The sequence below is a fragment of the Alkalicaulis satelles genome, assembly GCF_008630495.1.
In the GTDB taxonomy this organism is placed as follows: Bacteria; Pseudomonadota; Alphaproteobacteria; order Caulobacterales; family Maricaulaceae; genus Oceanicaulis; species Oceanicaulis satelles.
On sequence record NZ_VWOJ01000003.1, the window covers coordinates 1 to 114,175 of the forward strand.

Sequence of the window (114,175 nt, forward strand, 5' to 3'; positions counted from 1 at the left end):
CGTTCCGACCCCGGACGGCGTGCGTGAGCCGCTCAACCGGCGTGTGGAAGTCCTGATCAACCTCAACTGATCACGGACAAACCAGGACTAAAAGCGCGGCCCGCCGGGATATCCCGGCGGGCCGTTTGCTGTGGGGGTCGCGGACAAATCGTCCGGTTCGCCCGGCCGCCGGTCAATAGGCCGCAGTCTCCACCTTGAAGCCGGCCCCGCGCACGGCGGCCAGTATCCGGTCCATATGGGCGCGGTCATGGGCCTCCACCGAGATATCGATATAGGTCACCTTGGCCGGCAGGTCGGAAAACACCCGGTGATAGGCCACATCGATCACATTGCCTTCCTCACGCGCGATCACGGTGGAGACCTTCACCAGCTGGCCGGGCACGTCGATCAGCTCGATGCGCAGGCGCGCCATGCGCCCCGAGCGCACCAGCCCGCGCAACAGGATCGAGGACAGGAGCCGGGTGTCTATATTGCCTCCGCACAGGACCGTGGCGACCTTGCGCCCCCGGAAGCGTTCGGGCTGTTCGAGCATGCCCGCCAGCCCCGCCGCGCCCGCGCCTTCGGACAGCACCTTCATCTCGGTGAGATAGAGATAGAGCGCGCGCTCCAGCGCCGGCTCGCCGGCCAGGATCACATCGGCCACCAGCGCGCGCACCAGCGGCGCGGTCAGCGCGCCGGGCGCCTTGACGGCAATGCCTTCGGCCAGCGTGCTGCCGCCGGTCTCGCGCGCGCCGCCATCCAGAGCATTGACCATGGACGGATAGAGCCCGGCCTGCACCCCGATCACCTCGATGTCCGGGCGCTGCGCGCGCGCGGCCAGCGCCAGGCCTGAAATCAGCCCGCCCCCGCCAATGGGTGCGGTGATGACGTCCAGATCACCCTGCTCGTCCAGCATTTCACGCGCGATCGTGCTCTGGCCGGCGATCACCCAGGGATCGTCAAACGGGTGGATGAGGGTCAGCCCCTGTTCCCGGGCCAGTTCACCGGCGCGCGTCTGGGCCTCGTCAAAAGTCTCGCCGGCGATCATCACCTCGGCGCCCAGGCCTTCGGTCTTCTGCACTTTCACGATGGGCGTGCCGCGCGGCATCACGATCACGGCGCGTATGCCCAGGCGTGCGGCGTGGCGCGCCACGCCCTGGGCGTGATTGCCCGCCGAGGCCGCCACCACGCCCGCCGCACGCTGATCAGCGCTCAGGCTCATCAGCCGGGCCAGTGCGCCGCGTTCCTTGAAGGAGCCGGTATGCTGGAGCGTCTCCAGCTTGACCCAGAGCTCGCAGTCCAGCGCCTCGCCGATCCGGTCGGCGCGCACGAAAGGCGTGCGCACAATCCCGTCCAGCCCGGCATCATGCCAGCGCCAGACCTCGGCGAGGGCGTCGGACAGGCCGGGGATGGTGCGGGCTTCAGGCAAGGGCATGGCGTCGACTCAAAACAGGGGTGGTCAGTGTGGAACGCGTTCCCACCTGCGGGCAAACGCCAATTTGACCCGGCAAGCATGACCGGTCCCGCACTCATGTGCTAGGAGCCGGGTACGTTCTCACCGGAGGCTTTCATGCTGTTGCGCCCGCTCCTCATCATCCCTGTCGCGCTCACCGTCCTGATCGCCGCCATGTCCACCCTTGCAGCCTGCGAGGCGGGCCGCGAGGACGGACCCGCCGCCGCGCCGGGGGCCGAGCCCTTCATCCTGACCCTCTTGCACATCAACGATCATCACAGCCATCTCGAACCCCATGCGCTCACGCTTGATCCCGCCGTGCTGGGCCTTGAGGGCGAGGAGCCGCTGACCCTCTCCCATGGTGGTTTCCCGCTGCTCACCCCCCTGTTTGCCGAGCGCGCGCGCGCGTCCGAGGCTGTGCTCACCCTGCATGCGGGCGACGCCATGACCGGCACGCTCTACTACACCCTGTTTGAGGGCGAAGCCGATGCTGCGCTGATGAACCGCATCTGCTTTGACGCCTTCGTGCTGGGCAATCACGAGTTCGATCATGGGGATGCGGGCCTCGTCCGGTTTCTCGATTTCCTCGATGACGGAGCTTGCGAAACCGCCATTCTCAGCGCCAATACGGCCGCTCATGACGCCTCGCCCCTGATCGGGCGCTATCAGCCCTCGGCGGTGTTCGAGCGCGCGGGCCGGCGCATCGGGGTCATTGGTCTGACCATCGCGGAGAAGACCAAGATCTCCTCCTCCCCTGACCCGGACACGCAGTTCCTGGACGAGACGCAAAGCGCCCAGGCCGAGATCGACCGGCTGCGCAGCCAGGGCGTCACCAAGATCATCCTGCTCACCCATTCCCAGTACGAACGCGAGCGCGCCATGGCGCGCGCCCTGTCGGGCGTGGACGTGATCGTGGGCGGGGATTCCCACACGCTTCTGGGGGACGCCGCAGTCCTCGCCCCGCTGGGCTTCAGCCCGGACGGCCCCTACCCCACGCTGGAGACCAATGCTGACGGCGACCCGGTCTGCGTGGTGCAAGCGTTTGAATATGCGCGCGTCATGGGCGAGCTGCAGGTGAGCTTTGACGATCAGGGCCGGGTGATCGCATGTTCGGGAACCCCGCGCATCCCGGTAGACGCCTCTGAGGCGGACGAAACCCTGACCGCAGCCCTCGCCGCCCATTCCGTGCTCTATCCGGTGACCCCGGACGCAGACAGCGCGGCCCTGCTGGCGAACTTTTCAGAAGCGCTCGACGAGCTGCGCCAGAACGTGATCGGCGAGGCGGGAGAAAACCTGTGCATGGTGCGCCTGCCCGGCGAGGGCCGGGCCGAGCCGCTATGCGCACGCGCCGAAACCTATGCGCAGGGCTCCCATGTCTCGGCCCTGGTGGCTGAAGCCTTCCTGCAGCGCGAGGGCGGGGCCGATATCGCCCTTCAGAACGCGGGCGGCGTGCGCGCCAGCATCGCGGCGGGGCCGGTCACCATCGCTGATATTTTCACCGTCCTGCCCTTCGCCAACACGCTGCACGTGCTGGAGCTGTCAGGCGCGGAGATCCTTGAGACGCTGGACGCCGCCGTGGGCGATGCGGTCAGCGGCGGCGGAGCCTACCCTTATGCGGCGGGCCTGCGTTTCACCGCCGATCTGTCGGCTGAGCCCGGCGCGCGGGTGCGCGATGTGGAGGTGAACCCGCGCCTGGCCGGCGACTGGGGCCCCATCGACCCTGAAGCGCGCTACCGGGTGGTGACCAATTCCTTCATCGCCGGAGGCGGGGACGGCTATCAGGTCTTCGCCCGCGCCAGCGCTGAGGGGCGCGTCACCGACACCTTCGCCGAATACGCCCAGAGCTTCGTCAATTATGTGCGCGCCTTGAGCGAGGCTGGCGAGGCCCTGAACCGCCCCGCGCCAGAGCGCATGAGCACACAGCGCTTCATCAGCGCGGACGGCTGCGATCACGCTGAAACGCAGGCTTGTGAATAGGGATCAGTAAGCGCGCTCGACCACGAACTCGGCGAGCGCCGCCAGAGACTGGCTCCAGACATTGTCCGGCGCGGCGTCCAGCGCTTCGACCGCGCGCGCAGCGTGGGCGCGGGCCTGCTCCAGCGTGGCGTCCAGCGCGCCATGGCGCTTGAGCCGGGCCACCGCCTCGTCGAAATCCTCCGGCCCCTGCACGCCCTCGCCCATGGTGCGCGCCCAGAAGCTGCGCTCGGCCTCGCCGCCGGCTTCCATGGCCAGCGCCACGGGCAGGGTGATCTTGCCCTCCCGGAAATCATCGCCGGTGTTTTTGCCCAGCGCTTCGGCCACGCCCCCATAGTCGAGCGCATCGTCCACCAGCTGGAAGGCCAGGCCCAGCTCGCGGCCATAAATCTCCAGCCCGGCCTCCACGCGCGGGGACGCGCCCGCCAGGATCGGCGAAACCTGGGCTGCGGCGGCGAACAGGGCGGCGGTCTTGGCGGCGATAATGTCCATATACTGATCGCGTGTGGTGGCGATCTGGCGCGCGGCGGCCAGCTGGCGCACCTCACCCTCGGCGATCACGGCGGCGGCGCGCGAGAGTACGTGCAGGGCGCGCATGGAACCGGCATCCACCATCAGCATGAAGGCGCGCGCAAACAGGAAATCACCCACCAGCACGGACTGGGCGTTGCCCCAGACCTGATTGGCAGGGGCCTTGCCCCGGCGCAGGGCGCTGTCATCGACCACATCATCATGCAGGAGCGTGGCGGTGTGGATGAACTCCACCGCCGCAGCCAGCGCCAGATGACCCTGGCCCTCATAGCCGCACAGGCGCGCCGCGGCGACCGTGATCAGCGGGCGGATGCGCTTGCCGCCGGCATTGAGCAGGTAATGGGCGATATCGGGGATGACGGCGGTAGCGCTGGCGGAACGCTCGGCGATCAGCGTCTCCACGCCGGTCATATCCGTGCTGGCGAGCGCGGCCAGGCGCACCGCCGGATTCACCGGCGCCGCCTTCAGGTCCGTCTGGGGAAGTCCGTTCACGCGCTATGGCCTCTTGCGGTTGATACACGCGCCTGCACAATAGGTAGCCCCTGCGCCCCCGGCAAGCTGACCGGGCTGCGTGAGAGGGACGCAGGCTGGCGCCGGCGCAACAGCGCGCTCAGGAGTGTGAGATAATGATGATCGAGGTCCTGTCCACCAATGACCCGGTAAAACTCAGCTTCGCCGAGGCCGTGCTGCGCGACGCCGGGGTGGAGGCCGTGACGCTGGACGCCCATACCGCCGCCACCTTCGGCGGCGCCCTGCCCTGGATCAAGCGCCGGGTGCTGGTGCGCGAGGCCGACGCGGCCAAGGCGCGCATGGCGCTGGCCGCGGCCATGCCGAAGGACGAATGACCACCGCCAGCCCGGCCGGTGACGGTCTGACCGGGGACCGCATACTGGGCGGGCGGCTGAGCCTTGTGCAGACGTCTGACGGTTACCGCGCCGGGATGGACGCCATCCTGCTCGCGTCCGCTATCCGCCTGGCGCCCGGCGCGCGGGCCGCCGAGTTCGGATGCGGGCCGGGGGCCGCGCTGCTATGCGCCGCCCACGCCTGCCCTGACGCGCACATCACCGGCGTGGAGCTTGATCCGCGCGCGGCGGATCTGGCGCGGCGCAACGCCGCCGCCAACGGGATGGAAGACCGGATCACCATCGTGGAGGGCGATGCGCTCACCTGGCGGCCCGGCGCGGCGCTGGACGCGGTGTTTTTCAACCCGCCCTTCTTTGATGATCCGCAAGCCTTGCGCGCGCCCAAGCCGGGCAAGACCGCCGCCTGGATCAGCGAGGCGCCGCTGGCCGACTGGATCAGCGCCGGGCTCAAGCGCCTCAAATCCGGCGGGAGCCTGACCTTAATTCACCGCGCCGACCGGCTGGGCGAGGCGCTGACCGCCCTTCAGGGCCGCGCGAGCATGGTGGTGCTGCCCGTGCATCCGCGCGCGGGCGCCCCGGCCAAGCGCATCCTCATCGAGGCGCGTGCAGGCGGACGCGCGCCGCTGGCGCTCCTGCCCCCGCTCGTGCTGCATGAGGACGGGTCGGGTGCCTGGACGGCGCGCGCCGATGCGCTGCTGCGCGGGCAGGCGCGGCTTGAAATGCGCGCCTGAAACCGCCAAGTCAGCCCCACACATACGCCGCCTGACCGGGAGACCCCATGTCCATCATCCGCGACGAACTCGCCCGCGCTGCACGCGCCCTGCGCAAGCTGACCGGCGCCAATGCGCCGCGCGTGCCGCTGGTGCGGCTGGAGGGCATGATCGCGGCGGGCGGGCGCAACGCCAATGCACTGAGCCTGAACCGGCTGGAAAAGCTGCTGGACAAGGCCTTCGCCGACCGGGACGCGGCGGCGGTGGCCATCACCATCAACTCGCCCGGCGGCAGCGCGGTGCAATCGCGCCTGATCCATGACCGCATCCGCGCCCTGGCGGCGGAGAAGGAAAAGACCGTGCTGGTGTTCTGCGAGGATGTGGCCGCCTCGGGCGGGTACTGGATCGCGTGCGCGGGCGACGAGATTTTCGCTGACCCCGCCTCCATCATCGGCTCCATCGGAGTGATCAGCGCCGGCTTCGGCTTCACCGGCGCCATGGAGAAGCTGGGCGTTGAGCGCCGGGTGAAGACGGCGGGAAAATCCAAGCTGCTGGCCGATCCGTTCGGGCCGGAAACCGAAGAACAGGCCGCCACGATCAACCGCCTTATGGGCGCCATGCACGAGCAGTTCATCGCCCATGTGAAGGCGCGCCGGGACGGCAAGCTGAAAGACGGCGCCGAGCTGTTTGACGGCTCGGTCCATACCGGCTCCGAGGCGCTGGAGCTGGGCCTGATCGACGCTCTGGGCGAGGCGCGTAGCGAGCTGAAGAAGCGCTTTGGCGACAAGGTGGTGATCCGCCCGCTGGCGCCGTCCCGCCTGGGCGTGATCTCGCGCCTGACCAGCAGCGCGCTGGACCATCTCGAACTGCGCGCCCTGTGGGCCCGCTTCGGGCTTTAACCGGTTTTCCCCGTCACCGCGCGCTTCAGCCCCGGCAGGCCGAAAGCCAGCGTGCCCGCACGCGCGGCGTAATACGCCAGGAAGGCCGCCCACAGCCCGGTCACACCAAAGGCGGGCCTCAGGATGAGGTCCAGGGCGAGATAGATGGCCAGCGCCGCAATCATGGCGTTGCGCATCACAGGACCGCGCGTGGTTCCGATCATCAGACCGTCCAGCTGCCAGCTGGGCCAGCCCACCAGCGGTACCAGGGCGCAGGCGATGATATAGCCCGCCGCCGCCGCGCGCGCGGCGGGGTCGGTGGTCATGGCCATGACAAACGCCTCGCCCCAGATCAGAAACGCCGCACACATCACAAGAGAGCCCGCGAAGGCGAACTCGCTGGTCAGCCGGAAGGCGCGTTTCAGCCGCGTCCAGTCGCGCGCGCCCGCCGCCCGGCCCGTTTCGGCCTCGGCCACATGGGCGAAGGCGTCCAGGATGAAGGCGCAGATGGAGATGTATTGTAAGAGGATCGCGTTGCCCGCCAGCACGTCCGCGCCTTCGCGCAGGCTCGCCTCGTTGAACCAGTAGAAACCGGCCAGCAGGGCGAGGGTACGGATGAACAGGTCGCGATTGACCGCGAACAGCCGGATCAGCCCGTCACGGTCCAGCACCCGCTCGGGCGCGGCGCGGCCGCGCGCGCGCAGCACCGCCCAGATGATTACGCCGGCCAGCGCCAGATGCAGCCACTGGGCCAGCGCGCTGGCGCCGGCCACGCCCGCCACGCCCCAGTCCAGCCCGAACACGAACCAGACCGACAGCGCGGCGTTGGCCAGGTTGAGCACGATCTGCAGCACCAGCGCACGGCCTGTGAGTCCCAGCCCGATCAGCCACCCATAAACGGCGAAACCGGCCAGTGCGGCTGGCGCGCCCCAGATGCGCGCATCGATATAGGCGCGGGTGTCGGCGGCCACATCCGGCCCGGCGCTGAACAGGGCAAGCGCGCCCTCGCGCAGCGGCCACTGGACGACGATCATAAGTGCGCCCAGCAGGCCTGCCAGGATCAGGGCGCGGTAGAGCACCGTGCGCACCGCGCCGGGTCTGGCCGCCCCGTCGGCCTGGGCGGTGAGCGCGGTGGCGCCCATGCGCAGAAAGCCCAGAGACCAGTAGAACATGTTGAACACCAGCGTGCCCAGCGCCACCGCCGCAATGGCGGACGCATTCCCGGCATGACCGATGACGGCCAGATCCACGAGCCCCACCAGCGGGGCCGCCACATTGGCGCCCATGATGGGCAGGGCGCGGGACGCCACGGCGCGGCGGGTCAGGATCGCTTGGCTCATGACACGCCTATCGGGCCAATTTGCGCAAAAGAAAACCCCCGCCCGGGAACGCCGGGCGGGGGTGGGTCAGTCAGGCAGGAAAATGACCTACCAGGTCACGCTCACACGCCCGTAGACATAGCGGCCGTTGAAGCCCGCCGGTGAGAAGGGCGAGTAGATGAACGGCGTGGGTCCGGTGGCCACGTTGAAGTTCGGGTTCTGGGTGGGATAGCTGTCGAACAGATTATTGGCGCCGATCGCAAAGCGCGTGTTCTCGAGGAGCTGAACCGAGCCCTCGATATCCACCACCCACTGCTCTTCGATCGTGTAGTCAAGCGCCGGGTTGCCCGCCAGCACCTCTACGTCGCCAAACCGGGTGGCGCGGATCAGGCCGCCCAGATTGTCACGGTTCCAGTCCAGGCCGAAAATGAACTTGTTCTTCGGCGAGCCGGTTTCCTGGCGTCCGATATTGATCCGCGAGAACAGCACCGGCGCGGGATCGAGAGAGGACAGCACATTGGTGGACTGGATGTTCTTCAGCTCGGTGTCGGTGAAGTTGGCCGCCGCCGTGGCGCGGAAGCTGCCCAGGTTTTCGGTGTCCCAGGAATAATTGGCGACGATATCGACGCCTTGGGTTACCGAATCGGCCGCGTTCAGGAAGAAACGGGCCGCGCCCACGCCGGTGGGCAGAAGCGCCACCACGTTGGCCTGGTTGAGATTTTCCGACAACAGGATGCGGTCATCAATCTCGATGCGGTAGCCGTCAATAGTCAGCACGAAGCCTTCATGCTGGAGCACCAGACCCACCGAATAGTTGATCGAGGTCTCCGGCTCGAGATCCTGCGAACCCAGAGCGCGGGCGATGGGGCTGTCCACCGCGAACGTGCCGGTCTCGGTGGCCACATTGTTGATGAACACCGTCGATGTCGCCGTATAGTGGCTCTGATGCAGCGAAGGCGCGCGGAAGCCGGTGCTGATCGAACCGCGCAGGGCCGCGCTCTCGGTCATCTCGAACCGGCCGGAGAGCTTGGCGTTGAAGGTGTCGCCAAAGTCCGAATAGTTCTCGTAGCGCACTGCGCCAGACACGGTCAGGCGGTCATTGACGTCCGCTTCCAGATCGAGATAGCCGCCCCAGGAATCCCGGCTCTCATTGACCTCGTTCTGCGGTTGGAAGCCCGGAAACACCTGGCTGCCGGCGGCCAGGCCCGGCACGCCGAAATAGGAATCGGGCTCGCCCGCGCCGATGCGGTAATTCTCACGACGGTATTCAGCGCCGAAGGCGACGTTGAGCGGGCTGGCCAGGCCGTCAATGGCCACCGGACGCACGAAATCGGCGTTGACCACCGTCTGGCGGAAGCTCAGCTGGCCGGCGTAGAACTCGGTCGGGCTGGCGTCGCCCAGCGAACGGTTGAGCGTGTTGCGGATATTGAAGTCCACTGTGTTGCGGCCATGGACGACGCTGAAGTCATACTCCAGCCCGCCCGCATCGCCGCGCACGCCGCCGCCCGCAGACCAGTCGGTCACGTCCGGGTGGATTTCCGGCAGGAAGCCGTCGGGATAGATGGACGGCACGTTGCGCGCGTCGCCCGCACGCCGGTAGAAGCCAAAGGAGCGCGCCTCGCGGTCCTGATAGCTGGCGAAACCGTAGAGTTCCGCGCCATTGTCCAGATCCACGCCGGCATTGGCCATCACGGAGACATCGCGCACATCGCCATTGCCATGGTTCCAGTTGAGCCGGTCAAAGCTCAGCTCGCGCGGATCAGGCTGGCCGCCGATCAGCGGATAGTTGTTCACGGTGTCGAGATCGGCGCGGTTCGTGCGCTTGCGGTCGCGATATTCCGCCGACACGGTCAGGAAGCCGTTCTCGGTCAGCGGGAAGCCCGCCCAGCCTGCAATGGTCAGGGTCTCGCCGTCACGCACGGAGCGGCTGGAGCGCGGCAGGTCCACATCGGTGACATGGGCGCCATAGGTGGCGGTCACGCCGCCGCCTTCACGCGCCTCACGCAGACGCACATTGATCACGCCGGCGATGGCGTCCGAGCCGTACTGGGCCGAAGCGCCGTCGCGCAGCACTTCCACCGCGCCGATGGCCGAGGTGGGGATGGTGTTCAGGTCCACCGCCGCCGCGCCGCGGCCCACCGTGTTCAGGTTCAAGAGCGCGCTGACATGGCGGCGCTTGCCATTGACCAGCATCAGGGTCTGGTCCGGCGCCAGGCCGCGCAGCTGGGCCGGGCGGATGGAGTCGGTGCCGTCAGAAATGGCCGGAAGCGGGAAGTTGAACGAGGGCAGAGAGTAAGCCAGCGCCTGATTCAGCTCGGTTGTGCCATGGGCGTTGATGTCGGATGCAGAGATCACGTCCACCGGCGCCAGAGACTGGGTCACCGTGCGCCCCTCGGTGCGCGTGCCGGTGACGATGACGACATCGCTGGTTTGACGCGGCTGGGGCGCGTCCTGGGCTGCGGCGGCGCCCGCGGCCAGCGCGGCCAGTGAAACGCCGGCGAAATAGAGTGTGGATTTCAAGGTGCGCATCGTGTGCTCACTCCCCTGTTGGAATGCCGCACGGGATGCCCGGATTGCGAAGGAGGGCATTGTGCGGCTGCTAAGTTGTTCGGACTTTGTGAGCCGGGGCGGGTAAGTCCACCCCCGGCGTTAATCAATATGACGGTTTCATATCGGGTGTGGCATGAATGCGACACCCGCTCTTGGCAGGAGCATCAACACAACATCAGTTAGTTTCCCTCACCCCTCGCTGCGTAGCCCAAACCGACCGCCCGTACGGGGCAGGTTGCGGCTTGCACTGACGCGCGATAAGGCTTGAGACCCGCGCGCCGCACAAGCCAGAGGCCCTCATGGCTCCGTCAGAAATACTAAACAACGAGAGCGATGGCCGTCCCGGTGAACCGCTGCTGCCGCTCAACGCCTTGCGGGCCTTTGAGGCGGTGGCGCGGCGCGGCAGCGTTGCTGCAGCTGCGAGGGAGCTGGGTGTCACATCCGGCGCCGTGTCCCAGCAGATCCGGCTGCTCGAAGACGTGCTCAAGGTGCGCCTGCTGGAGCGGCAGGGCCGGGGCGTGTCCCTGACCGTGGGCGCGGCGGGCGCGGCGCCGGCCCTCAATGAGGCCTTTGCGCGTCTGTCCGAAGCCAGCCTGCGATTGCGTCAGGAAGCCGGGTCCAACGCGCGCGTGCGCCTGGGCGCGCCCGGACCGCTGGCGGCGGCCTGGCTGGCGCCGCGCCTGAAAGATCATGAAATCGACCTGATCGCCGATCCGGCGGCTGAAGATCTGGACCGCTTCCGGCTGGATCTGGACATACGCTACGGACCCGGACCGTGGCCCGGCTACCGGGCGGTGCGCCTGATGACCGAGAGCGTGGCGCCCGCCGCCGCGCCGCAGCTCATGGCGCCTTATGGCGGCGATTGGCGCGCGGCGCTCGGCGCGCTGCCGCTGATCCATGACGTCTCGCCCGGGCGCGACCCGGCCCAGCCCGACTGGCGCGCCTGGCTGGAGCGCCGCCGTATGGACCGTCCCGACATCGCCGCCGGAGATCATTACGCCCGGCCAGAGCATGTGGTGGCCGCCGCAGCCGCGGGCCGGGGGGCCGCGCTGGTGCGCCGCAGCCTGGCTGAAGCCGCAGTCTCGCGCGGCGAGCTGATCAGCCTGGTGGCTGACGGGGTGACGGCGCTGGACTGGGGCTATTATATCCTGACCCCGGAAACACGGCCCGCCCCGCGCGCCGCACGCACGGTCATTGACCGCCTGATGGCGCTGGCCGAACCGTTTGAAGCCGCTGGCGTATGACACTGAACCGAAGCCTGAAAGGACCGCCCATGACCCCTTCTTTCCGCCTCTTCTTGCTGGCCGGCGCGGCCTGTAGCCTCGCCGCCTGCAATGGCGACACGCCGGCCAGCGCCCCTGCGCCAGAAACCGCGTCCGGTCCGGGACCGGAACAGGCCATGGTGGCCGCCGCCCATCCCGATGCGGTGGAGGCCGGGCTGGAGATATTGCGCCGGGGCGGGGATGCGGTGGACGCGGCTGTGGCGGTCCAGGCCGTGCTCGGCCTGGTCGAGCCGCAAAGCTCAGGGATCGCCGGGGGGGCCTTCCTGGTGCGCTATGACGCCGCCACCGGAGAGACGGTGGTCTATGACGGGCGCGAGATCGCCCCGGCCAGCGCCCGGGACGATATGTGGCTCGATGACCAGGGCGCGCCCTTCGGCTTCATCGAGGCCTGGCAGAGCGGGCAGTCCACCGGCGTGCCCGGCGTCATCGCCATGCTGGCCATGGCCCATGAAGATCACGGCCGGGTGGACTGGGCGGACGGGTTTGACGCCGCCATTGCGCTCGCCCAAGAGGGCTTTGAGGTCTCGCCGCGCCTGTCTGCGCTGGCCCAGCGCGTGGCCCCCATTTCCTCGCTGGCCCGGCGCGAGCCCTCGCGCAGCTATTTCTACGATGAAGAAGGCAATGCCTGGCCCGCCGGCCATGTGCTGACCAATCCGGGCTATGCCGCGACGCTGGCCGCCGTGGCCGCCGACTGGCGCAATTTCTACACCGGCGAGATCGCGGCCCAGATTATCGAGGCGGCGGGCGAGGAGCCTCTGCCGGGCCGGCTCACCGAAGCCGATCTGGCCGGGTACGAACCGGTGCGCCGCGAGGCGCTCTGCTCGCCCTACCGGGTCTATGTGATCTGCTCGGCGCCGCCGCCCTCCTCGGGCGGTGTGGCTGTGGGCGCCATCATGACCATACTGGAAGGCTTCGACATGAGCGCCCACGGGCCGGACACGGTGGAGGGCTGGCGCCTGTTCATCGAGGCGAGCCGGCTGGCCTATGCCGACCGCGACCAGTATGTGGGCGACGCCGATTTCGTGGACGTGCCGGTGGCGGGGCTTCTCGATCGCGATTATCTGGCTGCGCGCCGCGCGCTGATCGATCCGGAAGGCGGCGCCATCGCCGCCGTCAGCCACGGCACGCCTCCCGGCGCGCCCGAAACGGCCGCCGACACCACGCCGGACAATCCTGGCACCACCCATTTCTCCATCCGCGACACGTTCGGCAATGTGGTCTCCATGACGACCACTGTGGAGGCCGGGTTCGGCAATAACCGCATGACCGAGGGCGGCTTTCTGTTGAACAACCAGCTCACCGACTTCGCCTTCGCGCCGCGCGACGAGGCGGGCCGCCAGCACCCCAACGCGCCCGAGGCGGGCAAGCGTCCACGCTCGTCAATGTCGCCCACCATCGTGTTCGACAAGAACGGCGCGTTCGTGATGGCCACCGGCTCGCCGGGCGGCAATTCCATCATCGCCTACACCGCCAAGACACTGGTGGCGATGCTCGACTGGGGCCTGAGCGCCCAGGAGGCCGCCGAGCTGCCCAATGTCGTGGCGCGCGGCGACCAGATCAATATCGAGCGCGGGTTCGATCCGGAGATCCTGCAGGAGCTGCGCGCGCGCGGCTTCCAGATCGAGGGCGAGCGCGGTGAGAACTCAGGCATTCACATCATCGCCCTGCGCCCTGACGGCAGTCTGGACGGCGCCGCCGATCCGCGCCGCGAGGGCGTGGCGCGCCAGCCCTGATCGCCGACCCTGTTACGGCCTCAGGCGGTGTAGCGCCGCTTGAGGCCGAACAGGAAGGCGATGGTCCCGAAATACAGGAAGGGCCTGATCGTGGCGGCGAGCCCGTTCATGTCCATGCGCGTGAAGGCCAGCTGCAGGGCGAAATTGGCCGGCATGTCACCGGCGCTGGCGTATTCCAGGCCAAAGCGCAGCAAGACGTCCACGCCATAAGCGATCAGCGCTGCGCCGGTGATCTGGCTCCAGCGACGCATCACCAGCGCGGCCACGATGGAGGCCATGGCGATGAAGGACACGTCAAAGAAGGTGAAGCCGCTGGCGATCAGGGTGAACGGGTCCGCGCCCATGGCCTAGCCCCCGTTGTCTTCGGCGGGCGCGCCATTATCCTCGCAGGTGAGGCTGGCGAGCGTGCGTCCGCTGTCCTGGGTGGCGGCCAGAAAGACCGCGCCGCGCTGCGTCTCGTGAAGGGGCGCTTCGCCCGCCTCGACATCGCGCCCTTCGCCCAGGGCAAGAGCGGCGGCCTCCACTGCGTCCGCGCCATTGCCGCCCGGATTGCAGCCGGTGGCGATGTCCACCGCGGCGAACAGCCAGCTCAGGCGCTCGCGCGCCGCCTCCAGCCCGGCGGGACTGGTGAAGCTGGCGGTCACCTCGAACACCGGCTCGATGCAGAAATCGGCGGCGATGGTGATCACCGAGCCGTCGGCGAAAACGGCGAAATCTGCGCGCGCCTCGGGCCGCTCGAAGGCCGGGGCTGACAGGACCGCGCCCGCCTCGAACAGGTCGAACTCGAAAGCCGTGAAATCGACGCAGGCGATGCCCGCCTCGTCTCCGCCGTCCTGGGCCTGCGCCCCGGCGGCCAGTGCGGCGAGCGCCGCCATAACCCCGATAACGCCGCTGCGAATCATGACCGCCCCCATCGCTGATCAAAGATGATCCTAACCCGGCGCGACCCCTTGCTCCAGCGTGCGCGCAAGCGCGGCGGCGTCGCGGGCCGCATCGGTGCCGGGATAGCGCTGGTCCAGCGGGCTCTGGGCGCGTATGGCGCCAGGCACGTGGGGATCGCGCCTTATGATCCCGGCCAGCGGCGGGCGGAAGCCCAGAAAACTCTCGCACGTGCGTGCGAACATGGCGTAAGCGGTCTGGGCCTCGGCCTTGCCCGGCGCGTTATTGACCACCACGAAGGGACAAGCGCCCTCATCGCGCACGCGCAGGGTTTTGACGAAGGCGTAGGCGTCGGTCAGCGAGGTGGGCTCGTCATTGATCACCACCAGCACATCGTCGGCGGCGGCCGCCAGGCGCAGCGTGGCGCGCTCGGCGCCGGCGGCCAGATCAATCAGCGTGCGGTCATAGGACATGGACGCCGCGGCCAGCCCGCCGGCCAGCCGCCCCACCGCGTCAATATCAAGCCCCGCCAGCGCGCCTGAGCCCGACGGGCCGGCGATGATGTCAAACCCGCCGGCCTTGTGCGAGCCGCCGCAGGCAGGCGCCACCGCCTCCTCCAGCGTCAGGCGCCCGGCCACCACCGCACCCAGATCGCCAGGCGGATTGAGGCCCAGCTGCACGTCCACATTGGCCATGCCCAGATCGGCGTCCACCACCAGCGTGCGCGCCTTGCGAAGGGCGAAGGCGCGCGCCAGCGCCAGCGCCAGCGCGGTCTTTCCCACCCCGCCCTTGCCCGAGGCGACAGCGATCACTGGCCCGGCCCGGCGCGGGGCGCGGGCGGCGGCTTCGGCGCTGGCGGCAAGCGCGCTCATGACCCATCCTCCGCGCCCGCATCATCTTCCAGGAGCGCGCGCGCCAGCCTCAGCGCGGTGGCGGGCGCCAGGCCCGATCCGATAAAGGGCGAAGCGCTGATATGGGCGTAGGCGAGCCCCGCCTCACCCGGCGCAAGCAAGGCCCCGCGCCGGCGCGCCGCATCCAGCTTGGTGACAATGGCGCGCCCGGCGCCAATGGCCGCGAACAGGGCGCAGGCGTCCTCGGCATCGCCCGGCGCCAGCCCCGCCTCGATCACCGCGATCAGCTCGGCGTCCGCCGCATAGGCGAGGTCGGCCAGATCATCGAGATCGTCGAGTTCGAACGCATTGACCCCTGGCGCGTCGATGATCACCGGGTCCGGCCCGGGGCGCGCCAACACCGCCGACAGCTCGCGCGGGCCGTCCACGGCCTCATACTCCAGCTCCAGCGCCGCGGCGTAGGCGGCCAGCTGCTCGCGCGCGCCGGCCTTGGCGTCGGCGCTGATCAGGCGCGGGCGTACGCCCTGCGCGCAGGCCCGGGCCGCCAGCCGCGCCGCGCAGGAGGATTTGCCCGAGCCCGGCGCCCCGGCCAGCAGGATGGCGCGGCCCGGATCGGGCTCCACGGGATGGACGCCATAGCGCTGGTCCAGCGCGCGGGCGAGCGTGGCGGTCGCCTCGCCGTCCTCCATGGCCATGGCCGCGTCCAGCAAATGCTTGCCCGCCTGGCCCGGGACCTGATGCCAGTCCAGCGCGCGGGCGATGCGGGTCAGGCCAGCGCTGGAATCGCCGCGCGCGCGGGTGCGCGCCGCATCGCGCCGGGCCAGCGCCGTGGCGCTGTCTTCGGCGGGCGCGCTGATGGCGCCGCGTTCGGCGGCTGCGCGCACTTCCACCCCGCCGCCAGGCGCATCGCCCGAGGTGATGATCACCGCATCTGGGCCCAGCGTGCGGCGCACATCGGCCATTACGGCGCTCAGGCTGTCTCCGGTGAAGGTGCGCATGCGCATGGGATGCGCCTTTCTAGATCTGGCCCACGGTCTTCAGCCGCGCGCTGGCGTGAATTTCATTCTGGCTCATCACCACGGTCTGCGGGCGGAAGCGCTCGGCCAGCGAGCGCACATAGGGCCGCGCCTGCGGGCTGGTCAGCAGCACCGGCACATCACCCGCCGACCCGGCGCGTTCGAAGGCGTCGCGCACCTGGGCCACGAAATCACGCAGGCGCGAAGGCGCGAGCGCCAGCTGGCGCCGGTCACCCTCCCCGATCAGCGCTTCAGCAAACGCCTGCTCCCATTGCGGGCTCAGCGACAGGACGGGCAAAGCGCCGTCGGGTCCCTTGTTGGCGTAGCAGATCTGGCGCGCCAGGCGGGTGCGCACATGCTCGGTGACCGCGTCGAGATTTTGCGTCGCGCCCGCCGCTTCGGCGATGGCCTCCACGATGGCGGCCAGATCACGGATTGAGACGCGCTCCTTCAGGAGGTTCTGCAGGATGCGCTGGATGCCCGCCCGGGTGATCTGGGACGGGGTGATGTCTTCGAGCAGCTTCTTGTGCTCTTTCGACAGGGCGTCGAGCAGTTTCTCGGTCTCCGCATAGGACAGGAGATCGGCCATGTTCTCGCGCAGGATTTCGGTCAGATGGGTAACCAGCACGGCGGCCGGGTCCACCAGCGTATAACCGCGGAAGGTGGCCTCCTCGCGCAAGTTTTCCTCGATCCAGGTGGCCGGCAGGCCGAAGGCGGGCTCTTTAACGTGCGCGCCAGGCAGCTCGACCTGACCGCCCGCCGGGTCCATGGCCAGGATGTGGCGCATTTTCAGCTCGCCAAAGCCCGCCTCCATCTCCTTGACGCGGATCAGGTATTGCTCGCCGGGCATTTGCATGTTGTCGACAATGCGCACCGAGGGCAGAACGAAGCCGGTCTCCTGGGCCAGATTGCGCCGCAGCGCCTTGATCTGGTCGGTGAGCCGGCGCCCCTCCACATCATTGATCAGGGGCAAGAGCCCGTAGCCCAGCTCGATCTTGAGCTCGTCGATATGCAGCGTGTCCTCGATGGGCGGCTCGGCGACGGCGGCGTCTGCAGCCGCCTTGTCGGCCTGTTCGGTCTTTTTCGATTCCACGTCAGCGATGCGCGCATCGCGCCTTCGCCCGCTTATCACCGCGCCCGCGCCGGCGGCGGCGGCCAGGATCGCGAACGGAATCAGCGGCATGCCCGGCAAAAGGCCGATGGCCAGGGCAGACCCCGCCACCATGCCCAGCGAAGCGGGATTGGCAGAGAGCTGGCCGAACACCGCCTTGTCGGCCTCGCCGTCCACGCCCGCCTTGGACACCAGAAGACCGGCGGCCAGCGACACGATCAGGGCCGGGATCTGGGACACCAGCCCGTCGCCGATGGTCAGGGTGGAATAGGTGTTGGCCGCATCGCCGAACGCCATGCCCGACTGGGCCACGCCGATCACCATGCCGCCGATCAGATTGATCGAGGTGATGAGAATGCCCGCCACCGCGTCGCCGCGCACGAATTTCGAGGCGCCGTCCATGGCTCCGAAGAAGTTGGACTTGTCCTCCAGCTCCTTGCGCCGGTCCTTGGCTTCCTGCTCGGTGATCAGGCCTGCCGACAGATCGGCGTCGATGGCCATCTGCTTGCCCGGCATGGCGTCCAGGGTGAAGCGCGCGGCCACCTCCGCGATGCGGCCCGAACCCTTGGTGATGACCACGAAGTTCACGATCACCAGGATGATGAAGACGATGATGCCGATGACAAAATTGCCCTGCATCACGAACGAACCGAAGGCCTGGATGATCTCGCCCGCCGCCATGGTGCCGGTATGGCCTTCGGACAGGATCAGACGCGTGGAGGCGATATTGAGCGCCAGGCGCAGCATGGTCGCGATCAGCAGGATCGCGGGAAAGGCGGTGAACTCCAGCGGCGTGCGGATGAACAGCGCCGTCATCAGGATCAGCACCGAAAAACAGATCGACACCGCCAGCGCCACGTCCAGCAGGACACGCGGCAGGGGCAGGAGCAGCATCACCAGAAGGGTGAGCACGCCCACCGCCATGATGATGTCCCCGCGCGCCAGGCGCCGGCCGAAAGCCGCCCAGTTGAAACCGGCGGTGCTGGAGGCGGGTGTATCGGTCATGCGTGTTTACGCGTCTCCTCAGGCCGCGCCGGCGCGGGTTTCGCCCGGCGCGGGGATGTCCACCCCGGCGTCGGAATAGAGCTTGAGCTTGTTGCGCAGGGTACGGATGGAGATGCCCAGAATGGTCGCCGCATGGGTGCGGTTGCCCAGGCAATGGTCGAGCGTGTCCAGGATCAGGTCCTGCTCCACCTCGGCCACGGTGCGCCCGACCAGGTGCGCGGCCTCGTCCGCGGCTTCGGCCGCCCGGCGCGCGATCTGGCCGCCATAGGCGTTGAAGGGCGAGCCGTCGGGCGAGCGGATGGCCTCGGGCGTAATCTGGTCGCCCACCGCCAGCAATACGGCGCGGTGCATGGCGTTTTCCAGTTCGCGCACATTGCCCGGCCATTCGCGCGTGGTGATCTGGGCGCGCGCGGCCTCGGACAGCGGGCGGTACTCCACCCCGTTGGCCTTGGCGTATTTGCGCAGGAAATGATCGGCCAGCGCCACCGCGTCCTCGGGCCGCTCGCGCAAAGGCGGGACAGCGAGATTGACCACGTTGAGGCGGAACAGGAGGTCCTCGCGGAAACTGCCCTCACGCACAGCCTGACGCAGATCGCGGTTGGAGGTGGCGATGATGCGGATATTGACCTTCACCGGCTTGGCGCCGCCCACCCGGTCGATCTCGCGCTCCTGCAGGGCGCGCAGAAGCTTGGCCTGCAGGCGCACATCCATCTCGGAGATTTCGTCGAGCAGGAGCGTACCGCCATCGGCCTCCTCGAACTTACCCACGCGCCGGGCCACCGCACCGGTAAAGGCGCCTTTCTCGTGGCCGAACAGCTCGGATTCCAGGAGGTTTTCCGGGATCGCAGCGCAATTGACCGAGACAAACGGCTTGGATGCGCGTTTGGATTTCTTGTGCAGATGGCGCGCCATCACCTCCTTGCCGACGCCGCTCTCGCCGGTGATCAGTACGGAGGCTTCAGACGGCGCGATGCGCTCGGCCAGCTCCACCACCGTCAGCATGGCCGGGTCGCGCGCCACCAGCGGGCGCTCGTCGTCCGACACCGCCGCCAGCACCGCACCGATGAGGTCGGGATCGGGCGGCAGGTGGATGAATTCCTTGGCGCCCGACCGGATCGCGCCGGCCGCCGCTTCAGGGCGCACATTCACCCCGCACGCCACCACCGGCACCACGATGCGCTCGGCCTCATTGGCGGCGATCAGCGCACCGATATCCAGCGACACGTCCACCATCAGAAGGTCCGCCCCGCGCCCGGCGCGCAGGTAAGCGGTGGCCTGGGCGATGGTGTCGACCTGGGCCACCTTGGCCCCGCGGTCCATGGCGATCTTGGTGGCGGCGGTGGATTGTCCGCCCAGGGATCCCACGATCAGAACTCGCATCGGTCAGCTCCTCAGGTCTGCGGCTTGGCGGCGGGTCATGCGGCGTCCCCGTCCTTGATGATTTCGGTCATGGTCACGCCCAGCCGGTCTTCAACGACCACCACCTCGCCGCGCGCGACCAGGCGGTTATTGACGTAGATATCGATGGCCTCGCCCACCTTGCGGTCCAGCTCCAGCACCGATCCGGAAGTGAGTTTCAAAAGCGAGTTCACATCGATATGGGACTTGCCCAGCACGGCGGAGATATTGACCGGCACGTCGAAGACCGGCGCCAGATCGACCGCCGTGCGCACCGCATCCTCGATCAGGGACTGGCTCGAATCGGGCGTCTGGGCCAGCTCGCCGCCACCGGCTTCGGACTGGGACAACTCGTCCAGCTTGAGATCATCCTGGGCCATCTTGGTCTCCTTCAGGCGGCCTCGCCGCCAGTCTCACTCTCTGAGCCAGCCGCATCGGCAGCCCCCTCTCCCGCCGGTGCGGCGAGCCATTTCTCCGCCGCCGCCTGCAGGCGCGCGGCAATATCCGATGCGGTGCGCTCTATGGCGCCCGCGCGCCATTCCAGCACCACATCGCCGGGGGCGGCTTCGGCATCGGCGCGCACGATCACAGCGCCTTCAAACCCCATCAGCTGCGCCTGCTCGTAGAGGCGTTCAGCCATGCTGTCGGCCAGCGCCGGCGCCACGCGTACGGCCAGGCGCGGCTCGGCGCGCAGCTCGGCCATGGCGTCGCGCACGCAAGCCTCCACCGTATCGGCGCCAAAGCGTTCCAGCGCCGCGCCGGCGATCACGCCGGCAGCGGTGAGCGCCAACCGCACCGCATCTTCTCGCAGGGCTTCGGATTCCGCGTCCATGCGCGCCAGCACGGCCTGCATGCGCCCGGCGATCTGACGCAAAGCCTCCGCCGCCGCGGCGGCGGAGCGGGACTCCTCTGACGCTGCGGCTTCGCGCGCCGCGGCGTCGGCCAGGCTGCGCGCTTCGTCCTCAGTGAACACGCGGCGCACCTTCTCGCCATCGCGCAGCACGGTCCCGTCCGGAGCGTATTCCCGGTCAAAGGCGAAGCGGGTGAAATGGGATGTCATCGCCGCCTCCTTAATAGATCAGCTCGTCCTCGCCGCCGCCGTCGGCGATGAGGATTTCGCCCTTGGCGGCGAGGTCTTTGGCCAGATTGACCATGGCCTGCTGGGCCTGATCCACGTCTTTCAGGCGCACCGGGCCCATGGTGGCCATGTCCTCGCGCAGGATTTTCGCCGCGCGCTCGGACATGTTGGAGAAGAACAGATCGCGCAGCGTGTCCGAGGCGCCTTTGAGAGCCAGGCCCAGCTGGTCCTTGGGCACAGAGCGCATCAGGGTCTGCACCCCTTGCGGGTCGAGCTTGCCGAGATCTTCAAACACGAACATCAGCGAGCGGATTTTCTCCGCGCTGTCCCGGTTGCGCTCCTCCAGCGTGGCCAGGAAGCGGTTCTCGGTCTGGCGGTCGAAATTATTGAAGATGTCAGCCATCAGCTCATGGCTGTCCTGCTTGGAGGTCCGCGCCAGATTGCTCATGAACTCGGTGCGCAGCGTGTCCTCGATCTTTTCCAGGATCTCGCGCTGCACCGGCTCCATGCGCAGCATGCGCATCACCACCTCCAGGGCGAAGTCCTCCGGCAGGGCCGCCAGCACCCGGGCGGCGTGCTCGGACTTGATCTTGGACATCACCACCGCGACGGTCTGTGGATATTCATTCTTGAAATAATTGGCGAGGACGACCTCGTTCACATTGGCCAGCTTGTCCCACATGGTGCGCCCGGCCGGGCCGCGCAGCTCCTCCATGATGGTCTCGACCTTCTCCTCGGGCAGGAAGGAGGAGAGAATGCGCTGGGCCTGCTCCACCGAACCGGTGATGGAGCCGGTGGAGGACATGGAGCCGACAAACTCCAGGATCAGCTTCTCCACCACGCTGGCGGTGACATTGCCAAGCCCGACCATGGCCTGGGAGACGACGCGGATTTCCTCGTCATCCATCATCTCCCACAAACGGCGCTGCTCATCGCCCAGCGCCAGCAACAGGACAGCGGCCTTTTCCGGCCCGGCCAGCCGGCCCGGATCATCAATCTTGCGAAGGGCGCCCGCCTTGGTGGCCATCATGCGTCCTCATGCATCCAGGTGCGCAGAATGCTCATGGTCTCGTCGGGGTGCTGGTCGACCAGCGCGGCCACCTTGCGCACAGATGATTTCTTCACCTGTCCGTCGATCTGGGCCACGTCGATGCGCTCCTCATCCGTTTCGCTCTCGGGCAGGAGCGCCTGGTCCTCGCCGTCCACGCGCCCGGGCAGTTGAGCCTGTGCTGACCGCCCAGGCAGCGCGGCTGCGCCCGGCTCGCCCGCCGCAGCCAGGGCCGGGGCAGATCCGCCCACCGCGCCGCGCACCAGCGGGCGGGCCACCAGAATGACGATCAGCAGGCCGATCAGGGCGATCACCGCCAGCTCGGCGATGCGCAACATGTCAGAGCGCTCCAGCCGCAGGCCTTCGGGCGCGGCCGTGCCGGCGTTGAGGTCTGGACGCGAGAAGGCCATCTGGGCGACTTCCAGCACATGGCGCTCACCATCGATGGCGCGCACATCCATGCCTGCGGCCGCGGCCACCAGGGCGCGTATGCGCTCCATTTCTTCAGCCGGGCGCGGCTCATAGGCGATGGCGCCGCCTTCCCCGCGCACCGCGCGCTCGTCCACAGCCACCGAGACCGACAGCCGGCGCAGCGCGCCAGGCTCCACCACCCGGGTGCGGGTGGTGCGCGAGTTTTCAAAATTGCGCACATTGTTGGAGCGGCGCGACATGGACATCTGACCCGCCCCGGCGGCCTCTTCGGCGCCAGGCTGGTTCTCGCTCACCGACACCGCCCCGTCGCGGCCCGGCTCCTGGGATTCCTCGCTCTGCACCTCGCGGCTGACCTCGACCTGGCCATCGGGATCAAAGCGCAGCTCGGTCTCGGTCAGGCTCTCGCGGTCCAGCTCGGCTGTGACCACCACGCGCGCCGCGCCAGGGCCGACCACGCCCTCAACCACATCCAGAATGCGCTGGCGCAGCGCGCTCTCCAGCCCGGAGCGGCGCTCTTCGATGACCGCGCCCGACACGCTGTCGCCCTCGCTGGGACTGGCCAGAAGCCGGCCCTGATCATCGGCCAGGGTGATGCGCGTGGGGCTGAGGCCCGGCACGGCGGTGGCGATGAGATTACGGATGGTGGCGACCTGGCCCTGATTCAGCTCACCGCTGACGGTGATCACCACCGAGGCTGACGGTTCCTGCTGCTCACGTGAGAACAGACGCCGCTCGGGCAGCACCAGATGCACGCGCGCGCCGGACACCGCGTTGATAGCGTTGATGGAGCGCGCCAGCTCTCCCTCCAGCGCCCGGCGCGCATTGACGTTCTGGACAAAGCTGGTGGCGCCGATCCCGTCATTGGTGTCGAAAATCTCGTAGCCCACCGAGCCAAAACCCAGCGCGCCGCCAGACGCCACGCGCAGGCGCGCCTGATCGACCTGATTGGCGGGCACATACACCGCCGTGCCGCCTTCGCGCAGCTCGAAGCGAATGCCCGCCGCCTCCAGGCGTTCGGTCACCGAAGCCGCGTCGCGCGGCTGCAATCCGGAATACAGCAGCGCCTGGGAGCCGCCGCCGGGATTGACCAGCAGCAGAATAAGCGCCAGCGCCACCCCGGCGGTCAGGCCGAAGATCAGGCTGAGCCGGCCAATTCCCAGACGGGAGAGCTGTTCAAATAACGCGTTCACGTGCGATGGGCCCCGGCCCCTGCCTGATCCGGAGCGCGCCCGCGGCGTCCGGTAGGCAAGTTTTTCCCACCGCCCGCGTAAACGAGGCCTTAACAGCTTGAATCAGAATGCACTGCGGGCGCGCGCCGGATCACTGGCGCGCGCCCGCAGCGAAATCCGCTGTGAAACGGCCTATTGGCGGTATTGCTGGATGCGCGTGGTGCGCAGACCCGCCAGGCCATGGCGGTCAATGGCGCGCTGCCAGGAGAGGAATTCCTCCACCGTCAGCCGGTAACGGTCGCACGCTTCGTCCAGGCTCAGGAGCCCGCCGCGCACCGCCGCCACGACCTCGGCCTTGCGCCGGATCACCCAACGCTGGGTCTCCGGGCTCGGCAGATCGGCCACTGTGAGCGGGCTGCCATCCGGCCCGATCACATAGTTTTCCTTCTTCGCTCGACGTTCCATCCGACCCATCCTTGTCAACAGGCGCGTCTGACGCGCGCCCTTTTGATGGAGCCGTTATACCGCAAGCGTCTTTCTGAACCTCTAAAGCCCAGAGTAAACAGAGCCCTAACCCTGAATTGATAAAAAATTCACCCCGGCGCTGACGCGCCGGGGCTTGAAGTAACGCCGGTGGGACGGCGGGAAGAACCAGTCAGGCCTAGCGTTTCATCTGGATAGCTTCGGCGAGCATTTCGTCCGCCGTGGTGATGATGCGCGAGGAGGCCGAATAGGCGCGCTGGGTGATGATCAGGTCAGAGAACTCGGTGGCGATATCCACGTTGGAGTTCTCCACAGCGCTGGATGCAATCGTGCCCGAGGCGCCGCGGCCGGGTGCGTTCATCGTGAAGGCGCCGGAGTTTTCCGTGATCTGGAACGAGGCGCCGCCCACGCTGGCCAGACCGTTGGGATTGGCCACCGTGGCCACCGGAATCTGGTAGATGCGCCGCACCACGCCATTGGTGAAGCGTGCCGAGACGAACCCGTCCTGACCCACTTCAACGCCCGCGAAAGCGCCGAAGATGGCCCCGTCCACCGTGGTGGAGTTGAGCGTAGAGGGGCTGTCGAACTGGGTGATGCCGCCCGGCGCGCCGGCAGTGCCCAGATCCAAGTTGATCGATTGCGCGCCCACGCCCGTGCCCGGCGCCCACTGCACCTGGTTGGCGCCCGGCGCGCCGGGATTGTTGGAGGCCAGGAAGTTCAGGCTGGACGGCAGGGTCGTGGCGCCCGGATTGATCTGGCCATTGGTGTCAAAGGCAATGACGCCAGTAGCGATCTGGCCGTTATTCAGGCCCGCGCCTGTGACCACATCTGAGGCCGGCTCCACATGCAGCTCCACGTGCCACTGATTGGCGGTGGTGGATTTGAGCATGGACATGGTGATGGAGCGCACCCCGCCCTGGCTGTCGAACACCTGGATGGTGCGCTGGAAGTCCGGCGCGACTGCGCCTGACGCCATATTGACCGCCGGATCGGCGGCGTCATAGGTGGCGGCCGCCGGTGAGAGACCCTGGCTCGCCTGTAAATTGGCGTTGATGCGGATGGAGGACGTGGCTTCCGCCGCGCCGCCGATATTGGACAGATTGATCGCCTCGAGCTGGTCGAGATTGGACGGGTTCTGGTTCACCGTTCCGTCCGAACCTACCGGCCAGGCATAAAGATACATGCCCGCATCATTGCGCAGATAGCCCGATGAATCGGTCTGGAAGGCGCCCGAGCGGGTGAACAGCACCGCGTCCGTCCCCGAATTGGAGATCGGGGTGGGCCGCACCACGAAAAAGCCGTTGCCGTCAATGGCCAGCGAGGTGGGCGAGGAGCTGGGATTGAGCAGGCCCGCCGAGTTCACGTCGAGGCGCGAATTGGCGGTGACGCCCGCCGAGTTATAGCGCGCCTCGCCTGACCCTCCGATCTTGTAATTGGGGGTGAAGACCGTGTTGACCCGCTTGTAGCCGGTGGTGTTCACGTTGGCGATATTGTCCGAAATCGCCGCCAGCGCGGAGGAATTGGCCAGGAGGCCTGACGCCCCCGCGATCATGGCCGAGTTGATAGACATGACGTTCGTCTCCCACGTCCTGACCTGCTCACCCGGCTTTTGCCGGCCGGCAGGCGTGTTGTTGGGGCGCCTTCATGGCGCCCGGTTCTCAAGCGCCGGCTTCTCGCACGGCGATGACATTGACGAAGGGCGCCTTGATCGCGCCCAGCTCGACACGCGCCTCGCCCCCCGACAGGTCCACGCCGGTCACCCGGCCTGAAATGCGCACGGCGGCTTTCACCTCTTCGCCCTCGGAGTCACGTGCGGTCACCTGCAAGCTGTACACGCCCGCCGGCATGGCGTTGCCTGCGGCATCGCGCCCGTCCCACACAAAGTCATGTTTGCCCGATCCGGTCTGCCCGGGCAGGGCGGCGACCACACGGCCAGCACTGTCTGAAATGGTCAGATCCGTGCGCTGGGTGCTGCGGGGCAGCTCATAACTCCAGCGCGCCTTGCCATCCTTGAACTCGGCGGTATCAGCCGAGACCGTCACATCACGGCCCACATAACCGGCCGCTGACATGGCTGCATTGGCGCCCTGAAGCGCCAGCAGCGCATCAAGCGAGCGGGTCTGAGCGATCTGCTGTTCCACCGAGGAGAACTGCACCAGCTGAGTGACGAATTCCTGGGAATCCATCGGGTTGAGCGGGTCCTGGTTCTGCAGCTGCGAGGTCAGAAGGCGCAGGAAAGTGTCGAAATTATCCGCCAGATTGCCGGCGGCCAGACCGGAGTCATTGGCCTTGCCGGCGCTCGGCAGGATCTGGCCGATCGGATTGAGATCAAGTCCCATGGCGCATGGCCTCCCTGTCGTCTCTGGCGGGGCCCGCAGGCCGGATATTGGTCTTCAGTCTCATCGCGTCCGCCTCGCTCATGCCCGTATGTCCACGCCGGCGCGCGCAGCCAGGGCGAAGCCGTAGAGCGCCGCGTCCGGATTTGCGGGCGCTGCGGTTTCCACCTGCAACACCCGGCCTGCGCCAGGCGCGGAGCCCCCCTCGCCTTGCGCCTCCCCGTCCTGGCGCTCACCGCCCAGGGAAAAGGACAGGGCATTCTCGCCCAGCTGCAGCCCGGCCTCGCTCAGCGCTTTTTCAAGATCGCGCGCGCTGCGCTGCAATTCGCTCAGCGTGTCAGGCCGTTCCGCGCTCAGCACGGCCTTGACCGTCTGGTCGGCGCCCATTTCCAGCCGCACACCGACCCGGCCCAGCTGGGGCGGATCAAGACGGATCTCGAACACCCGCGCGCCTTCCACGTGGCGGCGCACGATCTGGGCGGCCAGATGCTGGGGCGTATGGGGCGCAAACCGCGCGGGCGCGCCCGGCGGTTGCGGCGCGGACGGGCGCATGGTCTCGCCCGCGCGCTCCACCGCGCTGCGCGCGGCGGTGTCCAGCGGTGGTTCGCCAGCGCGATCCAGGGCGCGTTCGGGCGAGCGCGGCAAACCTGGCTCCGATCCGGCGCGCGCCTGCATCAGGCGCTCGAACGCCTCAGCGCCATCGGGGGCCGCTGCGGGCGGGGCGGCGGACGGCTGAGCTGTCTGGGCTGAAGCCTGGGTCTGGGCGCCCTGCGGGTTTGCGGACCCCGATGGAGCCCCCTGGCGCGCCGGCGCGGGCTGGCCCGTGCGGCCCGCCGCGTCCTGGACCTTCGCGGCCAGGCTGTCAGCCTCCCCGCGGGCCGGACGGCGCGCCTGGATCTCGCCCTCTTGCGCCGCCTGCGCCATCAGCGCGGCGTCATGCGTTTGCGCTACAGTATCTGTTTCGGCCTGCTCCCCGGCCTCAGCGTCTTCTTCCCCCGGGGCGGCAGGGGCGGTCATGGCCTCAGGGGCGGAACGGGGTTCTGGCGCACTGACCGGCCCGGACGGCGTCCGGGGCGGCGTCCAGGGCGGCGTGACTTCATATTGCACCAGTTCCGCGGCCCCCTCGGGCGCGGGCCGGGCAGGCGGCGCTTCGGCGCTCTCCTGTGACAGCGTCAGGTCAGGAGGCGGCGCTTCGGCCCGGACGGTGCGGGAGGGCTCCTGCGCCAGCTTGTCATCCGGCTCCGCCGCCTCCCGGGCTTTCGTTCGGTCAGCTTGGGAAGCTCCGTCCCGGGTGGCCTTCGGCTCGGGCATGCGCTCAAACGGGGCGGACATCGCATCAGCCTCGTCAGGCGCCTCCTTGAGCGGCGCGTCCGCCTCAAACCCAGCCTCCTGGGGCGCCGGCGGCAGCGCATCCGCCTCAACCCCGGACCCCTGGGGCAGAGGAGCAGCCTGCTCGCCGGCGTGCGGGGTTTCATCAGACGGAATCTGGATCACAAGCCCGCTCGCCGCCCCGGTCATCATCAGGCGCGAGGGCGCATCATCTTGGCTTGGCGCCAAAACGGGCTTTTTTGATACGAAATCCGGGTTTTTCGATACGAAATCGGGCTCTTTTGATACGAAAATCGACGTTTCCTGTACCGATGAAACGGGGATAGGCGCGCGTGCAGCATGCGCCTCCATCCCCTCACCAGACGCAGCCTTGTCCCCTGCACGGCCCTCGCTCAGGAGCGCCTGGAACGCGCCATCCCCGTCAGGCGTACGCCCCGCGCTCCGGCCCGCCACAGCGTCCGGCGCAAGCGCTAAATGGAGTTGGGCCGCAAGCGGCATGAATCAGGCCTCTGAAGCTCATGTGCGCCGCCTTTTGCCGCGTCTGAAACCGCCCGCACGCTTTGGGCGCAGGCTGACAGATACCGGCTAGCAAGGCCCGCGCCAAAACGGACAGACCAAATAATTCAATTATATCAATGTGATAAAATTTACTTCCGCCCGCTCTGGCCCTGCCGCCCGGCAGATTCTGACGGGTGACAGGGGCGATTCCTGCCGCCCTTTCCGGGGTGCGGCCCGGCTGGCCCGTCCCTTGCGCTGTTATACCCATGACCGGCGCTCGCCGCCATGACAGGACGATCAGGGCCATGCCAGAAAGATCATTCTTTACATATAGATGCGCGAAAATACCTGCTCTTGCGGCAGATCGGCAGGCGCGTCTGGCCCCGGCAGGAATTGCCGTCCGCCCGGCAGGCCCTGCCGCCTTGCAGACCATGGGAGCGTGCTGATGTCGCTCAACGGAATCATCGGCAGCGCGCTCAGCGGCCTGCAAGCGGCCCAGCTGGGCATGCGCACATCCTCCAACAATGTCGCCAACGTCAACACGCCCGGCTACGCCCGCTCAGAGCTGTCCCAGACCTCGCGCAGCTCCGGCGGCATGGGCGCAGGCGTCATGGTCCACGGCATCCAGCGCGTCTCCGACATCTATCTGACCGGCGCCGCCATGCGCGCAGCCTCGGATGCGGCGGCCTCCAAGGCGCTGGCGGCTTCTCTGGACCGGCTGCAATCGCAATTCGGCGCCACGGATGATCCCGGCTCTCTGTTCGGGCGCATGAACCAGATCATGGCCTCGCTGGGCGCCGCCGCCGCCGACAGCGCCGACCGGGTTTCGCGCCTGAGCGCGGCGTCGGACATACAGAGTTTCTTTGACGAGGCCTCGCGCCTGTCAGCTGAAGTGCGCACCATGCGCGACGAAGCCGATCAGCGCATCGGAACGGGCGTTTTCCGGATCAACGAGATCATCAAGGAATTGCAGAGCCTTAACGCCCAGGCCCAGACCCTGACCGCCACCGCGTCTGACACCACCGGCACGCTCAACCGCCAGGCCGAGCTGATGGACGAGCTATCCAATTACATTGATGTGCGCGGAGAGCGCCAGAGCGATGGCCGCCTGTTCGTGCGCACCCAGGACGGGGTGAGCCTTCTGGACAATTCCCGGCTGGAGCTGCGCTATGTGCCCGCAGGCACGGGCGCTTACGGGGTCGAGTACGGGCGCATCACCGCTGTGGTCTCGGCCTCAGGCGCTGTCGCTGACATCACGCCTTCGATCCGCTCGGGCGAGCTGCGCGGGCTTCTGGATTTGCGCGATATCGAGCTGCCGGCCATCGCGGGCGGGCTTGCGGAAATGGCTGCGGGCGCAGCCGACGCGCTCAATGCAGCCCATAATGACGCCGCCTCCTACCCCCCGCCCAACGCGCTGGAAGGACGCAATACCGGCTTTCTGGCCAGCGACGTGCTGACGGGTTCCGGCCAGGCTTCACTGGCCGTGGTCAATGCATCCGGCGAGCTGGTCACACGGGTGGATGTGGGCGTGACAGGCGCCGGGTTTACGGTCAACGGCGCCCCCGCCGCCTCCATCGCCGATCTGGTCAATGCGCTGAACACGGAGTTCGGCGGGGCGGCGAGCGCCAGCTTCGTCAATGGCCGGCTGAGCCTGTCGGCCGCTGACCCCTCTCACGGCCTGGCCGCCCTGCAGGATCCCGACGATCCGGCTTCCATTGGCGGGCGCGGCTTCGCCCACATGTTCGGGCTCAATGATCTGGTGGGTTCGCCCCGGCCCGGCTTTTTCGAGACCGGCCTCAGCGCCGCCAGCCCTCACGGGCTCAATGCCGGCGGCGAGCTGGGCTTTTCCATCTACACCCCCGACGGGCGCAAGGCGGGCGAGGTGAGCGTCCCGGTCACCGGCGCAAGCCTGCAGGACCAGATCAACGCGCTCAACAGCCCGGCTGGCGGCTTGGGCCTGTATGGACAGTTCTCGCTGGATGCGGACGGGACGCTGAGTTTCCAGCCTGCGCCGGGCTACCAGAATTTCAAGGTGGAGCTGAACAGGGACTCCACCGAGCGCGGCGCCACCGGGCTGTCCTTCTCCCAGATATTTGGGATGGGCGACGCAGCGCGCATGACCCGCGCGGAGAGCTTTAGCGTCAACCCGGCGGTACGCGCCGACTCCTCGCGCCTGGCCTTCGGCAAGCTCGATCTCAACGCCGCCAGCGCGCCGGGTGATCTGGTGCTCAGTGAAGGCGACAGCCGCGGCGGTCAGGCCTTGTTCAATGCGCTTACCGAAAAACGCCGCTATGCCGGAGCAGGCGGGCTGGTGGGCGGCATGGCCAGCCCGGTGGAATACGCTTCACGCCTGGCCGGAGACGTCGGCGCACGCGCCGCACGCGCCGAGCGCAACGAGGCCGCCGCCATGTCGGTCAAGAAAGCCGCCGACGCCAAGCGCTCGGATGTGGAAGGGGTCAATCTGGACGAGGAGCTCGCCCGCATGACCCTGTACCAGCAAGCCTATAACGCCTCGGCGCGCCTGCTCCAGGCGTCCAAGGAAATGACCGACACCCTGCTCAACATGGTCTAGAGGGCTCACGCTCATGAGAATTTCCACCCAGGCCGCCGCCCAGTCCGCACTGATGGATCTGATGCGCGCCCAGCGCGAAGCCTTCGACGCCCGCGAGCAGGTCTCCACCGGACGCAAGGCGCCCGATCTGAAAGGCTATGGCAACAGCGCCGAAGTCATCATCTCCACGCGCGCCGCCCAGACCCGGGTCGACAGCTATGTCTCGGCCAATACCCGCCTTGAAAACCGGCTGGCGGTTCAGGATCTGGCCTATCGCGAACTGTCCGAAGCCGCCACGGATCTGCGCGAGACGCTGACCACATCTGACGGCACCTTCCTGATGAACAAGGTCCAGGAAGCCTTTGACCGGGTTGTGATCGCGCTCAACACCCGTTTCAACGGCTCCCATGTGTTTGGCGGTGTGCGCACCGACGCCCAGCCGGTCAACATCACCACGCTGGGACAGCTGCAGGCGCTGGGCGATCCCATGGACGCCTTCTCCAGCGCCTCACGGCGCCAGACCGCCCAGATCGACGATAATCTCACCATTGAAGTGAACCGGACCGCAGCCGAAGTCGCCGGCGATCTGATGGGCGTATTCCGGCGTCTGGCCGATTTCAATGACGGGCCGGACGGCCCCTTTGACGGCCCCATGAATTCCAGCCAGCAGTCCTTCATCCAGACCGAGATCGCCAACGCCATCTCCGCTTTCGAGCGGATCAACGAAGCCATGGGCGAGAACGGCGCCAAACAGGCGCGTGTGGAGGCTTCGGTGCGCGGCCACAAGGCGCGCGAGGATTATCTCAAGCGCATGCTGGCTGATCTGGAGGAGGCCGACATGGCCCAGGCCGCCACCCGCCTGACCCAGGCGCAAAATGCCGTGGAAGTGTCTGCCGCCACCTTCTCCATGCTCACCCAGGTCAGCCTCCTGCCGTTTCTGAGATAGGCGAGAATTGACACCCGGCCCAAGCGGGCGCGACACTGCGCCGAAATCACAAACGCTTGGGAGGCTTGCATGATCCGTGTTCTTGCTGCGCTGGCCGCAGGACTGGCCCTGTCGTTCGCGCCCGGTGCGCGCGCCGCGGATGAAGCCTCCGTCACCATCATCCATGCCGGCGTCCTGATCGCGGCGCCTGGCGATGAACGCCCGCGCAGCCAGGTCTCGGTGATCGTCCAGGACGGGCGCATCAGCGCCATCGAGGACGGCTTCGTCACCGGTGACGGCGCCGATATCGTGGACCTGTCGGACCGCTGGGTGTTGCCGGGCTTCATCGATTCCCATGTGCACATCACCTCTCAGCAGGGGCCGGACCGGCGCTTGTCCGTGTTCACCGATTCCAGCGCTGACCGCGCGCTTCAGGGCGCGCAATACGCCCGGCGCACCCTGATGGCGGGCTTCACCACCGTGCAGGATGTGGGAGCGGACATGGAGGCCATCCGCGCACTGCAGCGGGCCATCGGCGAGGGGCTGGTTTCGGGGCCGCGCCTGCGCATTGCAGGCGGCGCGGTGACGCCTACCGGCGGGCATGGCGACATCAATGGCTGGAGCGTGGAGGTGCTGCGCAGCCAGGGCAGCCCTTATGCCTGCAATGGCGCGGATGATTGCGCGCGCGCCGTGCGCCAGCTGGTCCAGGAAGGCGCGGACATGATCAAGATCACCGCCACGGGCGGGGTGTTGTCGTCCACCGGCGCGGGCGTGGAGCTGCAATTCTTCGAAGAAGAGCTCGCCGCCATCGTGGAGGCTGCGCGCATGATGGGACGGCGCGTCACCGCTCACGCCCACGGGGTGAGCGGGGTCAACGCCTTCCTGCGCGCCGGGGGTCATTCCATCGAGCACGGCACCTTCCTGGATGCGGAATCCATCCGCCTGTTCCGGCGCAACAACGCCGTTCTGGTGCCCACCGCCATGGCCGGCGAATGGGTCACCCTGCAGGCCGATTCCGGCTGGATGACGCCGTTCCAGCGCGCCAAGGCCCTGGAAGTGGGGCCGCGCATGCTCGACATGGTGCGCCAGGCTCACCGGGGCGGGGTGACTATCGCCTTCGGCACCGATTCCGGGGTCTCGGCCCACGGGGACAATGCGCGCGAGTTCGAGCTCTATGTCGAGGCGGGCATGACCCCCATGGAAGCCTTGCGCACCGCCACCATCACGGCGGCGCGCCATCTGGGCCTGGAGGAGGAAACCGGGCGGATTGCGCCGGGCCTGGCTGCTGACATCATCGCGCTGGACGCCGATCCGCTGGAGGACATCTCGGCGGTCTGGCAGGTCGGCTTCGTGATGGCCAATGGCCGCATCCACAAAGCGCCCTGACCGCGGCAGCACGCCAGCCAGGCTGCGCAGTGCGCCCGGGCGCGCTATCATCGCCCCATGACGATCCGCACGATTCGCCTGGGCGAGCGCGAGCTGGCCTATACGCTGGCGCGCTCCTCGCGCCGGCGCACGATCGGCCTCAAGGTGGGGCCGGACGGCCTGAGCGTGACCCTGCCGCGCTTCGCCGGGGTCAGCGAGGCTGATCGTGTAGTGCGCGAGAAGGCGGGCTGGATTCTCGACCGGCTGGAACGTGAGGCCCGGCGCGCGGCGCGGCCGCAGCTGCAAGGCGTGGATGGCGAGGAGATCGGCTGGCTGGGCGGGGTGTTGACCTTGCGCGTCACCGCCCACGCCCGGGCGCGCACCGCGCTTCAACAGGGCGAAGGCGTGCTGGACGTGCGGGTGGATCAGGCGCTGGACCCCGAGCTGCGCGCGGCGACCGTCCGCCGGGCGCTGGCGCGCTGGCGGCGCGCCGCGGCGCTGGAGCTCATGGCGCCCAAGGTGACCGGTTACGCTGACAGGCTGGGCGCGCCGCGCCCGGTGGTGCGGGTGCGCGAACAGGCCTCACGCTGGGGCAGCTGCTCGGCGGACGGCTCGATCCGGATGAATGCGCGCCTGATCGCCTATGACGAAGCGCTGATCGATTATGTGTGCGCCCACGAGGCCTGCCATCTCATCGAGATGAACCACTCGCCGCGCTTTCATGCGCTGATGGATCAGCTAATGCCCGACCACAAGGCCCGCCGCGCGCGCCTGCGCGCCAGCGAGGCGCCGGGTGTGGAGTTTTAAGCTTGCTCGCTCTGGCGTCCCGGCGCGGCCAGCGCAAACGCCACGGCGCCGGCGATGCCTGGCCAGGTGAAGGCCACGGCCTGGGCCACCGCCCCCTCGATCAGAAACGCCGCGCCCGCCGCCAGTCCGCCCAGACCGGCCAGAACAGAGGCGCTCAGAAGGATCACACGCACGCTCATCATGACGCCATGCTCCTGACAATTCAGGGCGCCATCATGGCGTAAAAGGGCTAAAATCCGGTATTCAGGGATGGTTAACGCAGTCCTTGCGCCCCCGCCTTGCTCACCCGCCCAGAAGCGCGCCGCGTATGCCGTCAAAGATGAACTGGGCGGCGAGCGCGGCCAGGATCACACCCAGAATGCGCGTGATCATCGCCGCGATGGTGTCGCCCATGAGCTTCATCACCGGGCCGATCATCAGGAATACCAGAAGACAGATCAGCAGATTGGCGCCGAGCCCGATCAGCACCGAGATCTGAGCGCCTGCTGAGTCCGACTGGGACATGAACAGCATGATGGAGGCGATGGCGCCAGGGCCGGCGATCATGGGGATCGCCATGGGGAAGACGGAAATGTCTTCATGTTCGTGATCTTCGCCTGACAATTTTTCGGCGCGCTCCTCGCGGCGCTTGGTGCGCTTTTCAAAGATCATGTCGAGCGCGATGAGGAAGAGCAGCACGCCGCCCGCCGCACGGAACGCGTCCAGGCTGATATGCAGCGCGCCCAGCAGCCACTCCCCGCCATAGGCGAAGCCCACCAGCACCAGCGTGGCGATGGCCACCGACTTGATGGCCATTTTCGTACGGTGCTTCTGGCTCGCGCCATCGGTCAGCCCTGCGAAGATGGGCGCCACGCCCGGCACGTCGATCACCACGAAAAACGTGACGAAGGCCGCCGTCATGAGAGCGAAATCGAAAAATTCCATGTCCAGGCTCCGCCAAGGGGAGAAATCGGTGAGAGGCCTGTATCAGATGGCGCCGGTCCGTGCGAGGGCGTGTCCGCGCAGAACCGGCTTGCGCAAATGAGGGCGCGCCTCAGAACGGCTCGCCCGAGGAGGGCGGCGGCGCCATGGGCGGGGGTGCAGGGCTGGTCTCCTCGACCTTCTTGAGCGGAAAGCGCGCCTTGAGATCACCGCTGACCAGCGTGTGATCAAAGCGGAAATCCTCCACCCTGTCACGCAGTTCGCGCGGGGCGCGCCCGTCCTTGCTGGCGTCGATGGCGCGATAAAGCGCATACAGGCGCAAATACGCCTTGTCGTCGCGCGACAGGCTGGTGTCGTCCAGGCCGTCGCACACGAGCATGAGCTTTTCCAGGCCCGGGCGGCGCTTGCCGGCGGCCAGATCAATCACGGCGGAGGCCATCAACGGCTTCCAGCCGCCATCGGCCAGAGCGATTTTCTTCGGCGCCGCCGACAGCTCGCGGCGCGCACGCGCCATATCGCCCGCCGCAAGCGCCTCCAGGGCGTGGTCGGCGGCCTCGCTGGCCAGGCGCATCTCGTCCCGGCGGCGCTGGGCCGCCTTGTCACCGCCAAACATGGCGCGGGTTCCTCCCGCTGGATAGGGATCGTGAGGCGGCACCCTAGCGCCAATCACAGCGCAGGCGAAAGGGGCTTGAGCGCCCGCAAGGGCTTTGGCCTACATGTTCTGATAATTGAGCGCCGCCGGCCCCATGATCACAAGGAACAGCACCGGCAGGAAGAACACGATCATCGGCACGGTCAGCTTGGCGGGCAGGGCGGCGGCCTTCTTCTCGGCTGCGCTCATGCGCATATCCCTGTTTTCCTTGGCCATGACCCGCAAGGCCTGGCCCAGCGGCGTGCCATAGCGTTCCGCCTGGATCAGGGCGGTGGCCACCGCCTTCACGCCGGGATGGCCGGTGCGCGCAGCGAGATTTTCATAGGCAAGGCGCCGCTCCTGGAGATAGGCCAGCTCGGCATTGGTCAGGGACAATTCCTCGGCCAGCTCGATGGAGCTCGACCCGATCTCGCCAGCGACCTTCTGGAACGCCGCCTCGATGGACATGCCCGCCTCCACGCAGATCAGGAGCAGATCGAGCGCATCGGGAAAGGCCTGCATGATGGACTCGCGGCGCTTCTGGCCGATATTGGACAGGTAAAGCGCAGGCGCATAATAGCCCAGCACCGCCGATCCCATGGCGATGGTCAGGCGCTGCATGCCGGTCAGGTCGAAATCATTGACGAAGAACAGATACAGCGCGGCCACCGCAAACAGGATGAAAGGCATCACGAAGCGCGCGAAATAGAAGGCGAAGACCGGTCCCTGCCCGCGCATGCCAGCCTGGATCAGCTTGGTCTTCAGATTGGGGTCTTCGAGCAGTTTCTGCAGGTTGAGGCTTTCCACCACCTTGCGGAACGGGCTGCGCGTGTCCTTGCCGCGCAGGCCCGAAGCTTTCTCCCGCTCGAGGGCCTCGCGCGACTTGCGCCGCAACTCTTCGCGCCGGTTGGCCACCTGCTTCATGCGCTTGGACAGATTGTCCGACTTCATGGACGGCGCCGACAGGGTCAGCACGGTGGCGAACACCAGGACAGCGGCGATCACCGCGAACAGGTTCTGCGGCTGGGTGATCCATTCGGCGAATGCGGTCATGTGCGCCTCCGCCTCACATTTTGAAATTGATCATGCCGCGCATGACCATGATGCCGATGCCCATCCACATGACCCCGCCCATCAAGAGGAGCTGGCCAATCGGGGTGGTGAAAAGCGGCGCCATATAGGACGGCGACATCACCGAGACCATGCCGGCGACAGCCGGCGGCAAGGAGCCGATGATGAAGGCCGACGCCTTGGCTTCCGAGGACAGGGCCGCGACCTTCTCGCGCATCATCTTGCGCGCACGCAGCACGGCTGAGAGATTGCCCAGCGCTTCGGAGAGATTGCCGCCGGTCTTTTGCTGGATGACCAGCACGATCATGAAAAACGACAGCTCCGGCAGGGGCATGCGGGCCATCATCCGGCGCAGCCCCTCATCAAGCTCAACGCCGACCTGAACGCCTTCCACCAGCAACTGGAACTCCTGGCGCACCGGGCTTTCGGCCTCGCGGGCGATGACTTTGAGGCACTCATTGAGCGGCAGGCCGGACTTGATGCCGCGGGTGATGATGTCCAGCGCATCAGCGAAATGGGATGTGAATTGCGCCTGACGCCGCTTGCGCATCATGCCCAGCACCCAGCGCGGCAGGCCCAGCCCGGCGACAAAGCCCACCGCCAGCGCCATCAGAATGTGCAGCCCGGCGGCCATGATCGCCAGCGCCCCGCCCGCCCCCAGCGCAGCGGAAGCGAGCCAGAACTGAACCGGGGTGGCCTTCAGCCCGGCCTGCTCCAGGCGCGCTTTCAGGGTCAGGGATTTCTTGCGTTCCGCCTTCTGGCGGTCCTCGAGATCTTTCAGGGTTTCCTGGATCTGCTTGCGCTTCTGAGCGGCGCTGTCGAGCGCGGCCACTTTGCGCGCCCCGCGCCTGACCGGCTCGCCCACCGCAACAGCCATGCGCGATTTGCGCGCCTTGCCCGTATCGCCCGGGACCAGGGCGAAGCCGGCGGCGGCCACCGCCACGAAGGCGCAGACCGCAGCCAGGATGAAGGCGGCGTCGCCCCCCATGATCTCAAGCCTCCGCCGCGTCGAGCGCTTCGGCCAGCGCCTGCTCCAGGCCGAAATAGCGCGCCCGGTCCCAGAAATTGGGCCGCGCAATGCCGGTGGAGACGTGACGCCCGGTGATATTGCCGTCCGCGTCTTCGCCGGTGATCTCGTACAGGAACAGGTCCTGGGTGATGATCACATCGCCTTCCATCCCCAGCACTTCGGTGATGTGGGTGATCTTGCGCGTGCCGTCGCGCAGGCGCGCGGCCTGGACGATCACATCGATGGAGCCCGAGATCATCTCGCGGATGGTCTTGGTGGGCAGGTTATAGCCGCCCATGGTGATCATGGATTCAATCCGCGAGAGCGCCTCGCGCGGGCTGTTGGCGTGCAGCGTGCCCATGGACCCGTCATGGCCGGTATTCATGGCCTGCAACAGGTCGAAGGCTTCCGGGCCGCGCACCTCGCCCACGATGATGCGCTCGGGGCGCATGCGCAGGCAGTTCTTGACCAGATCGCGCATGGTCACCTGGCCCTGGCCCTCCAGATTGGGCGGGCGGGTTTCCAGGCGCACCACATGGGGCTGCTGAAGCTGCAGCTCGGCCGCGTCCTCACAGGTGATGATGCGCTCTTCCTCGCCGATGAAGCCGGTCAGGCAATTGAGGAGCGTGGTCTTGCCCGAGCCCGTGCCGCCCGAGATCAGCACATTGGCCCGGCAGGCCCCGATAATCTCGAGAATCCGCGCGCCTTCGGGCGAGATGGAGCCGAACTCCACCAGGTTGGAGAGCTTGAGCTTGTCTTTCTTGAATTTGCGGATGGTCAGGGTCGGCCCGTCCAGCGCCAGCGGCGGCGCGATGACGTTGACCCGGCTGCCATCGGCCAGGCGCGCATCGCAGATCGGCGAGCTTTCATCCACGCGCCGGCCCACCTGGGACACGATGCGCTGGCAGATATTCATCAGCTGGCCGTTATCGCGGAAGCGGATATTGGTCTTCTTGACCCGGCCATTGACCTCGATGAACACATGGCCCGAGCCATTGACCATGATGTCGGCGATGTCGTCGCGCGCCAGCAGCGGCTCAAGCGGGCCATAGCCCAGAACATCATTACAGATATCCTGAAGCAGCTGTTCCTGCTCGGCGATGGACATGGCCACGTTCTTGATCGAGATGATCTCGGTGACGATATCGCGGATCTCGTCCGCCGCGGTGGCGTTGTCCAGGCGCGCCAGCTGGCTGAGATCGATGGTGTCGATCAGCGCGTTGAAGATCGTGGTCTTGATCGCATAGTACTCGGTCGAGCGCTCGGCGCCGACGCGTTCAGTCTCCTGCGCCTTGCGCCGGGCCGGAGCCGGCTTCATCTCGGCGCGCGGGCGGGCGGGCGCCGCAGCAGGCGCGGGCGCTGGCGCTGGCGCTGGACGGGGCGCAGCCGGTTCAGGCGCAGGCGCGCGCTCGCGCACCGCCACATCCGCCCCGGCCGGGGGGCGGGCGGCGGCGGACCCGAAGGATTTGGGGCCGTCAGATGATCCGGGCGGGCGCTTTCCGAACATGGCGCGGAGCTTCAGCCTTTCGAGAACAGGGAGCCAAACAGGGATTTGCGGCGCGCCGGCGCAGGCGACCGCCCGGCCAGCAGGCTGGCCAGATGGGCGAAGCCCTCGGCAGGCCGGGACTTGGGATCGACCTCGCCGATCATCTGGCCGTTATTGGCCGCCTTGCCGAACAGGGCCGGGTCAAACGGCAGCACCAGCAGCGGCGCAGCGCCCAGCGCATCGGCGAAATCCTTCAGCGGAATGTCGGGTTTCTTGGGGCATCCGGCCATATTGACCACCACTTTGGGCGGTTCGTCATTGGGCCGGGCCTGGCGCACCAGATCGAACAGGTTCTTGGCGTTGCGCAGACAAGCCAGATCGGGCGTCACCGTGACGATCACCTGATCCGCAGACAACAGGGTGCGGCGCACCCAGGGGCTCCAGGCGTGAGGCACGTCCAGCGTCACGAAGGGCGCCTGGCGGCGCACCTTTTCCAGCACCTGATCGAAGGCTTCCGGGTCGAAATCCCAGTCGCTTTCCAACGTGGCCGGGGCCGAGAAAAGGGACAATCGCTCGGTGCATTTCACCAATAGCCGGTCCAGTAGCGCGTCATCCAGCCGGTCGGGCTGAGCCAGCGCCTCAGCGATGGTCTGGGCCGGGTCCTGGTTGAAATCCAGGCCCGCCGTGCCGAAAGACAGGTCCAGATCCACCAGTACGGCGTCGCTCTGAAGCGACTCGGTGAGGTGCCAGGAGACATTGTGCGCCACAGTGGACGAGCCCACTCCGCCCTTGGCGCCCACAAAGGCCAGCGCGCGGCCGGCGAAGGGCGCATCGGGGTCAAGGAACAATCCGGCGATGGTCTTGATCAGGTGCAGGGGCGACATGGGCGGGACGAGATATTCGCTCACCCCCCGGCGCATCAGCTCGCGATAGAGGGAGATGTCATTGGCCGCGCCAATGATCACCACCTTGGTGTCCGCATCACAGACGCTCGCCAACTCGTCGAGCTGGGCGAACAATTCGCGCCCGCGCATGCCGGTTTCGACAATCAGCAATTCGGGCGTCTGGGCGTCATGGAAGCGCTCGATAGCGCTGGCCAGCCCGCCCAGCTCCACCGTCAGGTGGGCGCGTGACAGACGCCGGTCCGCACCGGCGCGATGGATCAGCTGGCCAGTCTCGGGGCGCTCGCAGAAGGCCTGGATGGCGATGCGCGGCACGGGCTGATGCAACAGCGCTGCATCCTCCTCACCGTCCACCTCGCCATAAAGCCCGCCCTCAACGGCGGCCAGGCTCGGCGCTGCGCGCGCGGGCGCCGGCGCCGGTGAAACAGGCTGGGCCGGTGAGGCAGGCTGTGCGCTAGCCGGTGCAGCAAAGTCTGCATCAAGCTCAAGCCGGTCCTCTTGAGGCGCCTGATTGGCCTCGGCCAGACGCGCGCCGAACGGACGCAATGCATCCCGGTCAGGCGCGGCGGCAGGGGCGGGCCTATGCGCTGCCGATGCGGACTCGTTCAAGTCCTCGCCCAGCATGCGCCGCTCAATGGAGTCAGCATCAAGGAAAGGGTCGTTGGCGTCGGCGATCTCCAGATCGGCGTCCAGGAACTCGTCCCCGGCCTCGAAGCTATCGTCGCGGAAGGCGTCGGCGTGACTGGCCATGGATCGCCCCCTAATTTCCCACCGCGGTGGAGACTGTGCCGCTCTCTTCCGCGCTGCGCTGGCTGGACGTGGGCTGACCCTGACGATAGCGCTCGATCACGACTTCACGGCGCGCCGCGTCAGACGCCTCCATGGTGCGCGCCGCCACCAGATCGCGCGGATCGGAAACCTGGGCGGCCAGATTGGCGGCTGTGGAGCAGCCAAACTCCGGCCAGGCGCGCCCTGGCGGCGCATTGCGCAGGTCCGGCCAGCTGCGGTCGCATACCGGCACGCTGGCCTGATAGCGGGTGAAGGAGAAGATGATCGGCGCGCCCGAACGCCCACGCGCATCATAAGCGCCGCCGGTTATGGCCCGCCAGTCCAGCCCATGGTCGAACAGCTGGGCCCGGGCATCGGCGATCACGGCGATGGCCGCACCCCCGCCGGGCGAGTTCTGGGGATAGGAAATCACCAGCGGCCCATGACCGCGCGCCTTGTACTCGCTGGCCACCGCCGCGATCAGGTCCAGCTGCGCCCAGGTCAATCCGTTATCACGCGCGTCATAAGCCATTTCCACCCGTACGGTTTCCGGCACGGCGCTCGCCCGGGGCAGGGCGCGGGGCTCCTGGGACGCGCAGGCGCTCAGGACCGCAGCGACGACCAGGGCGGACAACACTCGAAAGGCAGTCATGACCATCACTCCAGCACAAAGCCCACCGGGCCGGTCCAGCCGCGTCCGTCCACCCGCGCGCCCGGCGCGGCGTAGACGCGGTTCAGGCGCCCGAGGATCAGGTTTGAGGCCATCGAGGCGGCGGCGAAGCCCTCGCCGGGCTCTTCCAGCGCGCCCGGATTGACCGGATCGACCAGATAGGGGGTGACCAGCACCACCAGCTCGGTCTCGTTATTGGCGAAGTCGCGCGAGCGGAACAGCGAGCCCAGAACCGGCAAGCGTTCAATGCCCGGCACCGCGTCCATGGCCTGGCGCGTCTCTTCCTTGATCAGGCCCGCAATCACCAGGCTGCCGCCCGAGGGCAGCTCCACCGTGGTCTGGGTGCGGTTGACGCTGAGCGCCGGGATGGTGATCCCGCCTGTCGTGCCGATCACATTGCCCTGGCCGTCAAACTGGGGCGTGGCGCCCAGCGAGATGGCGCCTTCATTGGACAGCTCGGACACCTCGGTGGAGATGCGCAGCGAGATGCGCCCTTCCGACAGGACCACAGGCGTAAAGCCCAGACCCACGCCGAAGGGTTTGAATTCGATGGTGATATTGCCGTCACGATCGCGCCCGACCGGCACCGGGAACTCGCCGCCGGCCAGGAATTGCGCCGCCTCGCCGGAGATGGCGGTGATATTGGGCTCGGCCAGGGTGCGCACCAGCCCGATACGCTCCAGCGCGGTCAGGGTGGCGCCCAGGCGCGTATTGCCGCCCAGCGCATTGAGCAGGTCCATGCTGCCCGACAGACCGCCCAGCGAAGCGCCCGCCAGGCCGAAGGCGTTGTCGGTATTGATCCGGTTGACGGTGGGCGTAGCCCCGCCCGTGGACAGGTCGGCGGCCAGATTGACGCCCAGCTGGCGCACAATGGTGCGCTTCATTTCCACGATGCGCACGCGCAGCATCACCTGCTCGCGCCCTTCAATAGCCAGGAAGGACACAACCTGGTCAGGATCATCAGCCCAGCGCCGGGCCACCTGCAGCGCCGCATCCGCCGCCGAGGCCGAGGGCACGGTCCCTGACAGGACGATATTGGCGTTCATGCTTTCGGCTTCGATGCGTCCGCCGGGCACGAACCGGGTCAGCGCCTCGCGCAGGCCCGCCATGTCGCGCTCCACACGCACGTCGAGATCCAGGATGATCTGGCCGTCCGCATCAAAGAAGAAAATATTCGTGCGCCCCACAGCCTGGCCCAGCAGCAAGGCCCGGCGCGGGGTGCGCACCACGGCGTCGGCGACGCTGTCATTGGCGACCATCACCTCGGCGGCGTCCACCGGCAGGTGCAAAACGGCGGCCTGTCCCAGCGGTAGGTCGAGACGTTCGGACACCCGGCCATCGCCGGGCTCGCGGATCACGATCTGCATGGTGTTGGCGCGCTCTGCAGGCGCCTGGGCCGCCAGGGCCGCTCCCGCGCTGGCGGCCAGCGCGGCCGTCAGTCCGATCAGCGTCTTCAGCAGGGTTCTCATGGCGCGCCTCCGCCCAGCGCCACGCGCTGTTCCTCGCCATAGCGGAACACCCGCACCACACGGCCCGAACGCTCTTCATCCGCGCCGTCGGGCAGGCGGGCGCCGCCTTCTGTGTCTGCAATAGAGCGCAGCGCCAGCGAGACCGTGCCCGAAGCCACCGCCATGGACACCGCCCGCGCCTGGCTGGGGGTCAGTTCCAGCGTGGCGGTGGAGCCCACCACCGCGCCGTCACGCTCTTCGGAATGGCGCTGGTCGATGGCCAGCACGCGCACATTCTCCACCACGGTGCGGGTGGCGAAATTCTCGTTGGCCGGCAGGGTCACCAGGATGTCGACCCGGTCATTGGGCAGGATGAACCCGCCCGCGCCCGAGCGCGCCGAGATCGGCACCGCCACCGCGCGCATGCCCGGATCGATCACTGCAGCCATGAAGCCGGCCTGTCCGGGCTGGACCAGGCGGCGCTCCAGAATGGGTTCGCCCGACACCATGGCTGAACGCGCCACTGCGCCGGTGAGCTGTTCGATGGCGTCTGCATGGCGCGCACGGGTGAGATAGCCTGGCGCCACCGCTTCATCCGGCCAGGGCGCCCAGCGGAAGGCGCTCGCATTGACCCGCTCGCCCGGTGCGATATCGCGCGCGGCCACCAGCACCCGCGCGGTCTCCACGCGCGGCGCGGGGGCGGGCTGCTCGCTGGCGGCGGGGGCAGGCGTTGCGGGGGGCTGCATGGCGCTGCGCACGAACACAGCCGCGCCCACGGCGGCGAGCCCTGCAACAGCGAGCACGATCAGACGCACGGCGTTCATGACAGTCACGGCCCCTTTAAATCCATCTGGCGCGCAAACGGATGGCGCCTGACAGGGGATGTGACCGCGAAAACCTCAAAGCCGCGTTAATGCTTCAGAAGTTCGCAACCAGCGTAAACACGCGGTTGACGCTGGCCGGCGCCCTCAAAGGGCCATAAGGGGCGGCGGGGCGCTAGCGATAGCCGCCCACGCCCCCGTCCAGCATCAAGGTGAAGCTGGAGGCTTCGGAGCTGGCGACGCGGCGCTCGCGGGTTTCGCGATAGCGCTCTTCCCAGCGCATATAGACCCACTTCACCCCCGGCCCGTGAAGACGCAGGAGCGAGCGCTCATGACAGTCGCGTTGCGTGCTCTGGCGGGCGCAGAACACCCGCCCGCCCGGCTCATGGCGCAGGGCCTCGCCCTTTTCGCACATAATGGTCTCGCCGCCCTCGAAACGGTCTACGCCGTCCTCGCGCCAGCCCATTGTGGCCTGCAAGGCCGTACCCGGAACGCAACGGAACAGTTCGCCGTCGAATTCGGGATCGGCGCGTTCGGACGGATCCGGGCGCGCGGCCGGATGCGGCGCGCCGCGGTCATCAATGCAGATGGCCCGGATCAGGCGCCATTCCTCGCGTATACGGGTGCGCTCTTCTTCATAACGTTCACTCATCCCCGCCAGCCGCAGTCCTGACAGCGCCGTGGCGGCGGGCGCCTGGCCTCCGCTCACATGCCCTCCGCCCGCATAGACGATGGTGGACGCGCCAGCCTGCCCGGATGCCATGGCCATTGCATTGGCCGAGGCGCTGGCCTGGACATTGACGTTCACATTCAGCGAGTTGTGCACGCCCACATGAATATTGGGTCCACGCACATGGATGCGCGGGCCGCCAATATGGATAGAGGGCGGTTGAATGGTGGGTCCGCCCGGATGGGTGCAGCAATGATGATGCGAGGGCGGCGGCGGCGAGGGCGGCGTCAGCGTCCAGCCGGGCGCAGCCGCACAGGCGGCCATGACGCCGGCGGCGACAACTGAGGCAAGGGCGGCGTGCCGGGATGAAACGCGCATGGCGGTCTCCGAAGCTGTTCGAAGACCCCTCATGCAAGCCGGGGGCCGGTTTGGACCCGGGCGGTGATTTTCCCTGCATTCCGGATCTTCCACCTCAACTGGCAAGGGGCTTGCAGTCAGGGCCGGGCCGCAGCGCCGGACCGCCTCAGGGCGGGACCGTCAGGACGGCGGGGGGACTTGTAGAGCTGAAGGACGCCATATCGTGAGGCACCCGAATTCAAGAACGCTGCACGCCTATTGGGATGCGAGACGCCGCGGCGGCTCGGCCCCGGCGCGCGCTGACATCGCGCCGCAGGACCTGGGCGCCTTATTGTCCAATCTGTTCCTTTTGCGCCGCATGGACCAGGACCATCACGTCTTCCGGCTGGCCGGGACGGGATTGTGCCGCCTGCATCAGCGCGAGTTCCGCGACCAGAACTTTCTCAGCTTGTGGAGCGGTCATGACCGCACCTTGATCAGCGCCCTTCTTGAAGGCGCGCTCAGCGCCCCGGCGCCCGCCAGCGCGCTGGCCGATGCGGTGACGCTGGACGGGCGCGCCTGCGCGGTGGAGCTCAGCGTGCTGCCGCTGCGCGGACCGGAAGGCCAGATCGACCGGGTGCTGGGCCTTTATCAGCCGTTGGACGCCGCGCGCCTGGGCGGGCGTCCGGTGGTGCGTCACAGAGTGAGCCTGATCAATCCGGCGCGCCTGCCTGACCCCAGCGTCTCGGTCTTCGCCGGCCGCTCGCGCACCTTGCGCCCGCAGCTGGCGGCCAATGACGGCTGATATAGCGAAATCTTAAGCCTCACGCGCGATCATGCCCGCCGGTTTATTGCGGACGGATCATGGCGCAGATCACCGATATCTCCGGCCGGCTCGACCGGCGCAAGATCAAGATCGCGGCGCGCGGCGCGGAAGAACGCCGCCGGCACCGGCGCGTGCGCCTGTCCATTCCCGGCCGTGCGCTCAGCACCAGCCAGGGCGAATTCGCTTGCCGCCTGGTCGATGTCTCTCCCGGCGGCGTGCGTGTCGCCGCCCCGGCCGAGCTCAAGCGCGGCGAACGCGTGGTGATGCTGTTTGACGGCCTGGGCCGCATGGAGGGCGAGGTGGTGCGCGCAGGCAAGGGCGGCTTTGCGGCGCGCCTGGCCACCACGCAGCGCAAGCGCGACCGGCTGGCTGACGCCATCACGTGGCGTTTCAATATGGAGCGCATGGGCCTGAAAGAAGACCGCACTGCGCCGCGCAAGCCCGGACGTGGACGCGCCACACTGTCCTTGCGCGATGGCGTGATCATCCAGGCTGACGTGACTGATGTGTCTGTCACCGGCGCGGCCTTCGCCTGTCTTGAGCGGCCGCGCATTGGTGAGCCGGTCCGGGTGGGCGGCATGACCGGGCGCGTAGCGCGCTGGCTGGACACGGGTTTCGCCGTCCAGTTCGACCCGCCTGACACACCCCGGCAAGGCCAGACGGCGTCCGCGCCGGACTGACATTGGCGCGTCTGCCCGCATGCGCACGTCACATTATATCGCCAAATAACAGCCAGCGGCCCGATTCTTGCCTCGAATGAAGCAGAAGCTGGCCTGCAGAGGGAATTATGGGCCGGGAGAAAACAGCAATGCCGCGCGACGACGGAATCGCCATGTCCTGGTTTGTCAAAGTCGAAGGCCGTGTCTACGGCCCCTATACCGGCGCCCAGATGCGCGCCTTCATCGGCGAGGGGCGGGTGGCCGCCCACTCGACGGTGTCGGACCGGCGCGAGGACGGGTTCCGCTCCGCCCAGGATATCGCCCAGCTGAAAACCTGGCTGGACGAGGCGCGCCGCAGCCCGGGCGAGAAGCGCCCGGCGCCGTCTGATGCGCGCACCGCCAACTTTGTCATCGTCGCCGAACTCAGCCCGGCCAGCACCCCGGGCTTTGAAGCCGCCCTTGCCGATTTCGGCGACGCCGAACCGATCACGCCGGGCGTTTGGCTGTTGCGCGGGGCGGCGAGCGCGGCCCATCTGCGCAATGAGCTGAGCCATTTGCTGGCGCGTGAAGACCGGCTTCTGGTGGTGGACGCCTCGCGCGATCGCACCGCCTGGTTCAATCTGGGCCGCGAAGCGGATGAACGCATCCGCAGCCTGTGGGGCCGGCGCGTCTGACGCCATGCATCCGTAAACGAAAAGCGTCAGCCTGAGGCTGGCTCAGACGGGCTCATGGCCCGGCGCAGACCATAGATCCCGGCCACCAGAAGCGCGCCGGCCAGGCCCGCCCATGGTCCTGCAGCCATCAACCCGATCAGAAACACGCCAAACGCACCCATCCCCCACTGGGCCAGCGCATTGTCGCGCACATCCTCGATCACCATCACAAACGCCGGCAGCAGCATGAGGATGGCCACCGAGGCGAACATCAGCCCCACGCCAAGGCTTACCACCATGGGCACCAGGAACTGGGCCTGGGGGCTCTGCTCGCTCATGATCGGCAACAGGCCGAGCGCGGTGGTCAGCGTGGTGATCACCACCGGACGGAAGCGGCGCGCGCAGGCCTCGGCGATGGCCTCGCGCGGCTCCACACCGGACTCCACCGTCTTGTTGTAGCGGTCGATCAGCACGATGGAGGCGTTCACCACCACGCCCGACAGGGCCACCATCCCGAAAATGGACGGGAAGGAGAGGTCAAAGCCCAGCATAAGATGCCCCAGTATCGCCCCGGCGACGCCAAACGGGATGGCGATCAGGATGATCAGCGGCTGGATATAGCTGCGCAGCTGGGTGGCCAGCAGCGCATACATGATGATCACCGCAAACAAGAGCCCGATCAGAAGGCTGGCGAAGTCCTGGGCCTGTTCGCGCCCGGCGCCGGCCAGCTCCCAGGTCAGGCCCGGATAGCGCTCGATCAGTTCGGGCAGGAAATCCTCCACCTGCTCGCGCGCCGATCCCGGCGTGATCACATCCGTATCCACATTGGCGGTGACCTCGATGATGCGCCGCCCGTCAATACGCTCGATGCGGGTATAGCTGCGGGTCTCCGTCACCGCCGCCGCCGCGCTGAGCGGCAGGCCCCGGCCCTCACGCGTGCGCAGGCGTAGGGCGTCCAGATCGGTCAGATCGCGCCGCTCGGCCTCGGGATAGCGCACGAACACGCGCACCTCGTCCCGGCCGCGCTGGATGCGCTGCACTTCCTCGCCGAAAAAGGCCTGGCGCACTTGCCGGGCGATGTCCGCCGGGGTCAGGCCCGCCGCCTCGCCCGCCGGGGTCAGGGCGAAATTGAGCTGGCGCTTGCCCAGATCAAAGCCGTTATTGATGTCGCGCGCGCCCTCGATATCGCCGATGAAGGCGGCCAGATCGAGCACGGCGCGTTCCAGCGTCTCATCATCAGGGTGGGTCATTTCATAGGCTATGTCCGGATCCTGCGGCCCGGCGGTGGAGATGATGGTCAGCCGCTCCACACCCGGAAGCGGGCCGAAACGCTCGCGCCAGAGCGATTCAATGCGGCTGGAGCGGATCGACCGGCGCGCCGCCGGCTCCAAGACCAGCTCCACCTGGGCCAGATTGCCCGCCACCGTGGTGCTCACCGACGAGCCCGGCCCGCCGAACTGGCTGGTCCGCCCGCCAATGGTGGCGGTGATGGTGCGGATGACCGGCTCGCCGCGGGCCGCATATTCGGCCTGGATCTCCTCGGCGGCCCGGATCATCGCCTCGGCCGCCGCGCGCGTATCCCCGAACGGCGCGCCCTCGGGCAGGCGCAGATCGGCGCTGATCAGTTCAGCCTCGATGGCCGGGAAAAACACAAAGCGCACCAATCCCGTCGCCGGGATCGCCATAATGGCGATCAGGATCACGATCCCGCCCGCGCTGACCAGCAAGCGGGCGCGCGCCGCGAACAGCGCCCAGCGCCGCACCGCGCCGTCGGAAAATCCCTGCACGGCGCCTTGCACCGCGCCCTGAAGACGCGCCAGAGGCCCGCGCGACCAGTCCGATCCCGACGACAGCTGGGAGGGCAGGATCAGGAAGGCCGCCACCAGCGACACCGCCAGGATGGACACCACAACGATTGGAATGGGCCGGGTGATCTCGCCGAACGTGCCGCCGGTGAAGATCAGCGGGCCGAAGGCGGCGATGGTGGTCAGCACTCCCACCAGCACCGGCGCAGCGACGCCGGTCACCCCGGCGATGGCCGCATCGCGCCCCGTTCGCCCCTTGGCGCGTTCGCGGTCGGTGTTCTCACCCACCACAATGGCCGCATCCACCACAATGCCGAGCACGATGATCAGGCCGAACGTGGTGATGAAATTCATGCTCACGCCCGCCGCCCCGAACACAGCGAACCCGCCCAGGAAGGAAATCGGAACGCTCAGCGCCACCCAGAAGGCCAGGCGCAGATCGAGCATCAGCACCAGGAACACGAACACCAGGGTGAAACCCAGAATGGCGTTGCGGGTGATCAGCGCGATGCGGTCAGCAAAGATGACGCTCTGATCAATCACCAGCGATACATCCACACCCGCAGGCAGGATGGCCTCCTCCTGCCAGGCGTCCACCTGGCGGCGCACGGTCAGAAGGTCCTCGCCCGGCCGGTTGAGCACGTCGAGAAACACCGCCGGCCGGCCCTGATAGAGCGAGATCAGCGGGTCTTCGCGGAAACCGTCCGTGATGGACGCTACATCGCTCAGACGCACCCGCGCGCCAGACGGGTCTGAGCGCACGATGATGCTTTCAAACGCCTCGCCGGTGATCCGGCGCGCATCGGTGCGCAGGAGAATATCGCCGCCCGCCGTGCGGATCTCTCCGCCTGACAGATCCACGGACCCGGCCCTGACCGCATCGGCGACTTCAGAAAAGCTCAGATCAAAACGGCGCAGGGCCTGCTCGCTGACCGAGATCGCGATCTCGTATTCGCGAACGCCCCGCAATAGCGCGGTGGAAATGCCCTCCAGCGCCAGCAATTCGTTCTCCGCCTGCTCGCCTGCGCGGCGCAGCTCGGCCTCGCTGACCGGGCCTGTCAAAGCCAGGGTGAGCACGGTGGTGGTGGGCAGGGGCACGCGAATCTGGGGCTGTTCGGCGTTCTGGGGCGGGAAGTTGGAAATGCCGTTGACGGCGGTCTCCACATCGGTGCGCACCACCTGGGCGTCGGCGAAATCACGCAGGATCACCGTGACCGTGCCGCGCCCCTCCGAGGCCACCGAACGCACCCGGTCCACCCCGTCCAGCCCGCGCACCGCTTCCTCCACCCGCCGGGTGACGCTTTCCTCCACCTCGCCGGGCGTGGCGCCAGGATAAATCACGGCGATCTGGACCGAGCGCGGCGACAGGCTGGGAAACACTTCGGTGGGCAAGGTGGCCGCGCTCAGCGCGCCGCCCACCAGGAACAGCACCATCAAAAGATTGGCCGCCACAGGATTGCGCACGAACCAGGCGGTGAGCGCCTTGCCAGGCCAATCCTCGGTCAGGGAGCGCGGAGTGGCGGGCGAATCACTCATGGCCGCCCGCCATTCTCCGACAGGATGTCAGCGCGCCGTCCCACCATGATGTCGGGAACTGGCGAAACGATCACCCCCTCGCCCGGATCAAACGGTTCGGCCAGCACGCCGCCGCGTTCACGGCCCCGGACTGTGATGCTGGCGCGTTCGATCACGCCATCGCGCACCCTGTAGATGGTGTCCAGCCCGGTCACCGCCGAGGCGGGCAGGCGCATGACATCCTCCAGCGCCGGGCCTTCCACCACGATGTTAGCGAACAGGCCCGGGCGCAAATCCTGGGGCGCCTCATCAAGCGTTATGAACAGGTCGATGAAGCGCGTGCGCGGATCGAGCCGGGCTCCGGCGCGCGCCACCTGTCCGGACAGATCATCTTCAGCGCCTTCAATGCGGATGCGCGCTGCGCGGCCCACAGCCCCGTCCAGGCGGACGATCTCGGAGGCGGCGGCAGGCGCCACCAGCTCCACGCGGTCCAGCGCAAAAACCTGGCCGTAGGACTGGCCCGAAGACACCAGAAGTCCCGCCTCAATGCGGCTTTCCGTGACCGCGCCGTCAAAGGCGTATCGCACCCGCGTGCGCTCCAGATTGAGACGGGCCTGGGCCAACTCCGCCTCGCCGGCCAGAAGCCGGGCGCGGGCGGCCTCCAGCTGGGGCTCGCGCGCGGCCAGCGGCGTGATCTCCCGGTCAGGAAAAGTGCGCTCCCACTCGCGCCGGGCGATGTCAGCCTCGGCTTCAAGCTGATTGAGCGCGCTGCGCGCTTCAGCCACGGCGGCGCGCGCGCGGGTCTCGGCGATCTCGAAATCGCGCCGGTCGATCTCGAACAAAACTTCATCGGCGCTGAAGGATCCGCCTGCGCGCACAGCCGGGGAAACGGACGTCACCTGCCCGCCCACCTGGGGCGCCAGATCGATGAAAGCGCTAGCGGTCACCGTGCCGGTCAGGCTCACATTGACCGTGTGGCTGGCGCGTTCGGGCGTGATCACGCGCACCGGCACGGCCGTGCGCGCCTCGGTCGCGGGCGCGCCTGTATCGCCCGAGTCCATGAGAACAAAGGTTGTAATAAGCGCCGCCAGCACTAACGCGCCGACAGCGCCGATCTGCAGCCAGCCGATCAGGCTTTGGCCGCTTCCGCTTTGAGGCGCCTGGCCTGCGGACATGATATGCGTCCCCTCATGAGTGCGGGCCGCTGCGGCGCCGCGCGATGCGTCCCAGCAATGTAAGGTGCGGCGTTCAGCTGGCCAGCGAATTTATGCGCTCCATCCCGGATTTTGCAGGTGCTGCCCCCGGCGGGTGTCGCACTAGCGCGCCCGCGTGATAAATCTATCCGCTGAGGGGAGCGCATAGCCCGGTGACCAGCCAGTGACGATTCGCGCAACAGGATATCTGACCGGGCTGATGGCGGCCCTGATGCTGGCGTTGGCCACCGGTCAGGCGGGCGCTGAACCGCTGGCGCGTATCGAGGGCGTGAGCGATCAGGCCCTGGCGCGCGCACTGGCCGAAGCGGTAGGGGAAGCCGGTCCGCGCGCCGAGAACGGGGCTGATGCGCCCTGGCGCGCACGGGCGAGGGCGCGCGAGGCCGCCGACATCATCCAGCGATATCTCGATTCCCAAGGCTATTACGGCGCAGTGATCGACCCGCGTGTGGACGATGCCGGACGCGCCCTGGTGCGGGTGCGTCCCGGACAGCGCTTCGTGTTTGACGCCATCCAGGTCAGCTGGCTGACCCCTCCTGATCAGGCCGAACCGCCCGAGGCGGCCGCACAAAACCTGGCGCTGGAGCCTGGCGCCCCTGTCATCGCCTCGGACGTGATCGCAGCGCGCGCGCGCGTCATCGCCGGATTGCACGCAGAGGGCTTTGTTGAGGCTCGCGAGGCAAGCCACGACATCATTGTCGATCACGCCACCCAGAGCGCCCGTGCGGATTTCCGCTTCGAGACCGGCCCATTCATGCGTTTCGGCCCGCCGCAATTCGCCGGCGGTCTGGCCGATCTCAGACCCGGCTTCATCGCCCGTCTTGCGCCCTATGAAATTGGCGAGCCGGCCAGCCGCGCCCAGCTCAATGAATACAGCCGCCGCCTGCACGCCTTGCAGTCTGTCTCCGTCGCCGATGTGCGCATGGCGCCCGATGAAGAGGACGGACTGTGGCCCGTTGACGTGCGTGCTGATCCTACGCCGCGTCACCGGATAGAGGGCGCGCTGCGCTGGTCCACGTCTGAAGGGGCGGGCGCCGAGGCGGTCTGGACCCGGCGCAATGTATTCCGTGGAGATGAGACCCTGTCCGCCGGTGTCCAGGCCGCCGAGCTGCGGCAGGGCGTCATCACACGCCTGACCCTGCCCCACTGGCGGCGCTACGCGCAGGATCTAACCCTGGGCGCGGAGCTCCTGGCCGAACGCACGGACGCGTTTGATCAGGACGTGCTGCGTCTATCGGCCACCGTCTCACGCCTGATCGCCGAACGGTTGACCCTGACCGGCGGGGTGCGCGCCCAAACCGCGCGCGTCACTGATGTGACCGGAACCCGCTCGGCGACCACGCTGGCCCTGCCTGCAGGCGCTATTTGGGACGGACGCGACAGCCTGCTCGACCCGCAACGCGGCGTCTATCTGGATCTGGGCGCTACGCCCGGCTGGTCCTTCGGCGGGCGCGAGACCCGCTATGTCAGGCTGGAAGGCGGGGCGCGCTATTTCTTCCCGGTCAGCGACACGGTAGTGCTGGCCGCCCGCGCGCGGGCAGGCTCCATCGTGGGCACATCGCCCGAAGCCCTGCCGCCGGACGAGCGCTTCTATGCCGGTGGCGGCGGCTCGGTGCGCGGCTACGCCTATCAGTCCCTTTCACCAGAACGCCTCAACCCCCAGACCGGACGGGGTGAGATTTTCGGCGGACGATCCTTGAGCGAGGTCAGTTTCGAAGCGCGCTGGAGGCGTTCTGAACGCCTTGGCTTCGCCGCCTTCATCGATGGCGGCGCGGCCCGCGATGACACCGCCCCGGATTTTTCCGGCATGCGCTTCGGCGCCGGTCTGGGCGTGCGCTATTATCCCGGCTTCGGCCCGTTGCGTCTTGACATCGCCACGCCGCTGAACCGGCGCTCCGGCGACGATCCGGTGCAGATATATATCTCCATCGGGCAGGCTTTCTGATGGCGAACGCAACTCCCACTCCCCGGCGCAGGGCGCGCGGCTGGCTCATCGGCGGCGCCGTGACGCTGACCACGCTGATCGCCATCGCCGCCATCGCGGTCGTGTCTGCCGTGCTTTTGATGAGCGGTCCGTTCGGGCGCGAACTGGTGCGCGAGTTTGCCGACGGCCGCGATCTGGCGGGCTTTGGCGAGCTGGAAATGGGCGCGGTGTCGGGCAATGTGCTCTCGCGCTTCGAGATCGAGCACATCCGTATTCGCGACGAAGAGGGCGTGTGGCTGGAGGCGCGCGATATCGAGGTCGACTGGTCACCCTGGTCGCTGCGCAATTACGTGCTGCGCGTCAACGCCGTGAGCATCGCCGATGTCAGCGTTATTCGCCGCCCGGTGCGCGCCGAACGCGAGCCCGGCCCGCCGCCCGATCTCTCACGCCTGCCGCATATCCGTGTGGGCGAAGCCGGCATTAGCGCGATCCGTATCGCAGAGGATGTAGCCGGCCCGCCCGCGGTCTACGCCCTGTCCGGTCAGATGCGCCATGATGAGGGCCGCTGGCGCGGGGCGCTGGACCTGCGCCGCACCGATGCGGTGGGTGACCGTCTGCTGGCCGAGTTCAATGTGGAGGACGCGCTGGAGGCCGATTTGCGCTTCGACGCGCCGCCCGGCGGACTGCTCGCCAGCCTGCTGCAGGCCGATGAGGACGGGGCCACGGGCGTGGTCAGCGCCGCCGGCCTCATGGAGGCCGGGTCGGGCGAGGCGGAAATCTATATCGGCGGCGTTCTGGCCGTGGACGGACGGCTGGACTGGGCCGATGGCGCAGCTGAGGCCTCGGGCGATATCCGCCCCGGGGTCTGGCCTCGGTTCCAGGCGCTGCAGGAACTGCTCGGCGGACCGGCCCGCCTGACCGCCTCCGCCCCTCTGGGGCGCAGCGGGATCAATGCGCTGGACGCCGCCCGCCTGATCGCCGAACTGCGTGCGCCCCATCTGCGCGCCAGCATCCAGATGACAGGCGAACGCACTGGTGAGATCGAGCTGGAGGGCTATGAGGCCATTGCGGGCATCGCCACACGCGGCGCGGTAGAGGCCCAGTGGCTGAGGGTGCGCGGCCTGGCTGACCTGACAGGCGATACGCCCGCCTTTGATGGCGAGATCAGTGCAAGAGGCCTGGCGCTGCCCGCCGGGATCACACTGGGCGCAGTGAGCGGGCCGGCGCAGGTGTCAGGCGGGCTGGACGCACCGCGGGTCGATACCGAGCTCGCCATCACAGGCGCGGCCTATGAGATCGAAGCCCTGGAGCGCCTGATCGGAGCGGAGCCGCGCCTGGCCGCCGATTTCACCTATGTGCGTGAAAGCGGCGCGCTGTCTGTCCATAGCTATGAGGCGCGCCTGCCCACCGGCGTGTTCACAGGCGGGGGCGGCGTATCGGTTCCCGGCGAGACCTGGCGCGTCTCCGCGCGCAGCTCCCAGGCGCGCTTCAACCGGCTGGCGGACGCCATTGAGGGCGAAGGCGCGCTCACCCTGAACGCCAGCGGCGATTTCGCCGGCGCGGTGGCCTTCGACGCAGCGCTCAGTGAGTTCACGCCGTCGGGTGATCTGGCCGGCCGGCTCGACGGACCGCTCGGCGTCACGGCCTCGGGACGGCGCGAAAGCGACGGCGCGATCTATCTCGACACGGTCAGCGCCCAAGGCCCGCAACTGGCGCTGGAGGCGCGCGGCGAGCAGCTTGATGAGCGCTGGCGCTTTGACGGGGCGCTGGCCTGGTCAGGCCAGTCGCCGCTGGCCGCCCTCACCCTGGAGGGCGCTCTGGAAACCGCGTTCGAGGCCGCCTATGACGCACAAGGCGTGGCGCTGCGTGTGGACGCCTCGGCAGGGGCGCTCAGCGCCGGGCCGCTGGGCATGAGCGATGCGCGCCTGCGCGTGGAAGCGGAGGGGCCGCTGGAGGCCCTGCGCGGCGCTGGGCGCCTGACCGGGAGCAGCGAGCGCGGCCCGGTGGATGTGAGCGCAGATTTCGCCCGTGAGGGCGAGACCCTCACCCTGCAGACCCTGACCGGTCAGCTGGCGGCGATGCGCGTAGACGGATCGGCCAGCGCCGGGCCGGAGCGCATCGGCGCGGACCTTACCTTGCGGCCGGTGACAGGGGTCGGCGCCATGACCCTGACCGCGGCGCTGGAGGGCGGCGAGATCGCCCTGCGCGCCTCGGCCGAAGACCTGATCGGTGAGGATCTGGCCTATATCGACCATTTCATCCTGACCCTTGAGGGTCCGCTGGAGCGCGCTGCGCTCAGTCTCGACACGGCTGGCGCCTATGGCGCGCTGTTTGAAGCCGCAGCGCAGGGGACGGTCGCGCTGGCGGGCGAGCCCGGCGCAGCGCTGGACCTGACCGGGCGCTACGGCCCCTTCCCCATCACCACCCTTGTCCCTCTCAGAATCCGTGCAGGCGATAGCCCGCAGGCTGAGATCGCCCTGCGGGTGGGCCAGGGCGAGGCGCATCTGGATGCGCAACTTGGGCAAGATCTCGCGCTTAATGCGCGCCTGGACTCCATCCCGGCCGGGTTGATCTCCCTGCGCCGGGCGCGCCGGCCCGTGACGGGAACGCTGGATGGATCGCTGGATATTACCCGCCGCAATGGCGTGTGGCTGGGCGAGGCGGCGCTATCGGGCGCCGGCCTGCGGCCACTGGATTCTCCTGCGGAAGACGCGCTCGACGGGTCCATGCGCGTCACACTGGATGAGGACGGGCTGCGCGTCGTGTCCAGCGCCCAGGGCGTGGGCCTGACCGCGCGGGCCAACGCCAGCCTGATGACAGGCCCCATTCGCAATCCTGAAGACCTCAGCCGCCCGGATGCGGCGCTTTCGGGCGAGGGCCTGGTGCGCGGGGAGGTGAGCGCGCTGGCCGCCTTCCACCTGGCCTCCGCCCAGTCTCTGAGCGGACGCGCCGATATCACAGCGCGCCTGTCGGGCACTTACGCCGAGCCCCGCTTTGAAGGCGATGCCCGCCTGCAGGAAGGCGCGTTCAGCGACGGGCGCGCAGGGCTGCGGGTTGAGGCGATTGATCTCTACGCCGTGTTTGACCAGTCCAGCCTGGTGCTGGAGCGCCTGACCGCCACCGATGGCCGCTCAGGTCGGCTCACCGGCGAAGGCTCGGTCAGCGTGGGCGAGGACGGGCTCGGCTCGCTGGCCGCCGATGTCAGCGCCGCCGTGCGCAGCTTCCGCCTGGTGGGACGGCCTGATCTGGAGGCCATCGGCACAGGCGATGTGCGCTTCGTCTACGCCAGCGGCGAAGGGCGGATCACAGGGCGCACCGTGATCGACCGCGCCGAAGTGCGTCCGCCCGAAGCCTCGCGTGCGCCCATTCCGTCCATCACCGTCACCCAGATCAACGCCCCGGGCGGCGAGCGCGGCAATGGCGGACCGGCCATTCCCATCCATCTCGATTACCGCGTCAGCGCGCCCGCCCGCCTGTTCGTGCGCGGGCCGAATTTCGACACCGAATGGTCCATGGACCTGAATATCACCGGCACCACGGCGGCGCCGCATCTGAGCGGCGTGATCACCGCAGAGCGCGGACGCGCCGACATGCTCGGGCGCCTGTTCCAACTGGAGGAAGGGCGTATCACGCTGGACGGCGAGCCGGGCGACGCCCTGCTGGATATCGCTGTGGCGCGCGAGGCGCGCGAAATCACCGCCCGCGTGCGCGTGCGCGGCACGGTGCGCGAGCCGCGCATTTCTCTGAGCTCCACCCCCGCCCTTCCCGAGGACGAGATCGCCAGCCGGCTGGTGTTCGGTCAGGGCGCGGCCAATCTCAGCCCCGTGGAATACGCCCAGCTGGCCGCCTCGCTGGCGGCGCTCTCGGGGGGCTCGGCCTTCGATCCGCTGGGCGCGCTGCGCCAGGCCACCGGGCTCGACACCTTCGGAGTGCGCACCGATTCAGGCGGCCAGACCGTGGTGTCGGGCGGGCGCTATCTCACGGATTCGGTTTATCTTGAGCTGGAAAGCGCAGGCTCCAGCGCCGGGCCGACAACCCGCATCGAATGGGCGCTGACCCGCTCCATCTCTCTCCTGTCGCGCATTCGCGGGGATGGCGACGCCGCCGTGGCCGTGAGCTGGCGCACAGAATACGACTGACACCGGCAAGGACGCATGGTTAGCCAGCCCGTGCGCTATCCAACCGCCCGCAATTTGTCCGAACAAAGTTGACGCCCACCCTTTTCCGCGCTTAGCTGGAAGTGTGGTCAGCGGCCTTCTCCCGGCGCCAGGACGGCGATTTATGCGCAGGCCGCTCGCGACCGCACTAGAGCCTTTGCGGTTGCCCCTATGAAGGCGGGCCGCCTGACAGGCGCACGCCATTTCTTCACCGCCAGATCCTTGAAAGGCGCGCCCCATGATCGAGACCGGCTGGCTCTATGACGCCCTGCTGTACGCCCATATCGTGCTGTTCGCGGTCTGGCTGGGCGGCGATATCGGCGTGTTCATCCTGGGCCAGCATTTTCGCAAGCGCAGCTACCAGCTGGAAACCCGCCTGCAGTTCCTGAAGCTGCTGGTGCTCAATGATATGGGACCGCGCAGCGCCTGGGCGCTGATGGTTCCGGTCTCGCTCTCGCTTATCGCCCTGAACTGGACCGACCTGCCGGGCTGGATCGTGACGGCAAGCTGGGCGGCGGGACTGGTCTGGCTGGCCCTGGTCTGGGGCGCTTATCTCAATGACCAGACGCCGCTGGCCGCACAATTGCGCCGGATCGAGTTCGCGCTGAAGCTCGCCCTCACCGCCGGCTTCATCGCGCTCACAGCTGCGGGTCCGGCAGGATGGCTGGCGATGCCGGGGTGGCTGACGCTGAAGGCGGGGCTGTTCGCGGCGATTTTCGTATTCGCCATCATGATTGATGTGAGCTACCGGCCCGTGGGCCCGCTCCTGCAGCGCCTGATCACGCAAGGGTCCAGTGACGAAACGGAAATCCCGCTCCTGCGCGCCATGAACCGCACCCGCTTGTGGGTGCTGGGGCTCTACGGCCTTTTGATCGTAATTGGCGCGGTGGGCGTGTTCAAACCGGTGTTCTAGCCAAAGAGCGCCCGCATGATATCCGGAAACTGGCCGGTGGCCAGGAAAGGCAGCATCAGCGCCAGCGTGACCGACACGCCAAGGCCGATGGCGGCCCGCCCGATATCGGACACCACGTCCCGCGCCGCCGCCGCGCGCGACTGCAGTCGCGCCATGAAGGTGATCGCGATCTCCCGGCCCGCCAGCAGGCCCAGGAAGACATAGGTCGTGCTCATCGGGATGTCGTTGAGCTCCTTGAAATACATCAGGATCATCCCGTAGAGGAAGTCCACTACCGTGGCCGAGCGCACGTCCACCGTATTGGTCTTGCGCAAGACGATTTTCTGAATCTCGCCGCCGCGCGCAGCGAAAATGATCGCATGCAGCCCGACCATGAGCAGCGTGCTGAAAACCAGAAGGCCGATGGAGAAGGTCACCTGCACGCTGCCATCGGGCATGATGGTGGTTTCGCGCGGCAGATAGATGAAGATATTGGCCAGGTCCTGCATCAGCCATTGCGACCACAGGAAGCCGGTCGACAGCCATTGCAGGACAAACCAGGTGTTGATGCGCGCCGTGGCGATAGCGATCAGCACAGCGATGGCCACAGTCAGGCCGGACCCGATCCAGTTGATATTGTCCAGGTCCGGCAGGTAGGGCCCGGCCACCAGCAGATAGACCAGAAGGCAGATCAGGGCCGCCACGCCGGGCACTGTCCACCAGGGGGAATGGTCGTCATCCACCTGGGTGCGCGACACCCATTTCTCGAATGCGCGCGCGATCACCACGAAGATTATGCCGCCCGTGACGAAGGCCACGGCGTAACCGCTCAGGCTCTTGAGCAGCATTTCTCCCAGAACGCCGGCGGTGGCCGCACCGCCGGTGAGGGTGAAGATCGTCAGCACAAGGAAGGTGGTCGAAACCGGGATGCCGAACCGGGTCAGGATCAGCAGCGCCAGGGGCGGCAGCACATGCCACCAGTGAATGCCGGTTTCCGGATACGGAATACGGTTCAGGCGGCCATAGGCGATATCGCCTGAATAGGCGAAATAACCGTACACCATGACGCCCACGATGATGGTGGAGGCGAACGCCCACAACACCATCCAGGACCGTTTGGAGTTGGACGCCAGGAAAGTGCCCAGCGTCTGGATCACGTCGTTCGCCACGATTGCGTAGGCGGCGAACATGAACCCGACCAGCGCCCAGAGCGGCACGCCAAAAATCGCGATCGCACCCAGATCAGGCATGAAGCCCCCTGTATTGAGGCGCAGCGCGCCTATCGCACCCCGGTTAGCGCGCCCGCGTGGTTAGGTGAAGCCATTCCTGCTGCGCCAGCGCAGATTTCAAGGAATTGTCACACGGCAAGTGCTTTGCCCATCCGGCGCCCTCCAAGCGTTTGCGGGAAAATTTTTCGCCTGATCTTGAACAAACCGTCTGGACGGTCTACTTGTCAAAACCGTCCAGACGGTATAGATGCAGTGCAGCAATCTTCCGGAGCGCCCATGGCCGATATCCGCCTATCTAACGACGCCGAACGCCCCACGCGCGAGATCATTCTCGACGCGGCCGAACGTGTTGTGGCGCGTGAAGGCTCGGGACGCCTGACCATTGATGCAGTGGTGCGCGAGAGCGGCTTTTCCAAAGGCGGGGTGCTTTATAACTTCCCGTCCAAGCAGGCCCTCATCGAGGGCATGGTGATGCGCCTCATCCAGCAGGCTCAAGGCGATTGCGATACGGCCCTGGCCGAGGCTGAAGCCAGCGGCGCCAATCCGGTGGCCGCGGTGATCCGCGCCATCCTCACCTTCAAGAGCGTCAATGGCGATCTGGCCATGGCAATGCTCGCGGCAGCGGCGGAATCGCCCGAGCTGCTTGATCCGGTGCGCGACATGATGGCCCGCATCCGCGAAGACGTCATTTCACGCGCTCCGGATCCGGTGATGGCGCGCATCGCCCTTTTGGCCGCTGACGGCCTGCACCTTGCCGAGTTGCTAGGTCTCGGCCTGATCACTCCCGATGAGCAAGAGGCCGTTGAAGCCCGGCTCATCCAGCTGGTTTCGGAGCCCTCCCCGACATGACCCGCCTTCTCGCCCTGATTGCCCTGGCCCCTGCCCTGGCCTTGAGCGCCTGCAGCGCGCCGCCCGCCGAGACCGATCCCGCCCCGCGCCTGGCGCGGGTGGAAACAGTACGCGGTGCTGAGTCCGCCTCCATGCGCGAGTTTGTGGGCCGTGTGGAACCGCGCCTGAGCGTGGACCTCGCCTTCCAGGTGGGCGGGCGGCTGTCCGCCTTCCCCGTCATGGAGGGACAGATCGTGCCCGAAGGCACGGTGATCGCCCAGCTCGATTCCACCGATTTCGCCCGCGCGGTGCGCCAGGCCGAGGTGCAGCGCCAGCAGGCCAGCCAGAATCTGGAGCGCCAGCGCATTCTGCATGAGCGCGGCATCGCCTCGGACGCGGCTCTGGAGCAGGCCCAGACCGAACACGATCTGCAGAGCGTCTCGCTGGAAACCGCGCGCCAGAATCTGCGCTACGCAACAGTCAATGCGCCTTTCCAGGGCCTGGTCTCGCGCCGCCTGGTGGACAATTTCACCACCGTGGCCGCCGGCCAGCCGGTGGCGCGCCTGCAGGACATGAGCGAGCTGCGTGTGGCGATCCAGATCCCCGAGAGCATTGTCGCTGTGGTCGATCAGAGCCAGCCTGCCGACATCCATGCACGCTTCCCCTTCCTGCCCGGGCAGACCTTTCCGCTCACCTTCCGTGAACTGAGCGCCGAGCCCGAGCCGGCCTCGCGCACCTATACCGCCATGTTCGCCCTGCCGGGCGATCTGCCGGGCAATATCCTGCCCGGCATGACAGCCACGGTTATGGTCTCGCTCGACAGCCTGACCGGCAATGCCGAGCCAGCGCTGGTGCGCGCACCTGCCGGTGCGCTGAGCGCCGCGCCGGATGGCGGCTTCCGGGTGTACATCTTTGATGCCGACGCAGGAATCGTGCGCGAGCGCGAGGTGGAGGTCGGCCCCGTGGGCGGAGACAGCGTGGTGATCCGCCACGGCTTGGAACCAGGCGAACAGATCGTCACCTCAGGCGTCAGCGCCCTTTATGACGGCATGCGCATCCGCCCGATGGAAGGACGCAACGGCCTGCCCGCCGGACGCTGACGCTCACAAAAGACGCACCTCCAGGGGGACGCCATGGCCGACGCCGCACCACCCAAAGCCGCCATCTCCGTGGCGCGCCTGTCGATTGAAAAACCGGTGCTCACCTGGATGGTGATCCTGGCTTGCTTGCTGGGCGGCATTTACGGCATCAACACCGTGGCCCAGCTGGAAGATCCGGCCTTCACCATCAAGCAGGCCATGGTCTACACCGCCTATCCCGGCGCTTCGGCCGAAGAGGTCGAGCGCGAGGTGACCGAGCGGCTGGAAACCGCCATCCAGCAAATGCCCCAGCTGGACGCCGTGCGCTCCAAGAGCCAGCCGGGCATGAGCGAAATCCGTGTGGAGATACGCGACCGTTACGCCTCGGGAGACCTGCCCCAGATCTGGGACGAGCTGCGCAAGCGTCTGAGTGATGCTGCGCCGAGCCTGCCGCCCGGCGCGCGCACGCCGGTGGTGCTGGATGATTTCGGCGATGTGTACGGCATATTCTACGCCGTCATCGCGCCAGGCTATTCGGATGCGGAAATCCGCGACATCGCCGAGCTGTTGCGCCGCGAATTACTGGTCACGCCCGGCGTGTCCAAGATCTCCACCGACGGCGTGCCCGAAGAGCGCATCTATATCGAGATCCCCCAGGAAAACCTCGCCCGGCTCGGCCTGCCGGTGAATCAGGTGCTAGAAACCCTGTCCAGCGAGAATGCGGTGGTGGATGCGGGCATGGTCAGCGCGGGCGACGCACGCGCGCGCATCGACATGCCCGGCGCCATTGGCGGCGTGGACGCCATCTCCAATCTTCTGATCTCGCCGCGCGATTCCGGCCAGACCCTGCGCCTGTCCGATCTGGGCCAGGTCACGCGCGGGCCTGTCGAGCGCGCCGAGGTCTATGTCTATCACAATGGCCAGGCCGCCTTCACGCTGGGCGTTTCGGGTCTTCCGACCGCCAATATCGTGGATGTGGGCCGGGCGGTGGAGGCGCGCCTGGCCGTGCTCGCCGACGATTTGCCGCTGGGGGTCGAGATCGTCCCGATCTACAAGCAGCACCGGGTGGTGGCGAGCTCGATCAATAACTTCCTTATCTCGCTGGCGCTGTCTGTGGGCATCGTGATCGGCGTGTTGTGCCTGACCATGGGCTGGCGCGCGGGGATTTCCGTGGGCTCGGTGCTGCTGCTGACGGTTCTGGGCACGCTGTTCTTCATGTCGGTGTTCGGCATCACCATGCAGCGCATCTCGCTGGGCGCGCTGATCATCGCCATGGGCATGCTGGTCGATAACGCCCTGGTGGTGACCGAGAACATGCAGGTGGCCGTCCAGCGCGGGGTCAAACGCCTCAAGGCCGCCGAGGACGCCGCCGCGAATACGCAATGGCCGCTGCTGGGCGCCACGGTGATCGGGATCATGGCGTTTTCCGGCATCGGCCTGTCGCCTGATTCCACCGGCGAGTTCCTGTTCTCCCTGTTCGCGGTGATCGCCATCTCGCTGATGCTCAGCTGGGTGCTGGCGCTGACCGTGGCGCCGATGATCGCCTATCACCTGTTCAAGTCCGAGCGCGGCGCTGACGCCGACCCCTATCGCGGGCGGATGTACAAGAGCTATCGCGCCGCGCTCATCGGCGCCCTGCGCCGGCGCTGGATCACGGTCGCGGCCATGGTGACCGTGACCATCGCCAGCATCTGGGGCTTCGGCTTCGTCAAATCGGCCTTCTTCCCCAATTCCAACACGCCGATGTTCTTCGTCTCCATAACCCAGTCCCAGGGCACGGACATCCTGGCTTCACGTGATCTGGCCCGCGACATGGCCCGCTGGGCCTCTCAGCAGCCCGGCGTCACCCAGGCTGACGCCTTCGCCGGGCGCGGCGCCACGCGCTTCATGCTCACCTATAATACCGAGCAGCCCAATGCGGCCTTCGCCCAGCTGATCGTCCAGACCGCGCGCACTCGAGACATTCCTGATGTGGAGGCGCGCATCCTGGACCATCTGGCCCAGACCTATCCCCACGTGGAGGCGCGCTCGGACCGCATCGTGTTCGGCCCGCCCTCGGGCGCCCAGCTGGAAGCGCGCTTCAAGGGTCCTGACGCCCAGGTGCTGCGCGCGCTGGGCGAGGACGCCGTGACACACCTGCGCGAGGAGGCAGGCGTGCGTGATCTGAGGATCGACTGGCGCAACCGCGCCCTGACCCTGACGCCCCAGATCATCGAGGCGCGCGCGCGCACGGTCGGCGTGACCCGGGCCGATATCGGCGAGGCATTGCGCCTGGCCACGGACGGGGAGCGGGTGGGCGTCTACCGCGAGGGCATCGACCTCATCCCCATTATAGCCCGCGCTCCGGCGGCCGAGCGCGCCAATCCGGACAATCTGTCCGACCGTCTGATCTGGAGCCCGGCCCAGAACGCCTATGTGCCCATGTCCCAGGTAGTGTCAGGCTTCACGCTGCAAGCTGAAGACACGCTGATCATTCGCCGGGACAAGGTGCGCACCCTGACAGTCCAGGCCAATCCCATGCCCGGCGAGACCGCCGCCCAGGCGTTCACCCGCTTCTCTGCAGTGGTGAACGCCATGGATATGCCGCGCGGTTACCGGGTGGAGTGGGGCGGCGAGTATGAAGCCAACCGCGAAGCCAACGAGTCGCTGGGCGGCGTCTTGCCGATCAGCTTCATCGTCATGCTCACGGTCAGCTTCCTGTTGTTCATGACCGTGCGCCAGCCGCTCATCGTGTGGCTGATCGTGCCCATGTCGATCTGCGGGGTGACGGCGGGGCTGCTGGCCACCGGCATCGCCTTCTCCTTCACCGCGCTTCTGGGCCTGTTGTCGCTGTCAGGCATGCTGATCAAGAACGCCATCGTGCTGATCGACGAGATCGACCGGCGGCGGCGTGAGGGCGAAACCGCCTGGGGCGCGGTGGTGGACGGCTCGGTGAGCCGCCTGCGACCGGTCCTGCTGGCGGCGGGAACCACGATCCTGGGCATGACGCCGCTTCTGGGCGACGCCTTCTTCCAGGGCATGGCGATGACCATTATTTCCGGTCTGGCCTTCGCCAGCATCATCACCCTGATCGCCGTACCGGTGATCTACGCTCTGTTTTTCACCATCAAGGAGCCGGACAGCGGCTTGCAAGCACCGGTACAGAATGATCCGACGCCCGCTCAGTAGCGGGGCCGGATGACGCGCACTTCGATCCATTCCAGCGACCGGGTCACGCCCATCAGCGAGAAGGTGGCCATACGGTCTTGGCCGCGCGCATCCACATACTGAACCGTAAGACGCCCGCCCCGGCGCATAGCGTCCACCAGGCGCGCGGTGGAATCAGCGTCCGACAGGACAAAAGCGCCGCTGGCGTCGGCCGCATAATGGGTCTGGGGCCGGAAGACCACCGGATTGCGTCCGTCCACGCGCACCGAGATCGCCCGCGCGCCGTCCACCGGGTGAGCCGTGGAAGTGAACACGATGTCATAGCCGCGACCGGTCGGGCGCGCGCGCAGCTCCAGCCGGTGATCCTCCCGGTCCGCGCCGCCCGCCGTGGTAAAGGCGCCGCACAGGCCACCACGCCGGCAGCGCGCGGTCCATTGCTGGAAAGTCTCGCTCTCCACCGCGCAGAACGGACCTTCGCAAGCCTCCGAGTCGCCTGCGCCAGGGGCGCCGGGCGTGCCTGGATAGACGAATCCGGAATCGATCTGCGCCGCAAGCTCGGTCAGGCGCGCACGCTGTGAGCGCAGCAACGCCACCCGGCAGGACGTGGCCTGCAGATTGCGCTCTGCGAAAGTCTGGCCGAGCATCGCGCCTTCGAAATCGCACTGGAAATCGAGATAGCTGCGCCAGGTCTCGCGCGCGAAGCGCAGCGCCTCGGCCTCGCCGGCGCGCCGGAACTGGTCCTCACGCCCGCTGACCATGGCGTCCAGCCGGTTGAAGGCGATGTCGTAATGGCTCTCGGCCTCCAGAAGCAGGCGCGACAGGCAGGCGCGCAGCTCCAGCTCGCCCCCGGCCGTGCGCCGGCATTCATCCAGCGGCGTGGCGGCGTAATATCCACCCCACAAGGGCGTGGACGGCGACCAGCGCGCATTGTCGGCGATCGCAGGCGCGGCTACGAACACGGCGGCCACGGCGATCACCCTGACGATGGCGGATACAGACATGGTGCAATTCCCCTCCCGGCTTGGAGCCGGTGCGTCCCCTGCCGCCCCCAGCCCCTCGATTCCGGGCATGATAACCCGGAACTCAGGGGGAGGATAAGGCTTTGTTAACCATAAGTCACGCTTTCCGCAGCCCTGCCGCGCGGTGCTCAAAGGGTTGTCTGACAAGGCCCCGCCCCTAAGTGAAATAGTGACCGAAGCAGAAATAGGGTCGGCAATTGACCATTGAGGAAACCAAGACAGAAGCCCGTCAGGGCGTGCGCCGCAAGGATCAGGAGCGCGTGTTCAAATTCTCCCTTCCCATCGCTGTGATCGGGCTGGGCGCCGTGCTGGTCCTGGCCGTGATGCTGCGCGGTTTCTGACACAGAAAGGCCTTGGCGGACGGGCTCGCATTGCATTGCGCGCCCATACGGACATGATAATGTCCGTCCCGCTCCGGAGCCGCTGTCGAGGACAGCGCGCTGCTTGCCGGAGCTGTGGGACAACTATCATGAAGACTGTTCTGTTTGGCGCTGCGTCAGCCCTTTTGCTGGCGGCGGCCTCTTTTGCTTCGCCTGCTGGTCAGGTTTTTGAAGTCACCGAGACCAACACCGCCTACACCGTTTCGTTCGACGCCGAGGGCGGATACGTGATCGAAACCGCTGACGGTTCGGCCACAGGCGTCTGGACCCTCGAGGAAGGCGTGCTGTGCTTGACCGCAGCAGACACGGGCGAAAACCGGTGTGCGCCCTGGACCGATCTTGAGGTCGGCCAGTCGGACGTCACCACCGACTGGTCCGAGGACGGCGCGGCGATCTCCATCACCCGCATCGAATAGGCCGGTTGCCTGATTTCAGGCTTGCTGAAGCCCCGCGCCGGCCGCCGGCGCGGGGCTTTTTCATGCCCGGACGCCTGCGTGCGCCCGCAAGACAAGGGCCGCCATATTATGGCGCCCAATTTGTCACGGAATCGCCCTCAAGTCTTTAGCATCTGTATGCTAGTATTCATCTTGCTCTGTGATGACTGTTTCTGGGAGGGCTCTGAATATCAGAGCAAATATGGATGAAAACTTACCGGAGGCAATGTTATGGACACCCCCACCAAATCCATTCTGTTTGGCGCTGCGTCAGCCCTGTTTCTGGCGTCCGCCTCCTATGCTTCACCCGCCGGGCAGGCATTCGAGGTGACCGGAGCAGAAGCCAGCCACACCCTCTTCTTCGACGCCGAGGGCGGCTACACCAAGCAGACCGATGAAGGCGCCAAGGTCGGCGCCTGGACCCTGGAAGACGAGGTCCTGTGCCTGATCCCGGCCGATGACCCCGAACCGCGCTGCGGCGGGTGGGTCGATCTTGAGGTCGGCGAATCGACCATCTCCACCGAATGGTCCAGGGACGGGTCGGAAGTGACCATCCTGCGCATCGAATAGACCCGCGCCTGACTGGGAAACCCCGCGCCGCCCCCCCGGCGCGGGGTCTTTCATGTCCAGAGGGAATTGGCGCGGCTCTTGCGTCTGATGACGCGATGGTCAAGTCTGCCACATGGGTGGCGAAGGGGGTATTGCGCCATGAAACACTTCATGAAAGCGGCATTGGCCGCATTGCTCGCGGCGCCGGCCGCGGCGTCACTTGTCTTCGCAGTCCCGGCCGGCCAGGCCGAGGCCCAGTCTGCGCTCGGACCGGAGGGGCGCGTCTACGCCATCGACACCCGGCAGGGGCGGTACACCGCCCAGTTCCGGCGGGGCGGAGTCTATCAGGACAGCCGGCCGCGCACCGGCCATTGGCAATTTGACGGGCGCACGCTGTGCGTAGTGTTCAACGCCGCCGGCCGCAGCGAACCCGAGTACGAAATCTGCAAGCCTTTTCATGAGCTGTCCGTGGGCGAAAGCTACGAAACCAACGCCTGGACCCGTGACAACAGCCCGGCGCGCATCACCCGGGTGGAATAGCGTGCTTGGATCAAGACGGGCGCGGCGCAAGCTGCTATGGTGATCTTTAAGGGAAACTGGGCCACGCGGCCCGCCAAGACTTGAGGGAGTCTGTCCATGGGCCGTTTGTTTGGTCAGATGACCGGGCGTTCGCTGCGCCTGAGCATCACGCTCTTCCTGGCGTTTGTGATGTCCTATCTGTTTCTGGGCGTGCTGGCCTTCCAGTTCCCTGAAACCTTGCGGGTCCTTCTGCGCTGGGCTGCGGACGCCGAGCGTTTCCTGACCACCACGGGCCTGCCCGCGCGCTACAATAATTTCATCGAGATCTATTTGAGCAAGGCCACCATCCTTCTGGTGTTCCTGACGATCTTCTCGCGCATCGTGATCGCGGTGGTCGCCACCATCGTCAACGAATCCTTCCGCTCGCTGGGCCCGGCCAAGCCCAAGACCGCCCAGCCGCGCCGGCCCGCGCCGGCCCGCTGAAGACGCCATTGGCGCAAGGCGCGCCGTGCGGCATGATCGCATCATGACCCCGGCGCGCCATGTCTGAGCCCAAGCCTCATCATGTGCTGGTCGTCGATGATGACGACCGCATCCGCGACCTGCTCGCCCGTTTCCTGCGCGAGCGGGGCTTGCGCGTATCGCCTGCACCGGACGGGACGCGCGCTCTGGCGCTGATGGAGCAGATCAGCTTCGATCTCATCATTCTGGACGTGATGATGCCGGGCCTGGACGGGTTTGAAGTCACCCGGCAGGTGCGCGCGCGCGCCGCCACGCCGATCCTGCTCCTGACCGCGCGCGGCGAGCCCGAGGACCGCATTCGCGGCCTGTCGCTGGGCGCCGACGATTATCTGGCCAAGCCCTTCGAGCCTGAGGAGCTGGTGCTGCGCGTGCAGGCGATCCTGCGCCGCGCCCTGCCCCGGATGCGCGGGCCGTCAAAAGTGAGCTTTGGCGACTGGCTGTTTGAACTCGACACGCTGCGTCTGACCTGCAAGGGCGAGGCGGTGCGCCTGACCGGCGGCGAGGCGGCCCTGTTGCAGGCGCTGGCCGCCCAGCCGGGAGAAGCCGTCAGCCGCACCGCCCTGTCCGAGCGCGCCGCCGCCGGCGCAGGCGAGCGCGCGGTCGATGTCCAGATCACTAGGCTGCGCCGCAAGGTGGAGGCTGATCCCAAGACGCCAGTCTGGATCCAGACCGTGCGCGGAGAAGGCTACCGCCTGGTGGGCGAGCCGGTATTCGCGCCGGCGCGCGGGTGAGGCGGCCATGCGGCTGAGCATCAAGCGCTATCTGCCCAAGGGCCTGTTCCAGCGTTCGCTCCTGATCATCGTCCTGCCCGTCGCCTTGATGCAGGGCGCGGTGACCTGGGCATTCTTTGAGCAGCACTGGCGCACCACCACCGCCCGCCTGTCGGAGAATATCGCCGGCGATGTGGCCCTGATTGTGAAAATGCATCAGCGCGCCGATGGCGAGGGCTTTGACCAGATCGCCGATATCGCCTTCACCACGCTGGGCCTGTCGGTGGAGTTCCGTAAGGACGACGCCCTGCCCACCACGCGCCGCACGGCGTTTTTCCGCGTGCTGGACCGCACGCTGCGCCGGGCGCTGTCGAGCAAGCTGAACGAGGCGTTCTGGTTCGACACCACCCGCTATCCCAACTATGTGGATATCCGCGTGGAAGCCGAGGGCGGGGTCTTGCGCTTCATCGCCGCGCGCGATCAGGTATTCGCCACCACCGGGCATATCTTCGTGATCTGGCTGAGCGGCGCCACGCTGATCCTTCTGACTGTGGCGATCTTGTTCATCCGCAATCAGGTCAAGCCGATCCGCCATCTGGCCGAGGCCGCCGAGGCGTTCGGGCGCGGCCAGGACATGGAGCGCTTCAAGCCCGCCGGGGCGCGCGAGGTGCGCCAGGCCGCAAGCGCTTTCCTGGACATGCGCGCGCGCCTCAAACGCCATATGGAGCAGCGCACCCAGCTTCTGGCCGGGGTCAGCCATGACCTGCGCACCCCGCTGACCCGGCTACGCCTGCAGCTGGCCCTGATGCCCGACAGTCCCGAGCGCGAGGCGGCCCGGCGCGATATCGCCGAGATGGAGGCGGCGCTGGAGGAATATCTCGCCTTCGCACGCGGTCAGGCCGGGGAAGAGCCTGAAGCGGTCGATCTGACCGCGCTGTGCGAGACACTGGGCGATGACGCCGCGCGCCAGGGCGTGGATCTGCGCCTTGATCTGGAAGAGGGCCTGAGCGTCCACGCCCGCGAAGGCGCCCTGAAGCGGGCGCTGGCCAATCTGGTGCAGAACGCCGCCGCCCACGCGGGCGACGTGGCGCTGAGCGCCCGGCGGGAAGGATCACGCATCGAGGTGATCATTGATGATGACGGGCCCGGCATTGAACCCGGCCAGCGCGAGGAGGCGTTCCGCCCGTTCAGCCGGCTCGACCCGGCCCGCAACGCCAACCGCACCGGGGTGGGGCTGGGCCTGGCCATCGCGCGCGACACGGTGCGCGCCCATGGCGGTGAGCTGCGCCTGGAAACCTCGCCATTGGGTGGCTTGCGCGCACGGGTCAGCCTGCCCGCCTGAGCGACCCGCCTTGACCGCGCCGCATGGGCGCCGTGACATGCAGGCAAGGGGTGCATCGGCCAAAAGGACAGGGAACCGTCATTATGAGCATTAGCTGGATCACCGCCGCAGCTCTGGCGGCGGGCGCCGCTTCTGCGCCTGCCGGGCCGCATCTTGCCGGAGAGGACTACATCACCGTGCGCGGTGCGCCGCTCGAAGCGCTGGCCGAGACGCGCTGGACGCGCACGCGCGCGCCCCTGGACGGCGATATCGCCGCAGCGGCCAATGGCGTAGTCTTCGCCGCCCGGCTGGGTCCGGACTGGGCGCAGTGGCGCAGCTCAGGCGGCGCGGAGACCCTGGCCGACTGGCGCACACGCCGGCTCCTGACCCTTAGCGAAGACGGAGAGCGCCTGACCAACGCCAGCCTTTATGGAGAGACCCGCAGGCGGCTGGACACCTATGTGGCCCTGTCCGGCGCAGGCGCGCTGGAGGAGATCGATTTCGGCGAGGCCGGCGTGTTCCATCGCATCTGGCTGGAGGCCGCCATGGGCCTGGCCGCCCAGCCCGGCGCGCTGGAGATCGAGGAGAGCGATCACGGCTTCACCGCGTCCTTCGATGGCGAGCGCATTTTCCGCGCCGATTTCGGCGGCGGGGAGGCCAGCCTGTGCGAGGCGGAGTCTCTGACCGGAGGCGCGGCGCGCTCGGCGCGCCTATGGCTGCGTCATGCGGCCCCCGTCCATCCTGATCTGTTGGACCAGCTGGCGCAGGGCGAGCGCTTCCCCTGCGCGTTCGAACTGACCGTCTACAGCCCTGACAGCCCGCAAGGGCGGCTGGAACGCTGGGTGATGCACGCCCCGCCCGCTGAGGCCGCTGAAGAATCCGAAGAGCAAGACGCAGCGGAAGCTGCCGAATCTGAAGCGGCGGAAGTTGAAGAGACTGCCCCGGATTCAGATGCCGCCGAGGACCAAGAGGCTGAAAGCGAGGCAGAGACAGAAGCCGAGACGCCGGAGCCCAGCCTCACAGAACTGCTCGACCGGCTGGCCAGCGGCGAGGATGTGGATGCGGACCTGATTCTGCGCGCTTTGGACACCCCTCGCGCAGCACCTGCCACGGCCCCGGCGCCTGACCCCAGACCTGCACCTGCGTCCCGCCCGGCGGCTTTTGACATGGACGAGGCCCTGATCCTGCGCCTGCCCCATGCCAGCGGCGCGCGTCTGGCGATCAAGGGGGATGATTATCTCGAAACCGCCGGTCAGGCCGCGCTGGCCGCGGTGCGCGGAGAGATCAGCCCTCCTGATGCGGCCGATTTCTATGAGGAGTTCGAAATCGCGCGCTCCACGGCCCGCTTGGCCGAGGCCCTGCTGATCAGCGTGCAGGAAACTCATCATTTCGGCCCCTGCCCGCAGGATGCAGTGGTGGGCGGAGAACGTCTGACTTGCACGCTGGTGCGCGATCTGGCGCGATCTGGCGTCGGCAATGCGCAGTTTGAACGCGCGGCGGGCGGTATTGACGCGGCCCTGGAAGGCGCTCACCGCAGCGCAGTGGAATCGCTGTCACCCTTTGTTGATCTGGAAGGCCCCGGCGGCGTCGCCGCCCGGCTTCTCACCGCCAGCGCCCTGATAGGATGGGGCGCCGACGGTCTGGCGGCCCGGCCTGATCTCGATCCGGTAGGGCTGATGCTGGAGGCCATTGAGGAGGACCCGTTGGCGCCGGACGCCTACTGGCGTCTGGGCCAGCGCTTCATGGAGGCCGGCGCGCCCGAGACCGCCTGGACGCTCTATGATCTCGGTCGCAATCTGCCCGGGCGCAGCGATCCGCCAGCCCTGGCCGGAATCGTCACGATCGAGGCGCGTATAACCGAGCTGGCGCCCCAATGGCTCCCCGATCACACTGCCGACTGACATGCCCGGGCAGCGCATTTTCACCGCTTGCTAACCGTGCTGTTTGACCGGGCGTTAAGCGCAAAAGCGTATAACGCCGCTCATGACAAACGCCGTGCATATCAGGGCCGCCCGCCGCTCCGGATTCACCTTGCGCTTCATCAAGGCGCGCGAGGGAGCGACGGCTATTGAATTCGCCTTGGTCGCCGGACCGTTCTTCCTTCTGTTGATGGGCGTGATCGAGATCGCGCTGTTCTTCTTCGCCTCGACCATGATCGAGACCGCCACCAATGAGGCGGCGCGTGATGTGCGCACAGGCGAGGTGCTCGTGGCCGGCGATGGTCCCGGGGAGTTCCGTAATCGCATCTGCGCACGCGTGGGCGCCATCGCAGACTGCTCGCGCCTGCAAGTCGATGTGCGCCGGATCGACAGCTTCAGCGCCGCCCAGCTGGGCGCACTCGTAAGCGATGAGGGCGTGGACACAACCGGCTTCGGGTTCGATCCAGGCGGGCCGGGCGATATCGTGGTGATCCGCGCAGTCTATGAGTGGCCGCTGATCGCGCCGGGCATGCTCAACGGCATGGCCAATCTGCCAGGCAACAAGCGCCTGATCGTGGCCGCCTCGGCGTTCCGCAACGAACCGTTCGAGGTGTGACCGTCATGCTCGCCACCCTTGCCCGCATATTCAGCCCCGGCCGTTTCGTACGCGACCGGCGCGGCGTGTCGGCGGTGGAGTTCGCCCTGATCGCGCCCTTGCTGATCGGGCTGTATCTGGGCGCCGCTCAGCTCACGCTCGCCCTGAGCGCAGACCGAAAGGTCTCCGGAGCAGCGTTGATCGTGGCCGATCTCGCCGCCCAGCGCGACACCATCACCAATGCCGAGATCGCCGACTATTTCGCCGCCGGGCGCGCCATGACCGCACCCTTTGACGGTTCGGGCATGGCCTTGCGCATTTCTTCGGTGCGCATGGACGAGAACGGACAGATCTTCCTGGACTGGAGCGTGGCCGAGGGCATGGACCCGTCAGCGGTTGCGCCATCCCTGCCTGCAAATCTGCTGGCGCCGGGCGGATCTGTGATCGTGGTGGATGCGCAAATGCCGTTCAAAACATCTTTCGGCGATCTGTTCGGCAGTCCCGTGAGCTTAAGCGACACCGCCTGGCTGCGCCCGCGCCGCACTGGCCATGTGACCAATACCAGCGAGCCCACGGGCGGGGTGGATGCGCCGCCCACCGAGCTCCTGCCCGATCCTGAACCCGAACCGCAGCCCGAACCCCAGCCTCAGCCCGAGCCAGAGCCGGAGCCCGCGCCGCCTCCGGAAAGCGAGCCCGAGCCTTCGCCCCCGCCAGCTCACTGCCCGCCCGGTCACCGCCGTCAGGGCCGCTGCTAGAGGCAAGCTTACAGGCTGAAGGTTGGCGACCAGCGGATGAAGGCGGCCAGCGACAGGCTGAGGATCGCGCCAAGCGTCAGGAGCAGGCGAAGTGGCAGATACCAGGCCGGAAAGGTTGCGCCGCGCACTGCAGAGCGGTCCCACAGATAGGCGATAGCGAAGCCCGCAATCAGCACGCCCCAGCCGGCCAGCTCGAAATCGAAGGGCAGGCCGGGCCGGGCCCAGACCTGCATCAGCACCGCCAGCCAGCCCGCCAGGGACAGGCTCACCGCCAGGATCAGCACGCCCGCGCGCGGCGCGTCGGCGCGGATCACAAGCTCGCCCGCCCAACGCCCGCCGGCCAGGAAGGACAGGATCACGGCGGCATAGACCGGCAGGGCGTTGGCCGCCTGCAGCGCCGCCTGCCCGCCCAGCCCCAGTCCCAGAGCGCCCGCCACGAACGGGATCAGCCCGGCAAAGCCGAGCACGACGGGCAGAAGCGGCGCATCGCTGAGGCGTTTCATCTTATCTCTCCACGGCCGGGTTCAGTTGCGGCGCATCACCACCGAAGCCAGCCAGCCCGACAGGACAGCCAGCAGCACCGCCAACAGGCCATAGGCGAGCGGGCGTTCATGGGCAAGATCGTAGATGGCGCGCTCGGCGCCGGCCTTGACCACTTCCAGCGAGGTGCGGCGCACCGCGATGGGCACACCGTCCCGGAACAGATAGACGTCTGCGTCATACACGCCGGTGGGCGTAGCGGGCGGCAGCACCACACGGGCGCGGAACAGGCCTGCTTCGAGCACTTCAACACCGCCGGACGCTTCCACATAGAGCCCGCTGCGCGCCTTGTTGCGCACCACGGCGGCGCGATAGTCCACTATGGCTGCGCCAATATCTGAGACCACCACGCCGGGCACGCCGAACCGCGTCTCTATCCGTTCGGTGTCCGGAGCAGACAGGCGCACATGCTCCATGCCGATGCGGTTGCGGCGCAAGGCCGAGAAGGTGGCGAACTCCGCCAGCGGCCGGGTGGAGGCGACGGCGTAGTATCCTTCCACCCCCTCAAAGAAGACCGGGTCTGAATTGACCCACACCCCCAGCACGCGCTGGCGGCGCATAACCCGCAGATCGCGCACCGGGCCACGCACCACCACGGCGATGTCATCACCCGGCTCCAGCCCCACCGCCGCGCCATACAGCACCAGCTCGGCGCCGGCGAAGGTGGAGCGGATCTCCACCACGTCCTCGGTCAGCGCCGCCGCGATCTGGGCCTCGGGCTGGACAGGCGGGTCCGTATCATGACCGCTTGCCGGCGCGGCCAAGGCCGCCATCAGGGCGAGGGCGGGGAGGCTGGCGCGCATCATGACCCCCTCACCTCGATCAACACGTAGAGATCGGACGGCTCGGCAGCGAGATCCCAGGCAAGCTTCAGGCACACCGCCACCACGATGAGAGCCAGGCCGGCGCGCAGCTCCTCGGCGCGCACCTTCTGGCCGTAGCGCGCGCCCAGCTGGGCGCCCACCACGCCGCCCACGATCAGAATCGCGGCCAATACGATGTCCACGGTCTGGTTGCGCGCCGCGTGCAGGACCGTGGTCAGGGCGGTCACGAACAGGATCTGAAACAGCGAGGTGCCGATCACCACATTGGTGGGCATGCGCAGAAGATAGATCATGGCGGGCACCGCGATGAAGCCGCCGCCCACCCCCATCAGAGCCGCCAGCACCCCCACCAGAAAGCCCAGCGCCAGGGGCGGAATGACGCTCATATAGAGGCCCGAGACGGCAAACCTTGTCTTGAACGGCAGAGCGTCGATGAAGGTGCGCTTGCGCCGCACCGGGCGCGGCGGGGCGCTGGCGCGCGCCCGGCGCACAATGGCGCTGACGCTCTCTGCCAGCATCAATGCCCCGATCACGCCCAGAAAGCCCACATAGCAAAGCGCGATCACCAGATCGATCTGCCCGGAGGCCTGCAACAGGGCGAAGATCTGCACGCCCGCCACTGAACCGAACACCCCGCCGATGATGAGGATCACGCCCATCTTCACGTCCAGCGAACGCCGGCGGAAATGGGCGATGGCGCCAGACATGGACGAGGCCACGATCTGGTTGGTCTGGGTGGACACCGCCACGGCGGGCGGCACGCCCAGAAACATCAGGATCGGCGTCATGAGAAAGCCGCCCCCCACGCCGAACAGGCCGGACAGAAACCCGACCCCCAGACCCAGGCCCAGCAACAAGAAGAGGTTCAGGGAGACTTCAGCGATCGGCAGGTAGACCAACACGGCCTCACCCGGCCGCCTGCCAGGGCTGACGCGGGTATTGTCCCTGGGCGCGCGGGTCTGACGGGCGCGGCGTGAAGTTCTGGGCCACTTCGTCAGCGGCGCTGCGCTGATCGGCGTTGAGCTGGCGGCGCAGGCTTGAGGCGCGAGAGGCCGCATCCTCATCGCCGGCATTGGCCGCGATGCGCAGCCAGGCGTAGGCGTCCGGCAAGCTCTGCGGCACGCCGAACCCTTCCTGGAACAACAGGGCGATATTGAACTGGCTGTCGCGATTGCCGTGCAGGGCCGCCTCCTGGAACCAGCGCGCGGCGGCGGCCTGGTTCTCGGCGGTTTCCTCGGCGCTGATGAACAATCCGCCCGCCTCGAACATGGCCAGCACATTGCCCGCTTCGGCGGCGCGCACCATCCATTGCCGCGCGGCGGCCGCATCCATATCCACGCCCTGGCCACGCTGCAGCATCATGGCGTAGCGGCGCATAGCGTCCGGCTCGCCCTGCTCTGCGGCCCGGCGCATCAGGGCGGCGGCGTCGGACAGCGCGCCCGCCTCCAGACGCTCAAGCGCCAGCTGATAGCGCGCCACGGCATTGCCTTCCGCAGCCGCCCGTTCAAGCGTCATGGGCTCTGGCGCGGGTTCAGGCGCAGGTTCGGATGACGTCTCCGGGGCCGCTTCCGCAGCCCGCTCGGACGCAGGTTCTGACTGTGCAGGGGCCGGGTCTGCCGGAACCGGAGCAGAGCGCGGGACCGGAACCGGCTCAGGCAGAGCAGGGGCATCAGGCCCGTCATCAGCGGCAGATACCTGTGCAGCCCCCTCACCCTCCAACGGGATCATGGGCGCAGCAGGCGCAGTGGCGAGCGGAGCGCCGCCGCCTGCATCGGCGAACAGGCTGGACAGGGCCGCGGACGGATCAGCGCGCTCAGCGCCATTCCCGCCGCCGCCAAACACGTCCAGCACCAGCACGCCCGCCGCCGCCGCCACAGCGGCGAAACCCAGCACGCTGGCGGCGACCAGCACGGCACGGCTGCGCCGGCTCTCGCGCGGCTCAGCCGGCGGCGTCCAGTCGGCCGACGCTCCCCGGTTGGCGCGCACCGTCTTGCGCGCCGCGGCCAGAAAACCGGCGTCAGCCGTAGCCCCGATGCGGGCCTCGCGCCGTACAGGAGCAGGCTCTGGCGCACGCGCAGGCGCTGGCTCCGGGCGCTCTTCGGGCCAGAAAGCCGCGCCCGCCGGCTCCTCCTCGGAGCCCAGCGCGATGTCATCTTCCCCCGCCGCTGCATCGCTCAGACCCGGCGCCTGGGGAAGGGGCGCATCGGCCTCCACGCTGAACGCGTGTCCCTCAGAACGCGCCAGCGCTGCTGGACGCAGAGCCGGGCGTGGATCGCCATCACCGCCCTCTTGCCCGCCGCCCTCGCCGCCATCATCTCCGCCGCCGCCGCCCTTGCGGTTGACGGGTGCGTCCGGAACGGCAGCCTGCGCGACGCCCTTGCGCTCGATGGTTTCTAGCCGCTCAGCCAGCGCCGTCATGGCGCGCTGTACGGGTGACAGCGCGTCCGCGGTTTCCGCGCGGGCCTGGTCGAGGCGCTGATAGACGCCGCCCATGGCGTCATTAATGCGCTGGGCGGTGCGTTCCTCCGAGGCGCGAATGCGCGCATCAAGATCGGCTTCCGGAGCGCTGGCGCGCGCCTGCTCCATGCGTTCGACAACCTGGGCCATGCGCTCGCCTGCCGCTTCGACCGCCTCTGCCGAGCGCTGCTCGGCCTTGTGCACGCGCTGGGCCAGGGTCTCGCCCAGACGGGCCATTTCCTCGCCCATGCGGCGTACCGCGGCGGTGTTTTCCGTGCGCACCGTATCCAGGCGCGCTTCCAGACTGGTCTGATCCTCGCGGGCGCGCCGGGCGCGCTCGGTCTCGCTGAAGCGGTGCTCCAGACGGCGCTCAGCCGCCTCGATGCGCCGGTCAACCGCGCGCGACAGGCGCGACACTTCGTGGGCGATGCGCGTCAACGCGTCGGACTGGCGCGCCTCGGCGGCGGCAAGCCGGTTTTCCGCGGCTTCCAGCGCCCGCTCCATGCGGGCCGGGCCGCCGCTCTCCCCGTCCAGCTTCGCAATCTGACGCGCGCAGTCCTCGCGGGTCTCGCGGATGATCGCCGCCAGCTCCCGGCCCAGCGCCTCGAAGCGCCGATTGATTTCGTCCGCGCCCAGCGCCTCGCCCTGGCGGGTCTCCAGCGCACGCAGGCGTGCATCCAGAGCCTGCTGGGAGCCGGCCAGCGCCTCAGCGGCGCGGTGCGTTGCGTTTTCGGCGGTTATGATGCGGCTCTGAAGCCGGCGCGCCGCATCCTCCACATGACGCAGCGTCTCACCCGATTGACGGGTCTGCGCCTCGATCTGCTCGCGCAAGGTGCGCGCATCCTCACGCAGGCGCGCCTCGGTCTCGTCCAGGCGCGCGCCCAGCGCCTTGGCCGCGCGTTCAGCACTCTCGCGGCGGCGCTCGTCCTTGTGGGAGAGATTATCCAGCTCGGCGCGCACATCGCGCTCGGTCTCGTAAAGCCGCCCGGCCAGCTTGCCGAGCGTGGTCTCCATGGCCTTGACCGCCGCTGGATCCGCCCCGCCTGCAGGCCCCGCTTTTTCCACCCGGCGCAGGCGTTCCATCAGCTCGTCGTGACGCGCGCGCGTACGCGAAAGGGCGTCCTCGAACGCACTCTCGTCCTCGCTGCGGGACTCTTCCAGCGCCTCAAGCCGGCGCGAGATCGCCAGCACCGACTGGTCCACTCCGGTCAGGGCGAGCTGGGAGCGCTGCTCGGCCGCCTCCAGACGGTGGGTCAGGCGCGCGATCACCTCGCGCAGGGCGTCGTCTTCATCGCCGCCCCCGCCGCCGCCAAAGCCGGGATAGGCCGACAGGCGCTCATCCCATTGTGATGAATCAGAAGACGGGCCGTCATCGAGAATGACCCTGTTGAGCCATTCGCCCAGGGTCATGCCTTCCCGGCGCGCCGCCGTCTTGGCGATCGCGCGGGCGCGAGGGTCTATCCCCTTCACACTCCAAGGCGCCCCCGACGGCATGCCGAATCATCTCCCATAGACTTCTTGCCAGGCTAACTGACGCGTTAATCTTGTGTAAACCGGATGCGAGACCGCAATATCTGGTATCCACACAGAATCAGCACCGCGCCGGGCGCAGCTCACACATACGCCCGCCTATCAAGAGGAGGCGGTGCGGTTAACGCTGCGTAAAACTGTGTAAAGAAGCCCCGGCGCGGCTGCAGTGCGCCGCGCCGGGGCTGATAGCCAGCCGGGCAAGCGCCTCAGGCGTCCACGGTCTCGCGTGCGGGCAGGTCCCGCCGGCCGCGCTGTTCCTGAGCAATCCGGGCGACGAAATCGTCCAGCGTGAATACGCCCATATCCCCGTGCTCGCGATGGCGCACAGCCACCGCTCCGGCTTCGGCCTCGGCGTCGCCGACCACCAGCATGTAGGGGATTTTCTGGGTCTGGGCGTTGCGGATTTTCTTCTGCATGCGCTCCGAACCCAGATCCGCATCCACACGCACCCCGCCGGTGACCGAGCCGATATCGGCTTTCATCAGCTTGCGGCGCACCGCGACGGCGTAATCCTCATGCCGGTCGGCGATGGGGATCACCACCGCCTGCACCGGGGCCAGCCAAACGGGGAGCTTGCCGGCGTAATGCTCCAGCAGGATCCCAGTGAACCGCTCCAGCGAGCCGAACAGGGCCCGGTGCAGCATGACCGGCGGGCGCTTGGCGCCCTCAGGCGTGATATAGGACGCATCCAGGCGTGCGGGCAGGTTGAGATCGACCTGCAGCGTGCCGCACTGCCAGTCGCGCCCGATGGCGTCACGCAGGACGAACTCCAGCTTCGGCCCGTAGAACGCGCCCTCGCCCGGATTGTGGGTGTAAGGCAGGCCCGTGGCTTCCACCGCGGCTTTCAGCGCCGCTTCGGACTTGTCCCAGACCTCGTCCGAACCGATGCGCTTTTCAGGGCGGTCGGAGAATTTCACCCGCACGTCCTCGAAACCGAAATCCTTGTAAATGTCCAGGATCAGCCGGCACACCTCCACGCTTTCAGACGTGATCTGCTCCTCGGTGCAGTAGATGTGGGCGTCGTCCTGGGTGAAGGCGCGCACGCGCATCAGCCCGTGCAGGGCGCCCGAGGATTCAAACCGGTGCACCTTGCCGAACTCGGCGATGCGCAGCGGCAGCTCGCGATAGCTGCGCAGACCGTGCTTGAACACCTCCACCCCGCCGGGGCAGTTCATGGGCTTCAGGGCGAACACCTGGTCCTCCACCTCCTCGGTGGTGAACATGTTCTCGCCGAACTTCTCCCAGTGGCCCGAGCGCTCCCAGAGGCTCCTGTCCATCAGCTCGGGCGTGCTGATCTCTTCATAATCGGCCTCGATCTGGCGCCGGCGCATATAGTCGATCAGGCTCTGGAACAGGGTCCAGCCCTTGGGATGCCAGAACACCGCGCCGGGCGCCTCTTCCTGGAAATGGAACAAATCCATCTCCCGGCCCAGGCGCCGGTGGTCGCGCTTTTCGGCTTCCTCGATCTGGATCAGGCGCTGTTCGAGCTCTTCCTTGGTGTCATAGCCCAGCGCATGGATGCGCTGGAGCTGGGCGTTCTTCTGGTCGCCGCGCCAATAGGCGCCGGCGATGGAACGCAGCTTGAAATGACCCACCTGGCCGGTGTGATCCACATGGGGGCCGCGGCACAGATCGACGAAATCGCCCGTGCGGTAGAACGTCACCGTCTCGGCGCCCTCGGCCACGACCGACTCATCGCCGGTTTCCTTGGCGATGGCCGTCGAGCCCTTGTCGCGCAGGAGCTTCAACAGCTCCACCTTCAGCGGCTGGTTCTCGCGCTCCATATAAGCGATGGCGTCCGCAATCGGCAGCTCCTCGCACTCGAAGCGGTGCTTCTTGGCGCGCAGCTCCTTCATGCGCTTTTCGATCTTCGGCAGATCTTCCAGCGTCAGGGGCTCGGGCAGGGTGATGTCATAGAAAAACCCGGTCGCTGTCGCAGGCCCGACGCCAAACTGCGCGGTCGGGAACAAGTCCTTGATCGCGGCGGCCATCAGGTGCGCGGCCGAATGGCGGCGCGTCTCGACAGGAAAGGCGTCTTGCGACATGGGTCCGGGCTTTCAGTATTGAGCTTGAACGGCAAACAACCCGCGCCCGCCGCATGCGGGCGCGTGATCCAAATCATGTAAGCGCTCCGCCCGGCCCTGTCCACGCAGCGCTGGCGTGCGCCGCAGCATCAGCATCTACACCCCCAGCGCCACGCCCAGCGTCGACGCCACCCTTGCCGGATCGCTGTCAGCCATGCCCGGCCACAGGGGCAGCGACAGCGTGCGCCCGTAATAGGCCTCCGCCCCCGGCAGCGGTCCCGCATCATGGCGCGCTGCGTGGAAAGGCTGACGGTAAAGCGGGATATAGTGAACCTGGGAGCCCACGCCCTGCTCTGACAGCCGCGCCATGACATCCGCCCGGCTCAAGCCCGCCGCCTCGAAATCGATGCGCACATTATAGAGATGCCGGCACGGATCGCCCGGCGCTCCGGCGGGCGACCGAACGACAGGAGCCAGAGGCGCCAGCGCCTCGTCATACAGCGCGGCCAGCGCGCGGCGGCGGGCGGCGAAGACGGCAAGGCGCCTCAGCTGCGAGCGGCCGAGCGCAGCGTTGAGATCGGGCATACGGTAATTCCAGCCCAGCTGGACCATCTCGTGCCACCAGGGCTCGTTTGCGCCTTCGCTGCGGTTGAAACGCGCCGGGCCGCGCTCCACCCCGTGGGAGCGGGCGCGGGCCATATGGGCGGCAAGCCGGGGATCGCGGGTGGTGACCATGCCCCCCTCCCCGCACGCCAGCGTCTTGACCGGATGGAAAGAGAACGCCGCCGCGTCCGAGTGGGCGCACGCGCCCGCCGGGCGGCCATCGGCGTCCAGCGAGCCCAGCGCATGGCAGGAATCTTCCACCACCGCCATCCCGGCTGCGCGCGCCAGACTAGCGATGGCGGGCATGTCGCACATCACCCCGGCCAGATGCACGGGCAGCACGGCCCGCGCCGCTCCCCCCGCCCGCCGGAGCGCCGCCTCGAAGGTCTCAGGCGTCATCAGCCCCGTATCGCGGTCCACATCGGCGAAAATCACATCCGCGCCGCAATAAAGCGCGGCATTGGCGGTGGCCAGGAAGGTGATGGCGGGGACAATGCAGAGATCGCCCTTCCCCACGCCCAGCGCGTCGAGCGCCAGATGCAAGGCGGCGGTCGCGCTGTTGCAGGCGACGGCATGAGGCGCATCCACGGTTGTCGCGAACGCGGCCTCGAAGGCCGGGATTTCCGGCCCGGTGGTCAGATAATCGCTGCGCAGCACGGCTGCGACCGCCTCAATATCGCTTTCGTCTATGGACTGGCGTCCATAGGGCAGGAAGGGCAGGTCTGGGGACGGCGTGTCGGTCAAAGCGCGCTCCGGGCGGGGCAGCCAACATCAACTGAGTCTGGCGCATGCGAAAACCGCCCGGCGCGGCGCGCCAGGCGGTTTGTCTAAAGGTCAGCAGTCCAGAAGCCCTACCGACCGAACAGCGACAGGATGATCTGCGGCTCGGAGTTGGCGATGGACAGGGCCTGCACCCCCAGCTGCTGCTTGACCTGCAAGGCCTGCAGGCGCGCGCCTTCCTTGGCGAGATCGGCGTCCACCAGATTGCCCACCCCCTCGGTCAGGGAGTCCATGAGCTTGCCCACGAAAGTGCGGTGAGCTTCCAGCTTCTTGCCGTCCGAACCCAGATTGGCCAGCGCCTGATTGACATTGTCCAGGCTCGCCGAGATGGCGCTGACCACCTGGGCGGCCAGGCTCACAGTGCCCAGGCTCGCCGTGCTCTCGATCGTGATGATCGAGCCGGAGAAAGCCATGTTGTGGGCAGTGAGATTAATGGTGCGCGAGGCGTCTGCGTCCGCCAGGAAATCGATGCCATTGCTGAGCGTGCCATTGAGCAGATTGGCGCCGTCAAACTCGGCATTGGCGATGATGACCTCGATCTGCTCCATCAACGCCTTGAAGTCGCCGTCATAGGCCTGACGTGCGAAGGCGTCGATGGAGGGATCCATGGCCGCGGTGGCCTTTTCACGCATCTCGATCAGGAGATCGGAGATCGCCTCGCCCGCCGCGATCGCTACGTCGGTAATGGATACCGCCCGGTCCAGCGAGCCTTGCACCGAGCCCAGGGCGCGAATGTCCGCGCGCATGTTCTGGGCCACGGCGAAGACTGATGAATTGTCCTTGGCGCCGGCGACGCGGAAACCGGTATTGATCCGGTTCTGGGTCTGATCGATCTCGGAATTGGTCTTGTTCAGGTTCTGCAGGGCGATCATCGCCGAGGTGTTGGTGTGGACGCTCAACGCCATAGGTCTTCTCCCATTTCCCGCCGCCGCATTCAGCAGCGCAGTCCCGCAGACAGGAGCAAACCCTGGACCAGATCGGGCCAGTCCATAAAAAATCATATATATCAGAATGATGGGCGAAAAAGCGCGCGCCCGGCCAAGTCAGGCGCGCACCGTCTTGGTTAATTTCTGCCGGGCGAACCGGTCAGACTTGCCGGGCGTTTACACCCGCTGATCGACCACACCGCCCTGTCCGTCGCGCAAGAACGCGATCAGGTCCAGATAACCTTCGGGTGGCCACTGGCGCATGGTTTCGCCCGTGTCCGGATTGAGTATGCGGTAGATGAAGCGCCCCGCCCGCTCTTCGCGGTCGATCAGCAGGCGCGAGCGCCCGCTGGCGTCGAGCCGGTCGCGCAGGGCTTCAATTTTGTCTACCGTCTGCGGCAAAGCCTTCCCGATGGCGGCCTTGATGGCCGTCTCGATCGGATTGTCCCCTTCTGAGCCGCGCTGTTGGGACCCTTTGGTCCCGCCGGCGTTTGCGGCCCATTCAGAGGACGACAAGGCGGTCCCTGACATGAGCGTCGCAATATCCGTCATCTGTGTCTCACTGGACGCGTCAGCGTCCGGCGCCTCCCTTTTTGCAGGCCGCCTCCCTTAACCGGGAGGCCGGTGACGACGGCCGGAGGGAACCCCTTCGCTCCGGCCGTCATCGCCGTTCAGCCTCTCCCTAGCGGAAGAAGCCCAGAACAGTGCTCGGCGCCGAGTTGGCGATGGAGAGCGCCTGGATGCCCAGCTGCTGCTTGACCTGCAACGACTGGAGCCGTGCGGACTCCTTGGCCAGATCGGCGTCGACCAGATTGCCGATACCCTTCTCCAGCGTGTCGGACAGCTTGCCCACGAAGGTCTTGTGGATCTCAAGAGACTTCGAGGCCGTGCCCAGACGCGCCAGCGCCGAGTTGATATTGTTGAGAGAGGTCTCAATATCATCAGCCAGGTCGGAGGCCTGGGTGGAGGTGGCGAAGGACGCCGCCGCCGCCAGAGTCACAATGGACCCGCCCAGGTTCATGTCCTCATCGGTCACATTGATCGTGTTGGAGCCGTCCGCATTGGCCAGAGCCGAGATGCCGCCGGTCACAGAACCGTCGATCAGGTTGATGCCGTTGAACTCGGCATTTTCCACGATGGTTGTGATCTGGTCGCGCAGCGCCGTGAAGTCTTCGTTCAGGGCTGAACGCGACGCGGTGTCGAGCGAGGTGTCGGACGCGGCCAGGGCCTTTTCCTTCATCTCGATCAGAAGATCAGAGATCGCCTCGCCTGCGGCCAGGGCGACGTCAGTCACCGACACCGCCAGATCCAGCGACTGGTTGACGGCGCGCAGGCCGCCCACTTCAGCGCGCATGTTCTGGGCGATGGCGTAAATGCCGCCATTGTCCTTGGCCGAGGAGACCGCAAGACCGGTATTGATGCGGTTTTGAACCTGCATCAGCTCGCTGTTGGTCTTGTTGAGGTTTTGCAGGGCGATCATCGCCCCGGGATTGGTATTGATCGTCGCCATTTCTTGGCTCCTTTCGAAGATCCGTTTCTACGGTTGGTCAGCGCACGTTTTGCGCGCCTCGCCCGGCGCCGGTGCGGCCTTCTGCCGTCCCGGCGCCGGATTCAGTCAGGCTCTCCCTAGCGGAAGAAGCCCAGAATGGTGCTCGGCGCCGAGTTGGCGATGGAGAGCGCCTGGATGCCCAGCTGCTGCTTGACCTGCAACGACTGGAGCCGTGCGGACTCCTTGGCCAGATCGGCGTCGACCAGATTGCCGATGCCCTTCTCCAGCGTGTCGGACAGCTTGCCCACGAAGGTCTTGTGGATCTCAAGAGACTTCGAGGCCGTGCCCAGACGCGCCAGCGCCGAGTTGATGTTGTTGAGAGAGGTCTCGATCGCCGTGGCCGCCGCCGAAGCATTGGTCGTGGTGTCGATTTCGGTGCCTGCGGTGATGGTCAGCGTCGTGCCGGTCAGGCTCATGTCCTCGGCTGACACGGTGATGGTGTTCGTGCCCTTGGCGTTGGCCAGGGCCGAGATGTCATCCGCGCCGCCAGAGATCAGGTTGATGCCGTTGAATTCGGCGTTCTCGACGATGGTGTTGATCTGGTCGCGCAGCGCCTTGAAGTCTTCGTTCAGGGCTGAACGCGACGCGGTGTCGAGCGAGGTGTCGGAAGCAGCCAGGGCCTTTTCCTTCATCTCGATCAGAAGATCGGAGATCGCCTCGCCGGCGGCCAGGGCGACGTCAGTCACCGACACCGCCAGATCCAGCGACTGGTTGACGGCGCGCAGACCGCCCACTTCAGCACGCATGTTCTGGGCGATGGCGTAAATGCCGCCATTGTCCTTGGCTGAGGAAATCGCAAGACCGGTATTGATGCGGTTTTGAACCTGCATCAGCTCGCTGTTGGTCTTGTTGAGGTTTTGCAGGGCGATCATCGCCCCGGGATTGGTATTGATCGTCGCCATTTCTTGGCTCCTACGTTTCTACGTGTGATGCGTGCATTTTGCGCGCAGGGTCTTCTGACCCGGAGCGTAACCAGCAAGGCCGGGGCCAAGTGCGGCCGTGGCGCAGGTCAGGTGACGCCAACGCCTGTCCAGCAAGGCGATCCCGCGCCCACGGCGGTTTCAGTGCAATACGCCGCCCGGCAATTCCTGCCGGACAGGCAAGGCTTCAGCCCGGCAAAATTTGCCGGGGCAGCACATTTTGCCGGGTGGATAGGCGGTTCGAATCGGCCCGGTCAGGAAAGGGTTAACGAATTATTGATTATCGCCGCCGCTCAGGTTGCGCGATGCGTTGCAAGGTGTTTAACTTCGTTAACCATAGGGGGTGGCGCGCTCAGTGGGCGCGCCGGGGGGCTTGCGTGATTATTCTTGTCTGGATTCTCTCACCGGTATTGGGCGCAGGCTTGCTGATGGAGCTAGCCGCCTGGCCGGCTGTTCCGGCGCTTGCCGCGGCCTTCTTCAGCGCCGAGGCCTTGCGTATGGTATTGCGTTTCACCTTGTCGCCGGACAATGGCGCGCACTACGCCCTGGATGCCTTGAAGGAAACACCCGTGCGGGCGCTGGAGACAGCAGCGCTCGGCCTCTGCCTGGCCGCTCTTGCCGGCCTGATTGGATGGTCCCATGGCGCTGGCGCAGCGTCCATGGCGGAGGGCGCCTATGAGGCCCTGCCCGCCATTGCGCTGCCCGAAAGGCTCGATGGACAGGGGCCGGCCCTGATCAGCACGATTGCAGCCTTACTGATACTTGCTGTGCGCATCTTGCGCCGGCGCCGTCAGCCCATACGGGGCGCACGCGCCGTGTAAATCATTCAATCGGGGGAGACTGAATATCATGGCCTATTTTCGTTATGCCGCCCTTGTGCATTACAAGATCAGACCCGACGGCAATGACATAGACGCCGAAGAAACCATGGCCGGGGAATATCAGATGGCGACCGGTGTCAGTGACCGCGAAGCCAAGGCGGCGGCCCATGCGATTGTTGAGCGGCGCGCCAATCTCAGATGCCAGACTGACGGCTATAATTATTACAGCATCATGGATCTGAAAGTCGCGCGCGTCACAGTTCTGGCCAGTCTTGCGGCGCTGGGCCACAGGATCAAAAACGCGATTATCCGGTACTGAGCCATGGAGTTTTTGCGTTCTGCTCAGATCAATCTGTCTGACGCCAGTGCGATCAAATGGCGCCGGGCAGGCGAAACGCCGTCCCGGCAGGCCGCGCCGTCATCACCCCAGATTCCAGGGCTCCGCCTGCTTGTGGCGTTCATCTTGCCGATCCCCCTCACCTTGGCCGCAGCCGCGTTCTTGATGTTGGGATTTGATATCGACTTTGAAACCGTCAGCCAGACCTTTCCGCCAACCCTCGTATTCATCGAGTTATGCACAAGTTTCGCCGTGATCGGCCGGGCCATGCGGCTCATGCGGATCACGCTCGGAAACACGCTGATGGTCGCATTTCTGGTCGCCGTACGGCTGGCGGGTATTCTGGTGATTTACTTGCAGGCGGTGTTGACGCTCTGGATCCTGGGCCTGGCTCTGAGCGAGAACATCATGCTTGCAGCCATGCTGGAGCCAGTTGTCGTCCACATTCCGGGGGCGGACATCCTGTTCAATGACAATGGCAATCCCACCTGGGCCGGTATTTTTGTCACGATGCTCGTGCTGCCGATCATGCAGAGATTCATTTCTCAAGCCATAGACGGGGTATTCGCCCGGCCGATCAGCTGAAACGTCAGAGAAAAAGAAACCGGGACCGCGAGATGCGGCCCCGGTTCTCGTCCTAGCGGAAGAAAGACAGCACCGACTGAGGCGCAGCGTTGGCGATGGAGAGCGCCTGGATCCCCAGCTGCTGCTTGACCTGCAGCGACTGGAGCTTTGCGGACTCCTTGGCCATATCCGCGTCCACCAGATTGCCGATGCCCTTTTCCAGCGTGTCGGACAGTTTGGCGACGAAAGTGGAGTGGATCTCCAGTGCTTTTGACTTGGTCCCGAGCCGGGCGAGCGCCTCGTTGACCGCGTCCAGAGAGGTCGCGATCTGCGAGGCTACGCCAGAGGCCTGGCTGGCGGTGGAGAACGAGGCGGCGGCGCCAATCGTCACGATGGAGCCCGAGAGGGACATGTCCTCTGAGGCCACCGTAATGGTATTGGAGCCGTCCTGGTTCGCCAGCGCGACAAAAGCGTCGGTCGAGCCGTCGATCAGGTTGATGCCGTTGAATTCCGCATTATCCACGATGGTGCTGATCTGGTCGCGCAGCGCCATGAAATCTTCGTTCAGGGCGCTCCGGCTGGCCGTGTCCAGCGACGTGTCTGCGGCGGCAAGAGCCTTTTCTTTCATCTCGATCAGGAGGTCCGAGATCGCTTCGCCCGCGGCCAGAGAGACGTCCAACGTCGCATTGCCGCGGTCCAGAGATTGCTGAACAACCCCATACCCGGCCACTTCAGCGCGCATGCGTTGGGCAATGGCGAAAATCCCGCCATTATCCTTCGCATTGGCCACCTCAAGGCCGGTGTTGATACGGTTCTGCACTTGCTGCAGCTCCATATTGGACTTGTTCAGGTTCTGAAGCGCGATCATCGCTCCAGGGTTCGTGTTCACCGAGTTCATCATTGGGGTTCCTCCGTTCTGGAAGCGAACGGCCTTTCTGGCCGGCGGACGTTTTGTCCCGCTGACGCCTGCGCAATCGCCATGCCGGTGCAGGCATCAAGGGGGCCGGCATTTCAGCGAATGAATTCAAACCGTTGATCATGCCCCGCCAAGAGGCTCAGTAGCCGACGCCAAATCACACCCGGCAAAGACAGGACATCCCGGCAGGATATGCCGGGCTGGCGCGCCAACAGCGCGGACCCAATCTTGCGGCCCGGCGTCCGGCTTGTCATGGTCGCCCTCAAATCATCATTCAAGGCCCCCGGGAGCCCGCTCATGACCCTTAGCGTCCGTCTTCGCGCCCTCGCAATCGCCGCCTGCGCCGCATTTCCTCTGGCGGCCGGATGCGCGCCGGACACCGCTCCGCCGCCAGCCGATGGCGCCGGCGCTCTGGAACCGCCCGTCCTGTCAGTCACCGGGGCCGGCGGGCGCACCCCGGTGGAGACCGGCCTGTTCGACAAATACGCGCTAGCCGGCGTGGCGCAGACATTCAGCTTCGCCGATATCGCCGCCCTGCCACGTTCGGAGATGACAACCGATTACCCCCTGGGAGACACGCCGCAGACCTGGACCGGGCCGCAACTGAGCGCCGTCCTCGCCGCCGCCGGAGCGCCGGGGTCAGGCGCGCGCCTGACCGCCTATGACGGCTACCAGGTGGAGGTGAGCGCTGAGGACATCGCCCGTTTCGAACCGGTGCTCGCCCACGCCGTGGACGGGCGCGGCCTTGTCACGGGCGAACTCGGCCCCTTCATCCTGGTCTGGCCGCGCGGGGAAGACCCGGAGCTTGATGACATGAACGACGATCTGTGGGTCTGGGGCGTGTTCGTGATCGAGGCGTTCTGAAGCGCCGCCCGCCGCAAAACACGATGCCATCCATCTTACAAAGGCATTTGCGTTTGAGAGGCAGGTCCCTAAGCTGCGCCGGTCACATCTGCGGGGAGCGAGATTATGGCGGTTGAACAAGCACCGGCCACGGCGCTGAGCGCTGTGGAACTTGTGTTCATGGCGGCTGACTTCCTATGGGGCGGCTATTGGGGTGATGAGCAGATCATCCCGGTCGGCCCCATGGTGGCCATTCTTCTGGGGATCGGCCTTTTCCTGATGATCCGGCTGGGCTTCCGCCCGCTGCTCACTCTGGGCGGGGCGTTTTCCCGGCTGTGGGGCGGGCGCAAGGGCGATGACAGCGCCGGCGACATCACGCCCTGGCAGGCGCTTTCCACCGCCCTTTCCGGTCAGGTCGGCACCGGCAATCTGGCCGGCGTCGCCACCGCCATCGCGCTGGGCGGCCCTGGCGCCATCATGTGGATGTGGATCACCGCCCTGTTCGGCATGGCCCTGTCTTACGCCGAGGGCGTGCTGGCGGTGCGCTTCCGCGAGAAACACGCCGACGGGCGCTTCCATGGCGGCCCGATGTATTACATCAAGAACGGCCTGGGCAAAGGCTGGGGCTGGCTGGCTGTGGTGTTCTGCATCGGCGCGCTGTTCTCTGCGCTCGCCACCGGCAACATGATCCAGGCCAACTCCATCACCAACGGGGTTCAGTCCGGCACGGAAAACAATATCGCGCGCATCCTGCCGTGCCAGCTGCTGCAGCCCACGGCCAATATCGGCATGTCCGCGTGCGAAGCGCGCGCCATCGTGGATGCAGGCGGGGTGATCGAACTGGACGAGCGCGGCCGCGTCCTGCGCGGCGCGCGCGCCAACGCCGCCGCCAACGCCCAGGCGGAAGCTGAAGCGGCCCGCCAGGCCGAGGCCGCGCTTCAGGCGGCGCAGGAGCAGGAGGGTCCCGCACCGTCGGAAATGGAAGCCGCCGGCGAGCTTCAAGCCGAAGCTGACACGCCCCGCGTCCTCACCGCCGAGACGCTGCGTCTGGTCATGGCCAGCTGGATCCCCGGCGCGCTGGTGGCCTTCTTCGTCTTCCTGGTGATCATTGGCGGCATCAAGTCCATCGGACGGGTGGCCGGCATCATGGTGCCCTTCATGGCCGCCGCCTATGTGCTGGTGGCCGCCTTCGTGATCATCCTGCACATCGACAAGGTGCCCGGCGCGTTTGCGATGATCTTCCAGTACGCCTTCGGCTTCGGGCCCGCCATTGGCGGCCTGGCGGGCTATGCGGTGATGGAAGCGGTGCGCTTCGGCGTCGCCCGTGGCCTGTTCTCCAACGAAGCCGGCCAGGGCTCGCTGCCCATCGCCCACGCCGCAGCCCAGACCAAGAACCCCATCCGCCAGGGCGAGATGGCGATGCTGGGCACGTTCATCGACACCATCATCATCTGCACCATGACCGCGCTGGTGATCCTGGTGGTGTCCGGCTCCTACCCCACCGAGGGCGGCGGCTTTGTGGAATACGCCTGGATGTCCGTGGGCGAACTGGAGGATGTGGCCATCACGTCCGCCGCCTTCGGCCAGGGCCTGCCCGTGCTTGGCGGCTGGGTGATCGGGCTGGCGCTGGCGCTGTTCGCTTTCACCACGCTGATCGGCTGGTCCTATTACGCCGAACAGGCCGCCACCTACCTCCTGGGCGACTGGGCCGCCAAGCCCTTCCGCTTCGTGTGGGTAGGCATGGTGTTCACCGGCGCGATCCAGGCCAACGCCTTCGTCTGGCGCCTGGGCGACATCGCCAACTCGGCCATGGCCTTGCCCAACCTGCTGGCGCTGCTGTTATTGTCAGGGATGGTAGTGAAATACACCCGTGACTTCGACAAGCACGGCAAGATCCCGCACGCCATGTACAAGGACACGTCCGGCGCGGTCGCGGTCACCCTGACCGATGAAACGCCCGGCCTGGACGGGTCTGGCCCAGACGCCGGCGTGTCCGGCGGTGAGGACGGCCAGAGCAAGGACGGCTGACCGGTCTGGCCTCTGCCATGAATGACGTTCCGGCCCGCAAGTCCGCTTGCGGGCCGGCTGCGTTTCAAGGCTTACAGGCCCCAATGAGCGAACAGCGCGTCGGCATGGCGCTCCAGCGCGTCCCAGCGCTTGTAGACGCGCCCCTCCGGGCCGAGGCTGCGCCAGGCGCCCGCCAGCGCCGCCCGGTCCGCCGCGCCCAGCGCGCTCAAGGGATCGAGGCACACCCGGATGGTGAACAGCACCGCGCCGGTCTCAGGCAATTTGATGATCGTCTGGCGCTCCACCCGCACATGCAAGGCCGAGCGCGCCGGGTCCACCGGCGCGGCCTGCGCCGCCGCGCGCAAGGGCGCGCCATCAGGTGTGAAGCGATCCGGCCCCCACTGAAGCGTCCAGTTGAAGCGTTCGAGCACCTGACCGGGCTGCAGCCCGTCAAACACCCGCGCAATGCGCGCCGCCAGCCGCCCGCCATCGGGCACGGGCCCGTGCAAGGCCGTCAGATCGCGCCCGAAGGCATGATTCACGCTGAAAAAGGTCGGCGAGCAAAGAACGATGGCGCCGGTCCGCCAGCCGCCATCATCATCACGCGTCATCACCACCAGATCATCGCTGACCAGGCGCGCCGCCGCGATCAGATCACCCGCCGGCGCGCCCGCCCCGGCGCAGACCAGAGCGGCGGCTTCCAGAGCGGGGGCTTCAGCCTCCGGCGCTTGCCGCAAGACGCGGTCCGGCTGATCCAATAGCTCCGCCTTCCAATCCAGCACATGGGCCTCGGTGTCAGGCATGAGCCAGCGGGCCGGATTAATCGGCGCCAGCGCCGGGATGAAGCGCGGCGCGCCTGCGCGCCAGGGCGCATGAGGCGGGCGGCTCACGGATGGAGACCCATCGCCCGCGCCAGACGCGCCGCCACCGCAGCGATCACGAGGCCAAGGAGAATGCCGATGGTATTGGCGCCCACATCATAGGGCGAGGCTGAACGGTTGAGCGCCTCGATCATCTGCAACAACTCGATAGCGATCCCGAACCCGCTGAGCCCGGCCAGGAGCCAGACCCGCGCCAGCCCCGGATACGCAAACCGGCCCAACACCGTCAGCGTCACGAACGCTGCGATATGCTCCAGCTTGTCCCAGCCGAACAGGCGCGGCGCGCCGCCATCGCCCGGCCACAGGGCCAGCCCCAGCACCACACAAAGCGTGAACCAGAACGCCAGCGGCCCCAGAGGCTGCACCCGCATCACAAGGCGCCGCACGGCTTGCCGCCCGGGGGCGGGCTTCCTAGGGTGCGGGACCGATTGATCATCACGAGGCGTCATGACCCATCTTCTAGACGATATCGCCGCTCTGACAGAAGCCCGCAGCGATTGGACCCGCGACCAGGTGCAGGCGATCCACGACGCGCCGTTCAATGATCTCGTCTTCGCCGCCCAGAGCCTGCACCGGCGCGTGCATCAGCCCAACGCGGTGCAGAAATCGCGCCTGCTCTCGATCAAGACCGGCGGCTGCGCGGAGGATTGCGGCTATTGCAATCAATCGGCCCATTTCGACACCGGGCTGAAAGCCTCAAAGCTGATGGACCCGGACACCGTCGAGGCCCGCGCCCGCGAGGCCAAAGAGGGCGGCGCCACGCGCTTTTGCATGGGCGCGGCCTGGCGTGAGCTGAAACCGCGCGACGAGCCGGCGATCCTGGACATGATCACCCGCGTGAAAGCGCTGGGGATGGAGACCTGCATGACGCTGGGCATGCTCAGCGATGGTCAGGCCGAGCGGCTGAAAGACGCCGGGCTCGATTTCTACAATCACAATCTCGACACCTCGCCGGAATACTATAAGCGCATCATCACCACCCGCACCTGGCAGGACCGGATCGACACGCTGGCGCGCGTACGCGGCGCAGGCATACAGGTCTGCTGCGGCGGCATTATCGGCATGGGCGAGGACAGGGCCGACCGCATCGGCCTTCTGACCGAGCTCGCCTGCCTCACGCCCCATCCTGAAAGCGTGCCCATCAATCACCTGGTGGACGTGGCCGGCACGCCGCTTTCGGGCTCGGCGCCGCTGGACGGGCTGGATTTCGTGCGCGCCATCGCCACCGCCCGCCTGATCATGCCGCGCAGCGTGGTGCGGCTGAGCGCCGGCCGCGAAACCATGAGCCGCGAGCTGCAAGCGCTGTGCTTCCTGGCCGGCGCCGCCTCCATCTTCGTGGGCGAGGAACTGCTCACCACCCCCAACCCCGACCTGCACAAGGACGCCGCCCTGCTAGCCGATCTGGGGATGGAGGAAGCCGGCCCCGGGGGCGCGCAGCACACACGTTCATGAGCGCCCGGACACGCTCAGCACCCTGACATCCGCCCCCTTGCGGCGTTCATGGCCGCCGCGCGGCCGGCGAGAGCCGCGAAGGCGGCTCCACATCGCTGAATACGGTCAGGCGGGTGGGCAATCGCGACCGCAAGGGTTACTACCGGCGCAAGCAGCCATAATGAAAGCAAGGGGAAACGCCATGTCCGCATCCATCTTCAGAACGCTTGGCCTGGTTAGCGCCGCGGCGCTGCTGGCCGCCTGTAACCCTGACGGCGCCACAAACAATGCGCCGGTCCAGACCCCCGCCCCGGCCGCGCCCGCCGCCGAACAGAGCGAAACCGAACGCCTGAACGCCTGGTTTGACCGGATCGAGGCCGAAAATCTCGACCGCTCGCCCATGGCCAAGGCCTATCGCGGCATTATCGACGCCGATTACGGCCGCTGGGACGATCCATCGGACGCCTTCCAGGTGGAAAGCTTTGAGCTGGGCGAGGCGCGCCTGGCCTATATGCGCGAGACTTTCGACTATGACGCGCTGGAGCCGTCTGCGCAGCTGTCCTGGCAATTGTTCGAATACGGACAGGAAGATGCGCGCCGCAATTTCCCGTTCCGGCGCCACGGCTATATCTTCAACCAGATGCGCGGGCCGCACTCCAGCGTTCCGGTCTTCCTGACCACTATTCACCGCATCAATGATCTGGACACGGCCGAAGCCTGGATCAGCCGCGCGCAAGGCGCGCCGGACTATCTCGGCGCGCTGATCGACGAGGCCGAGGCCCGTTTCGATGATGGCGTACAGCCGCCGGTGTGGGTCTATGACCACGTGATCGAAACCGCACGCAACATCCTTTCAGGCGCGCCGTTCGACGAGGACGGAGCGAACATCATGCTTGAAAGCTTCACCGGCCAGCTGGACTCGCTGGAGCTTGACGACGGCCAGCGCGAGCGCCTTCTGGCGGAAGCCACGCAAGCCCTGCTCGGCTGGCGGCCGGTCTATGAGCGCCTGATCTCGGTCATGGAGAGCCACAAAGAGCGTGCCGCACCCGGCGACGGCGTCTGGCGGCTGCCTGATGGCGCGGACTTTTATGACGCCCGGCTCGCCCATTTCACCACCACAGACCTGACCGCCGAGGAGGTTCACGCGCTCGGCGTGCAGAACACGGCCCGCATCCATGACGAAATGCGCGCCATCATGGACGAGGTCGGCTTTGAAGGGTCCTTGCAGGACTTCTTCGCCTTCATGCGCGAAGACCCGCAATTCTACTATCCGAACACCGATGAAGGCCGTCAGGCCTATCTCGACGAGGCGACAGCCATGATCGAGCGCATCACCGAACGCCTGCCTGAATATTTCATCACCCTGCCCGAATACGATCTGGAAGTGCGCCGCGTCGAGCCCTTCCGCGAACGCTCCGCCGGCAAGGCCTTCTACTCGCGCCCGGCTCCGGACGGGTCACGCCCCGGCATCTATTACGCCAATCTCTACGACATGTCGGAAATGCCCATCTATCAGATGGAGGCGCTGGCCTATCACGAGGGCAATCCGGGCCACCATTTGCAGCTGTCGATCATGATCGGGCTGGATGATCTGCCCGCCTTCAGGCGGTTCGGCGGCTATACCGCCTATACCGAGGGCTGGGGGCTCTACACCGAATACCTGCCACTGGAGATGGGATTTTACGAGGACCCCTATTCCAATTTCGGACGCCTCGCGATGGAGCTGTGGCGCGCGGCGCGTCTGGTGGTCGACACCGGACTGCACCACAAGCGCTGGAGCCGGGACGAGGCCGTCGAGTGGCTGGTTGAAAACACGCCCAATCCGCGCGGCGACGCCGAGCGGGCCATCGAACGCTATATCGTGATGCCCGGACAGGCGACCGCCTACATGATCGGCATGCTCAAAATCCTGGAGCTGCGCGAGGATGCGCGCGAACGCCTTGGCGACGCCTTCGATATCCGTGAGTTCCACGAAGTGGTGCTGCGCGACGGCGCCGTGCCGCTTGCGGTGCTGGAGGATCTGGTCGACGCCTGGGTAGAGGACACGATCGCCCAATAGGCAAGACGCCTGGGCCCGGGACGGCCTGGCATAGACGGCTGAGGCGGGCGCGGCAGCGCCCCCTCACCGCGCGCCGGGCCGGTAGATCTCCACCGCCGCCGCGCGCACGGCGTCTTCGCCCATGGGGACGCGGCGCCAGTCATGGGCGGCGAACATGTCCATCTGGTCGGTGAAGTGGGGGCTGTCCGGGCGATTCGAGCTGCCGAACTGGTGCACGGCCCACAGGGCGAATTCGCCATCGGCCAGCCATTCGGCCAGGAACATCAGGCCGTCGCCCGCCGCCATGCGGTAGGTCCCGTCCTCCTGCGGGGCAGGATAGACCGCGCGCAGCACGTCCGGCCCGCCAGAGACGGCGATGCTCGCCTCGCCGCGCACAAGCCGGTTCACCTTGCCCCATTCAGGCTCCAGCGTGCCGAAATGCGTCATCAGGCGCTCCACCGCCGCCGGGAAGGTCTCCGTGAGGGGCGGCGGCTCGATGCCCAATAGCGGCGCGGTGGTGATAGGGGCGAAAACCTTGACGGCCAGCGCCGCCTGCCGGTTCTCCCGGTCGGTGCGTCCGTCCCACAGGGCGATCACGCGTGCGGCCTCCTGAAGCGCAGGATCGAAGTCCCAGTCCATCGCCAGAAGCTGGCGGCGCAGCGCCATCATCTCGCTCTCGGGGTGGTAGGCGTCATCAAACTTCACCGCCAGCAGCGCCTCGCGCGAGACCGTCTCCAGACTCGCCATCAGCTCCACCGCCCGCAAGGCGCGGTTGGTCATGCGGGTCTCGATACCGAAGCTCTGCGGGAAATCGGCCTGGTCGGGATCCTCATCCGTGCCGGTCACGATGAAGGGCGTGTGGTTGGCCTCCAGCACATAGCCCGCCTCAGGGTCGATCATGTGCGGCAGGGCGTCCAGCGGGGCGAATTGCGTCCAGATCAGGTCGGAGCGGTCGCCGGGGATCACGCCGGACCAGTCCAGCCCCGGCTCTTCCAGCCGCAGCGGCAGGCGCGCGCCGTAATAGCGCGCGATGCGCCCATCCCGGTCCGCGGCTATGCGGTTGGTATTGCCCATGGCCAGCATCTCCATGGCGGCGTGATACTCGGAGAGATCGCGCGCCTGCATGGAGCGCCAGGCCTGTTCCACCGAACGGATATCGTCATGGGTGGCGTGGCGCAGGGCGAAGGCGCCCTGGTCATTGCGGATCACCGGGCCATGGGCGGAGCGCTCCACCGGGCGCGTCACCTGCCAGGCGAACGGCCCCCACAGATGCACCAGCATGCGCGCCGGTTCGATCTCAAGCTCGATCCATTCGCCGTCGAGCCGGTAACGCCGACCGTCATCCGACAGCACCAGCTCATACAAATCGATCAGGTCTGGCGCATTGACCGTGGCGGCATGGCCCAGACGGGGGTTCGCCCCCAGATGCAGCACCGGCGAGCCGGGAAACGTGCCGCCGGCAAAATCAAGCCGCCCGTCGCGGGTGATCATATGGGCCTCATACCAGGCCACCGGACCCTCCACCGGCTGGTGGGAATTGATGATCAGGCGGGTGGCGCCGTCTTCGGATCTGTGCGGCGCGACGGCGAAGGCGTTGGAGCCCAGCTCGCTGTCGGAGGTCTCCTCCAGCCAGAACACCTGCAGCTCCTGGCCCCGGCCCGCCTCGCGCGGGCGGTCAGGCGCCACCAGATCGGCCAGCACCCGACCCAGGCCATAGAACATCGGGCTGTAAAAGGCCGACAGCACCGCCACGTCCTCGCCCGTCACCGGGAACAGATCGCGCCCGCGCTCGTGCGGGTGCAGGGCGGCGTAGTAATTGAGCCCGTCGGCATAGGCCTCCAGCACCGCGCGCATCTCATCGCTGAGATCACTGTCATAGCGCTCCGCGACCAGCGCGCGCACGCCCAGCGCCTGCACCAGCCAGGCGGTGACCGCCTCGCTCTCGTCAGCCGCCAGCATGTCGCGGCCCAGCGCCTGGCGCAGCGCGTCCTGGACGGTCGGGAAATCATCCTCGGCGTGGGCGAAAGCCAGCGCGAAGGCGGCGTCCGGTCCCGCCGCGCCGATCACCCGGGGCACGCCGAAGGCGTCGCGCGTGATCTCGGCGTCATGTCGCGACGCGGCCTCAATGGCGGCCTCAGGATCAAAACTGCGCAGCTCCAGCGCGGAAAGGCGCAAGCCCAGCACGAAAAGAACGCCAATCATTACGAAAACCAGCGCCGACAGTACGAATAGCGCCAGCTTGACGATGCGATTCATATGGCAGTCCCCCCGCAATCCCCGCTTCTCCGGGGCTCTGTCCGCCACCCTGCCCGGCGTCTTAGAGGCGCGCAAGCGGCTGGACCGGACGCCGGGCGGACTATATCGCCAAGACATGATCCGCCCGTCCGATCTCCTGCGCGAAACGCCCCGGGGCCTGTGGTGCGAACCGGGCGGCTTCTTCATTGACCCGCTGCGCCCGGCGGATCGGGCCGTGATCACCCATGGCCACGCCGACCACGCCCGCGCCGGCCATGGCGCCGTGGCCGCCACGCCGCAGACCCTGGCCATCATGGCGGCCCGCTATGGCGAGGATTTCACCCAATCACGCCAGTCCCTTGCGTACGGAGAACGGGTGCGCATGGGCGAGGTGGAGGTGAGCCTGCACCCGGCCGGCCATGTGCTGGGCAGCGCCCAGGCGCGGCTGGAATGGAAGGGGCTCGTGATCACCGTGTCGGGCGATTACAAGCGCCGGCGCGATCCCACCTGCGCGCGCTTCGAGCCGGTCCCGTCCCATGTCTATGTCTCTGAAGCGACATTCGGTTTGCCGGTATTCCGTCACCCCGATGATGCCGGCGAGATCGCCCGGCTGCTGGCCAGTCTCACCGCCCAGCCGGAGCGCGCCCACCTGGTGGGCGCCTACGCGCTGGGCAAGGCCCAGCGGGTCATCGCCCTCTTACGCGAGGCGGGCTATCACGACCCGGTCTACATCCATGGCGCCATGACCGCCCTGTGCGATCTCTACCGCGATCACGGCGTGGATCTGGGCGAGTTGCGGCCCGCCACGGTCAAGGGCGAAGACGGGGAGAAGACCGATTTTGCGGGCAAAATCATCATCGCCCCGCCCTCCGCCTTCCACACGCCCTGGGCGCGGCGCTTTCGTGATCCGCTGTTCGCGTTCGCGTCAGGCTGGATGGGCGTGCGCGCCCGGGCGCGCCAGCGCGGCGCCGAATTGCCGCTGGTCATCTCCGATCATGCCGACTGGGACGAGCTGACCGCCACGATAAAGGAATGCGCGCGCGAGGCGGTTTGGGTCACCCACGGGCGCGAGGATGCGCTGATGCGCTGGGCTGAGCTGGAGGGGCTGGAGGCCCGCCCGCTTTCCCTGGCCGGCTATGAGGAGGAGGGCGAGTGAGCCCGGCGCCGGTGCTGACCGTCCAGGGCGCCCGCCTGCAGCCGGATATATCGGGCGCAGCGCTGGAGCTCTCGTCAGGAGCCTTGTTATGCGCCGACCTGCATCTGGAAAAGGGCAGCGCCTACGCCGCGCGCGGCCAGCTATTGCCACCCTATGACACCCGCACGACCCTGGCGCGCCTCGCCGACGCCATCAAAAGACTGAAGCCCGCCAGCGTGATCGCCCTGGGCGACAGCTTTCATGATCTGGGCGCGGACGGGCGCATGCACGCCGATGACGCCGCCGCCCTGACCGCCCTGGTGGCCTCGGTCGGGCGCTGGATCTGGATTGAAGGCAATCACGATCCCGACCCGCCCGCACGCTTTGGCGGGATGCGCATGGCCGGGCTGCAGCTCGGCCCGCTGACCCTGCGCCATGAGCCCCGGTCGGGACCGGCGCCGGGGGAGGTGGCGGGACACCTTCACCCCTGCGCGCGCATCAATGGAACCGGGCGGTCGGTGCGCCGGCGTTGCTTTGCGACCGACGGAACCCGCCTGGTCCTGCCGGCCTTTGGAGCCTATGCGGGCGGGCTGAATGTGCGCGACCCGGCCTTCCGCGCGCTGTTTGCGCGCACGCCGGACGCCGTGATGATCGGCACGGGACGGGTCTATCCGGTGCCGGGCGCCCGGCTGAAGCTGGACTGAGGCAAGGCGCCCGCCCTTGCGCGTGCGCCATTGCTGGCCCATAAGCCGCGCGCCATGACCTTCACCGCCACAGTCCTGACCCTTTATCCCGAAGCGTTTCCGGGCCCCCTGGGCGTGTCGCTGCTCGACACCGCCCGGCGCAACGGACTCTGGGCGCTAGAGACGGTGGACATCCGGTCTTTTTCCCGTCATAAGCACGCCTCCGTTGACGACACGCCAGCAGGCGGCGGCCCAGGCATGGTGCTGCGCCCGGACGTGACGGCGGCGGCGATCGACAGTCTCACCCTTGCGGGAAGGCCGTTGATACATATGACTCCGCGCGGCGCGCCGCTCTCCCAGGCCATGGTCCGGGACTGGGCGGCGGGGCCGGGCGTTGTCGTGTTTTGCGGGCGTTTCGAGGGCCTGGATCAAAGGGTCGTCGAGGCGCGCGCAATGACGGAAGTAAGCGTCGGCGACGCCGTGCTTGCCGGAGGCGAAGCGCCCGCCATGGTCCTCATAGAGGCCTGCGTGCGGCTGATCCCCGGCGTGCTCGGCAAGATCGAGTCGACGCACGAGGAGAGTTTTGAAGGGGATCTGCTCGAATACCCCCAATACACCCGGCCCCGGGTGTGGGAGGAGCGGCAGATACCCGAAGTCTTGCTGTCAGGCGATCATGGCCGGATCGCCCGGTGGCGCAAGGAAATGGCCGAAGAGATAACGCGCGTGCGCCGTCCCGATCTCTGGGAGAGATATCAGCGGCGCAAGGGAGAGAAGTCATGAACCTGATCCAGCAGCTCGAGCAGGAAGAAGCCGCCCGCGTGCTCGGTGAGAAGTCCATCCCGGAATTTTCTCCCGGCGACACCCTGTCGGTGAACGTGTGGATCCGCGAAGGCGAACGCCAGCGCGTGCAGCGCTTTGAAGGCGTGTGCATCGGACGTTCCGGCGGCGGCCTGAACGAGAATTTCACCGTGCGCAAGATTTCCTTCGGCGAAGGCGTCGAGCGCGTCTGGCCGGTGCACTCTCCGCTGATCGAGTCCATCGAGGTCAAGCGCAAGGGCAAGGTGCGCCGCGCCAAGCTGTACTATCTGCGCGACCGCCGCGGCAAATCGGCCCGTATCGCCGAGCGCACCACCGGGCGCGGCATTGAAGCGCGTCCGGCCAAGGGCTCGAAGAAAGCCAAGGTCGAGGTTCCCGTCCAGGAATAGGACGCAGGCGCGTTGACTTGATGGCGCGGTTCCAGTAGCAACCGCGCTCACGATTTTTCACCGGCGCCGCGCGCCGGCCAGACGAGGCGAGTAAGATGAAAATCCGCAGCTCCATCCGCTCCCTGAAGGGCCGCCACCGCGACTGCCAGGTGGTGCGCCGCAAGGGCCGTGTCTATGTGATCAACAAGACCGACCCGCGCTTCAAGGCCCGCGCCGGCTAGGCTGAGCGCGCCGTGACCGGCGCGGCGGCCGTGCTGTGGGATTTCGGCAATGTGCTTGTCGACTGGAACCCGCGCCGGCTCTACACCAAACTGATTGATACCGACGCCGCCGTGGATGATTTCCTCGGCGGCGTTTGTACGATGGCCTGGCATGAAGCCCATGACCGCGGCGTGCCCATGGCCGAGAACCGGCGGGCGCTGATCGCCGCCCATCCCGGCAAGGAAGCCCTGATCCGCGCCTGGGATGAACGCTGGCCGGACATGTTCAATGGCTGGGTCGAGGGCATGCAAGCGCTCGTCAGCGAGCTGGAACAGGCCGGCGTGCCGCAATACGGGCTGACCAATTATCCGGCCGAGAAAATGTCCCACCTGGTGACTATCCTGCCGGCCATCGCCCGCTTCACGGACGTGATCGTTTCCGGCGATGAGGGTGTGATCAAGCCCGAACCGGCCATCTACGCCATAACCCGCCAGCGCATCGGCCTTGATCCCGCCCGGGTGATCTTTCTCGACGACCGCGAGGTCAATGTGGCCGCCGCGCGCGAAGCCGGCTTTCAAGCCGAAGTGTTCACCGGCGCGACTGCCGCCCGCCTGACGCTGCGCGCACGCGGCCTGCCGGTCTGACATACCCCCTTCAAGCCGCGCGCGGCCCTGCTAATCTCCCGCCCGCATCGCGCGATGCTGAGAGGGGCGGTCATGACGAAATGGGCGATACGCGCAGGTCTGGCGCTGGCGGTGCTGGCCCTGGTCAGCTTTACCGGAATAACCGCCTATGTGGTGGAGCGTTTTCACGCCTCCCGGCCTGTAATGAGCGGCGCTCTGGCCCTGGATGGGCTTGGCGGAACAGCGCGCATCGCGCGCGACGCCAACGGCGTCGCTCATATCGCGGGCGAGAGCGATGCAGACGTGTTCTTCGCACTGGGCTTCACCCATGCCTCCGAACGCTTCTTCCAGATGGATACCGCCCGGCGCTTTGTGCGCGGTCGCCTGGCTGAACTGGCCGGCGCTGACCTCATCGCCGAAGACGCCCGTACGCGCACGCTGGGCCTTGAACAGCTTACCCAGGATGTCACAGCACGACTGTCCGTTCCCATGCGCGCGGCGGTGGAGGCCTATACAGCCGGTGTCAACGCCCGGCTGGCGCAGGGACGGCCGGCGCCTGAATACATCCTCCTGCGCGCCCGGCCTGAAGCCTGGAGCGTGGAGGATAGCGCCGCCATGGTGGTGTTCCTGGCCCATTATCTGGCCATGGGCGCTGACGAGGACATGGAGCGTGCGCGCCTTGAAGCCATGCTGAGCCCTCAGCGTCTGACCGAGTTCATGACCGGCTATCCCGACTGGGCGCCGGTGCAGCTCCACGACGACGATATCCGCGATGCGTTCGGCCCGGTGCGCGTGCGGCCCCTGCCAGCCCCGCAGGACGCGTTGAGCCAAGCAGACAATCCGCCTGGCTCCAATGCCTGGGTGGTTTCAGGGGGCCATTCCGCCACGGGCCGACCGCTTCTGGCCAATGATCCGCATCTGGGCCTGTCCACACCCTCAATGTGGTATCTGACACGTCTGGAGCTATCAAACGGTCCCGTGATCGGCGCCAGCCTGCCTGGCGCACCGTTCATTGTTCTGGGTCGCAATGCACATGGGGCCTGGGGCTTCACCAATACCGGCTTTGACGTAATCGACCATATCGCCCGCCCCCGCGACGGGCTTGAGACCACCGGGCGCACGGAAATCATCCATGTGCGCGGACGGCGCGATCCGGTCGAGATCACAGTAAAGGAAACCCCTGAGGGTCCAGTGCTGGATCCTGCCTGGTTTGACCTGTCCGGCTTTCCCTCCGACACAGCCGTGGTGCGCCGCTCCGTCGTCACCCATCCGGACAACCGGGTGGCGGACGGGGTATTCGCCATCATGCAGTCCACCGGCTGGGAGGATTTCGTGGAGGCCGGGCGCGGCTGGACCGCGCCCATGCAGAACATGCTCTATGCCGGGGTGGACGGAACCACCGGCTACGCCACGGCGGGGCTATTGCCTCTGCGCGATGAGGATGGGGACTGGACCGGCTTCATCGCCTTCGAGGACCTGCCGCGCATCGTCAATCCGCGCGGCGGGGTGATCGTTTCGGCCAATAACAAAATCGCCTCTGACGCCTATCCCTTCCCCTTGCCCGGCCAGTTCGACCCCTACCGCGCCGCGCGCATTGAAAGCCTGCTGGCCGAACGCGAGCTGCACGACATCGCCAGCTTCAAGGCCATGCAGATGGATGTGACATCCGAGCATGCGCGCCGGCTTCTGCCGGTTCTGCTGAGCGCCACGCCCGAAAGCCAGCTGGGCGTCAGCGCGCTGGCGCGTCTGGAGCGCTGGGACGGCACGCTGGACGCGGACGGGCCGGAAGGGTTGATCTTCTCCGCCTGGCTACGCGTCCTGTCTGCAGCGATCTGGATGGATGAGCTGGGCCCGGCCGGGAGCTGGTTCGTACAGCCGCGCCGTGTTTTCCTGGATGAGGTGCTGACCGGCGAGGCGTCCCACTGGTGTGATGATGTCCGCACCGATGAGATCGAGACCTGCGCAGTGACGGCGGGACTGGCGCTGGACGCCGCCATGGCCGAGACGGCCGCCTTGTTCGGGCGCAATATCGACGCCTGGCGCTGGGGCGAAGCCCATCAGGCCCGCTTCGCCCACCCGCTTTCAGATATCCCGGTCTTCGGGCGCATGTTCGAGACCCGCACGCCCGTGCCCGGCGATGGGTCCACCGTAAACGTGCATCACTTCAGTTATGCATCCGGCAATTACGATTCGGTCCACGCAGCCAATTTTCGTGCAGTCTATGATCTCGCCGACCTCAACCGCTCGCGCTTCATGACCGCTCCAGGCCAGTCAGGCCATCCGCTCTCACCCCATTTCCGCGATCTGGCCGAGCGCTGGGCGGCGGGCGAAAGCTTCGAGATCCGCGATGACTGGTCACCCAGCGACCCGCCCGAAGGCGTCAAACTTCTAACCCTGACCGGGCGCTAACGCTTAAGCCCGTCAATCGCCGCTGCGCCTGAAATGCCAAGCCCGCAGAGGCGGCGCACATTCATGGCGTTCACCCCGCCCAGCGCATAGACCGGGCATGGAGACCGGCGCGCCGCCGCCGCCATCCGCCACAGGCCCAGGGGCCGTCCGGCGCTGGGGCTGCTGGACGCAAAGGCCGGAGAGACAAACACGGCATCCACCCGCCCCCCTGCACGCCTGATGGCGCCGGGCGAGTGGGCGCTGGCGGTGGAGAGAGCAAAGCGCGTGAGTCCGGCTTGCGCCAGCATGCGCTCGGGCCAGTGCACGCCATCAGCGCCGCAGCGCGCGGCCAGTCCGGGATCAGCGGCGACCAGAAATATCAGGCCTTGCGCGCGCGCGATGTCCGCGAGATCGCCGGCTATGGCTTCAAGCTCAGGCTGGCCGAATGTGCGCAGCACCAGCCCGGCTCCCGGCGGCAGGGCCAGAGCGAGCTGGACCGGATCGGGCGTGCGTTCGGGATCGGTGAAGGCGAACAGGGCCGGCAGGGCGCCGCGCGGGCCGTCCAGCCGCATCGCCAGCCTTGCCAGGCGCGCCGCGCCGTCATACCCGTCAGCCATGGACGATCTCGCCTCCCGCCTCGCGCAATCGCGCGCCGCCATCCTTGAGCGGATTAACGCCGCCGCCAAGGCGGGCGGGCGCCCGTCCGGGTCCGTCACCCTCACCGCAGTCTCCAAACAGCAGCCCGATGAGCGCATCGAGGCCATGCTGGCCGCCGGTCAGCGCGTGTTCGGCGAGAACCGGGTGCAGGAGGCCCAAGCGCGCTGGGAACATCGCCGGGGTCAATGGCCGGATCTGGAATTGCGCCTGATCGGGCCGTTGCAGACCAACAAGGCGGACGCGGCCTGCGCCCTGTTTGATGTGATCGAGACGCTGGACCGCGATAAGCTCGCTAGCGCCCTGGCGCGCGCCATGGACAAGACGGGCCGGCGCCCGCGCCTCTTCATCCAGGTCAATACCGGGCGCGAAGCGCAGAAGGCCGGCATTGATCCAGGCGAAGCCGCCGCCTTTGCTGAACGCTGCCGGGAGACCCACGGGCTCGCGATCGAGGGCCTGATGTGCATCCCGCCCGAAGCCGAGCCGGCCAGCCTGCACTTCGCCCTGCTGGCGCAACTGGCCCGCGATTGCAGCGTGGAGCGTCTGTCCATGGGGATGAGCGCCGATTACGAGCTGGCCGCGCGCATGGGCGCCAGCGCGGTGCGGGTCGGCTCGGCCCTTTTCGGAGCGCGCCCCGGCCCCGCAGCCTGATCAGCTGGCCGCAGCCGTCTCGGCCGCCGGCGCCAGGCCCTGCATGATGGTGCGGTTGATATCGATGAGCGTGTCGAGATCGGTCTCCCCGCGCATGGCCGCGCTGGTTTCCTTGGACACAAAGATCGACAGGGAAATGATCGAGGCCCGCAGCGTTTCAGGCAGGGCGTTGCCCGAGCTCGCACAATCGGCTGCGAAGGCTGACCAGACCCGCCGGTTGCGGTCGAGCGCCTTGGCCTTCTTGCGGATATCGCTGGCGCCGCATTCGCGCACCGCCATCAGTTCACGCGTGACAAAGCCCATCAGGCGGTACTCGGTCGCACGGGGGTCTTCGGTGCGCGAACTGGCGGTCTGATAGGCCTGGTACGACATGAAACTCAGCTCTTGCCTGCTGCGGGGGCGCCCAGACGCTCGGCCTCATAGGCGATCAGTTTGCGGCAGCGCAGTAGCGCCTTGTAATACTCCCCGCCCATCACATCCCGGCTCACGTCCACACATTGCTGCAGGACTTCCGGGTTGGTCACCGCGCTCATGAATTCGGTCATGCGCACCACGAAGGCGTCATACATGCCGTCTTCTGTCGAGGCGGACAGATACATCATCATGACCGGGAAATAGATGCGCTTGGCCGGGGTGTCGGCCTCATGCTCCTGCATGATGTCCTTCTCGCGCAGCACGCTGGCCTTGTTCTGCAGCATCAGCGTGGCGCGCCTGTCGCCATTTTCCACGACCGCGCCATTGAGCACGAAACGCTCTCCGGGTTTCAGCGACAGCTTGAGCGGCATGGACGGGGCTCCAAGGATGGGCGCCTTGACGGCGTCTGGCCACACAGTGTCGGGCCAAGGTGAACAAAGCGTTGCCCTAACGCACCTTATGCAACGGCGCAGAACGGCAGCGTTAGCGGAACCTTAATCGAAGCGCGCCTGTCTCGCCACATAGTCCGTTTTGACAGGAGCCCGCCATGCGCCCCGCCCTCGACCTCGACGCCGAGCTTGCCGCCGGACAGGAGACGGGGCTGCGCGAGATCGAACCGGCGGGCAAAAGCCCGGCGCCGGTTCTGGATCTGTCTGAAATCGCCGCGCACAAGTCCGATCCGAAAGTTCTGGGCCTGTTACGCCGGGCGCTGAGGAGCATGGATGGAGAACCGGCCAAATCCGCCCGGCTTTGCCTGAAAGCGGTGTCGCTGGCGCCGGACCTGCCGGTGGCCAACCAGGCCATGGCGCTGGCGCTGGAAAAGCTCGGCCGCCTGTCCAAGGCGCTGGAATTCTATGAGCGCGCCTGGCGGCTGGATCCGGACAATCCCGATATCTATTCCAGCCTGGCCATGGCCGCCTGGAAGCTCGACATGCTCGACGCGGCGGAAAAATTTCTTCGCCTGCAACAGCAGCTCAAGCCCGGCTGCCCGAACGGCATCATCAATCTGGCCGGCGTCTTGCGCGACAAAGGCCGCTACGCCGATTCCGTCGAGCTGTTGCGCGCCGCCATCTACGCTGCGCCCGAAACGCCCGAGCTGTGGAACGCGCTGGGCACCACGCTGATGGATTCCGGCGAGCCGGAGCAATCCCTGACCTTCTACGAGGAAGCGCTGCGGCTCCGGCCCGGCTTCGCACGCGCCCATCACAACATGGCCTACGCGCTGGAGCTCAAAGGCGACCCTGAGGCGGCCATCCCCCATTTCGAGGCGGCGCTGGACGCGCCCGCCAGCGAGCAGGACAAGGTGGTTTCCAGCCACGGCTACGCCCATACCCTCTTGGCCGCCGGGCGCATCGCCAAGGGCTGGGAATGGTATGAGTGGCGGCGTAATATGCACTATCGCTACGCCACCAACTTCCTGATCCCCGGGCGCTCCTGGAACGGAATGGACGCCGGCGAACTGGCCGGGCGCACCGTCTCCGTGGTCGGAGAACAAGGGCTGGGCGACGAGGTGCTGTTCGCCAATATCCTGCCGGACGTGATCGAGGCTGTGGGATCGGAAGGCGAGGTGCGGATCGCCTGCGAGAAGCGGCTTGTGCCTCTGTTCGCGCGGTCCTTCCCCACCGCCAGGGTATGCCGCCACTACACGATAGAGCGCGAAGGCCGCCAACACCGCAGCGCGCCGGATCTGGTCAAGGACGGCGAGCACGACATGTGGGCTCCAGTGGGCAGCCTGATGCGCGCTTTTCGTCCGGATGCGGACAGCTTCCCTGACCGCAGCGCATTTCTGGTCCCCGATGAAGCCAGAGTGGAGGCGTTCCGCGAGCAGCTGGCCGGGTACGGCCCAGGCCTGAAGATCGGGCTGTTGTGGAAGTCGCTGAAAATGGACGCGACCCGCTCCAAGCATTTCGCCGCCTTCGATCTGTGGGCGCCAGTGCTCAAGACACCGGGCGCCTGTTTCGTTAATCTGCAGTATGGCGACACGGCGCAGGACATCGCGGCGGCGGAGAAGCGGTTCGGCGTGCGCATCCACACGCCCGAAGGGCTTGATCTCAAGGACGATCTCGACGGTGTGGCGGCCATGGGCAAGGCCTGTGATCTGGTGCTCGGGCCGATGAACGCCACCACCAATCTGGCCGCCGCCGCGGGGGGTAATGTGTGGTTCCTGCGCCCGACCCTGATCGCCTGGGCGATGCTGGGCCAGAGCGAAATGCTCTGGTATCCGCGCTCGCGCACCTTCGCCGGCCGGTTCTATCGCGACTGGGCCGGAGCCATGGCCGCGCTCAGCGAGGCCTTGCAGGCCCATATCGAAGAACGCACGGCCGCCTAATCCTAGCGGCCATCCTCCAGCGCAGGCGGTTCATCCGCAGGTGGAGCATCCTCCACGCCCGCCTCATCCAGCCAGGCTCCGCCCAGACGCTTGCGGGTCTTGGCGCCCAGCTGGCGCAGGGTTTCAGCCTGTGACACCAGATTGCCGCGTCCGTCCACCAGCTTCTTGCGGGCGTCCTCCCAGCTGGTGCGCGCGCGGCCGATCTGGTCGCCCACCTTGTCGAGATCGCTCAGGAAACCTTCGAACTTGTCGTAGAGCAGCCCGGCGCGGTTCGCGATCTCCAGGGCGTTCTGATTGCGCCGGTCGATGGTCCACAGATTATGCACCGTGCGCATGGCCATCATCAGCGTGGTTGGCGTGGCGATCATGATATCGCGCTCGAACGCATCACCGGCGAGATTGGGATCATTCTGCAGCGCCAGCGAGGCCGCGCCCTCCAGCGGAATGAACATCAAGGTGAAGTCCACACCCTCATAAAGCCCGGCATAATCCTTCTCGGCCAGCGAGCGGATATGGGTGCGCACAGAGGCGATATGCGCCTTCAGAGCCGTCGCGCGCTCATCTTCGGTCTCGGCGTTCACACAACGCTCGAAGGCGGTCAGGCTGACCTTGGAATCGATCACCAGCTTCTGGTTATTAGGCAGGGCCACCACCACGTCCGGGCGCAGGCGCTGGCCATCCGCGCCGGTTTCGCTGGCCTGGGTTTCGAACTCCTGTCCTTCGCGCAGGCCAGCCTTTTCAAGGATGTTGGCCAGCACCATCTCGCCCCAGTCGCCCTGGACCTTGGACTGGGAGCGCAGCGCATTGGCGAGCTTGCTCGCCTCGCTGGACATGGCCTTGGTGTCATTGTGGAGGATCTGGACCAGCTGCTGGAGCTGGGTCTGCTGGCCATGGCGCTTCTCGGCGTCCTCGGTGACCTGCTTGCGGAATTCACCGAGTTGTTCGCGCAGGGGCTTGAGCATGTCGTTGAGGTTCTGCGTGCTGCGCGTCTGCAACTCCTCGCCGCTGGCTTTGAGCACTTTGGCGGCGGTGGCCTCGAAGGCTTCCGACAGGGATTGGCGCGCCTTCTCCAGCTCGGCGAGCTTTTCAGCATGATGGTCGCGCGCAGCTTTCATTTCCGCGTCCAGCCGGGCGATGGCCGCGCGCGCCTCAGCGAGTTCATCCGAGCGTGCCTCGGCCTGACGGCGCCAGTCATCGCGCTCGGCGCGCAACTCGTCGATCCGGGCCGTGTCGGGTTCGGGCAGCGGAGCAGGCGCGGGCTTGCGCAAAGCCAGATACGCCAACACCAGAAGGATCGTCGCCACGCCGGCCAGATAGAGCCAGGTCTCGATGGAAAAGTCGGGCATGGCGTCCTCCGGCGGCTGGTCGTCTGGAGCCTGCTTATCGCGGCGTGCGCGGATTCGCACAAGCCGCGAAGGACGATCAGCGAAGCGCGATAATCGCGCACTGGCCGCCAAAAGCGCCCGCATGCCCGTCGCGCGCCGCCCGCCGGCAGGAGAAGAAACGGTCCTCTTCAGCAAACGTGCACAGCGCCAGGCGTGAGATCGCCCCGGGCGCAAGACCCGCCGCCACCAGCTGGCGCGCGCAGGCTTCAGACACATCCAGCCCGGCGCCCCCTTCGGCGTCGCGCACACCGGCAAGACCCTCATCGAGACCGCCGAACATCGCTTCGAACTGCGCCAGCACTTCAGGCCCGACGCGGTAATTGGGGCGTGAGACCGCCGGGCCGATGGCCGCCCGCAGATCGCCCGCACGCGTGCCATACGCCGCGCTCATGGCGCGGATCGCCGCGGGGATTACCTGCGCGATCACGCCGCGCCAGCCGGCATGAATGGCCGCGATGGCGCGATTGACAGGGTCGTGCAGCAAAACCGGCGTGCAGTCAGCGGTCTGGGCGCACAGGGCCAGGCCCGGCGTTGAGGTGATCAGCGCATCGCCCTCGCCCGCCGACCAGGCGCCCTCGGGCTTGCGCTCGACCCGGTGCACCACCGCGCCATGAACCTGATTGAGGAACACCAGCTGGGCGCCGCCCATGGCGCTGGAAACACGCTGGCGGTTCTCCTCCACCCGCGCCTTGTCGTCGCCGCGCGACCAGGAGAGGTTCAGGCTGGCGTATGGCCCCTCGCTCACGCCGCCCGTGCGTGTGGTGAAGGCGTGGATAAGGCCCGGCGCCTCAAATCCGGGAGCGGTCAGAAGCTCCATCGCCATGATCCGTTCCGCCCTCTAGCCGTCCAGGAAGCCGTCGCGTCCGCGGCCCAGATCATACCCCGTCCGCGCGCTGGCGATATCGGCCAGACAGCCCTCCAGCGCGCTCCAGTCATCATCCTCGGCGATGGGCCGCCAGATGTCTTCCACCGTCTCGATGACCAGATGGACCGGGTTTGCGCGTCTGAAATAGAGGTGTGACAGGCGCTCAGGGCGCACCGGGGCGCGCGCCGCGATGGCCTCGCGCACCGGGGCGAAGGCCTCGCTGCGATAGGTCTCGCCCCTGGCGCTGTCCAGCGCGCGCGCCTCATCACCGCAGAACCAGTCGAAGAACACCGCCTCCCAGGGCAGGCGGGTGGACTTCATGGCGTCGAGGAAGGCTGTGACGAACGCGCCATCGCCCTCCTCATCCAGCGGCTCAAGGCCAAGGCGGTTCAGGAAGGCGGCACGCACCTCGCGCTTGTAGTGATCGGGAAAGGCGGTGAGTGCATCGATCAGCGCTTCGCGCTCGCCGATCAGGCTCAGGGCGCCGCCCAGTTGCTGCAGCGCCCAGAACACGCTTTCTGGCTGTCGCGCATAGGCGTAGAGCCCGGAGTGATCGAAATAAGCCGCAGTGAATCCCGGCTCGAAATACGGCAGGAAGCGCCAGGGCCCGTAGTCAAAGCTCTCTCCGGTCACCACCAGATTGTCCGTATTGAGAACGCCGTGAACAAAACCCGCCGCCATCCACTGGGCCGCCAAAGCCGCAGAGCGGCGGCAAGCCGCGTCCATCACTCCGGCCGCCAGTCCGTCCGGATGTTCGCCTGCCTCGGGGACCAGGGCGTCGGCGGCATAGGCGGCAAGCTCGCCCACCAGATCGGCCCGGTTGAAATAGGCATGGCGCTGGAAAGCGCCAAAGCGCACATGGGAATGGGACAGGCGGGTGAGCACGGCCGAGCGCGTTGGCGAGGGTTCATCGCCCCGGTGCAGCGGCTCGCCGGTCTCATAGACGCTGAAAATCTTGGAGGTATAGACGCCCAGCGCTTCGAGCATTTCGGCAGCCAGGATCTCGCGCACGGCGCCCTTCAGGGTCAGGCGCCCGTCGCCCGTGCGTGAAAACGGCGTCTGACCCGAGCCCTTGGTGGCGAAATCCAGCAGCCGGTCCCGGCTGTCGCGCGCCTGAGCATGAAGGAAACCGCGCCCGTCTCCGATCTCCGGGTTGTAGGTGCGGAACTGATGACCGTGATAGCGGATCGCCAGCGGCGCGGCCTGATTGTCCGGCAACGGGTCAAAGTTGTGAAAATGACGCTTGCGGTCCGCCTCGCCCAGACCGTCCAGCCCCATCTCCTGCGCCCAGCGATGATTCCAGAATCGCAGCTGCGCCATGGGGAAATCCGCCGGCACGACAGCGTCGGCAAAGTCAGGCCCAAGGGCGGCGAAACGGGGATCGGGCCGATAGGCCTCAGGCAATTCCATGCCCGTTGAGCTAGACTGCCTGAAACCTTGGCGCAAGGTTACTTGTAAGCATGCCCCAGCGCACGGCCTGCATGCTCGATAGCCGGAATGCAGGCGGGCGCAATGCGCGACATGTTCAAAAAGCCGTGCGGCGCGCCATTCCATAGTTTGAAACTGGCAGGGACGCCGCTGGCCGAGAGCCGGTCGGCATAGGCGCGGTCCTCTTCCATCAGAGGATCGAATTCGGCGGCCAGGATATGGGCGGGCGCCACGCCTCTCAGGTCATTCTCAAACAGCGGCGAAGCACGCAGATCGGACACATCGGCGCCGGCCAGATAGAGCTTGACGATATCTTCCAGGATAAGCTGGGAGAGGATCGGCCCTTCCTGCCAGCGCGGGCGGGGCTTTTTCACCGCAGCCAGCTGTAAAAGCGGATAGATCAGCAGCTGGAACACGATCCGCCCGCGCAGGCGCTGGGCCAGGCCCGCAGCCAGATTGCCGCCCGCCGAATCCCCGCCAACCGACAGTCGGGACGGAGCAAATCCATACGCCTCAAGCGCGCCGTCAAACGCCGCCGCAAGCGCCGCGTCGGCATCGTCCACCGCTGCAGGAAAAGGGTGCTCGGGCGCCAGCCGGTAATCCACTGCGCATACCCGCACGCCCGACACCGCAGCCAGGCGCTGGCACAAGGCGTGGTGCGTATCGAGCGAGCCCACCATGAAGCCGCCGCCATGGAAATAGATCAGCCCCGCCCCGTCCAGGGCGTCATAGGGACGATAGACGCGCGCCGCCATCGGACCTGCCGCGCCGGGCAGGGTGATGTCCTCGCACAGCTCGACCGGAGGCGGGGCGATTTCGATGATCGTGCTGGCGCGCTCCAGTGCATCGCGCATGGCCTTAGTGGTGCGCTGCGGGCTGAACAGTTCACGCACGCCGCTGTCATCAAGCCATTTGTCCAGCACATTCGTGTCGCTCATTTCGCACCCTTGTCTGAGGTCATACGCGCACACGCGCATATTGTGCACTGCACAACACCATAACGCGGATCATGGCGAGAAAGCGATCAGGAAACGGCCTTGAGGCCCAGATCGAGACCTTAGTGCAGACGCACCGGCTCGCTGCGGGCGATGCGGCCCGACAGGGCGTCCTCGATCTCCGAGCGCAGGGCGCGCCAGGCGTCTGCGCTGTCCGCCTCGCCCTTGCCCTCCAGCTCCCACACCGCCTGGTCGGCATAGCCCAAAGCCCGCACGCCGTGGCGTTCCACCAGGGTGAAAGCGATCATGCGAATATCCTGGGGCGTGATGCGGGACGGACGGGTGGCGGGCATGGTCGGGCACTCCGGCAGCAAATGACGCCGATGACAGTGCAATCGCCCTGCCACATCAACTCTCAATAATATCAATCGGTTGAACGCGCTGCTGAGGCTATCAGCCTAGTCATCCCTGCCGGTGGCGCGAATTTGCCGGGCCGTAAGCGCGTTCAGTCGCCGGGGCGGTATCCGCCTGCAGCCAGCCAGGCGGCCTCGTCGGGCGTATCGGTCCGGCCCAGCGCGGCGTTGCGATAGGGGAAGCGGCCAAATCGCGCGATCACATCACGATGGGCCCTGGCGTGGCGCAGCGTGGAATTGCCGGCCGGCAGCCGCGTCTCGCACAAGCTGACGCACAGCTCCTGATCGGCCAGCGCCTCGGAGTGCATGAAGGGCATGTAGGCGAAGGGACGCTGCTGATCTGTCAGCTCCAGATCCTGACCCGCCTCCAGCATGGCGCGCGCGGCCTCCAGGCCCAGCGGGTCCAGCGTGAAGGCGGCGTTGGAGCCGCGCCAGATATTGCGCGGGAACTGATCAAGCGCGATCACCAGCGCCAGCGCGGGCCTCGCCTCGCCAAGCCAGTCATGGCCCGTCACCGACGGAGTCTGACGGAATGAACCGCAGAACGGGCCAAAGCGCCGGCGGATCTCCGCATCAAAGGCGGCGGAGGAGGCGAACCAGCGCTCCGGGCCGGTCTCTTCAAACCAGAAGGTGAGGATGGTTTCCGGCGTCACACCCGGCGCTTTCCGCTCTCGATCTCTTCACGGATCTGCGCAGTGAGCTCCACATAGGCGCCCGCCTCCGCGTCATCGAAATAGACCGGGTCTGCGATCTTATCGGGATCCCAGCCTTCCTTGACCAGATCGGTCTTCTTCAGCTTGAACGTGCCGGTGGTGTGCATTTCCGGCGTTTCCTTGTGCAGCCGGATGAAGAGCGGGCGGGCATAGGCCGCCAGCTCCTTGTGCACATGAGCGCGCAAGGCCTGCAGGTCGAACCCGTCCGAGACGATCAGCGCCGCCATGCCGGCCCGGCCGGGATAGCCGGCCACTTCCACGCCATACACATTGGCCTGAACCACATTGGGGTGCATGCCCAGAACCTCGGCCACCTCGTTGGTGGAGACGTTCTCCGACCTCCAGCGATAGGTGTCGCCGATGCGGTCGATGAAATAGTAATAGCCCTGCTTGTCAGCCTTCATCAGGTCGCCGGTGCGGAAATACCGGTCGCCTTCAGCGAACACGCCGGTGAGGACTTTCTTCTTGGTGGCCTCTTCATCCTCATAACCGTCAAAGCGGTAGCGCGCGTCGTCGGGGCGAATCTCGCCGATCGCCTCGCCAACCTCGCCCGGCTTGCACGGGATGCAGCGCCCGTCCGGCCCGCGCACCGGCTCTTCCTTCTCCACATCAAAGCGCACCAGCTTGATGTTGAATCGCTTCTTCAGCAGCGGCGGGACCCGGCCGATGGCGCCGGGCTTTGAGTCCAGGTTCAGCAGGCCCACATTGCCCTCGGTGGCGCCGTAGAATTCCAGAATGCGCGGAATGCCCGAGCGCTCCACGAAGCGCGGCCACACATCGGGCCGCAGGCCATTGCCGATAGCCACGCGGATCTTGTGCTTCTTCTCTTCAGGCGCAGGGTCCGCCGCGACCAGGAAGCGGCACAGCTCGCCCACATACATGAACATGGTGGCCTTGGTCTCCACCGCGTCCGCCCAGAACCGGCTGGCGGAAAACTTGCGCCGCACGATCACAGCCCCGCCGAAGGACAGCGCCGCGCCCACCCCGCACAG

At 67.1% G+C, this 114,175-nt stretch carries 102 protein-coding genes (1 of these 102 cut by a window edge); 45 read left to right on the forward strand and 57 right to left on the reverse strand.

The genetic code is table 11. From position 1 onward, the window contains the following. Positions 1-172 precede the first annotated feature (172 nt). Complete coding sequence (locus F1654_RS09980; protein ID WP_150023413.1) at positions 173-1,414, reverse strand: threonine ammonia-lyase; 1,242 nt, start codon at positions 1,412-1,414, stop codon at positions 173-175. 135 nt (positions 1,415-1,549) lie between these two features. Here F1654_RS09980 and F1654_RS09985 point away from each other — a divergent pair, with 135 nt between their 5' ends. Next, on the forward strand, positions 1,550-3,409 hold the full coding sequence (locus F1654_RS09985) for a bifunctional metallophosphatase/5'-nucleotidase (RefSeq protein ID WP_150023414.1): 1,860 nt from the start codon (positions 1,550-1,552) through the stop codon (positions 3,407-3,409). Positions 3,410-3,412: 3 nt separating this feature from the next. Here F1654_RS09985 and F1654_RS09990 read toward each other — a convergent pair whose 3' ends face one another. After that, a complete protein-coding gene (locus tag F1654_RS09990; RefSeq protein ID WP_233205235.1) occupies positions 3,413-4,429 on the reverse strand; it encodes a polyprenyl synthetase family protein in 1,017 nt (338 codons plus the stop codon). A gap of 134 nt (positions 4,430-4,563) precedes the next feature. On the opposite strand from F1654_RS09990, the gene F1654_RS09995 reads away from it, so the two are divergent. From F1654_RS09995 to F1654_RS10005, 3 genes are read left to right on the forward strand one after another with little or no spacing between them, the layout of a single operon-like run. Further along, positions 4,564-4,782, forward strand: coding sequence for a putative signal transducing protein (locus F1654_RS09995; RefSeq protein ID WP_233205236.1), 219 nt, complete (start codon positions 4,564-4,566; stop codon positions 4,780-4,782). After that, on the forward strand, positions 4,779-5,531 hold the full coding sequence (locus F1654_RS10000; RefSeq protein WP_150023415.1) for a tRNA1(Val) (adenine(37)-N6)-methyltransferase: 753 nt from the start codon (positions 4,779-4,781) through the stop codon (positions 5,529-5,531). The genes F1654_RS09995 and F1654_RS10000 overlap by 4 nt, the downstream gene beginning before the upstream one ends. Positions 5,532-5,578: 47 nt before the next feature. Continuing rightward, positions 5,579-6,409 carry a S49 family peptidase gene (locus tag F1654_RS10005; protein ID WP_150023416.1) on the forward strand — a complete coding sequence of 277 codons (831 nt, stop codon included), beginning with the start codon at positions 5,579-5,581 and terminating at the stop codon, positions 6,407-6,409. Here F1654_RS10005 and F1654_RS10010 read toward each other — a convergent pair. Beyond that, entirely contained in the window at positions 6,406-7,728 is a 1,323-nt protein-coding gene (locus F1654_RS10010) for an MATE family efflux transporter (protein ID WP_150023417.1), read from the reverse strand. The two genes, F1654_RS10005 and F1654_RS10010, sit on opposite strands and share 4 nt — an antisense overlap. Positions 7,729-7,815: 87 nt before the next feature. Then, complete coding sequence (locus tag F1654_RS10015; RefSeq protein ID WP_150023418.1) at positions 7,816-10,236, reverse strand: TonB-dependent receptor plug domain-containing protein; 2,421 nt, start codon at positions 10,234-10,236, stop codon at positions 7,816-7,818. A gap of 320 nt (positions 10,237-10,556) precedes the next feature. Here F1654_RS10015 and F1654_RS10020 point away from each other — a divergent pair, with 320 nt between their 5' ends. Together F1654_RS10020 and ggt are read left to right on the forward strand one after the other, a co-directional pair. After that, entirely contained in the window at positions 10,557-11,501 is a 945-nt protein-coding gene (locus F1654_RS10020) for a LysR family transcriptional regulator (RefSeq protein ID WP_150023419.1), read from the forward strand. A 29-nt stretch (positions 11,502-11,530) separates the two neighbouring features. Continuing rightward, the gene (gene ggt / locus F1654_RS10025; RefSeq protein ID WP_150023420.1) at positions 11,531-13,273 is read left to right on the forward strand and encodes a gamma-glutamyltransferase; all 1,743 of its coding nucleotides are present in this window, start codon (positions 11,531-11,533) and stop codon (positions 13,271-13,273) included. A gap of 20 nt (positions 13,274-13,293) precedes the next feature. On the opposite strand, the gene F1654_RS10030 is transcribed toward ggt, so the two are convergent. The 14 genes from F1654_RS10030 to F1654_RS10095 all read right to left on the reverse strand — a co-directional run bounded on the left by F1654_RS10030 (position 13,294) and on the right by F1654_RS10095 (position 27,636). Further along, a complete protein-coding gene (locus tag F1654_RS10030) occupies positions 13,294-13,617 on the reverse strand; it encodes a hypothetical protein (RefSeq protein WP_150023421.1) in 324 nt (107 codons plus the stop codon). Positions 13,618-13,620: 3 nt separating this feature from the next. After that, positions 13,621-14,175: a hypothetical protein gene (locus F1654_RS10035; protein WP_150023422.1), complete on the reverse strand. Its 555-nt coding sequence runs from the start codon at positions 14,173-14,175 to the stop codon at positions 13,621-13,623. Positions 14,176-14,205: 30 nt separating this feature from the next. Next, the gene (locus F1654_RS10040) at positions 14,206-15,024 is read right to left on the reverse strand and encodes a nucleotide-binding protein (protein WP_150023423.1); all 819 of its coding nucleotides are present in this window, start codon (positions 15,022-15,024) and stop codon (positions 14,206-14,208) included. Further along, positions 15,021-16,007 (reverse strand): flagellar biosynthesis-like protein (FlhF), encoded by a 987-nt coding sequence (locus F1654_RS10045; protein WP_150023424.1) that lies wholly within the window; start codon positions 16,005-16,007, stop codon positions 15,021-15,023. Before F1654_RS10045 ends, F1654_RS10040 begins: the two co-directional genes overlap by 4 nt. Positions 16,008-16,020: 13 nt before the next feature. Then, entirely contained in the window at positions 16,021-18,135 is a 2,115-nt protein-coding gene (gene flhA, locus F1654_RS10050; protein ID WP_150023425.1) for a flagellar biosynthesis protein FlhA, read from the reverse strand. 18 nt (positions 18,136-18,153) lie between these two features. Beyond that, the gene (gene flbD / locus F1654_RS10055; protein WP_150023426.1) at positions 18,154-19,515 is read right to left on the reverse strand and encodes a sigma-54-dependent transcriptional regulator FlbD; all 1,362 of its coding nucleotides are present in this window, start codon (positions 19,513-19,515) and stop codon (positions 18,154-18,156) included. A gap of 35 nt (positions 19,516-19,550) precedes the next feature. Then, positions 19,551-19,913 carry a flagellar motor switch protein FliN gene (fliN, locus tag F1654_RS10060; protein ID WP_150023427.1) on the reverse strand — a complete coding sequence of 121 codons (363 nt, stop codon included), beginning with the start codon at positions 19,911-19,913 and terminating at the stop codon, positions 19,551-19,553. 11 nt (positions 19,914-19,924) lie between these two features. Then, complete coding sequence (locus tag F1654_RS10065; RefSeq protein WP_150023428.1) at positions 19,925-20,593, reverse strand: FliH/SctL family protein; 669 nt, start codon at positions 20,591-20,593, stop codon at positions 19,925-19,927. Between the two features lie 10 nt (positions 20,594-20,603). Beyond that, positions 20,604-21,638, reverse strand: a complete 1,035-nt coding sequence (gene fliG, locus F1654_RS10070) for a flagellar motor switch protein FliG (protein WP_150023689.1) — start codon at positions 21,636-21,638, stop codon at positions 20,604-20,606. Next, entirely contained in the window at positions 21,638-23,281 is a 1,644-nt protein-coding gene (gene fliF / locus F1654_RS10075) for a flagellar basal-body MS-ring/collar protein FliF (protein WP_150023429.1), read from the reverse strand. The genes fliG and fliF overlap by 1 nt, the downstream gene beginning before the upstream one ends. 171 nt (positions 23,282-23,452) lie before the next feature. After that, on the reverse strand, positions 23,453-23,734 hold the full coding sequence (sciP, locus tag F1654_RS10080; RefSeq protein ID WP_199200562.1) for a CtrA inhibitor SciP: 282 nt from the start codon (positions 23,732-23,734) through the stop codon (positions 23,453-23,455). 187 nt (positions 23,735-23,921) lie between these two features. Beyond that, positions 23,922-25,313: a flagellar hook protein FlgE gene (locus F1654_RS10085; protein WP_150023431.1), complete on the reverse strand. Its 1,392-nt coding sequence runs from the start codon at positions 25,311-25,313 to the stop codon at positions 23,922-23,924. An 88-nt stretch (positions 25,314-25,401) separates the two neighbouring features. After that, positions 25,402-26,082 carry a flagellar hook assembly protein FlgD gene (locus F1654_RS10090; RefSeq protein ID WP_150023432.1) on the reverse strand — a complete coding sequence of 227 codons (681 nt, stop codon included), beginning with the start codon at positions 26,080-26,082 and terminating at the stop codon, positions 25,402-25,404. Positions 26,083-26,160: 78 nt separating this feature from the next. Then, a complete protein-coding gene (locus F1654_RS10095; RefSeq protein WP_150023433.1) occupies positions 26,161-27,636 on the reverse strand; it encodes a flagellar hook-length control protein FliK in 1,476 nt (491 codons plus the stop codon). 715 nt (positions 27,637-28,351) lie between these two features. Between F1654_RS10095 and flgK the strand changes: the two genes are divergently transcribed. The 4 genes from flgK to F1654_RS10115 all read left to right on the forward strand — a co-directional run bounded on the left by flgK (position 28,352) and on the right by F1654_RS10115 (position 33,554). Beyond that, on the forward strand, positions 28,352-30,478 hold the full coding sequence (gene flgK, locus F1654_RS10100) for a flagellar hook-associated protein FlgK (RefSeq protein WP_150023434.1): 2,127 nt from the start codon (positions 28,352-28,354) through the stop codon (positions 30,476-30,478). A gap of 13 nt (positions 30,479-30,491) precedes the next feature. Further along, a complete protein-coding gene (locus tag F1654_RS10105) occupies positions 30,492-31,403 on the forward strand; it encodes a flagellin (protein ID WP_150023435.1) in 912 nt (303 codons plus the stop codon). Positions 31,404-31,472: 69 nt separating this feature from the next. Further along, a complete protein-coding gene (locus F1654_RS10110; protein WP_150023436.1) occupies positions 31,473-32,768 on the forward strand; it encodes a metal-dependent hydrolase family protein in 1,296 nt (431 codons plus the stop codon). A gap of 57 nt (positions 32,769-32,825) precedes the next feature. Beyond that, positions 32,826-33,554, forward strand: coding sequence for a M48 family metallopeptidase (locus F1654_RS10115; RefSeq protein WP_150023437.1), 729 nt, complete (start codon positions 32,826-32,828; stop codon positions 33,552-33,554). Here the strand turns inward: F1654_RS10115 and F1654_RS10120 are convergent. From F1654_RS10120 to F1654_RS10170, 11 genes are all read right to left on the reverse strand, one after another. Next, a complete protein-coding gene (locus F1654_RS10120; protein ID WP_150023438.1) occupies positions 33,551-33,736 on the reverse strand; it encodes a hypothetical protein in 186 nt (61 codons plus the stop codon). The two genes, F1654_RS10115 and F1654_RS10120, sit on opposite strands and share 4 nt — an antisense overlap. 100 nt (positions 33,737-33,836) lie before the next feature. Then, entirely contained in the window at positions 33,837-34,478 is a 642-nt protein-coding gene (locus F1654_RS10125) for a MarC family protein (protein ID WP_150023439.1), read from the reverse strand. Positions 34,479-34,587: 109 nt separating this feature from the next. Continuing rightward, a complete protein-coding gene (locus tag F1654_RS10130) occupies positions 34,588-35,088 on the reverse strand; it encodes a hypothetical protein (RefSeq protein WP_150023440.1) in 501 nt (166 codons plus the stop codon). A gap of 99 nt (positions 35,089-35,187) precedes the next feature. Then, positions 35,188-36,159 carry a type II secretion system F family protein gene (locus F1654_RS10135; RefSeq protein WP_150023441.1) on the reverse strand — a complete coding sequence of 324 codons (972 nt, stop codon included), beginning with the start codon at positions 36,157-36,159 and terminating at the stop codon, positions 35,188-35,190. A 13-nt stretch (positions 36,160-36,172) separates the two neighbouring features. Further along, positions 36,173-37,165 (reverse strand): type II secretion system F family protein, encoded by a 993-nt coding sequence (locus tag F1654_RS10140; RefSeq protein ID WP_150023442.1) that lies wholly within the window; start codon positions 37,163-37,165, stop codon positions 36,173-36,175. Between the two features lie 4 nt (positions 37,166-37,169). Then, positions 37,170-38,693: a CpaF family protein gene (locus tag F1654_RS10145; protein WP_150023443.1), complete on the reverse strand. Its 1,524-nt coding sequence runs from the start codon at positions 38,691-38,693 to the stop codon at positions 37,170-37,172. Between the two features lie 11 nt (positions 38,694-38,704). Further along, positions 38,705-40,324 (reverse strand): AAA family ATPase, encoded by a 1,620-nt coding sequence (locus F1654_RS10150; RefSeq protein ID WP_150023444.1) that lies wholly within the window; start codon positions 40,322-40,324, stop codon positions 38,705-38,707. 10 nt (positions 40,325-40,334) lie between these two features. After that, the gene (locus F1654_RS10155) at positions 40,335-40,994 is read right to left on the reverse strand and encodes a CpaD family pilus assembly protein (RefSeq protein ID WP_150023445.1); all 660 of its coding nucleotides are present in this window, start codon (positions 40,992-40,994) and stop codon (positions 40,335-40,337) included. A gap of 5 nt (positions 40,995-40,999) precedes the next feature. Next, positions 41,000-42,481, reverse strand: a complete 1,482-nt coding sequence (locus tag F1654_RS10160; protein WP_150023446.1) for a type II and III secretion system protein family protein — start codon at positions 42,479-42,481, stop codon at positions 41,000-41,002. Next, entirely contained in the window at positions 42,478-43,284 is an 807-nt protein-coding gene (gene cpaB, locus F1654_RS10165; RefSeq protein ID WP_150023447.1) for a Flp pilus assembly protein CpaB, read from the reverse strand. The genes F1654_RS10160 and cpaB overlap by 4 nt, the downstream gene beginning before the upstream one ends. Positions 43,285-43,456: 172 nt before the next feature. After that, the gene (locus F1654_RS10170; RefSeq protein WP_150023448.1) at positions 43,457-44,329 is read right to left on the reverse strand and encodes a hypothetical protein; all 873 of its coding nucleotides are present in this window, start codon (positions 44,327-44,329) and stop codon (positions 43,457-43,459) included. 202 nt (positions 44,330-44,531) lie between these two features. On the opposite strand from F1654_RS10170, the gene F1654_RS10175 reads away from it, so the two are divergent. The 3 genes from F1654_RS10175 to F1654_RS10185 all read left to right on the forward strand — a co-directional run bounded on the left by F1654_RS10175 (position 44,532) and on the right by F1654_RS10185 (position 46,446). Beyond that, entirely contained in the window at positions 44,532-45,092 is a 561-nt protein-coding gene (locus F1654_RS10175; protein WP_150023449.1) for a PAS domain-containing protein, read from the forward strand. 59 nt (positions 45,093-45,151) lie between these two features. Beyond that, complete coding sequence (locus F1654_RS10180) at positions 45,152-45,793, forward strand: PilZ domain-containing protein (protein ID WP_150023450.1); 642 nt, start codon at positions 45,152-45,154, stop codon at positions 45,791-45,793. A 128-nt stretch (positions 45,794-45,921) separates the two neighbouring features. Further along, positions 45,922-46,446 (forward strand): DUF4339 domain-containing protein, encoded by a 525-nt coding sequence (locus F1654_RS10185; RefSeq protein ID WP_150023451.1) that lies wholly within the window; start codon positions 45,922-45,924, stop codon positions 46,444-46,446. Between the two features lie 26 nt (positions 46,447-46,472). Here F1654_RS10185 and F1654_RS10190 read toward each other — a convergent pair whose 3' ends face one another. Continuing rightward, positions 46,473-49,766 carry an efflux RND transporter permease subunit gene (locus tag F1654_RS10190; protein ID WP_150023452.1) on the reverse strand — a complete coding sequence of 1,098 codons (3,294 nt, stop codon included), beginning with the start codon at positions 49,764-49,766 and terminating at the stop codon, positions 46,473-46,475. Next, complete coding sequence (locus F1654_RS10195; RefSeq protein WP_150023453.1) at positions 49,763-50,920, reverse strand: efflux RND transporter periplasmic adaptor subunit; 1,158 nt, start codon at positions 50,918-50,920, stop codon at positions 49,763-49,765. Before F1654_RS10195 ends, F1654_RS10190 begins: the two co-directional genes overlap by 4 nt. Positions 50,921-51,158: 238 nt before the next feature. Here F1654_RS10195 and F1654_RS10200 point away from each other — a divergent pair, with 238 nt between their 5' ends. The 3 genes from F1654_RS10200 to F1654_RS10210 all read left to right on the forward strand — a co-directional run bounded on the left by F1654_RS10200 (position 51,159) and on the right by F1654_RS10210 (position 57,950). Next, a complete protein-coding gene (locus F1654_RS10200) occupies positions 51,159-52,901 on the forward strand; it encodes an autotransporter assembly complex protein TamA (protein WP_150023454.1) in 1,743 nt (580 codons plus the stop codon). Further along, entirely contained in the window at positions 52,901-57,019 is a 4,119-nt protein-coding gene (locus tag F1654_RS10205) for a translocation/assembly module TamB domain-containing protein (RefSeq protein WP_150023455.1), read from the forward strand. The genes F1654_RS10200 and F1654_RS10205 overlap by 1 nt, the downstream gene beginning before the upstream one ends. 256 nt (positions 57,020-57,275) lie before the next feature. Next, positions 57,276-57,950: a hypothetical protein gene (locus tag F1654_RS10210; protein ID WP_150023456.1), complete on the forward strand. Its 675-nt coding sequence runs from the start codon at positions 57,276-57,278 to the stop codon at positions 57,948-57,950. Here the strand turns inward: F1654_RS10210 and F1654_RS10215 are convergent. Next, positions 57,947-59,179: a hypothetical protein gene (locus tag F1654_RS10215; RefSeq protein WP_199200535.1), complete on the reverse strand. Its 1,233-nt coding sequence runs from the start codon at positions 59,177-59,179 to the stop codon at positions 57,947-57,949. The two genes, F1654_RS10210 and F1654_RS10215, sit on opposite strands and share 4 nt — an antisense overlap. 255 nt (positions 59,180-59,434) lie before the next feature. On the opposite strand from F1654_RS10215, the gene F1654_RS10220 reads away from it, so the two are divergent. The 3 genes from F1654_RS10220 to F1654_RS10230 are packed head-to-tail and all read left to right on the forward strand — an operon-like array spanning position 59,435 to position 64,233. Next, on the forward strand, positions 59,435-60,007 hold the full coding sequence (locus F1654_RS10220; protein ID WP_150023457.1) for a TetR/AcrR family transcriptional regulator: 573 nt from the start codon (positions 59,435-59,437) through the stop codon (positions 60,005-60,007). Next, complete coding sequence (locus tag F1654_RS10225) at positions 60,004-61,086, forward strand: efflux RND transporter periplasmic adaptor subunit (RefSeq protein ID WP_150023458.1); 1,083 nt, start codon at positions 60,004-60,006, stop codon at positions 61,084-61,086. Before F1654_RS10220 ends, F1654_RS10225 begins: the two co-directional genes overlap by 4 nt. Before the next feature lie 33 nt (positions 61,087-61,119). Further along, positions 61,120-64,233, forward strand: a complete 3,114-nt coding sequence (locus F1654_RS10230) for an efflux RND transporter permease subunit (RefSeq protein WP_199200536.1) — start codon at positions 61,120-61,122, stop codon at positions 64,231-64,233. Here F1654_RS10230 and F1654_RS10235 read toward each other — a convergent pair. After that, a complete protein-coding gene (locus F1654_RS10235; RefSeq protein ID WP_150023459.1) occupies positions 64,227-65,213 on the reverse strand; it encodes a lysozyme inhibitor LprI family protein in 987 nt (328 codons plus the stop codon). The genes F1654_RS10230 and F1654_RS10235 overlap by 7 nt on opposite strands. 215 nt (positions 65,214-65,428) lie before the next feature. Between F1654_RS10235 and F1654_RS13920 the strand changes: the two genes are divergently transcribed. The 10 genes from F1654_RS13920 to F1654_RS10280 all read left to right on the forward strand — a co-directional run bounded on the left by F1654_RS13920 (position 65,429) and on the right by F1654_RS10280 (position 72,935). Further along, positions 65,429-65,572 carry a hypothetical protein gene (locus F1654_RS13920; protein ID WP_199200537.1) on the forward strand — a complete coding sequence of 48 codons (144 nt, stop codon included), beginning with the start codon at positions 65,429-65,431 and terminating at the stop codon, positions 65,570-65,572. Positions 65,573-65,700: 128 nt separating this feature from the next. Continuing rightward, complete coding sequence (locus F1654_RS10240) at positions 65,701-66,027, forward strand: hypothetical protein (RefSeq protein ID WP_150023460.1); 327 nt, start codon at positions 65,701-65,703, stop codon at positions 66,025-66,027. A gap of 249 nt (positions 66,028-66,276) precedes the next feature. Further along, positions 66,277-66,615: a hypothetical protein gene (locus F1654_RS10245; RefSeq protein WP_150023461.1), complete on the forward strand. Its 339-nt coding sequence runs from the start codon at positions 66,277-66,279 to the stop codon at positions 66,613-66,615. A 138-nt stretch (positions 66,616-66,753) separates the two neighbouring features. Next, positions 66,754-67,134 carry a hypothetical protein gene (locus tag F1654_RS10250; RefSeq protein WP_150023462.1) on the forward strand — a complete coding sequence of 127 codons (381 nt, stop codon included), beginning with the start codon at positions 66,754-66,756 and terminating at the stop codon, positions 67,132-67,134. A 96-nt stretch (positions 67,135-67,230) separates the two neighbouring features. Further along, positions 67,231-67,596, forward strand: coding sequence for a hypothetical protein (locus tag F1654_RS10255; protein WP_150023463.1), 366 nt, complete (start codon positions 67,231-67,233; stop codon positions 67,594-67,596). 59 nt (positions 67,597-67,655) lie between these two features. Then, complete coding sequence (locus tag F1654_RS10260) at positions 67,656-68,366, forward strand: response regulator transcription factor (protein ID WP_150023464.1); 711 nt, start codon at positions 67,656-67,658, stop codon at positions 68,364-68,366. Positions 68,367-68,373: 7 nt separating this feature from the next. Continuing rightward, complete coding sequence (locus F1654_RS10265) at positions 68,374-69,687, forward strand: ATP-binding protein (RefSeq protein ID WP_150023465.1); 1,314 nt, start codon at positions 68,374-68,376, stop codon at positions 69,685-69,687. An 83-nt stretch (positions 69,688-69,770) separates the two neighbouring features. Then, the gene (locus F1654_RS10270; protein ID WP_150023466.1) at positions 69,771-71,567 is read left to right on the forward strand and encodes a hypothetical protein; all 1,797 of its coding nucleotides are present in this window, start codon (positions 69,771-69,773) and stop codon (positions 71,565-71,567) included. Positions 71,568-71,649: 82 nt separating this feature from the next. Next, the gene (locus F1654_RS10275) at positions 71,650-72,201 is read left to right on the forward strand and encodes a TadE/TadG family type IV pilus assembly protein (RefSeq protein WP_150023467.1); all 552 of its coding nucleotides are present in this window, start codon (positions 71,650-71,652) and stop codon (positions 72,199-72,201) included. Between the two features lie 5 nt (positions 72,202-72,206). Continuing rightward, positions 72,207-72,935 (forward strand): TadE/TadG family type IV pilus assembly protein, encoded by a 729-nt coding sequence (locus F1654_RS10280; protein WP_150023468.1) that lies wholly within the window; start codon positions 72,207-72,209, stop codon positions 72,933-72,935. 8 nt (positions 72,936-72,943) lie between these two features. Here the strand turns inward: F1654_RS10280 and F1654_RS10285 are convergent, their stop codons facing one another. From F1654_RS10285 to F1654_RS10330, 10 genes are all read right to left on the reverse strand, one after another. Then, positions 72,944-73,438 (reverse strand): DUF3429 domain-containing protein, encoded by a 495-nt coding sequence (locus F1654_RS10285; RefSeq protein WP_150023469.1) that lies wholly within the window; start codon positions 73,436-73,438, stop codon positions 72,944-72,946. A gap of 21 nt (positions 73,439-73,459) precedes the next feature. Further along, on the reverse strand, positions 73,460-74,278 hold the full coding sequence (locus F1654_RS10290; RefSeq protein WP_233205238.1) for a TIGR02186 family protein: 819 nt from the start codon (positions 74,276-74,278) through the stop codon (positions 73,460-73,462). Continuing rightward, positions 74,278-75,201 carry a sulfite exporter TauE/SafE family protein gene (locus tag F1654_RS10295; RefSeq protein WP_150023470.1) on the reverse strand — a complete coding sequence of 308 codons (924 nt, stop codon included), beginning with the start codon at positions 75,199-75,201 and terminating at the stop codon, positions 74,278-74,280. The genes F1654_RS10290 and F1654_RS10295 overlap by 1 nt, the downstream gene beginning before the upstream one ends. A gap of 4 nt (positions 75,202-75,205) precedes the next feature. Next, a complete protein-coding gene (locus tag F1654_RS10300; protein WP_199200538.1) occupies positions 75,206-78,166 on the reverse strand; it encodes a tetratricopeptide repeat protein in 2,961 nt (986 codons plus the stop codon). A gap of 326 nt (positions 78,167-78,492) precedes the next feature. After that, positions 78,493-80,331, reverse strand: a complete 1,839-nt coding sequence (thrS, locus tag F1654_RS10305; protein WP_150023472.1) for a threonine--tRNA ligase — start codon at positions 80,329-80,331, stop codon at positions 78,493-78,495. A 135-nt stretch (positions 80,332-80,466) separates the two neighbouring features. Beyond that, positions 80,467-81,657, reverse strand: coding sequence for a UDP-4-amino-4,6-dideoxy-N-acetyl-beta-L-altrosamine transaminase (pseC, locus tag F1654_RS10310; RefSeq protein ID WP_233205239.1), 1,191 nt, complete (start codon positions 81,655-81,657; stop codon positions 80,467-80,469). A gap of 107 nt (positions 81,658-81,764) precedes the next feature. Further along, on the reverse strand, positions 81,765-82,598 hold the full coding sequence (locus tag F1654_RS10315) for a flagellin (protein ID WP_150023473.1): 834 nt from the start codon (positions 82,596-82,598) through the stop codon (positions 81,765-81,767). 198 nt (positions 82,599-82,796) lie between these two features. Beyond that, positions 82,797-83,171 (reverse strand): flagellar protein FlaG, encoded by a 375-nt coding sequence (locus tag F1654_RS10320; protein WP_150023474.1) that lies wholly within the window; start codon positions 83,169-83,171, stop codon positions 82,797-82,799. Positions 83,172-83,301: 130 nt separating this feature from the next. Continuing rightward, positions 83,302-84,129: a flagellin gene (locus F1654_RS10325; protein WP_150023475.1), complete on the reverse strand. Its 828-nt coding sequence runs from the start codon at positions 84,127-84,129 to the stop codon at positions 83,302-83,304. Positions 84,130-84,245: 116 nt separating this feature from the next. Beyond that, the gene (locus F1654_RS10330) at positions 84,246-85,070 is read right to left on the reverse strand and encodes a flagellin (protein ID WP_150023476.1); all 825 of its coding nucleotides are present in this window, start codon (positions 85,068-85,070) and stop codon (positions 84,246-84,248) included. A gap of 395 nt (positions 85,071-85,465) precedes the next feature. On the opposite strand from F1654_RS10330, the gene F1654_RS10335 reads away from it, so the two are divergent. The 3 genes from F1654_RS10335 to F1654_RS10345 are packed head-to-tail and all read left to right on the forward strand — an operon-like array spanning position 85,466 to position 86,831. Further along, positions 85,466-85,909 carry a hypothetical protein gene (locus F1654_RS10335; protein ID WP_150023477.1) on the forward strand — a complete coding sequence of 148 codons (444 nt, stop codon included), beginning with the start codon at positions 85,466-85,468 and terminating at the stop codon, positions 85,907-85,909. Positions 85,910-85,937: 28 nt separating this feature from the next. Continuing rightward, complete coding sequence (locus F1654_RS10340) at positions 85,938-86,228, forward strand: hypothetical protein (RefSeq protein ID WP_150023478.1); 291 nt, start codon at positions 85,938-85,940, stop codon at positions 86,226-86,228. 3 nt (positions 86,229-86,231) lie between these two features. Then, a complete protein-coding gene (locus F1654_RS10345; protein ID WP_150023479.1) occupies positions 86,232-86,831 on the forward strand; it encodes a hypothetical protein in 600 nt (199 codons plus the stop codon). A 52-nt stretch (positions 86,832-86,883) separates the two neighbouring features. Here F1654_RS10345 and F1654_RS10350 read toward each other — a convergent pair whose 3' ends face one another. After that, positions 86,884-87,708 (reverse strand): flagellin, encoded by an 825-nt coding sequence (locus F1654_RS10350; RefSeq protein WP_269844615.1) that lies wholly within the window; start codon positions 87,706-87,708, stop codon positions 86,884-86,886. A 315-nt stretch (positions 87,709-88,023) separates the two neighbouring features. Between F1654_RS10350 and F1654_RS10355 the strand changes: the two genes are divergently transcribed. Together F1654_RS10355 and F1654_RS10360 are read left to right on the forward strand one after the other, a co-directional pair. After that, positions 88,024-88,590: a hypothetical protein gene (locus tag F1654_RS10355; RefSeq protein WP_150023481.1), complete on the forward strand. Its 567-nt coding sequence runs from the start codon at positions 88,024-88,026 to the stop codon at positions 88,588-88,590. A gap of 105 nt (positions 88,591-88,695) precedes the next feature. Next, entirely contained in the window at positions 88,696-90,597 is a 1,902-nt protein-coding gene (locus F1654_RS10360) for an alanine/glycine:cation symporter family protein (RefSeq protein WP_233205240.1), read from the forward strand. Positions 90,598-90,668: 71 nt separating this feature from the next. Here the strand turns inward: F1654_RS10360 and F1654_RS10365 are convergent, their stop codons facing one another. Both F1654_RS10365 and F1654_RS10370 read right to left on the reverse strand, forming a co-directional pair. Further along, positions 90,669-91,466, reverse strand: coding sequence for a heme-dependent oxidative N-demethylase subunit alpha family protein (locus F1654_RS10365; protein ID WP_150023482.1), 798 nt, complete (start codon positions 91,464-91,466; stop codon positions 90,669-90,671). Next, positions 91,463-91,828 carry a VanZ family protein gene (locus F1654_RS10370; protein WP_150023483.1) on the reverse strand — a complete coding sequence of 122 codons (366 nt, stop codon included), beginning with the start codon at positions 91,826-91,828 and terminating at the stop codon, positions 91,463-91,465. Before F1654_RS10370 ends, F1654_RS10365 begins: the two co-directional genes overlap by 4 nt. Positions 91,829-91,904: 76 nt before the next feature. Between F1654_RS10370 and bioB the strand changes: the two genes are divergently transcribed. Together bioB and F1654_RS10380 are read left to right on the forward strand one after the other, a co-directional pair. After that, positions 91,905-92,909, forward strand: coding sequence for a biotin synthase BioB (gene bioB / locus F1654_RS10375; RefSeq protein WP_150023484.1), 1,005 nt, complete (start codon positions 91,905-91,907; stop codon positions 92,907-92,909). Between the two features lie 181 nt (positions 92,910-93,090). Next, positions 93,091-94,947, forward strand: a complete 1,857-nt coding sequence (locus F1654_RS10380; protein WP_233205241.1) for a DUF885 domain-containing protein — start codon at positions 93,091-93,093, stop codon at positions 94,945-94,947. A gap of 63 nt (positions 94,948-95,010) precedes the next feature. On the opposite strand, the gene F1654_RS10385 is transcribed toward F1654_RS10380, so the two are convergent. After that, positions 95,011-97,182, reverse strand: coding sequence for a penicillin acylase family protein (locus F1654_RS10385; protein ID WP_199200539.1), 2,172 nt, complete (start codon positions 97,180-97,182; stop codon positions 95,011-95,013). Positions 97,183-97,297: 115 nt separating this feature from the next. Between F1654_RS10385 and F1654_RS10390 the strand changes: the two genes are divergently transcribed. The 7 genes from F1654_RS10390 to F1654_RS10420 all read left to right on the forward strand — a co-directional run bounded on the left by F1654_RS10390 (position 97,298) and on the right by F1654_RS10420 (position 103,417). After that, complete coding sequence (locus F1654_RS10390; protein WP_150023487.1) at positions 97,298-98,317, forward strand: ligase-associated DNA damage response exonuclease; 1,020 nt, start codon at positions 97,298-97,300, stop codon at positions 98,315-98,317. Then, positions 98,314-99,000, forward strand: a complete 687-nt coding sequence (pdeM, locus tag F1654_RS10395; RefSeq protein ID WP_150023488.1) for a ligase-associated DNA damage response endonuclease PdeM — start codon at positions 98,314-98,316, stop codon at positions 98,998-99,000. Before F1654_RS10390 ends, pdeM begins: the two co-directional genes overlap by 4 nt. Positions 99,001-99,054: 54 nt before the next feature. Further along, positions 99,055-99,759 carry a tRNA (guanosine(37)-N1)-methyltransferase TrmD gene (gene trmD, locus F1654_RS10400; protein WP_150023489.1) on the forward strand — a complete coding sequence of 235 codons (705 nt, stop codon included), beginning with the start codon at positions 99,055-99,057 and terminating at the stop codon, positions 99,757-99,759. Beyond that, positions 99,756-100,184 (forward strand): 50S ribosomal protein L19, encoded by a 429-nt coding sequence (gene rplS, locus F1654_RS10405; RefSeq protein WP_150023490.1) that lies wholly within the window; start codon positions 99,756-99,758, stop codon positions 100,182-100,184. Before trmD ends, rplS begins: the two co-directional genes overlap by 4 nt. Before the next feature lie 95 nt (positions 100,185-100,279). After that, positions 100,280-100,405 carry a type B 50S ribosomal protein L36 gene (gene ykgO, locus F1654_RS10410; RefSeq protein WP_150023491.1) on the forward strand — a complete coding sequence of 42 codons (126 nt, stop codon included), beginning with the start codon at positions 100,280-100,282 and terminating at the stop codon, positions 100,403-100,405. Positions 100,406-100,417: 12 nt separating this feature from the next. After that, the gene (locus F1654_RS10415) at positions 100,418-101,029 is read left to right on the forward strand and encodes an HAD family hydrolase (protein WP_233205243.1); all 612 of its coding nucleotides are present in this window, start codon (positions 100,418-100,420) and stop codon (positions 101,027-101,029) included. A gap of 72 nt (positions 101,030-101,101) precedes the next feature. Continuing rightward, positions 101,102-103,417 carry a penicillin acylase family protein gene (locus F1654_RS10420; RefSeq protein ID WP_199200540.1) on the forward strand — a complete coding sequence of 772 codons (2,316 nt, stop codon included), beginning with the start codon at positions 101,102-101,104 and terminating at the stop codon, positions 103,415-103,417. On the opposite strand, the gene F1654_RS10425 is transcribed toward F1654_RS10420, so the two are convergent. Beyond that, on the reverse strand, positions 103,414-104,013 hold the full coding sequence (locus tag F1654_RS10425; RefSeq protein WP_233205244.1) for a thiamine phosphate synthase: 600 nt from the start codon (positions 104,011-104,013) through the stop codon (positions 103,414-103,416). The two genes, F1654_RS10420 and F1654_RS10425, sit on opposite strands and share 4 nt — an antisense overlap. On the opposite strand from F1654_RS10425, the gene F1654_RS10430 reads away from it, so the two are divergent. Beyond that, positions 104,012-104,701: a YggS family pyridoxal phosphate-dependent enzyme gene (locus F1654_RS10430; RefSeq protein WP_150023493.1), complete on the forward strand. Its 690-nt coding sequence runs from the start codon at positions 104,012-104,014 to the stop codon at positions 104,699-104,701. The two genes, F1654_RS10425 and F1654_RS10430, sit on opposite strands and share 2 nt — an antisense overlap. On the opposite strand, the gene flaF is transcribed toward F1654_RS10430, so the two are convergent. Together flaF and flbT are read right to left on the reverse strand one after the other, a co-directional pair. Then, positions 104,702-105,073 (reverse strand): flagellar biosynthesis regulator FlaF, encoded by a 372-nt coding sequence (flaF, locus tag F1654_RS10435; RefSeq protein WP_150023494.1) that lies wholly within the window; start codon positions 105,071-105,073, stop codon positions 104,702-104,704. It abuts the gene before it with no gap. Positions 105,074-105,078: 5 nt separating this feature from the next. Then, positions 105,079-105,486 (reverse strand): flagellar biosynthesis repressor FlbT, encoded by a 408-nt coding sequence (flbT, locus tag F1654_RS10440; protein ID WP_150023495.1) that lies wholly within the window; start codon positions 105,484-105,486, stop codon positions 105,079-105,081. A 176-nt stretch (positions 105,487-105,662) separates the two neighbouring features. Here flbT and F1654_RS10445 point away from each other — a divergent pair, with 176 nt between their 5' ends. Beyond that, on the forward strand, positions 105,663-107,444 hold the full coding sequence (locus tag F1654_RS10445; protein ID WP_150023496.1) for a tetratricopeptide repeat protein: 1,782 nt from the start codon (positions 105,663-105,665) through the stop codon (positions 107,442-107,444). A 2-nt stretch (positions 107,445-107,446) separates the two neighbouring features. Here F1654_RS10445 and rmuC read toward each other — a convergent pair whose 3' ends face one another. The 7 genes from rmuC to F1654_RS10480 form a co-directional block, all read right to left on the reverse strand. Beyond that, complete coding sequence (gene rmuC, locus F1654_RS10450) at positions 107,447-108,790, reverse strand: DNA recombination protein RmuC (RefSeq protein WP_199200541.1); 1,344 nt, start codon at positions 108,788-108,790, stop codon at positions 107,447-107,449. A 76-nt stretch (positions 108,791-108,866) separates the two neighbouring features. Then, entirely contained in the window at positions 108,867-109,652 is a 786-nt protein-coding gene (pgeF, locus tag F1654_RS10455) for a peptidoglycan editing factor PgeF (RefSeq protein WP_150023498.1), read from the reverse strand. 15 nt (positions 109,653-109,667) lie between these two features. After that, positions 109,668-111,104, reverse strand: a complete 1,437-nt coding sequence (locus tag F1654_RS10460) for a protein adenylyltransferase SelO family protein (protein ID WP_150023499.1) — start codon at positions 111,102-111,104, stop codon at positions 109,668-109,670. A gap of 38 nt (positions 111,105-111,142) precedes the next feature. Further along, entirely contained in the window at positions 111,143-112,060 is a 918-nt protein-coding gene (locus F1654_RS10465) for an alpha/beta hydrolase (protein ID WP_150023500.1), read from the reverse strand. A gap of 119 nt (positions 112,061-112,179) precedes the next feature. After that, entirely contained in the window at positions 112,180-112,410 is a 231-nt protein-coding gene (locus F1654_RS10470; protein ID WP_150023501.1) for a hypothetical protein, read from the reverse strand. A 152-nt stretch (positions 112,411-112,562) separates the two neighbouring features. Beyond that, positions 112,563-113,123: a DUF924 family protein gene (locus F1654_RS10475; protein WP_150023502.1), complete on the reverse strand. Its 561-nt coding sequence runs from the start codon at positions 113,121-113,123 to the stop codon at positions 112,563-112,565. Next, positions 113,120-114,175: the 3' portion of a long-chain-acyl-CoA synthetase gene (locus F1654_RS10480; RefSeq protein ID WP_150023503.1), read on the reverse strand. It continues 786 nt past the right edge of the window; the window shows 1,056 of its 1,842 coding nt (coding positions 787-1,842); its start codon lies off the right edge, out of view — the gene reads right to left on this strand; it ends in the stop codon at positions 113,120-113,122. The genes F1654_RS10475 and F1654_RS10480 overlap by 4 nt, the downstream gene beginning before the upstream one ends.

What these genes read in the sequence shown, in the direction of transcription:
- F1654_RS09980 (WP_150023413.1), bottom strand. Translation starts at nt 1,414, where the DNA reads ATGCCCTTGCCTGAAGCCCGCACCATCCCCGGCCTGTCCGACGCCCTC.
- F1654_RS09985 (WP_150023414.1), top strand. Translation starts at nt 1,550, where the DNA reads ATGCTGTTGCGCCCGCTCCTCATCATCCCTGTCGCGCTCACCGTCCTG.
- F1654_RS09995 (WP_233205236.1), top strand. Translation starts at nt 4,564, where the DNA reads ATGATGATCGAGGTCCTGTCCACCAATGACCCGGTAAAACTCAGCTTC.
- F1654_RS10000 (WP_150023415.1), top strand. Translation starts at nt 4,779, where the DNA reads ATGACCACCGCCAGCCCGGCCGGTGACGGTCTGACCGGGGACCGCATA.
- F1654_RS10005 (WP_150023416.1), top strand. Translation starts at nt 5,579, where the DNA reads ATGTCCATCATCCGCGACGAACTCGCCCGCGCTGCACGCGCCCTGCGC.
- F1654_RS10010 (WP_150023417.1), bottom strand. Translation starts at nt 7,728, where the DNA reads ATGAGCCAAGCGATCCTGACCCGCCGCGCCGTGGCGTCCCGCGCCCTG.
- F1654_RS10015 (WP_150023418.1), bottom strand. Translation starts at nt 10,236, where the DNA reads ATGCGCACCTTGAAATCCACACTCTATTTCGCCGGCGTTTCACTGGCC.
- F1654_RS10020 (WP_150023419.1), top strand. Translation starts at nt 10,557, where the DNA reads ATGGCTCCGTCAGAAATACTAAACAACGAGAGCGATGGCCGTCCCGGT.
- ggt (WP_150023420.1), top strand. Translation starts at nt 11,531, where the DNA reads ATGACCCCTTCTTTCCGCCTCTTCTTGCTGGCCGGCGCGGCCTGTAGC.
- F1654_RS10030 (WP_150023421.1), bottom strand. Translation starts at nt 13,617, where the DNA reads ATGGGCGCGGACCCGTTCACCCTGATCGCCAGCGGCTTCACCTTCTTT.
- F1654_RS10035 (WP_150023422.1), bottom strand. Translation starts at nt 14,175, where the DNA reads ATGATTCGCAGCGGCGTTATCGGGGTTATGGCGGCGCTCGCCGCACTG.
- F1654_RS10040 (WP_150023423.1), bottom strand. Translation starts at nt 15,024, where the DNA reads ATGAGCGCGCTTGCCGCCAGCGCCGAAGCCGCCGCCCGCGCCCCGCGC.
- F1654_RS10045 (WP_150023424.1), bottom strand. Translation starts at nt 16,007, where the DNA reads ATGCGCATGCGCACCTTCACCGGAGACAGCCTGAGCGCCGTAATGGCC.
- flhA (WP_150023425.1), bottom strand. Translation starts at nt 18,135, where the DNA reads ATGACCGATACACCCGCCTCCAGCACCGCCGGTTTCAACTGGGCGGCT.
- flbD (WP_150023426.1), bottom strand. Translation starts at nt 19,515, where the DNA reads ATGCGAGTTCTGATCGTGGGATCCCTGGGCGGACAATCCACCGCCGCC.
- fliN (WP_150023427.1), bottom strand. Translation starts at nt 19,913, where the DNA reads ATGGCCCAGGATGATCTCAAGCTGGACGAGTTGTCCCAGTCCGAAGCC.
- F1654_RS10065 (WP_150023428.1), bottom strand. Translation starts at nt 20,593, where the DNA reads ATGACATCCCATTTCACCCGCTTCGCCTTTGACCGGGAATACGCTCCG.
- fliG (WP_150023689.1), bottom strand. Translation starts at nt 21,638, where the DNA reads ATGGCCACCAAGGCGGGCGCCCTTCGCAAGATTGATGATCCGGGCCGG.
- sciP (WP_199200562.1), bottom strand. Translation starts at nt 23,734, where the DNA reads ATGGGTCGGATGGAACGTCGAGCGAAGAAGGAAAACTATGTGATCGGG.
- F1654_RS10085 (WP_150023431.1), bottom strand. Translation starts at nt 25,313, where the DNA reads ATGTCTATCAACTCGGCCATGATCGCGGGGGCGTCAGGCCTCCTGGCC.
- F1654_RS10090 (WP_150023432.1), bottom strand. Translation starts at nt 26,082, where the DNA reads ATGGGACTTGATCTCAATCCGATCGGCCAGATCCTGCCGAGCGCCGGC.
- flgK (WP_150023434.1), top strand. Translation starts at nt 28,352, where the DNA reads ATGTCGCTCAACGGAATCATCGGCAGCGCGCTCAGCGGCCTGCAAGCG.
- F1654_RS10105 (WP_150023435.1), top strand. Translation starts at nt 30,492, where the DNA reads ATGAGAATTTCCACCCAGGCCGCCGCCCAGTCCGCACTGATGGATCTG.
- F1654_RS10110 (WP_150023436.1), top strand. Translation starts at nt 31,473, where the DNA reads ATGATCCGTGTTCTTGCTGCGCTGGCCGCAGGACTGGCCCTGTCGTTC.
- F1654_RS10115 (WP_150023437.1), top strand. Translation starts at nt 32,826, where the DNA reads ATGACGATCCGCACGATTCGCCTGGGCGAGCGCGAGCTGGCCTATACG.
- F1654_RS10120 (WP_150023438.1), bottom strand. Translation starts at nt 33,736, where the DNA reads ATGATGAGCGTGCGTGTGATCCTTCTGAGCGCCTCTGTTCTGGCCGGT.
- F1654_RS10125 (WP_150023439.1), bottom strand. Translation starts at nt 34,478, where the DNA reads ATGGAATTTTTCGATTTCGCTCTCATGACGGCGGCCTTCGTCACGTTT.
- F1654_RS10130 (WP_150023440.1), bottom strand. Translation starts at nt 35,088, where the DNA reads ATGTTTGGCGGTGACAAGGCGGCCCAGCGCCGCCGGGACGAGATGCGC.
- F1654_RS10135 (WP_150023441.1), bottom strand. Translation starts at nt 36,159, where the DNA reads ATGACCGCATTCGCCGAATGGATCACCCAGCCGCAGAACCTGTTCGCG.
- F1654_RS10140 (WP_150023442.1), bottom strand. Translation starts at nt 37,165, where the DNA reads ATGGGGGGCGACGCCGCCTTCATCCTGGCTGCGGTCTGCGCCTTCGTG.
- F1654_RS10145 (WP_150023443.1), bottom strand. Translation starts at nt 38,693, where the DNA reads ATGTTCGGAAAGCGCCCGCCCGGATCATCTGACGGCCCCAAATCCTTC.
- F1654_RS10150 (WP_150023444.1), bottom strand. Translation starts at nt 40,324, where the DNA reads ATGGCCAGTCACGCCGACGCCTTCCGCGACGATAGCTTCGAGGCCGGG.
- F1654_RS10155 (WP_150023445.1), bottom strand. Translation starts at nt 40,994, where the DNA reads ATGACTGCCTTTCGAGTGTTGTCCGCCCTGGTCGTCGCTGCGGTCCTG.
- F1654_RS10160 (WP_150023446.1), bottom strand. Translation starts at nt 42,481, where the DNA reads ATGAGAACCCTGCTGAAGACGCTGATCGGACTGACGGCCGCGCTGGCC.
- cpaB (WP_150023447.1), bottom strand. Translation starts at nt 43,284, where the DNA reads ATGAACGCCGTGCGTCTGATCGTGCTCGCTGTTGCAGGGCTCGCCGCC.
- F1654_RS10170 (WP_150023448.1), bottom strand. Translation starts at nt 44,329, where the DNA reads ATGCGCGTTTCATCCCGGCACGCCGCCCTTGCCTCAGTTGTCGCCGCC.
- F1654_RS10180 (WP_150023450.1), top strand. Translation starts at nt 45,152, where the DNA reads ATGGCGCAGATCACCGATATCTCCGGCCGGCTCGACCGGCGCAAGATC.
- F1654_RS10185 (WP_150023451.1), top strand. Translation starts at nt 45,922, where the DNA reads ATGCCGCGCGACGACGGAATCGCCATGTCCTGGTTTGTCAAAGTCGAA.
- F1654_RS10190 (WP_150023452.1), bottom strand. Translation starts at nt 49,766, where the DNA reads ATGAGTGATTCGCCCGCCACTCCGCGCTCCCTGACCGAGGATTGGCCT.
- F1654_RS10195 (WP_150023453.1), bottom strand. Translation starts at nt 50,920, where the DNA reads ATGTCCGCAGGCCAGGCGCCTCAAAGCGGAAGCGGCCAAAGCCTGATC.
- F1654_RS10200 (WP_150023454.1), top strand. Translation starts at nt 51,159, where the DNA reads ATGGCGGCCCTGATGCTGGCGTTGGCCACCGGTCAGGCGGGCGCTGAA.
- F1654_RS10205 (WP_150023455.1), top strand. Translation starts at nt 52,901, where the DNA reads ATGGCGAACGCAACTCCCACTCCCCGGCGCAGGGCGCGCGGCTGGCTC.
- F1654_RS10210 (WP_150023456.1), top strand. Translation starts at nt 57,276, where the DNA reads ATGATCGAGACCGGCTGGCTCTATGACGCCCTGCTGTACGCCCATATC.
- F1654_RS10215 (WP_199200535.1), bottom strand. Translation starts at nt 59,179, where the DNA reads ATGCCTGATCTGGGTGCGATCGCGATTTTTGGCGTGCCGCTCTGGGCG.
- F1654_RS10220 (WP_150023457.1), top strand. Translation starts at nt 59,435, where the DNA reads ATGGCCGATATCCGCCTATCTAACGACGCCGAACGCCCCACGCGCGAG.
- F1654_RS10225 (WP_150023458.1), top strand. Translation starts at nt 60,004, where the DNA reads ATGACCCGCCTTCTCGCCCTGATTGCCCTGGCCCCTGCCCTGGCCTTG.
- F1654_RS10230 (WP_199200536.1), top strand. Translation starts at nt 61,120, where the DNA reads ATGGCCGACGCCGCACCACCCAAAGCCGCCATCTCCGTGGCGCGCCTG.
- F1654_RS10235 (WP_150023459.1), bottom strand. Translation starts at nt 65,213, where the DNA reads ATGTCTGTATCCGCCATCGTCAGGGTGATCGCCGTGGCCGCCGTGTTC.
- F1654_RS10240 (WP_150023460.1), top strand. Translation starts at nt 65,701, where the DNA reads ATGAAGACTGTTCTGTTTGGCGCTGCGTCAGCCCTTTTGCTGGCGGCG.
- F1654_RS10245 (WP_150023461.1), top strand. Translation starts at nt 66,277, where the DNA reads ATGGACACCCCCACCAAATCCATTCTGTTTGGCGCTGCGTCAGCCCTG.
- F1654_RS10250 (WP_150023462.1), top strand. Translation starts at nt 66,754, where the DNA reads ATGAAACACTTCATGAAAGCGGCATTGGCCGCATTGCTCGCGGCGCCG.
- F1654_RS10255 (WP_150023463.1), top strand. Translation starts at nt 67,231, where the DNA reads ATGGGCCGTTTGTTTGGTCAGATGACCGGGCGTTCGCTGCGCCTGAGC.
- F1654_RS10260 (WP_150023464.1), top strand. Translation starts at nt 67,656, where the DNA reads ATGTCTGAGCCCAAGCCTCATCATGTGCTGGTCGTCGATGATGACGAC.
- F1654_RS10265 (WP_150023465.1), top strand. Translation starts at nt 68,374, where the DNA reads ATGCGGCTGAGCATCAAGCGCTATCTGCCCAAGGGCCTGTTCCAGCGT.
- F1654_RS10270 (WP_150023466.1), top strand. Translation starts at nt 69,771, where the DNA reads ATGAGCATTAGCTGGATCACCGCCGCAGCTCTGGCGGCGGGCGCCGCT.
- F1654_RS10275 (WP_150023467.1), top strand. Translation starts at nt 71,650, where the DNA reads ATGACAAACGCCGTGCATATCAGGGCCGCCCGCCGCTCCGGATTCACC.
- F1654_RS10280 (WP_150023468.1), top strand. Translation starts at nt 72,207, where the DNA reads ATGCTCGCCACCCTTGCCCGCATATTCAGCCCCGGCCGTTTCGTACGC.
- F1654_RS10285 (WP_150023469.1), bottom strand. Translation starts at nt 73,438, where the DNA reads ATGAAACGCCTCAGCGATGCGCCGCTTCTGCCCGTCGTGCTCGGCTTT.
- F1654_RS10290 (WP_233205238.1), bottom strand. Translation starts at nt 74,278, where the DNA reads ATGCGCGCCAGCCTCCCCGCCCTCGCCCTGATGGCGGCCTTGGCCGCG.
- F1654_RS10300 (WP_199200538.1), bottom strand. Translation starts at nt 78,166, where the DNA reads ATGACCCTGGGCGAATGGCTCAACAGGGTCATTCTCGATGACGGCCCG.
- thrS (WP_150023472.1), bottom strand. Translation starts at nt 80,331, where the DNA reads ATGTCGCAAGACGCCTTTCCTGTCGAGACGCGCCGCCATTCGGCCGCG.
- F1654_RS10315 (WP_150023473.1), bottom strand. Translation starts at nt 82,598, where the DNA reads ATGGCGTTGAGCGTCCACACCAACACCTCGGCGATGATCGCCCTGCAG.
- F1654_RS10320 (WP_150023474.1), bottom strand. Translation starts at nt 83,171, where the DNA reads ATGACGGATATTGCGACGCTCATGTCAGGGACCGCCTTGTCGTCCTCT.
- F1654_RS10325 (WP_150023475.1), bottom strand. Translation starts at nt 84,129, where the DNA reads ATGGCGACGATCAATACCAATCCCGGGGCGATGATCGCCCTGCAAAAC.
- F1654_RS10330 (WP_150023476.1), bottom strand. Translation starts at nt 85,070, where the DNA reads ATGGCGACGATCAATACCAATCCCGGGGCGATGATCGCCCTGCAAAAC.
- F1654_RS10340 (WP_150023478.1), top strand. Translation starts at nt 85,938, where the DNA reads ATGGCCTATTTTCGTTATGCCGCCCTTGTGCATTACAAGATCAGACCC.
- F1654_RS10345 (WP_150023479.1), top strand. Translation starts at nt 86,232, where the DNA reads ATGGAGTTTTTGCGTTCTGCTCAGATCAATCTGTCTGACGCCAGTGCG.
- F1654_RS10350 (WP_269844615.1), bottom strand. Translation starts at nt 87,708, where the DNA reads ATGAACTCGGTGAACACGAACCCTGGAGCGATGATCGCGCTTCAGAAC.
- F1654_RS10355 (WP_150023481.1), top strand. Translation starts at nt 88,024, where the DNA reads ATGACCCTTAGCGTCCGTCTTCGCGCCCTCGCAATCGCCGCCTGCGCC.
- F1654_RS10360 (WP_233205240.1), top strand. Translation starts at nt 88,696, where the DNA reads ATGGCGGTTGAACAAGCACCGGCCACGGCGCTGAGCGCTGTGGAACTT.
- F1654_RS10370 (WP_150023483.1), bottom strand. Translation starts at nt 91,828, where the DNA reads ATGCGGGTGCAGCCTCTGGGGCCGCTGGCGTTCTGGTTCACGCTTTGT.
- bioB (WP_150023484.1), top strand. Translation starts at nt 91,905, where the DNA reads ATGACCCATCTTCTAGACGATATCGCCGCTCTGACAGAAGCCCGCAGC.
- F1654_RS10380 (WP_233205241.1), top strand. Translation starts at nt 93,091, where the DNA reads ATGTCCGCATCCATCTTCAGAACGCTTGGCCTGGTTAGCGCCGCGGCG.
- F1654_RS10385 (WP_199200539.1), bottom strand. Translation starts at nt 97,182, where the DNA reads ATGAATCGCATCGTCAAGCTGGCGCTATTCGTACTGTCGGCGCTGGTT.
- F1654_RS10390 (WP_150023487.1), top strand. Translation starts at nt 97,298, where the DNA reads ATGATCCGCCCGTCCGATCTCCTGCGCGAAACGCCCCGGGGCCTGTGG.
- trmD (WP_150023489.1), top strand. Translation starts at nt 99,055, where the DNA reads ATGACCTTCACCGCCACAGTCCTGACCCTTTATCCCGAAGCGTTTCCG.
- rplS (WP_150023490.1), top strand. Translation starts at nt 99,756, where the DNA reads ATGAACCTGATCCAGCAGCTCGAGCAGGAAGAAGCCGCCCGCGTGCTC.
- ykgO (WP_150023491.1), top strand. Translation starts at nt 100,280, where the DNA reads ATGAAAATCCGCAGCTCCATCCGCTCCCTGAAGGGCCGCCACCGCGAC.
- F1654_RS10420 (WP_199200540.1), top strand. Translation starts at nt 101,102, where the DNA reads ATGACGAAATGGGCGATACGCGCAGGTCTGGCGCTGGCGGTGCTGGCC.
- F1654_RS10430 (WP_150023493.1), top strand. Translation starts at nt 104,012, where the DNA reads ATGGACGATCTCGCCTCCCGCCTCGCGCAATCGCGCGCCGCCATCCTT.
- F1654_RS10425 (WP_233205244.1), bottom strand. Translation starts at nt 104,013, where the DNA reads ATGGCTGACGGGTATGACGGCGCGGCGCGCCTGGCAAGGCTGGCGATG.
- flaF (WP_150023494.1), bottom strand. Translation starts at nt 105,073, where the DNA reads ATGTCGTACCAGGCCTATCAGACCGCCAGTTCGCGCACCGAAGACCCC.
- flbT (WP_150023495.1), bottom strand. Translation starts at nt 105,486, where the DNA reads ATGCCGCTCAAGCTGTCGCTGAAACCCGGAGAGCGTTTCGTGCTCAAT.
- F1654_RS10445 (WP_150023496.1), top strand. Translation starts at nt 105,663, where the DNA reads ATGCGCCCCGCCCTCGACCTCGACGCCGAGCTTGCCGCCGGACAGGAG.
- rmuC (WP_199200541.1), bottom strand. Translation starts at nt 108,790, where the DNA reads ATGCCCGACTTTTCCATCGAGACCTGGCTCTATCTGGCCGGCGTGGCG.
- pgeF (WP_150023498.1), bottom strand. Translation starts at nt 109,652, where the DNA reads ATGGCGATGGAGCTTCTGACCGCTCCCGGATTTGAGGCGCCGGGCCTT.
- F1654_RS10460 (WP_150023499.1), bottom strand. Translation starts at nt 111,104, where the DNA reads ATGGAATTGCCTGAGGCCTATCGGCCCGATCCCCGTTTCGCCGCCCTT.
- F1654_RS10465 (WP_150023500.1), bottom strand. Translation starts at nt 112,060, where the DNA reads ATGAGCGACACGAATGTGCTGGACAAATGGCTTGATGACAGCGGCGTG.
- F1654_RS10470 (WP_150023501.1), bottom strand. Translation starts at nt 112,410, where the DNA reads ATGCCCGCCACCCGTCCGTCCCGCATCACGCCCCAGGATATTCGCATG.